Source organism: Roseateles sp. (genome assembly GCF_039595295.1).
GTDB lineage: Bacteria > Pseudomonadota > Gammaproteobacteria > Burkholderiales > Burkholderiaceae_C > Roseateles.
Window position 1 is genome coordinate 1 of sequence record NZ_JBCNLU010000017.1, and the last position, 109,130, is coordinate 109,130.

The 109,130-nt window shown below is 67.5% G+C and carries 103 protein-coding genes and 1 tRNA gene; 66 read left to right on the top strand and 38 right to left on the bottom strand.

The window, feature by feature from the left end; translation table 11 throughout:
- Positions 1–386: 386 nt before the first annotated feature.
- Positions 387–1,097, top strand: a complete 711-nt coding sequence (locus ABDW59_RS13900) for a hypothetical protein (RefSeq protein WP_343630436.1) — start codon at positions 387–389, stop codon at positions 1,095–1,097.
- Here the strand turns inward: ABDW59_RS13900 and ABDW59_RS13905 are convergent, their stop codons facing one another.
- Both ABDW59_RS13905 and fusA read right to left on the bottom strand, forming a co-directional pair.
- Complete coding sequence (locus tag ABDW59_RS13905) at positions 1,098–4,490, bottom strand: amidohydrolase family protein (protein WP_343630437.1); 3,393 nt, start codon at positions 4,488–4,490, stop codon at positions 1,098–1,100.
- Positions 4,491–4,600: 110 nt separating this feature from the next.
- Positions 4,601–6,703, bottom strand: a complete 2,103-nt coding sequence (gene fusA / locus ABDW59_RS13910) for an elongation factor G (protein WP_343630438.1) — start codon at positions 6,701–6,703, stop codon at positions 4,601–4,603.
- 609 nt (positions 6,704–7,312) lie between these two features.
- Here fusA and ABDW59_RS13915 point away from each other — a divergent pair.
- From ABDW59_RS13915 to ABDW59_RS13930, 4 genes are all read left to right on the top strand, one after another.
- Positions 7,313–7,549 carry a hypothetical protein gene (locus ABDW59_RS13915; RefSeq protein ID WP_343630439.1) on the top strand — a complete coding sequence of 79 codons (237 nt, stop codon included), beginning with the start codon at positions 7,313–7,315 and terminating at the stop codon, positions 7,547–7,549.
- 142 nt (positions 7,550–7,691) lie between these two features.
- Positions 7,692–8,360 (top strand): response regulator transcription factor, encoded by a 669-nt coding sequence (locus tag ABDW59_RS13920; protein WP_343630440.1) that lies wholly within the window; start codon positions 7,692–7,694, stop codon positions 8,358–8,360.
- Positions 8,353–10,458 (top strand): ATP-binding protein, encoded by a 2,106-nt coding sequence (locus ABDW59_RS13925; protein WP_343630441.1) that lies wholly within the window; start codon positions 8,353–8,355, stop codon positions 10,456–10,458. Before ABDW59_RS13920 ends, ABDW59_RS13925 begins: the two co-directional genes overlap by 8 nt.
- Before the next feature lie 78 nt (positions 10,459–10,536).
- Positions 10,537–11,595: an EAL domain-containing protein gene (locus ABDW59_RS13930; RefSeq protein WP_343630442.1), complete on the top strand. Its 1,059-nt coding sequence runs from the start codon at positions 10,537–10,539 to the stop codon at positions 11,593–11,595.
- 61 nt (positions 11,596–11,656) lie between these two features.
- Here ABDW59_RS13930 and ABDW59_RS13935 read toward each other — a convergent pair whose 3' ends face one another.
- Positions 11,657–12,178: a peptidylprolyl isomerase gene (locus ABDW59_RS13935; protein WP_343630443.1), complete on the bottom strand. Its 522-nt coding sequence runs from the start codon at positions 12,176–12,178 to the stop codon at positions 11,657–11,659.
- A gap of 57 nt (positions 12,179–12,235) precedes the next feature.
- Here ABDW59_RS13935 and ABDW59_RS13940 point away from each other — a divergent pair, with 57 nt between their 5' ends.
- The 3 genes from ABDW59_RS13940 (at position 12,236) to ABDW59_RS13950 (ending at position 14,351) form a co-directional block, all read left to right on the top strand.
- Positions 12,236–13,393, top strand: coding sequence for a cupin domain-containing protein (locus tag ABDW59_RS13940; RefSeq protein ID WP_343630444.1), 1,158 nt, complete (start codon positions 12,236–12,238; stop codon positions 13,391–13,393).
- Positions 13,394–13,480: 87 nt separating this feature from the next.
- Complete coding sequence (locus ABDW59_RS13945) at positions 13,481–13,996, top strand: hypothetical protein (RefSeq protein WP_343630445.1); 516 nt, start codon at positions 13,481–13,483, stop codon at positions 13,994–13,996.
- 157 nt (positions 13,997–14,153) lie between these two features.
- Positions 14,154–14,351: a hypothetical protein gene (locus ABDW59_RS13950; RefSeq protein WP_084452888.1), complete on the top strand. Its 198-nt coding sequence runs from the start codon at positions 14,154–14,156 to the stop codon at positions 14,349–14,351.
- Between the two features lie 243 nt (positions 14,352–14,594).
- Here the strand turns inward: ABDW59_RS13950 and bamC are convergent, their stop codons facing one another.
- The 7 genes from bamC to ABDW59_RS13985 all read right to left on the bottom strand — a co-directional run bounded on the left by bamC (position 14,595) and on the right by ABDW59_RS13985 (position 21,422).
- Complete coding sequence (gene bamC / locus ABDW59_RS13955) at positions 14,595–15,764, bottom strand: outer membrane protein assembly factor BamC (protein ID WP_343630446.1); 1,170 nt, start codon at positions 15,762–15,764, stop codon at positions 14,595–14,597.
- Positions 15,765–15,875: 111 nt separating this feature from the next.
- The gene (gene dapA, locus ABDW59_RS13960; protein WP_343630447.1) at positions 15,876–16,757 is read right to left on the bottom strand and encodes a 4-hydroxy-tetrahydrodipicolinate synthase; all 882 of its coding nucleotides are present in this window, start codon (positions 16,755–16,757) and stop codon (positions 15,876–15,878) included.
- A 62-nt stretch (positions 16,758–16,819) separates the two neighbouring features.
- Positions 16,820–17,515 (bottom strand): class I SAM-dependent methyltransferase, encoded by a 696-nt coding sequence (locus ABDW59_RS13965; protein ID WP_343630448.1) that lies wholly within the window; start codon positions 17,513–17,515, stop codon positions 16,820–16,822.
- Positions 17,512–18,315: an SDR family oxidoreductase gene (locus ABDW59_RS13970; protein ID WP_343630449.1), complete on the bottom strand. Its 804-nt coding sequence runs from the start codon at positions 18,313–18,315 to the stop codon at positions 17,512–17,514. Before ABDW59_RS13970 ends, ABDW59_RS13965 begins: the two co-directional genes overlap by 4 nt.
- Before the next feature lie 49 nt (positions 18,316–18,364).
- The gene (locus tag ABDW59_RS13975; protein WP_343630450.1) at positions 18,365–18,499 is read right to left on the bottom strand and encodes a hypothetical protein; all 135 of its coding nucleotides are present in this window, start codon (positions 18,497–18,499) and stop codon (positions 18,365–18,367) included.
- Between the two features lie 58 nt (positions 18,500–18,557).
- Positions 18,558–19,793: an MFS transporter gene (locus ABDW59_RS13980; protein ID WP_343630451.1), complete on the bottom strand. Its 1,236-nt coding sequence runs from the start codon at positions 19,791–19,793 to the stop codon at positions 18,558–18,560.
- A 21-nt stretch (positions 19,794–19,814) separates the two neighbouring features.
- The gene (locus ABDW59_RS13985; RefSeq protein ID WP_343630452.1) at positions 19,815–21,422 is read right to left on the bottom strand and encodes an amidohydrolase family protein; all 1,608 of its coding nucleotides are present in this window, start codon (positions 21,420–21,422) and stop codon (positions 19,815–19,817) included.
- A gap of 277 nt (positions 21,423–21,699) precedes the next feature.
- Between ABDW59_RS13985 and parE the strand changes: the two genes are divergently transcribed.
- The 5 genes from parE (at position 21,700) to ABDW59_RS14010 (ending at position 28,132) form a co-directional block, all read left to right on the top strand.
- Positions 21,700–23,688, top strand: coding sequence for a DNA topoisomerase IV subunit B (gene parE, locus ABDW59_RS13990; protein ID WP_343630453.1), 1,989 nt, complete (start codon positions 21,700–21,702; stop codon positions 23,686–23,688).
- 95 nt (positions 23,689–23,783) lie between these two features.
- Positions 23,784–24,344, top strand: coding sequence for a GNAT family protein (locus tag ABDW59_RS13995; protein WP_343630454.1), 561 nt, complete (start codon positions 23,784–23,786; stop codon positions 24,342–24,344).
- Positions 24,341–25,066 carry a lytic transglycosylase domain-containing protein gene (locus ABDW59_RS14000; protein WP_343630455.1) on the top strand — a complete coding sequence of 242 codons (726 nt, stop codon included), beginning with the start codon at positions 24,341–24,343 and terminating at the stop codon, positions 25,064–25,066. Before ABDW59_RS13995 ends, ABDW59_RS14000 begins: the two co-directional genes overlap by 4 nt.
- 71 nt (positions 25,067–25,137) lie before the next feature.
- The gene (parC, locus tag ABDW59_RS14005) at positions 25,138–27,486 is read left to right on the top strand and encodes a DNA topoisomerase IV subunit A (RefSeq protein WP_343630456.1); all 2,349 of its coding nucleotides are present in this window, start codon (positions 25,138–25,140) and stop codon (positions 27,484–27,486) included.
- A 154-nt stretch (positions 27,487–27,640) separates the two neighbouring features.
- Complete coding sequence (locus ABDW59_RS14010) at positions 27,641–28,132, top strand: FxDxF family PEP-CTERM protein (protein ID WP_343630457.1); 492 nt, start codon at positions 27,641–27,643, stop codon at positions 28,130–28,132.
- 68 nt (positions 28,133–28,200) lie between these two features.
- Here the strand turns inward: ABDW59_RS14010 and ABDW59_RS14015 are convergent, their stop codons facing one another.
- Positions 28,201–29,241, bottom strand: a complete 1,041-nt coding sequence (locus ABDW59_RS14015) for a quinone-dependent dihydroorotate dehydrogenase (RefSeq protein WP_343630458.1) — start codon at positions 29,239–29,241, stop codon at positions 28,201–28,203.
- 101 nt (positions 29,242–29,342) lie between these two features.
- The gene (locus ABDW59_RS14020; protein WP_343630459.1) at positions 29,343–30,293 is read right to left on the bottom strand and encodes a LysR family transcriptional regulator; all 951 of its coding nucleotides are present in this window, start codon (positions 30,291–30,293) and stop codon (positions 29,343–29,345) included.
- A gap of 183 nt (positions 30,294–30,476) precedes the next feature.
- Here ABDW59_RS14020 and ABDW59_RS14025 point away from each other — a divergent pair, with 183 nt between their 5' ends.
- The 6 genes from ABDW59_RS14025 (at position 30,477) to rpiA (ending at position 36,103) form a co-directional block, all read left to right on the top strand.
- Entirely contained in the window at positions 30,477–31,460 is a 984-nt protein-coding gene (locus ABDW59_RS14025; RefSeq protein ID WP_343630460.1) for a DMT family transporter, read from the top strand.
- Positions 31,461–31,470: 10 nt separating this feature from the next.
- A complete protein-coding gene (locus ABDW59_RS14030; protein WP_343630461.1) occupies positions 31,471–32,604 on the top strand; it encodes a 3-deoxy-7-phosphoheptulonate synthase in 1,134 nt (377 codons plus the stop codon).
- 65 nt (positions 32,605–32,669) lie between these two features.
- Complete coding sequence (locus ABDW59_RS14035) at positions 32,670–33,134, top strand: DUF6644 family protein (RefSeq protein ID WP_343630462.1); 465 nt, start codon at positions 32,670–32,672, stop codon at positions 33,132–33,134.
- A gap of 139 nt (positions 33,135–33,273) precedes the next feature.
- Complete coding sequence (locus tag ABDW59_RS14040; protein ID WP_343630463.1) at positions 33,274–33,786, top strand: DUF2141 domain-containing protein; 513 nt, start codon at positions 33,274–33,276, stop codon at positions 33,784–33,786.
- A gap of 17 nt (positions 33,787–33,803) precedes the next feature.
- Positions 33,804–35,384 carry a carotenoid oxygenase family protein gene (locus tag ABDW59_RS14045; protein WP_343630464.1) on the top strand — a complete coding sequence of 527 codons (1,581 nt, stop codon included), beginning with the start codon at positions 33,804–33,806 and terminating at the stop codon, positions 35,382–35,384.
- Between the two features lie 59 nt (positions 35,385–35,443).
- A complete protein-coding gene (gene rpiA, locus ABDW59_RS14050; RefSeq protein WP_343630465.1) occupies positions 35,444–36,103 on the top strand; it encodes a ribose-5-phosphate isomerase RpiA in 660 nt (219 codons plus the stop codon).
- Positions 36,104–36,224: 121 nt separating this feature from the next.
- Here the strand turns inward: rpiA and ABDW59_RS14055 are convergent, their stop codons facing one another.
- The gene (locus ABDW59_RS14055) at positions 36,225–37,775 is read right to left on the bottom strand and encodes a methyl-accepting chemotaxis protein (RefSeq protein WP_343630466.1); all 1,551 of its coding nucleotides are present in this window, start codon (positions 37,773–37,775) and stop codon (positions 36,225–36,227) included.
- Positions 37,776–38,228: 453 nt separating this feature from the next.
- Between ABDW59_RS14055 and ABDW59_RS14060 the strand changes: the two genes are divergently transcribed.
- Both ABDW59_RS14060 and ABDW59_RS14065 read left to right on the top strand, forming a co-directional pair.
- Positions 38,229–38,621: a hypothetical protein gene (locus tag ABDW59_RS14060; protein WP_343630467.1), complete on the top strand. Its 393-nt coding sequence runs from the start codon at positions 38,229–38,231 to the stop codon at positions 38,619–38,621.
- A gap of 10 nt (positions 38,622–38,631) precedes the next feature.
- Complete coding sequence (locus tag ABDW59_RS14065) at positions 38,632–39,054, top strand: hypothetical protein (RefSeq protein ID WP_343630468.1); 423 nt, start codon at positions 38,632–38,634, stop codon at positions 39,052–39,054.
- Here ABDW59_RS14065 and mnmC read toward each other — a convergent pair.
- Together mnmC and ABDW59_RS14075 are read right to left on the bottom strand one after the other, a co-directional pair.
- Positions 38,963–40,927 (bottom strand): FAD-dependent 5-carboxymethylaminomethyl-2-thiouridine(34) oxidoreductase MnmC, encoded by a 1,965-nt coding sequence (gene mnmC, locus ABDW59_RS14070; protein WP_343630469.1) that lies wholly within the window; start codon positions 40,925–40,927, stop codon positions 38,963–38,965. The genes ABDW59_RS14065 and mnmC overlap by 92 nt on opposite strands.
- Positions 40,928–41,058: 131 nt before the next feature.
- On the bottom strand, positions 41,059–42,558 hold the full coding sequence (locus ABDW59_RS14075) for a DEAD/DEAH box helicase (RefSeq protein ID WP_343630470.1): 1,500 nt from the start codon (positions 42,556–42,558) through the stop codon (positions 41,059–41,061).
- Between the two features lie 496 nt (positions 42,559–43,054).
- Between ABDW59_RS14075 and ABDW59_RS14080 the strand changes: the two genes are divergently transcribed.
- Positions 43,055–43,762, top strand: coding sequence for a response regulator transcription factor (locus tag ABDW59_RS14080; RefSeq protein WP_343630471.1), 708 nt, complete (start codon positions 43,055–43,057; stop codon positions 43,760–43,762).
- A gap of 31 nt (positions 43,763–43,793) precedes the next feature.
- Here ABDW59_RS14080 and ABDW59_RS14085 read toward each other — a convergent pair whose 3' ends face one another.
- The gene (locus tag ABDW59_RS14085; RefSeq protein WP_343630472.1) at positions 43,794–45,413 is read right to left on the bottom strand and encodes an ABC transporter substrate-binding protein; all 1,620 of its coding nucleotides are present in this window, start codon (positions 45,411–45,413) and stop codon (positions 43,794–43,796) included.
- Positions 45,414–45,585: 172 nt separating this feature from the next.
- Between ABDW59_RS14085 and ettA the strand changes: the two genes are divergently transcribed.
- The 4 genes from ettA to ABDW59_RS14105 all read left to right on the top strand — a co-directional run bounded on the left by ettA (position 45,586) and on the right by ABDW59_RS14105 (position 50,507).
- Positions 45,586–47,250 (top strand): energy-dependent translational throttle protein EttA, encoded by a 1,665-nt coding sequence (ettA, locus tag ABDW59_RS14090; RefSeq protein ID WP_343630473.1) that lies wholly within the window; start codon positions 45,586–45,588, stop codon positions 47,248–47,250.
- Between the two features lie 278 nt (positions 47,251–47,528).
- Positions 47,529–48,104, top strand: coding sequence for a Spy/CpxP family protein refolding chaperone (locus tag ABDW59_RS14095; protein ID WP_343630474.1), 576 nt, complete (start codon positions 47,529–47,531; stop codon positions 48,102–48,104).
- A gap of 95 nt (positions 48,105–48,199) precedes the next feature.
- Positions 48,200–48,913 carry a response regulator transcription factor gene (locus ABDW59_RS14100; protein ID WP_343630522.1) on the top strand — a complete coding sequence of 238 codons (714 nt, stop codon included), beginning with the start codon at positions 48,200–48,202 and terminating at the stop codon, positions 48,911–48,913.
- A gap of 76 nt (positions 48,914–48,989) precedes the next feature.
- Positions 48,990–50,507: an ATP-binding protein gene (locus ABDW59_RS14105; protein ID WP_343630475.1), complete on the top strand. Its 1,518-nt coding sequence runs from the start codon at positions 48,990–48,992 to the stop codon at positions 50,505–50,507.
- A 15-nt stretch (positions 50,508–50,522) separates the two neighbouring features.
- Here the strand turns inward: ABDW59_RS14105 and ABDW59_RS14110 are convergent, their stop codons facing one another.
- The 3 genes from ABDW59_RS14110 to trpS are packed head-to-tail and all read right to left on the bottom strand — an operon-like array spanning position 50,523 to position 53,440.
- Entirely contained in the window at positions 50,523–51,896 is a 1,374-nt protein-coding gene (locus ABDW59_RS14110) for an MATE family efflux transporter (protein WP_343630476.1), read from the bottom strand.
- The gene (locus tag ABDW59_RS14115) at positions 51,893–52,420 is read right to left on the bottom strand and encodes a DUF3717 domain-containing protein (protein ID WP_343630477.1); all 528 of its coding nucleotides are present in this window, start codon (positions 52,418–52,420) and stop codon (positions 51,893–51,895) included. The genes ABDW59_RS14110 and ABDW59_RS14115 overlap by 4 nt, the downstream gene beginning before the upstream one ends.
- 3 nt (positions 52,421–52,423) lie before the next feature.
- A complete protein-coding gene (trpS, locus tag ABDW59_RS14120; protein ID WP_343630478.1) occupies positions 52,424–53,440 on the bottom strand; it encodes a tryptophan--tRNA ligase in 1,017 nt (338 codons plus the stop codon).
- Between the two features lie 146 nt (positions 53,441–53,586).
- On the opposite strand from trpS, the gene purN reads away from it, so the two are divergent.
- Positions 53,587–54,225, top strand: coding sequence for a phosphoribosylglycinamide formyltransferase (purN, locus tag ABDW59_RS14125; RefSeq protein ID WP_343630479.1), 639 nt, complete (start codon positions 53,587–53,589; stop codon positions 54,223–54,225).
- A 9-nt stretch (positions 54,226–54,234) separates the two neighbouring features.
- Here purN and ABDW59_RS14130 read toward each other — a convergent pair whose 3' ends face one another.
- Both ABDW59_RS14130 and ABDW59_RS14135 read right to left on the bottom strand, forming a co-directional pair.
- Positions 54,235–54,888 carry a DUF1345 domain-containing protein gene (locus tag ABDW59_RS14130; RefSeq protein ID WP_343630480.1) on the bottom strand — a complete coding sequence of 218 codons (654 nt, stop codon included), beginning with the start codon at positions 54,886–54,888 and terminating at the stop codon, positions 54,235–54,237.
- Positions 54,889–54,913: 25 nt separating this feature from the next.
- Positions 54,914–55,186 (bottom strand): DUF1653 domain-containing protein, encoded by a 273-nt coding sequence (locus ABDW59_RS14135; RefSeq protein WP_343630523.1) that lies wholly within the window; start codon positions 55,184–55,186, stop codon positions 54,914–54,916.
- 91 nt (positions 55,187–55,277) lie between these two features.
- On the opposite strand from ABDW59_RS14135, the gene ABDW59_RS14140 reads away from it, so the two are divergent.
- The 3 genes from ABDW59_RS14140 to ABDW59_RS14150 all read left to right on the top strand — a co-directional run bounded on the left by ABDW59_RS14140 (position 55,278) and on the right by ABDW59_RS14150 (position 58,643).
- Positions 55,278–56,546: an RsmB/NOP family class I SAM-dependent RNA methyltransferase gene (locus ABDW59_RS14140; protein WP_343630481.1), complete on the top strand. Its 1,269-nt coding sequence runs from the start codon at positions 55,278–55,280 to the stop codon at positions 56,544–56,546.
- 204 nt (positions 56,547–56,750) lie between these two features.
- Positions 56,751–57,974, top strand: a complete 1,224-nt coding sequence (locus ABDW59_RS14145; RefSeq protein ID WP_343630482.1) for a fatty acid desaturase — start codon at positions 56,751–56,753, stop codon at positions 57,972–57,974.
- 147 nt (positions 57,975–58,121) lie between these two features.
- Complete coding sequence (locus tag ABDW59_RS14150) at positions 58,122–58,643, top strand: DUF3016 domain-containing protein (protein WP_343630483.1); 522 nt, start codon at positions 58,122–58,124, stop codon at positions 58,641–58,643.
- Positions 58,644–58,775: 132 nt separating this feature from the next.
- Here ABDW59_RS14150 and rpmG read toward each other — a convergent pair whose 3' ends face one another.
- The 3 genes from rpmG to trxB all read right to left on the bottom strand — a co-directional run bounded on the left by rpmG (position 58,776) and on the right by trxB (position 60,413).
- On the bottom strand, positions 58,776–58,946 hold the full coding sequence (gene rpmG / locus ABDW59_RS14155) for a 50S ribosomal protein L33 (protein WP_058934741.1): 171 nt from the start codon (positions 58,944–58,946) through the stop codon (positions 58,776–58,778).
- Between the two features lie 22 nt (positions 58,947–58,968).
- Positions 58,969–59,202: a 50S ribosomal protein L28 gene (gene rpmB, locus ABDW59_RS14160; protein ID WP_022979438.1), complete on the bottom strand. Its 234-nt coding sequence runs from the start codon at positions 59,200–59,202 to the stop codon at positions 58,969–58,971.
- A gap of 251 nt (positions 59,203–59,453) precedes the next feature.
- Entirely contained in the window at positions 59,454–60,413 is a 960-nt protein-coding gene (gene trxB / locus ABDW59_RS14165; RefSeq protein ID WP_343630484.1) for a thioredoxin-disulfide reductase, read from the bottom strand.
- A 170-nt stretch (positions 60,414–60,583) separates the two neighbouring features.
- Between trxB and ABDW59_RS14170 the strand changes: the two genes are divergently transcribed.
- The 5 genes from ABDW59_RS14170 (at position 60,584) to ABDW59_RS14190 (ending at position 66,810) form a co-directional block, all read left to right on the top strand.
- Positions 60,584–61,252: a Crp/Fnr family transcriptional regulator gene (locus tag ABDW59_RS14170; RefSeq protein WP_067067043.1), complete on the top strand. Its 669-nt coding sequence runs from the start codon at positions 60,584–60,586 to the stop codon at positions 61,250–61,252.
- Between the two features lie 87 nt (positions 61,253–61,339).
- Complete coding sequence (locus ABDW59_RS14175; RefSeq protein WP_343630485.1) at positions 61,340–63,712, top strand: DNA translocase FtsK 4TM domain-containing protein; 2,373 nt, start codon at positions 61,340–61,342, stop codon at positions 63,710–63,712.
- Between the two features lie 32 nt (positions 63,713–63,744).
- Entirely contained in the window at positions 63,745–64,395 is a 651-nt protein-coding gene (lolA, locus tag ABDW59_RS14180) for an outer membrane lipoprotein chaperone LolA (RefSeq protein WP_343630486.1), read from the top strand.
- A 63-nt stretch (positions 64,396–64,458) separates the two neighbouring features.
- Complete coding sequence (locus ABDW59_RS14185; protein ID WP_343630487.1) at positions 64,459–65,829, top strand: replication-associated recombination protein A; 1,371 nt, start codon at positions 64,459–64,461, stop codon at positions 65,827–65,829.
- Between the two features lie 3 nt (positions 65,830–65,832).
- On the top strand, positions 65,833–66,810 hold the full coding sequence (locus ABDW59_RS14190; protein WP_343630488.1) for an amino acid ABC transporter substrate-binding protein: 978 nt from the start codon (positions 65,833–65,835) through the stop codon (positions 66,808–66,810).
- Here ABDW59_RS14190 and ABDW59_RS14195 read toward each other — a convergent pair.
- Positions 66,731–67,699 (bottom strand): LysR family transcriptional regulator, encoded by a 969-nt coding sequence (locus ABDW59_RS14195; RefSeq protein WP_343630489.1) that lies wholly within the window; start codon positions 67,697–67,699, stop codon positions 66,731–66,733. The two genes, ABDW59_RS14190 and ABDW59_RS14195, sit on opposite strands and share 80 nt — an antisense overlap.
- 132 nt (positions 67,700–67,831) lie before the next feature.
- On the opposite strand from ABDW59_RS14195, the gene sugE reads away from it, so the two are divergent.
- Positions 67,832–68,152 carry a quaternary ammonium compound efflux SMR transporter SugE gene (sugE, locus tag ABDW59_RS14200; RefSeq protein WP_343630490.1) on the top strand — a complete coding sequence of 107 codons (321 nt, stop codon included), beginning with the start codon at positions 67,832–67,834 and terminating at the stop codon, positions 68,150–68,152.
- A 54-nt stretch (positions 68,153–68,206) separates the two neighbouring features.
- Here the strand turns inward: sugE and ABDW59_RS14205 are convergent, their stop codons facing one another.
- The 5 genes from ABDW59_RS14205 to rpsU form a co-directional block, all read right to left on the bottom strand.
- On the bottom strand, positions 68,207–69,811 hold the full coding sequence (locus ABDW59_RS14205; RefSeq protein ID WP_343630524.1) for a TRAP transporter large permease subunit: 1,605 nt from the start codon (positions 69,809–69,811) through the stop codon (positions 68,207–68,209).
- Entirely contained in the window at positions 69,811–70,419 is a 609-nt protein-coding gene (locus ABDW59_RS14210) for a TRAP transporter small permease subunit (protein ID WP_343630491.1), read from the bottom strand. Before ABDW59_RS14210 ends, ABDW59_RS14205 begins: the two co-directional genes overlap by 1 nt.
- A 225-nt stretch (positions 70,420–70,644) precedes the next feature.
- Entirely contained in the window at positions 70,645–70,986 is a 342-nt protein-coding gene (locus ABDW59_RS14215) for a TIGR01244 family sulfur transferase (protein WP_343630492.1), read from the bottom strand.
- Between the two features lie 38 nt (positions 70,987–71,024).
- Positions 71,025–71,471, bottom strand: coding sequence for a GatB/YqeY domain-containing protein (locus ABDW59_RS14220; protein WP_343630493.1), 447 nt, complete (start codon positions 71,469–71,471; stop codon positions 71,025–71,027).
- 124 nt (positions 71,472–71,595) lie between these two features.
- On the bottom strand, positions 71,596–71,808 hold the full coding sequence (rpsU, locus tag ABDW59_RS14225) for a 30S ribosomal protein S21 (RefSeq protein WP_012346814.1): 213 nt from the start codon (positions 71,806–71,808) through the stop codon (positions 71,596–71,598).
- A gap of 427 nt (positions 71,809–72,235) precedes the next feature.
- Here rpsU and ABDW59_RS14230 point away from each other — a divergent pair, with 427 nt between their 5' ends.
- Positions 72,236–73,255 (top strand): diguanylate cyclase, encoded by a 1,020-nt coding sequence (locus ABDW59_RS14230; RefSeq protein ID WP_343630494.1) that lies wholly within the window; start codon positions 72,236–72,238, stop codon positions 73,253–73,255.
- A 64-nt stretch (positions 73,256–73,319) separates the two neighbouring features.
- Here ABDW59_RS14230 and ABDW59_RS14235 read toward each other — a convergent pair whose 3' ends face one another.
- From ABDW59_RS14235 to ABDW59_RS14265, 7 genes are all read right to left on the bottom strand, one after another.
- Positions 73,320–73,757 carry an EVE domain-containing protein gene (locus ABDW59_RS14235; protein ID WP_343630525.1) on the bottom strand — a complete coding sequence of 146 codons (438 nt, stop codon included), beginning with the start codon at positions 73,755–73,757 and terminating at the stop codon, positions 73,320–73,322.
- Positions 73,758–74,068: 311 nt separating this feature from the next.
- A complete protein-coding gene (locus tag ABDW59_RS14240) occupies positions 74,069–74,410 on the bottom strand; it encodes a cell division protein ZapA (protein WP_343630495.1) in 342 nt (113 codons plus the stop codon).
- Positions 74,407–74,697 (bottom strand): cell division protein ZapB, encoded by a 291-nt coding sequence (locus ABDW59_RS14245; protein WP_343630496.1) that lies wholly within the window; start codon positions 74,695–74,697, stop codon positions 74,407–74,409. Before ABDW59_RS14245 ends, ABDW59_RS14240 begins: the two co-directional genes overlap by 4 nt.
- A gap of 78 nt (positions 74,698–74,775) precedes the next feature.
- The gene (nth, locus tag ABDW59_RS14250; RefSeq protein ID WP_343630497.1) at positions 74,776–75,414 is read right to left on the bottom strand and encodes an endonuclease III; all 639 of its coding nucleotides are present in this window, start codon (positions 75,412–75,414) and stop codon (positions 74,776–74,778) included.
- A gap of 41 nt (positions 75,415–75,455) precedes the next feature.
- Complete coding sequence (gene rsxB, locus ABDW59_RS14255; RefSeq protein ID WP_343630526.1) at positions 75,456–76,088, bottom strand: electron transport complex subunit RsxB; 633 nt, start codon at positions 76,086–76,088, stop codon at positions 75,456–75,458.
- A 74-nt stretch (positions 76,089–76,162) separates the two neighbouring features.
- Complete coding sequence (gene phaZ, locus ABDW59_RS14260) at positions 76,163–77,485, bottom strand: polyhydroxyalkanoate depolymerase (RefSeq protein ID WP_343630498.1); 1,323 nt, start codon at positions 77,483–77,485, stop codon at positions 76,163–76,165.
- Positions 77,486–77,788: 303 nt separating this feature from the next.
- A complete protein-coding gene (locus ABDW59_RS14265; RefSeq protein ID WP_343630499.1) occupies positions 77,789–78,991 on the bottom strand; it encodes an amino acid aminotransferase in 1,203 nt (400 codons plus the stop codon).
- Between the two features lie 168 nt (positions 78,992–79,159).
- On the opposite strand from ABDW59_RS14265, the gene uvrB reads away from it, so the two are divergent.
- A complete protein-coding gene (gene uvrB / locus ABDW59_RS14270) occupies positions 79,160–81,328 on the top strand; it encodes an excinuclease ABC subunit UvrB (RefSeq protein WP_343630500.1) in 2,169 nt (722 codons plus the stop codon).
- 69 nt (positions 81,329–81,397) lie between these two features.
- Here the strand turns inward: uvrB and ABDW59_RS14275 are convergent, their stop codons facing one another.
- Positions 81,398–83,083 (bottom strand): rhodanese-like domain-containing protein, encoded by a 1,686-nt coding sequence (locus ABDW59_RS14275; RefSeq protein ID WP_343630501.1) that lies wholly within the window; start codon positions 83,081–83,083, stop codon positions 81,398–81,400.
- Between the two features lie 164 nt (positions 83,084–83,247).
- Here ABDW59_RS14275 and ABDW59_RS14280 point away from each other — a divergent pair, with 164 nt between their 5' ends.
- The 28 genes from ABDW59_RS14280 to nuoL form a co-directional block, all read left to right on the top strand.
- On the top strand, positions 83,248–83,718 hold the full coding sequence (locus ABDW59_RS14280; protein WP_343630502.1) for a low molecular weight protein-tyrosine-phosphatase: 471 nt from the start codon (positions 83,248–83,250) through the stop codon (positions 83,716–83,718).
- A 164-nt stretch (positions 83,719–83,882) separates the two neighbouring features.
- On the top strand, positions 83,883–84,416 hold the full coding sequence (locus ABDW59_RS14285; protein WP_091724267.1) for a Fe-S cluster assembly transcription factor: 534 nt from the start codon (positions 83,883–83,885) through the stop codon (positions 84,414–84,416).
- 58 nt (positions 84,417–84,474) lie between these two features.
- The gene (locus ABDW59_RS14290; protein WP_343630503.1) at positions 84,475–85,695 is read left to right on the top strand and encodes an IscS subfamily cysteine desulfurase; all 1,221 of its coding nucleotides are present in this window, start codon (positions 84,475–84,477) and stop codon (positions 85,693–85,695) included.
- A 68-nt stretch (positions 85,696–85,763) separates the two neighbouring features.
- Positions 85,764–86,171, top strand: a complete 408-nt coding sequence (gene iscU, locus ABDW59_RS14295; RefSeq protein ID WP_343630504.1) for a Fe-S cluster assembly scaffold IscU — start codon at positions 85,764–85,766, stop codon at positions 86,169–86,171.
- A gap of 10 nt (positions 86,172–86,181) precedes the next feature.
- Positions 86,182–86,505, top strand: a complete 324-nt coding sequence (iscA, locus tag ABDW59_RS14300; protein ID WP_067067084.1) for an iron-sulfur cluster assembly protein IscA — start codon at positions 86,182–86,184, stop codon at positions 86,503–86,505.
- Positions 86,506–86,584: 79 nt separating this feature from the next.
- A complete protein-coding gene (gene hscB / locus ABDW59_RS14305) occupies positions 86,585–87,106 on the top strand; it encodes a Fe-S protein assembly co-chaperone HscB (protein WP_343630505.1) in 522 nt (173 codons plus the stop codon).
- An 89-nt stretch (positions 87,107–87,195) separates the two neighbouring features.
- Positions 87,196–89,064, top strand: a complete 1,869-nt coding sequence (gene hscA / locus ABDW59_RS14310; RefSeq protein WP_343630506.1) for a Fe-S protein assembly chaperone HscA — start codon at positions 87,196–87,198, stop codon at positions 89,062–89,064.
- Positions 89,065–89,121: 57 nt separating this feature from the next.
- Entirely contained in the window at positions 89,122–89,460 is a 339-nt protein-coding gene (fdx, locus tag ABDW59_RS14315; RefSeq protein ID WP_343630507.1) for an ISC system 2Fe-2S type ferredoxin, read from the top strand.
- A 94-nt stretch (positions 89,461–89,554) separates the two neighbouring features.
- On the top strand, positions 89,555–90,613 hold the full coding sequence (tsaD, locus tag ABDW59_RS14320) for a tRNA (adenosine(37)-N6)-threonylcarbamoyltransferase complex transferase subunit TsaD (RefSeq protein ID WP_343630508.1): 1,059 nt from the start codon (positions 89,555–89,557) through the stop codon (positions 90,611–90,613).
- Between the two features lie 137 nt (positions 90,614–90,750).
- Positions 90,751–91,989 carry a branched-chain amino acid ABC transporter substrate-binding protein gene (locus ABDW59_RS14325; RefSeq protein ID WP_343630527.1) on the top strand — a complete coding sequence of 413 codons (1,239 nt, stop codon included), beginning with the start codon at positions 90,751–90,753 and terminating at the stop codon, positions 91,987–91,989.
- Between the two features lie 182 nt (positions 91,990–92,171).
- Complete coding sequence (gene rpsO / locus ABDW59_RS14330) at positions 92,172–92,444, top strand: 30S ribosomal protein S15 (RefSeq protein WP_343630509.1); 273 nt, start codon at positions 92,172–92,174, stop codon at positions 92,442–92,444.
- Between the two features lie 293 nt (positions 92,445–92,737).
- On the top strand, positions 92,738–94,876 hold the full coding sequence (gene pnp / locus ABDW59_RS14335) for a polyribonucleotide nucleotidyltransferase (RefSeq protein WP_343630510.1): 2,139 nt from the start codon (positions 92,738–92,740) through the stop codon (positions 94,874–94,876).
- Positions 94,877–94,904: 28 nt separating this feature from the next.
- Positions 94,905–95,891, top strand: a complete 987-nt coding sequence (locus tag ABDW59_RS14340; protein ID WP_343630511.1) for an NAD(P)H-quinone oxidoreductase — start codon at positions 94,905–94,907, stop codon at positions 95,889–95,891.
- A 54-nt stretch (positions 95,892–95,945) separates the two neighbouring features.
- Complete coding sequence (gene tpiA / locus ABDW59_RS14345; RefSeq protein ID WP_343630512.1) at positions 95,946–96,686, top strand: triose-phosphate isomerase; 741 nt, start codon at positions 95,946–95,948, stop codon at positions 96,684–96,686.
- Between the two features lie 34 nt (positions 96,687–96,720).
- The gene (secG, locus tag ABDW59_RS14350; RefSeq protein WP_343630513.1) at positions 96,721–97,101 is read left to right on the top strand and encodes a preprotein translocase subunit SecG; all 381 of its coding nucleotides are present in this window, start codon (positions 96,721–96,723) and stop codon (positions 97,099–97,101) included.
- A gap of 134 nt (positions 97,102–97,235) precedes the next feature.
- Positions 97,236–97,320 (top strand) — tRNA-Leu (locus tag ABDW59_RS14355).
- A 285-nt stretch (positions 97,321–97,605) separates the two neighbouring features.
- On the top strand, positions 97,606–97,965 hold the full coding sequence (locus ABDW59_RS14360; RefSeq protein WP_067067100.1) for an NADH-quinone oxidoreductase subunit A: 360 nt from the start codon (positions 97,606–97,608) through the stop codon (positions 97,963–97,965).
- Between the two features lie 128 nt (positions 97,966–98,093).
- Positions 98,094–98,570 carry an NADH-quinone oxidoreductase subunit B gene (locus ABDW59_RS14365; protein ID WP_067067101.1) on the top strand — a complete coding sequence of 159 codons (477 nt, stop codon included), beginning with the start codon at positions 98,094–98,096 and terminating at the stop codon, positions 98,568–98,570.
- Positions 98,571–98,591: 21 nt separating this feature from the next.
- Positions 98,592–99,188 (top strand): NADH-quinone oxidoreductase subunit C, encoded by a 597-nt coding sequence (locus tag ABDW59_RS14370; protein WP_343630514.1) that lies wholly within the window; start codon positions 98,592–98,594, stop codon positions 99,186–99,188.
- A 3-nt stretch (positions 99,189–99,191) separates the two neighbouring features.
- On the top strand, positions 99,192–100,445 hold the full coding sequence (locus tag ABDW59_RS14375) for an NADH-quinone oxidoreductase subunit D (RefSeq protein ID WP_343630515.1): 1,254 nt from the start codon (positions 99,192–99,194) through the stop codon (positions 100,443–100,445).
- A 29-nt stretch (positions 100,446–100,474) separates the two neighbouring features.
- Positions 100,475–100,972: an NAD(P)H-dependent oxidoreductase subunit E gene (locus tag ABDW59_RS14380; protein WP_343630528.1), complete on the top strand. Its 498-nt coding sequence runs from the start codon at positions 100,475–100,477 to the stop codon at positions 100,970–100,972.
- Between the two features lie 12 nt (positions 100,973–100,984).
- Positions 100,985–102,358 (top strand): NADH-quinone oxidoreductase subunit NuoF, encoded by a 1,374-nt coding sequence (gene nuoF, locus ABDW59_RS14385; RefSeq protein WP_343630516.1) that lies wholly within the window; start codon positions 100,985–100,987, stop codon positions 102,356–102,358.
- 22 nt (positions 102,359–102,380) lie between these two features.
- Complete coding sequence (gene nuoG / locus ABDW59_RS14390) at positions 102,381–104,714, top strand: NADH-quinone oxidoreductase subunit NuoG (protein ID WP_343630517.1); 2,334 nt, start codon at positions 102,381–102,383, stop codon at positions 104,712–104,714.
- Positions 104,715–104,727: 13 nt separating this feature from the next.
- Positions 104,728–105,822: an NADH-quinone oxidoreductase subunit NuoH gene (gene nuoH, locus ABDW59_RS14395; protein ID WP_343630518.1), complete on the top strand. Its 1,095-nt coding sequence runs from the start codon at positions 104,728–104,730 to the stop codon at positions 105,820–105,822.
- 6 nt (positions 105,823–105,828) lie between these two features.
- Complete coding sequence (gene nuoI, locus ABDW59_RS14400) at positions 105,829–106,326, top strand: NADH-quinone oxidoreductase subunit NuoI (protein ID WP_343630519.1); 498 nt, start codon at positions 105,829–105,831, stop codon at positions 106,324–106,326.
- Between the two features lie 77 nt (positions 106,327–106,403).
- The gene (locus ABDW59_RS14405) at positions 106,404–107,039 is read left to right on the top strand and encodes an NADH-quinone oxidoreductase subunit J (protein WP_343630520.1); all 636 of its coding nucleotides are present in this window, start codon (positions 106,404–106,406) and stop codon (positions 107,037–107,039) included.
- Entirely contained in the window at positions 107,039–107,362 is a 324-nt protein-coding gene (nuoK, locus tag ABDW59_RS14410) for an NADH-quinone oxidoreductase subunit NuoK (RefSeq protein WP_067067116.1), read from the top strand. Before ABDW59_RS14405 ends, nuoK begins: the two co-directional genes overlap by 1 nt.
- Positions 107,363–107,387: 25 nt before the next feature.
- Positions 107,388–109,130, top strand: a 1,743-nt coding sequence (nuoL, locus tag ABDW59_RS14415) for an NADH-quinone oxidoreductase subunit L (RefSeq protein WP_343630521.1), incomplete at its 3' end; no start/stop codon positions are given.

The following is a 109,130-nucleotide window of genomic DNA, read 5'->3' on the forward strand; positions in this document are numbered from 1 at the left end:
CAAGCGCCTCAGCCGAGAACTGCGGCTGCGCTGCCTTGTCTGCACCTGAATTCGTCTTCGTCTTGCGTGGCATTCATGCTCCTTATCGACATGCTATGCCTCACACACGAATTTACTGACAGACCCGGTCCCTCCCGCAGATGCCACGCTGTTGCCGAGCGGCCATTCGGTGTTGCCGTAACTATCCGGCATGCAGTTCTTTGCTACCGATCTGGCAGGAATAATGGGAGTCATGCGACACCTACCACCCAAGTTTGCACATGCCGGTGGCGCCCCTGATCGCGAGACTTCAGCCTTTCCATCGAAAGGCCGTGATCATGAAGGTTCCTGCTCTGCTTCGTTCCCCGTCCGTCGGCGCGTCTGACGTTCCTGCTACCAATGCTGAGATGCGCTACTCGCTCGCCACAGGGCGGGTCGCGCGGCGCAAGCCGGCCGCCGAGGAGTCCACGGCGGCCGGCGACGCCCCCCAAGCCCAAGCCGCCGACGCCGCCTCGAGCGTCCCCGTCGAGGACATCGACCTCAACGCCGCGCTTTACAACCTGGCTGAGCAATCAGCCCCGCTGTCGCTTCCCAGCGCCGATGCCGCCCCCGTGCCGTCCGATCTGGCCGGCCCCTCGCCTGCAATCGCGAACGCATCCCAAGCCGATCACGGCGGCTTGCCCGGACTTCTCCTGAGCACCACCGCCACGCTCGCCGGCGTCGCCGCGCTGGGCCTGGCCGGGATGGCCAAGGTCAATCACCTGCAGCAATCGGTGGCCAACCAGCGTCATCAACTCGACGAGCGCATCGATGCCCTGGTCGATCAGGCCAAGGATCTGGCCAACGCCAAGATCGAGGACCTGACCGCCAAGACCGACGCCAAGCTCGAGAGCACCGTCGCTCAGACCAACGGCAAGTTCGAAGGCCTGACCGCGCAGCTCGGCAAGGAGCTCGAGGCCCTCAAATCCCAGCTGTCCGACACGGCCGCCGCCCGCGACGAGCTCAACGCTCGCATCGACACGGTCTTGCATCAGCTCGACCGCATCGTCGCCGCGCTGGATCCGACGCATGTCGGCCTTCACCTGATCACGCCACCCTCCGGCGTGCTCACCGTCTAATCAATCGCCATGCCCATGGCCGTGCTCCACGCCGGCCGCCTCGGCATCCACCGGCGCACTGGCATTCGCGCCATCGAAGAAGAACGGCTTGCGGGCCTTCTTCTTCGGCCAGACTTCATCCATGGTCGGGATGTCGAAGACCCGGCCCCCTTGCATGACCTTGGCGATCCGGTCGCTCTGCCGGATGTCCTTCAGCACATCGCCGTCCAGGATCACCAGATCCGCCAGCTTGCCCGGCTCCAGTGAGCCGATGTCCTTGTCCAGCCCCAGATAACGCGCCGGATTCAAGGTCGCCGCGCGGATGGCCTCCAGCGAGCTCATGCCGCCCAGGCCCAGCATCCACATCTCCCAATGCGCGCCCAGTCCCTCGCGCTGACCGTGCGCGCCGATGTTGACCGGCACGCCCGCGCGCTGCAGCTCGGTCGCCGTCTTCGCGACCTGGATGACGTTGAAGTCCTCCTCCGGCGCCGTCTCGCGGCGCACGCTGCGCGGCTCCAGCACGGACTTGGGCACGTATTTGCTCAGGATGGGGTGCCGCCACACGTCCGTGCGCGCGTACCAGTAATGCTCGCCGTCCAGCCCCCCGTAGGCGACGTTCAGCGTCGGCGTGTAGCCCACCTGCGTCTGCGGCCACAGCTGCTTGACGTCCTCGTAGACCTTGCTCACCGGCAGCGCGTGCTCGATGCCGGTATGGCCGTCGATGACCATGTTCATGTTCATCTGGAACAGCGATCCCCCCTCGGGCACGACCATCATCCCCGTCTCACGCGCCGCCCCCAGCACCTGCTGACGCTGATCCCGGCGCGGCTGGTTGTAGCTCTTGACGCTGATCGCGCCGGCCGCCTTCAGCCGCTTCAGATGCGTCTGCGCGTCCTCCAGGCTGTTGATGACCGCGGAGAAGTCCGCCTTCGCCCCGTACAGCACCGTGCCCGTCGAGAAGATCCGCGGCGCGACGACCCGCCCGGTGCGCTGCATCTCCGACTGCGTGTAGATGTCGCTGGTGCGATTGGATGGATCGTGCAGCGTCGTCAGGCCGAAGGCCAGCGAGGCGTAGTTCACCCAGCTCTGCTGCGGAATGATCTCGCTCTCCGCCATGGTGCCGTGCCAGTGCGCGTCGATCAGGCCGGGGATGACGGTCTTGCCGGTCGCCTGGATGATTTCCGTCCCCGCCGGAATCGACACCGCCGCCCGCGACCCGATCGCCGCGATGCGGTCGCCGTCGACCAGGATCACGCCGTCCTCGATGACCTCGTCGGGCTTGCCGGCGTTCATCGTGACGATGCGCGCGCCCACGATGGCGATGCGCCCCTGCGGCTTGTCCGCCGTCAAGGTCAGGTGGATGGGCGCGCCGCGCTCCGCCGGCTTGAAGCCGGGCTGCAGCGCCTGCTCCAGCGGCACGCTGAAGAGCTCGTTGCCCAGCGCGTAATGCAGCGCATAGGGCCGGGCCTTGCCGTCGCCCGACCACTGCAGGTCGTCGCCGGCGTTGACGTCCAGCTTCTTCACAGGCATCGCCTCCGCCTTGGGTCCGACGGTCAGCAGCTTGCCGCTGGGCACCAGCGGCGTGACGTAGGTGTGGAAGCGCTCCGAGAAGCCCAGCCATTGCCCGTCCGGCGACACGGTGAAGGCGGTCGCGAATTCGCTCTTGGCGACCGCCACCTCGCTGCGTTCGGTCAGGTTCAGACGGACCAGCTGATGGAAGCCGTCGACCTCGCCGGTGCGCTTGTTGCGGGTGACGTAGAGCGTGTCCGCATCCGCGCCGAACTGCGGCGCCTCGCCGTCCTTGGTCACGCGGCGCGGCTGCCCCTTGCCGTCGGCCGAGGCGACGTAGATGCCGGGCTCCAGGCTGTTCCAGGGCGAGGTCAGGTAGCCGCCCTTGGCCTTGCGGTAGGCGATGCGCTTGCCGTCGGGCGAGAAGCTCGGCGTCAGGTACTTGCCGGGCTCGGCCGTGACGACGGTGTCGCGGCCGCTGGCCAGGTCGAGGACGCGCACCCGGGCCTGCTCCGCGTCGTTCCAGCTGACGTAGACCAACTGGCGACCGTCGCGGGAGAAGGCCGGGAAGTACTCGAAGCGCTCGGTCTGCGCCGTCAGCCGCTTGGCCTCGCCGACGGGCCGGCCGTCGCGCAGCTCGCTCGCATAGAGATAACCGGCCGAGGAGAACACCACTCGCTGGCCGTCCGGCGCGACGCGCACCCAGCGCAGCATGCGCGACTCGAAGCTGGCGGGCGCGACCTCGTGGGCGAAGCGCACAGCGGGCGTGATCTGGCGCTGGTCCTTGACGTGGAAGGGGATCTCGGCGGCGCTGGACTTGAACGGGTCGATGCGCCACAGCTTGCCCTGCGCCCAGGCCACCACCTGCTTGCTGTCGGGCGTCCAGGCGATGCCCGGATAGACGCCGTGCACCGACCAGGACTCCTGCAGATCGCGCTCCAAGCCGGTCCAGACGGGGAACTCGCGGCCGGTCTTGAGATCCTTCAGGAACAGCGCGGTGCGGGCGCCGTCGGCTTCGCGCAGGCGACGGATGAAGGCCAGGTACTTGCCGTCGGGCGAGGGCGTGGGGCGGATCGCGCCGCCGGGGCCGGTGACGAAGGATTCGCTGCTGCCGTCGCTCAGGTCCTGGCGCTGGATGCGGAAGATCTCGCCGTTGCTGTCCTTGTTGTATTCGAAGCTGCTGCCCGGCGTCGTGTCCTGCGAGTAGTAGAGGAACTTGCCGTCGGGCGAAAGCGCCGGCTCGCCGAGGTCCTTCTGCCAGTTCGGCTTTTCGTTGAGCTGCTGACCCTTGCCGCCGTCAACGTGGTACAGCCAGATCTCGCCGCTGCCCAGCGAGCGCGTGCCGGTGAAGTGCTTGCGCGCGGCGATGTACTGGCCGCCGGGATGCCAGACCGGGTTGTTGAGCAGGCGGAAGTCCTCGGTCGTGATCGCGCGCGCGTTGCTGCCGTCGACGTTCATGACCCAGATGTTGTCGCCGCCGCCCGCGTCGGACACGAAGGCGATGCGCTTGCCGTCGGGCGAGAAGCGCGGCTGCATCTCCCAGGCCATCGAGTGCGTCAGCGCCTTGGCCTCGCCGCCCTCGATCGGCATCAGGTAGAGATCGCCGAGCAGGTCGAAGACGATCTGCTTGCCGTCGGGGCTCACGTCGACCGACATCCAGGTGCCGCTTCGCACGTCGAGCTTGGCGATGCGCTTGTCGCCGGGCGGCTGGTTGACGTTCCACTTGGCGGCGGGCGTCGAGGCGGCCAATGAAGCAGCGGCCGGCGCGGCCGCGGGAGAGGGCGCGTCGGCGGCGAGGGTCGCGAAGGCCGCGCCCTGCAGGGCGAGCCCGAAAGCGATCACGCCCGCGCGGGCGGGCGTGACGGAGAAGAACGAGGTCGGCTTCTTGAGCGTCTTGGCAGGCATGCGGCACCCTGGGATGAAGAGTGCGGGCAGCATAGAGGGCCGCCTCGAAGAGACTCCCTCGGGTTTGCCAGGGCGTGACGAATGGCCGTGCGGGGAGTGGACCTGGCGGCTTACTTCCCGCGCGACGTGATGATCGCGTCGGCCACGTTCTTCGGCGCCTCGGAGTAATGCTTGAACTCCATCGTGTAGGTCGCGCGGCCTTGCGTCGCGGACCGCAGCGAGGTCGAGTAGCCGAACATCTCCGACAGCGGGACTTCCGCCTTGATGATCTTGCCACCGCCGACCATGTCGTCCATGCCCTGCACCATGCCGCGGCGGCTGGACAGGTCGCCCATCACCGTGCCGGCGTAGTCCTCGGGGGTCTCGACCTCCACGGCCATCATCGGCTCCAGGATCACCGGGCTGGCGCGGCGGCAGGCTTCCTTGAAGCCCATCGACGCGGCCATCTTGAACGCGTTCTCGTTGGAGTCCACGTCGTGGTACGAGCCGAAGGTCAGCGTGACCTTCACGTCCACGACCGGGTAGCCCGCCAGCACGCCGTTGGGCAGCGAGTCGATCACGCCCTTCTCGACGGCCGGGATGTACTCGCGCGGCACCACGCCGCCCTTGATCGCGTCGACGAACTCGAAGCCCTTGCCCGGCTCCTGCGGGTCCAGCGAGAACACCACGTGACCGTACTGGCCCTTGCCGCCGGACTGGCGCACGAACTTGCCTTCCACGTCCTGCACCGACTTGCGCACCGTCTCTCGATAGGCGACCTGCGGCTTGCCCACGTTGGCCTCCACGCTGAACTCGCGCTTCATGCGGTCCACGATGATTTCCAGGTGCAGCTCGCCCATGCCCGAGATGATGGTCTGGCCCGATTCCTCGTCCGTGCGCACGCGGAAGGACGGATCCTCCGCGGCGAGCCGGCCCAGCGCCAGGCCCATCTTTTCCTGGTCGGCCTTGGTCTTGGGCTCCACGGCCTGCGAGATCACCGGCTCCGGGAACACCATCTTCTCCAGCGTGATGATGGCATCCGGGTCGCACAGGGTCTCGCCGGTGGTGACATCCTTCAGGCCCACGCACGCGGCGATGTCGCCGGCCAGGATCTCCTTGATCTCCTCGCGCTGGTTGGCGTGCATCTGCAGGATCCGGCCGATGCGTTCCTTCTTGCCGCGCGTCGGGTTGTAGACCGAGTCCCCCGACTTCAGGATGCCCGAGTACACCCGCACGAAGGTCAGCTGACCCACGTAGGGGTCGGTCATCAGCTTGAAGGCCAGGGCGCTGAACTTCTCGTTGTCGTCGGCCTTGCGGGTGGTGTCCTTCTCGTCGTCATCGGTGCCGTGCACCGGCGGGATGTCGATCGGGGAGGGCATGAAGTCGATGACCGCGTCCAACATGCGCTGCACGCCCTTGTTCTTGAAGGCGGTGCCGCACAGCATGGGCTGGATCTCGCCGGCGATGGTGCGCTGGCGGATCGCGCGGACGATCTCGGCCTCGGTCAACTCGCCCGACTCGAGGTACTTGTTCATGAGTTCCTCGTCGGCCTCGGCGGCGGCCTCGACCATCTTCTCGCGCCATTCCTGCGCCTGCGTCTGCAGCTCGGCGGGGATGTCCTGGTACTCGAAGCGCATGCCCTGCGTGGCCTCGTCCCAGATGATGGCTTTCATCTTGATCAGGTCGATCACGCCCTTGAACTGGTCCTCGGCGCCGATGGGCAGCACCACCGGCACCGGGTTGGCCTTGAGCCGGTCCACCATCATCTGGCGCACGCGGAAGAAGTCCGCGCCGATGCGGTCCATCTTGTTCACGAAGGCCAGGCGCGGCACCTTGTACTTGTTGGCCTGACGCCAGACGGTCTCCGATTGCGGCTGCACGCCGCCGACCGAGTCGTACACCATCACCGCGCCGTCCAGCACGCGCATCGAGCGCTCGACTTCGATGGTGAAGTCCACGTGCCCCGGGGTGTCGATGATGTTGATGCGGTGCTCCGCGTACGAGCGGTCCATGCCCTTCCAGAAGCAGGTTGTCGCGGCCGAGGTGATGGTGATGCCGCGTTCCTGCTCCTGCTCCATCCAGTCCATGGTCGCGGCGCCGTCGTGCACCTCGCCGATCTTGTGATTGACCCCGGTGTAGAACAGGATGCGCTCCGTCGTCGTCGTCTTGCCGGCGTCGATGTGCGCCGAGATGCCGATGTTGCGGTAGTGCTCGATGGGGGTCTTGCGGGACATGGTGGTCTCCAGTGGCGATGAAGGGCCGCGCGGCGGCCCCACGGCGGCCGACGGTCCGGGAAAGCCGATGAATGTACCGAGAAGCGATGACGGTTGTCATCGACCATTCGGAAGAGCCCGGCGCCGCTGGGGGTGAGGCGCCTGGCTCGTGCAGCTCGCCCCGTCCCCATGCAACGCCGCCCGGCGCCGTCGGCGAGACCTGACCCCGAACCCTGGTGATTCCTGATCGCCACCGCCGATCCCACAGGTTCCCTGGATCTCCGGATCGTTCGACGAGCGAGGTCGCGCGCCAGCGCGGCGACTCATCTGCCGCCGGGCACCGCAAGTTGGGCCTTGCGCGCGCGACATCGATCTCGGGGGACACCCACTCATCCCCGCGAGCGCCCTCCCTGTTTCAGGGCATGGCGCAACCCCCAAGCGGCGGACGTTTTGCCGGAATCGTCAAGGTCGCAAGGCGGTTATATCGGTGCGGCCAGTGGTTTGGATGCGATTCATCACGAATTTCCAGCCGTACTAGCAAGTTTAAGTGGGTCTATGCCGGTTGTGAGTTATTAGCAAACTGGGGGCGGTCGGTGACACTGCCGCCTGGTTTGCGAACGGATTTGTGCCATGAAAAACATGTATGCCATTTCGTTGGGACTGACGGCTTCAGGTGTCGCCTGTAATTGGGCCGATGCAATCGGGCCGGTCGGTGCCTCGTTTGAACTAACTGGAATTGGTTATCTGCTCGGGTCGGCGGGCCTGATCCTGCTGGTCATCTGTCTCGGCGCCAGCCTGGAGGATTGCCTGCGATCCCCATGGCGACGGGTTTCGCGGCCCATCGGGTCGCCGCGTCGGCGGCGCTGAGCGCCGCGAGGAGATCCGCGATGGCCCCCGATTCTGATGAATCGGGGTTTACTTGATTCGGTAATTGTTCGTTTTCTTCATCTCGCGAAACTGTGCCGGCCCTCGGGGGTATCGGAATAACGCGTGAGAAGGAGTCAATCGAATGAGTATCGCCATCGTGATCATCGAAGACGATCAAACCGTCATGAAACGGTTGGTGGACGTGATTTCGAACAGCAGTTTCTGTGAGGTGGTGGGCGTGGCCAAAAACCGTGGGGAAGCCGTCGCGGCGATTCTCGCGAATCGCGCAGACCTGTATGTCGTCGACCTCGGTTTGCCGGATGTCGACGGCGTCGACCTGATTCGGCTGGTCAAGGAGAAATGCCCCGAGGCGCGCAGCATCGTCGTGAGCACCTTTGGCGACAGCAAGCACGTGCTGCGCAGTCTGCGCGCCGGCGCCAGCGGCTATCTGCTGAAGGACGAGATCCAGCCCTCGATGGTGGAGAAACTCGTCAGCGCCCATAACGGGCAAGCGCCGCTGAGCCCCGCCGTGGCCAAGGTGGTCATCGACCACCATGCCGCGCTCGAAAGCAACGAGCGTCCGCAGTTCGATCGCGAGAAGGTGCTGAAGGCCTTCGGCATGGGCGATCGCGAATGGGAGGTTCTGCGTCATCTCGTGGAGGGGTATCCCATCGTCGAGATCGGCCGGCGCCTGAGCATTTCGCACCACACCGTGAATCAACATCTGCGCAGCGTGTATCGCAAGCTGGGCGTGAAATCCCGCGCGATGGCGGCCAATGCCGCGCGGGTCTACGGGTTGATCGATGACTAGTGCCCCCCGTCGTGGCTCGTTGAAGGCGGTGTGCTTCTGGCTCACTGCCTTCGTGCTGCTGCTCGTGGTCGTCGCCACCAGCAGCCTGGCCACGCGGGTGCATCGCATCGAGCGCGGGGAGAATCTCCAGATCGTCCAGGCGCTGCCGGGGGCTCAGGACATCGGCCCGGAGCTGCCGCGCCTGCCCGGCCCGACCGTCGTCGACGAGGCGCGCATCCCGCTCCCGTACTTCCGCGATCTGAGCAACGTCGGCGGCCTGCGCCGTCTGCGCCTTCGCATCGACCTCGACCGCTATCTGGCTCGCCCCGCCGAGTGCTGCGGTGGACGGGCCGGAGAGTTGCTCGCGGGCGGCTCGCGCAGCCCGCGCAAAAGCCTGCTGATCAGCCAGGCGCTCGACGGGATGGACGTCTATCTGAACGACGTCTGGATCGCAGGCCTTCCGAAATCGAACGATGAGATTCGCTACAAGTGGTTCCGGCCGCTGCAGGCGCCGCTGGCGCGCCGGCTGCTCCGCCCCGAGGGCAACATCCTCACCATCGAGCTGACCTCCTGGGACCCGCAGGTCCAGATCGCCCCGATCTATCTGGGCGACATCGACACCGTCTCCCACATTTACGAGCTGACCTACTTCATCGGCTCGTCGCTCGCGAACGCCTCCAACGTCTTCTGCCTGCTGGCGGGCATGTTCATGCTGGGGGCTTGGCTGGCGAGCCCCAAGGACGGTGCCGTCTTCCTGCATGCGGGAGCGACCACGGTGCTGTGGTCGGTGCTGTTCGGCCTGATCCTGTTGCCGCGAGTCCCCGTCGACTGGATCGGCGCGTGGATGTGGGCGCAGTACGCCTGCATGGGCGGTGTGGTCGCTGTGTTGACATTGTTCATCTTCGCCTTCATCGGGGAGCCGCTGGATCGTCGCGGGCGCCTGATCCTCATCGGCGCCGCGTCCTTCGCCGCCGTGGTCTACCCGGTGCTCGGCATGCGCGGCCGGGAGTGGCTCGATGCCTACTGGCTGCCGCTGCTGCTGATGTTCCACCTCTTCGCCTGCTCTCGCCTGGCCTTGCATGTGGCGCGAACGCGATCCCGCGTGGCGACCTCCCTGTTGTTCCAGTCCGTGCTCGCCCAGGTCTTTGCGCTGCGGGACCACAACGCGGTGCTGCAGCTGATCAGCATGCCGGTCCCGGATGCCGGATGGTCGCTGGTGCACCTGCTGGTCACCCCGATCTTCCTGAGCCACCTGAGCGTGCCGCTGCTGCTGTTCGTCGTCGCGCAGATCCTGCTGACCAAGTTTCAGTCCAACGTGAAGCGGATCCGCGACAACAACCGCATCCTGACCGAGACCCTGCAGCAGCGCGAACGTGAGCTGCTGGTCAGCTACAACCGCCAGCGCGAGATGGAGAACGAGGCCGCCGCCCAAGGCGAGCGCGACCGCATCTATCGCGACCTGCACGACGGCATCGGCTCCAAGCTGGTGACGACGCTGTTCAGCGTGCGCGATCGGGAGATCGACCACGGGCGCCTTGAGGCGCGGCTGATGGACGCGCTGCGCGACCTGCGCGAGATCATCTCCGTCACCGAGGTCCACGAGGAGCGCAGCGTCCATGACGTGCTCTTCACCTACTGCAGCTCACTCGATGAATCCTTGAGCCGCGCCGAGTTCCAGATCGAGTACGACATTCCCGAGGGGCCCGAAATCGTGTTGTTGAACGACCTGTCCAAGCAGGTGATGCGCATCGTCGAAGAATCGGTGGCCAACACCATCAAGTACGCCAACGCAAGTCGCCTGTCGATCCGCATGGCGGTGTTGCAGGGCGAGATCCTCGAGGTCGTGATCGAGGACAACGGCCGCATGCGCGACGCGGACGGCGTCGCGCTGATCGCTCCGGTGGCGGGGGAGGGCTCGCCGCTGTCCGGCGGCAGCGGCCTGGAAGGACTGCGTCGTCGTGCCGAGCGCATCGGCGGCGACTTCCATTTCGAGCGCACCAGCGAGGGCGCGCGGACCCGATTGCGCCTGTCCTTGGTCCTCGCGGAGCCCGGCGGTCCGAGAAACGAGTCGGTCGCCGACAGTTCTCAGTGGGAAGTGCCTGCATTGCCACTGAGCTAGGCCATCGAACGCCGGGCCGTTCCTGGAAATACTGGGTGCCCGCCCAATCGAACGGGCACTCCGGTGTGTCCCCCGGCCATGCAATCCTCCCGACCCCCTCGCGGCAACGCCGCGTCCACTCGTCCGCTCATCCATCCGGAACCCGCGCGCATTCGATTCGCGCGGCAGCCCATCGTCGACGGCTCCGTCGCGCCGATGGGGCATGAGCTCAGCTTCCGTTGGGGCGACGGCCCTCGACGTGCGCTGCCGCCTCCCAGTCCCTATGCGGTGAGCATGCTGCTGGGGCAGTCCTTGCTTGAAGGTTGCCTGACGCATCGGCGTCCGGGCCTGCTGTTCGTGGAAATGGATGCGGCGACGCTGCTCTGCCCGATCGCCGACGTGCTCTGCGGGGCGTTGGGCGTGATCCAACTGCCGCAAGCCATCCCTGTCGAGCCTCCCGTGACGCGGCGCATCGCGCAGCTGCATGCGCGCGGGTATCGATTCGCGCTCGCCGGATTGACCTCGCCGACGGATGAGCGGCTGCAATGGCTGCCGATGCTCTCCTATCTGAAGCTGGATGCCTCGCTCGCATCGCCGACGGTGTGGACCGATCTGATCGAGATCGCACGCCGGCAGGGGGTGCCGCTGATTGCCGAGCGGGTCGGTGATCCCACCGATTACCTGCGTCTGAGGGCGCTCGGGTTGCGCTTCTTCCAGGGCGACCTGATCACGCCCGCTCAGGAGGAAACGCCGCGAGCGCTGCCCAGCTGCGACATGGACGTGGTGGGCCGGGTCTACGGGCTCGCGCGACAGGGCGTGCCGCACGACGCGCTGGCCATGCTGGCGGGCTCGGACCCGGCGCTGGTGATCCGGCTGCTGATGCTGCATCGGATCTACGCCGGCTCGGACCAGCGTCCCGCGACGCTGGCGGACGTGCTGCTCCGCTTTCCGATCGACGTGCTGGTCGGGTGGCTGCACATCCTGCGCATCACCACCTTCGATCTGTCCTCGGGCGGTCAGAGCTGGTCGGTCGCCGTGCGCGAGCAGATCTACAACTACCGGGCGCGGCTGATCGTCGCGCGGACCTGCGGCAGTCCGGGTGAGCTCGAGGCCAAGGTGTTCGATCTGTATCGGCGGCTGTGCTCGCGCGAGCCTTGACGCGCCACCGGGAAAGCGCCGCGGAAACCCTCCCGGGTTGGCGCGGCGCGGGGAAGAGCGCTCAGTGGACCTGGTCGTCCGGACCGGGGCCGGCGGCGACGGAGAAGCCGGAATCGCCCAGCGTGCCGGCCTCGATCTCTTCCTCCGTCGCCTCTCGCACGTCGCAGACGGTCACGTGGATGCGCAGGCCGATGCCCGCCAACGGATGGTTGCCGTCCAGCACCACGTGCTCGGGGTAGACCTCGGTCACGGTGTAGATGCGATCGGCGGGCATGTCGGGCGTCGAGGCGCCTTCGGGCAGGCCTTCGAACTGCATGCCGACCTCGACGTTCTCGGGGAAGACCTCGCGGGGTTCGAAGCAGACCAGGTCGCTGATGTAATCGCCGAAGGCGTCCTCGGGCTCCAGGGCGACGCTGACTTCGTCGCCGGTGACCTTGTCGACCAGCGCTTCCTCGACCTTTGCGAACAGGTCTTCGCCGCCGTAGAAGAATTCCATCGGCGGATCCAGGACTTCGACGGATTGGCCTTGAGCGTCCTCGAGTCTCCAGGTCAGGGAGACGACGCAGGGGGCAGTGATTTGCATCGCGCGATTGTCTCATCACCATCCTCGGGCCTTCGCGCCGAAGGACAATGCGCCCCCATGACCCCGAAGACCTCTCCCTCCACGCTCCCGACCATCGACGGCAAGACGCCGCTGCTGGGCGGGCTCAGCCCGGCCCAGTTCATGAAGCGCCACTGGCAGAAGCAGCCGCTGCTGGTCCGCCAGGCGCTGCCGGGCGTGCAGCCGCCGATCGACCGCGCCGGGCTGGCACGACTGGCCGCGAGCGAGGACGTCGAATCGCGCCTGGTCGCCCAGCAGAGCGGCGATCGCTGGACGATGCGCCAAGGCCCGATTCCGAAGCTGCCTGCCTGGAGCAAAGCGCAGTGGACCCTGCTGGTGCAGGGCCTGGACCTGCACGTCCCCGCCGCGCATGAGCTGCTGAGCCGCTTCCGCTTCGTTCCCGAAGCGCGCCTGGACGATTTGATGCTGTCCTATGCCAGCGACGGCGGCGGCGTCGGCCCGCATTTCGATTCGTACGACGTGTTCCTGATCCAGGTCAGCGGCAAGCGGCATTGGCGCATCGGCCGCCTGGGCGTGTCGACCACCGGCGCGTTGCGCGAGGACGTGCCGCTGAAGGTGCTGTCCAATTTCGAGCCGGAGCAGGAGTTCACCTTGGAAGCCGGCGACATGCTGTATCTGCCGCCGGGCTGGGCCCATGACGGCGTGGCGGTCGGAGGCGATTGCATGACGGCATCGGTGGGCTTCCGCTCGCCCTGGCGCAGCGAGCTCGCGAACGAGTTGCTGGTCCGCCTGACCGACGACGAGGAAGCGCCCCGCGGTGATCGCATGTACACGGATCCGAGCCAGACGGCGACGGCCGAGCCGGGTCGCATCCCCGAGCAATTGCTGAGCTTCGCGCGCGATGCCGTGCTGAAGGCCGCCTCCCAGCCGCTGGCGCTGGAGCGCGCCTTGGGCGAAGCGCTGACCGAGCCCAAGCCGCGCGTGTTCTTCGAGCCGGGCGAAGCCTTGCCCGAAGGGCAGGGCGCGCGGTTGAGCGCACGGTCGCGGATGATGTATGACGCGGCCCATGTCTTCATCAATGGACAGTCTTTCCGCGCGGGCGGCCGCGATGCGACGCTGATGCGGCGGCTCGCCGACCAGCGGGCGCTCAGCGCCGCCGAGGTGCGCCGGCTGAGCGCGGGCGCACGCGATTTGCTGGATCAATGGACGGAAGACGGCTGGGTGCTGCCCGCCTGATTTCGGCCTGCGCCACCAGATCCGCGTGATCGACGTGAGATCGTTCGAGCGAGCGATCGAACCGCCACCCTCCAGGAGCCGAGCACCATGCCCCAAGCCCCCGAACGCCCGATCCGCACGGGCCTGGTCGAGTCCGCGGAAGAGGTCCGGCAAATGCTGCGGCAAGCGCTGCTGCTGGCGGCGGAGCAGGGCGGCCGCGAGCTGTGCTGCATGGACGCGGACTTCGTCGGCTGGCCGCTCTCCGATCCGGAGCTGCTGGATGCGCTGCACCACTGGGCGCTGCCGCATCGCCGGCTGCGGCTGCTCGCCGCTGACTATGAAGCGCTGCGTCGCGTCCATCCGCGCTTCGTCCAATGGCGGCAACTGCACGACCACGTCGTGAGCGCCCGGGCCTACGACCCGGTGGAAGCGATCGACCGCGGTCAGCCCGCGCCTCAGGGCCTGGTGCTGGCACCCGGATTGCTCGCGATGAGATTGTGGTCGCCGGTGCGGGCTTCGTTGAGCCTGCGCGATTCGAGGGAAGAAGCCTTGGCGCGCGAGTGGTTTGACGCTATTGAGCAACGGTCTGCGGACTCGTTCGCCAGCAGCACCCTAGGCTTGTAAGGAGATTACAAACTGGTGGCTATAATCGTTGGCTAGGCGAGGGAAGCGCTCGAGGTTTCTCACGTCTTGGTCTGCTGAAGCTCGTACTTGTACTCTGGTACGACTTCATTAATTACCGGTAATTGATTGTTCGTCTAAAAGTTACTTGAGGACAAGTATGAAAAAGTCGATCCTGATGGCCTCCCTGCTGGCCGCTGTTGCTCTGACCGCTTGCGGCAAGAAGGAAGAAGCCGCTCCCGTGGCGACGCCCGCTCCGGAAGCTTCGGCTCCCGCCGTTGAAGCTTCGGCCCCCGCCGTTGAAGCTTCGGCTGCTGCCTCGGACGCTTCGGCTCCCGCTTCGGCCGCCAGCAACTAAGACGATCACTCGTCTCGAAAAAGCCGCATGGGTCCGCCCATGCGGCTTTTTCTTTGCCCGTTTGTTTCTGCGCACGGGCTTTGGTGGCGCTTTGGTCGAGTAGCCGCACCGCTGGTATTTGACTGGATATAAGCCTCCAGCCTTGGCCGCGGAAAGCCGCCGCGACTCGCCATGAAAAACGCCACCCGAAGGTGGCGTTTTGTTTTGCGCAAACTGATGGCGTACGCCAGATCGGCGGAGCCCTCAGCGGACGTCTTCCATCAGCAGCTGCAGGATGCGCTTGGCCAACTCGTTGGTCTGCTGCTGACCCTTGTCGTCCAGCACCTGGACCGTCGACTTGTTGCCTTCCGACTTGACCGCCACGCGGTAGCGGACCGCCGAGGACGCACCGGTCGCACCGAACAGCTTCTGGAAGAAGTTCGGCTCTTCCTTGCCGGCCTGGTTGGGGTCGGCATAGCGCAGGAAGAACAGGCCTTGCTTGCGGTCGCGGTCTTCGATGGTGAAGCCGTGACGATCCAGCGATTGGCCGACACGGCGCCAGGCGCGGTCGAAGTCCTCGTTGATCTGCAGCTGGTCCGGCACGTCGGCCAGGGACTTGGGCACGTTGCCGCTGGTGGCGACGGCGCCGAAACCTTGCACCGGCGGCTGCTTCGCGTCGGCCACGGCCTTGGCGTCGTCATCCTTGCCGCCCAGCTTGAGCATCAGGCGCGACATCATCTCGGCCTCGAGCTGCGGATCCGCCGGGCGCGGCTGCCAGGCCGTGTCGTCCTTCTGGGTGTTGGTGTAGACCTCGACCATGCCGCGGTGCGTCACGTAGATGTCGGTGCCGCCTTGCTCGTTGCGCTCCAGACGGGTGCGGAAGCGGTCGCGCTCGCCGGTGGAGTAGAGCGAATCCAGCAGATTGCCGACGGTCTTGCGGATGAAGTCCAGCGGCAGCTTGGCGCGGTTTTCGGCCCAGCTGGTCTCCATCACGCCGACGTTCGGGTCGTTGGTCTCCAGGGTGAAGCCGCGCTCTTCCCAGAAGCCCTTGATCTGCGGCCAGAGCTGTTCCGGCGGCAGCGAGCTGTGCAGCCAGCGGGCGTTGCCCAGGCGCTCGTAGCTGACGGTGCCGGCCTTGTCCAGCGCGACGGTGCCCGGGCCGCCGGCGGTCGGGGCGACGGTGCGCTGCCCCGCCGGCTGCGCGGCCAGTTGAGCGGCGCTGATCGGGCCGGTCGGGCGGTTCTCGCGGGGCAGCTGGGTCAGGTCGGGCGGCACGTCCAGACCGGTGGTCTGGCGGGCTTGACCGCGGTAGTCGACCTTGTCGCCCGAGGTCATGCTGTCGAACGTGCTGCACGCCGTCAGCGAGGCCAGTGCCATCAAGCAGGCCACGCGCACCGGGGTGGAGGCGCCGGTTTCGGAAAGGGAACGAGTCACGCTAGACATCTCCAAGGGTTCGCTGCGGCGCGGTGCCGCTTCAGGAAATCGGGTGAAAACTGCGGGGTTCAGGCAGAACAGGGCGAAGCCGGCTCGCGCCGGACTTCGCGATTAGAGCAGGCCGGCCTCGCGCATGGCGCCTTCGACCAGGCTGGCGCCGGAAGCGGTCAGCGGCGTCAGCGGCAGGCGCAGGTGGTTGCCGCAGCGGCCCAGCTTGTCCAGGGCCCACTTGGTCGGGGCCGGGCTGGGTTCGCAGAACAGCTGCTTGTGCAGGGGCAGCAACTGGAAGTGCAGGGCGGTGGCCTCGCGCACGCGGCCCTCGATGGCGGCGGTGCACATCTCGTGCATGGCCTTGGGAGCCACGTTGGCGGTGACGCTCACCGAGCCGCGGCCGCCCATCAGCATCATCGCGATGGCGGTGCCGTCGTCGCCCGAGTAGATCGAGAAGCCCCTGGGCGCATGCTTGATCAGCCAGGCGGCGCGCTCGATGTTGCCGGTGGCTTCCTTGATGCCGAAGACGCCGGGCAGGGCCGCGCAGCGGATGGCGGTCTCGGGGAGCATGTCCGCAACGGTCCGGCCGGGCACGTTGTACAGCATCATCGGAATGTCGACCGCCTCGGCGATCGCCTTGAAGTGCTGATAGATGCCTTCCTGCGAGGGCTTGTTGTAGTAGGGGACGACCGACAGCGTGGCGTCGGCGCCGACCTGCTTGGCGAAGCGGCTCAGCTCGATGGCTTCGGCCGTGGCGTTGGCGCCGGTACCGGCCAGCACGGGCTTGCGGCCCTTGACGTGTTCCACCGCGACACGGATCACTTCGCGGTTCTCTTCCATCGTCACCGTCGGGGACTCGCCCGTCGTGCCGACGACGCCGATGACGTCGGTGCCCTGGTCGATGTGCCAGTCGATCAGACTGCGCAGCCCATCGAAATCGATGCGGCCGTCTTCGTGCATCGGCGTGACCAGCGCGACGATGCTGCCAACAATTGCGTTCATTGAGGATTCCTCGTGATCGGCGGATTCTACTGAAGCGGCGGGCCGCTCCCGGCGGGTCGCGCTCAGCGCAGCCGAACCCTCGGGAAGACCCCGCCCGGCGAGCCCTCCGGCGCGCTCGCGGGCGCCGAATTTTCGCGAATGGCAGCAACGCGCTGGACGTAGCGCCCGTTGACGCCTCCGAGCGGGGTGCCCGTGCCCGTCCCCTCGATGAATCCCTCTTCGAAAGCGATCACGCGCAGGCCGCGGGCGACGTCGAGCAGCTCGCCCGGCCGCAGCAGGAACTCGGGCCGCGAGGGGCGCCCGATCGTCTGCTGTCCATCGGTAAAGGTCTCGTAAATCAGCCAGCCGCCGGGCGCGACCGCCGCCACGATCCGCGGCAGCAGCGGACGCCAAAGGTAGTTGGTCACGACCACCGCATCGAAGACGCGCCCCTGCAGCGGCCACGGTCCTTGCTCGATGTCGGCCTCGATCAGCTCGACGCGGTCGGCGATGCCGGCGCTTGACGCCCACGACGCCAGTCCTGAAAGCGCCTGCCCATCCCGGTCGACGCCGCACAGCCGCAAGCCGGCGTCGGCGAGCGGTCGAAGATGGCGGCCCGACCCGCAGGCCAGGTCCAGCACCGACACGCCGGCGGGCCATTGGTCGGCCCAGCGCGTCACCCAGTCGCTGGGCGCGGCGGGCGAGGGATGTGCCGCAGGCACGCCGGCCGGCAGGGGTGAGGAAGACGAGGAAGACGAGGAAGACGACACCAGGCTCATGCGGGCCGCTGCTCCTTCTTGAGTGCCTTCATCGCCATGCGGTCGACCATGGCCGGCGCCAGCAGCTTGAGCCAGCGCCCCAGCTTGCCCTTGGCGGTCATGACGATGTCGCGCTCGCGGGCGAGGGTGCCGTCAAGGATCAGCCTGGCGCATTCCTGGACCGTCATCGCGCCGCGCTCGTCCAGGCTGCTCAGGCCCGCGGCCTTGCCCTGCGCGTTGAAGCCGCGATAGCGGATCTGCGTGTCGACCACGCCGGGATAGGCGATGGTCACGCTGACGCCGTCGACCGAGACCTCGGTGCGCAGCGCCTCGAAGAAGCCGGTCATTGCAAACTTGCTGGCGCTGTAGGCGGTCCGGCCGGGGATGCCGAGCAGTCCCGCCAGGCTGGAGACCGCGACGATGCGACCCTTGGACGCCTTGAGCGCCGGCAGCGCCGCCTGCGTGCACCAGGCCGATCCCCACAGGTTGATCTGCATCAGGCGCTGGTACCAGGCCAGGTCCTTGACCTGGTCGAACAGCGCGTGGGCCGACATGCCGGCATTGTTGACCAGCACGTCGACCGCACCGAAGGCGCCCAGCGTCGCATGGATCAGCGCCTGGCAGTCCTCCTGCGATTCGACGTCGCAGCGCTGCACCAGGGTGCGCGCGCCCAAGGCCTCGCACTCGGCGGCCACCTGCTCCAGCTTGTCGACGCTGCGCGCCGCCAGGACCAGCGTGAGCTTGGCGCCCTCACGCCGCGCCCATTGACGGGCCAGCTCGGCGCCGATGCCGTCGGAGGCGCCGGTGATGATCACGACCATGTGCTTGTCTCCATCGCTGTTGTACTTGATTTCAGGCTAGAAAGCGGGATCAGAAACAGGCCCAGAGCCGGTCCGCCAGCTGCTGCATCAGCGACGGTTGCGAGTAGGCCAGGAAGACCGCGCCCAGCACCGCCAGGATCGCCAGCCAGACCAGACTCCTGAGGAGCAACGGACGTGCCTTCATGGTGGGGTCAGGCGTTGCGTCGGTGTGGCATTGCGGCGTTGCGGCGGGACGTTGATCGTCAGGCGGCGGCGGGGGCCGGTCGGCGCGAGATCGCCGACTCCCGCACCGGCAGGTTGGCCAGCATCGCCATGATGCCCAGCGCGATCGCCAGATACCAGACCACGTCATAGGAGCCGGTCGCGTCGTAGAGCTTGCCGCCCAGCCACACGCCCAGGAAGCTGCCGATCTGGTGGCTGAAGAAGACGAAGCCGCCCAGCATGGACATGTGCTGCACGCCGAAGATCTGCGCCACGATCGCGTTGGTCGGCGGCACGGTGGACAGCCACAGCACGCCCATCACCGCCGCGAACAGGTAGACGCTGACGGGGCTGAGCGGCACGCTCAGGAAAAGGGTGATCGCGACGGAGCGCAACAGATAAATGCCCGACAGCAGGTAGCGCTTGGGCAGCCGCTGGCCCAGCGAGCCGGCCGCATAGGTGCCGAATACGTTGAACAGGCCGATCAGGGCGAGGGCGTTGGTCGCGACCTGCGGCGACAGGCCGTGGTCCTTCAGGTAGCTGGGCATGTGCACGCCAATGAACACCACCTGGAAGCCGCAGACGAAGTAACCCAGCATCAGCAGCTGGAAGCTGCGGTAGCCGAAAGCCTCGCGCAGCGCCTGACCGATGCTCTGATGATGACCGCCGTGGGCCGCGTCGCGGGCCGGCTCGCGCAGGCCGAAGGCCAGCGGGATGATCACGCAGGCCGCGATGGACAGCACGAACAGCGCGTTCTGCCAGCCCCCGTAGCCGATCAGCCAGTTCTCGACCGGCACCATCAGGAACTGGCCGAAGGAACCCGCCGCTGCGGCCACGCCCATGGCCCAGGAGCGCTTCTCCGGCGCGACGTTGCGCCCGATCACCCCATAGACCACCGCGTAGGTCGTGCCCGACTGCGCCAGCCCGATCAGCACGCCCGCGCTGCCGAGGAAGCCGGCCGAGGTCGTGGAGACCGCCATCAGCGCCAGTCCCGCCGCATACAGCAGCGCGCCTGCCACCAGCACGCGCAGCGCGCCGAAGCGGTCGGCCAGCATGCCGGCGAAGGGGCCGGCCGCGCCCCAGGCCAGGTTCTGCACGGCGAGCGCCAGCGAGAAGGCCTCGCGCGTCCAGCCGCGGTCGACGGTGATCGGTGTCAGCCAGAGCCCGAAGCCGTGCCGGATGCCCATGGACATCGTCACGATCGCGGCGCCGCAGATCAGCACCTGACGCAGGCTCAGGGTCCGCGCCGGGGGGAGGGAGGGGGAGGTCGCGCTCATGTCGCGAATGTAGTGGCTGCGTCAGGCGGTGGCTGACGCCTTGTTGACGGTCATGCCGGCCGTCGTGGTCTTCTTGCCGGCGGCCTTGGCGGTGGTCGAGGGTTTACCCGCGACGGCCGTGCGCGTCTTGCCGGCCTTGGGCGGCGCGCTGGTGGTCTTGCCCTTCGCGCTCGCCTTCGGGGCCGACTTCGCGTTCGACTTGGTGGCCGCCTTGCCGGTGGACTTGGTGCCGGACTTGCCGCTCGATTTGGCGCCGGGCTTGGCACTGGACTTCTTGCCTGTCGCCTGTTTCCCGGACGAGGGTTTGGCGTTGAGCGCGTTGTCCTCCTCGCCCGCGGTGGCCGCCACATCGTCCAGTTGCGTCAGCACGCGGCCCTGCTTGATGCGCAGGAGCGGTTTGTCCAGCGCGTCCAGGTCCTCGAGCGGGTTGCCGATCAGCACCAGGAAGCTGGCCTCGCAGCCCGGCTGGAAGCAGCCCAGCTTGCGCTTGGGGAACAGCGCCAGCGGCGTGTCGATGGTCGCCATCTTCAGCAGTGCGGGCTTGTCGAGCACGCCCAGCTGGTCCAGGTGATGCACCTCGTTGAGCGCGTTGCCGGTGAACAGGTCCGAGCCCACCAGCAGCCGCGCGCCGGCCTTGCTCAACAGTTCGAGGTTGCGCTTCTGGACCGCTTCGATGCGGGCCAGCAGCTCGGGCGGCGGATTGAACAGCCGGGTCGCGATCGTCGCGGTGACGATGCCGACCTGTTTCTCGGCCGCCAGCGCGGCGACCTCGGGCGTGAGCAGGTGCGACTCGGGCTCCTCGCCGTGCTGCGGGAAGTAACCGGGCAGCTCGGCGATGAAGTCGGCGCCGGCGCGCACGGCGGCCTCGAAGTCGGCCGCGCTCTCGATGTGAACGACCACGCGGCGATTCTCCGCATGGGCGCGGCGCACGACCTCGGCGACCACCGCCGGCGTGACGCCCAGCTTGCCGCGCTCCTCGGCGACGCCGCGCAGCTCGGGCCGGTCGTGGTAGCTCATGATGACCTTCACCAGATCGCTGCGCCGGCCGGCGATCAGCGGCCATTTGCGGCCGACGTCGTCCGGCGTGTCCATGATCAGCACCGCCTTGTCGACGATCTGATCCAGCGACATCGGCGGATTGCCCGACTGCAGCATCGCCAGCGGCTGGCCGTCCGAGGAGGTGATGCAGGCGGTGGCGAACAGCACGTCCGGCGTCTCCGGCTGGGCGATGCGGTCGCGGATGGGGCCGACCGATTCGGGGTCGGCGCAGAGCATCGCGGCATAGAACACGCCGTCGCGCAGATAGTCCTGGCCGAACTTGGCCAGGCCCCAGGCGCTTTGCAGGTTGTGGTTGTGGGCCTCGGCCAGCGGCGGCATCAGCACCTGGCCGCGCAGCTCCAGCAGCCGGTTGACCTTGCGCGGGCGCTGGGCGACGAAGCGGCCGTCCTCGACGTAGAGCGTGCCGCTCTGCAGCTTCTCGCCGTCGAACCAGCGCGCATGGCGCAACTCCATCGCCATCTGCGGGCTGGCCTTGTAGTCGTCGGCGGCGGCGGGGCCGGACAGGACCGCCAGCAGGGCGGCCACGGCCGCCGCGAGCGCGGGCCGGACGGATTGCATCAAACGGGACATCTCACGGGGGTGTTGGGGGTCCGCACGCCTGCGGTCGCGCGCGGACAAGCGGCGGATGCTACGTCAGGCCCGGGGGCGGGTTTTTCTCCGATCGGTAACCGGACGTGCGACGGCGCCGTCCTCGTGCGGCATGCGCGCGCGTGGCGACCGCACCCCGGGCGGGGGCCCTCCAAAGTACGGGGATTCCCCCGGGGGGAGGCCGGGGATTCCCTCATGGGAATGGACCTGTGGGGAGCGCGGTCAAGAGGGGCGCGGACGCTGCATAGAATCCCGCCCCATGGCAACCAAAGCAGTCACTCCCCCGGGCAGCTACGGCGAAGGCTCGATCCGCGTCCTCAAGGGCCTGGAGCCGGTCAAGCAGCGCCCGGGCATGTACACCCGGACCGACAACCCCCTGCACATCATCCAGGAGGTGATCGACAACGCGGCCGACGAGGCGCTGGCCGGACACGGCAAGCGCATCGCGGTCATCCAGCACACCGACGGCTCGATCACCATCGAGGACGACGGCCGCGGCATTCCCTTCGGCCTGCACCCCGAAGAAGGCGTCCCCGTCGTCGAGATCGTCTTCACCCGGCTGCACGCCGGCGGCAAGTTCGACAAGGGCAGCGGCGGCGCCTACAGCTTCTCCGGCGGCCTGCACGGCGTGGGCGTGTCCGTCACGAACGCGCTGGCCAAGCGGCTGCAGGTGACGGTCTACCGCGAGGGCCAGGTCGCGACCTTGGCCTTCTCCGGCGGCGACGTCGTCGAGCCGGTGGCCGCGCGCAAGGCCGAGCTCAAGGCCGGCGACCGCAAGCAGGGCACGACGGTGCGCGTCTGGCCCGACGCGAAGTACTTCGAGGCCTCGGACCTCCCCAAGAACGAGCTGGTCCACCTGCTGCGCTCCAAGGCCGTGCTGATGCCCGGCGTCACCGTGACGCTGACGCAGGAGAAGACCGGCGAGACCCAGACCTGGACGTACAAGGGCGGCCTGCGCGATTACCTGATGCAGTCGCTCCCCGCCGACCCGCTGATCCCGCTTTTCGAGGGCGAGCAGTTCGCGACCGCGTCCGAGAGCGAGAATTTCGCCGAGGGCGAGGGCGCCAGCTGGTGCGTGGCCTTCACCGAGGAAGGCCAGATCATGCGCGAGAGCTACGTCAACCTGATCCCGACGGTGGCCGGCGGCACGCATGAATCGGGCCTCAAGGACGGCCTGTTCGGCGCGGTCAAGGGTTTCATCGAGATGCATGCGCTCGCGCCCAAGGGCGTGAAGCTGATGGCCGAGGACGTGTTCTCGCGCGCCAGCTTCGTGCTGTCGGCCAAGGTGCTGGATCCGCAGTTCCAGGGCCAGACCAAGGAGCGGCTGAACTCGCGCGACGCGCTGCGCCTGGTGTCGGCCTTCGTCAAACCGGCGCTGGAGCTGTGGCTCAACCAGCATGTCGAGCACGGCAAGAAGCTGGCCGAGCTGGTCATCAAGCAGGCGCAGACCCGCCAGCGCGCGGCGCAGAAGGTGGAGAAACGCAAGAGCTCCGGCGTGGCCGTGCTCCCGGGAAAGCTGACCGACTGCGAGAGCACCGACCTGCTGCACAACGAGCTCTTCCTGGTCGAGGGCGACTCGGCCGGCGGCTCCGCCAAGCTGGGGCGCGACAAGGAAACCCAGGCCATCCTGCCGCTGCGCGGCAAGGTGCTGAATTCCTGGGAGGTCGAACGCGACCGGCTGTTCGCCAACAACGAGATCCACGACATCTCGGTGGCCATCGGCGTGGACCCGCACGGCAAGAACGACGAGCCCGACCTGAGCGGCCTTCGCTACGGCAAGATCTGCATCCTGTCGGACGCGGACGTGGACGGCGCCCACATCCAGGTGCTGCTGCTGACGCTGTTCTTCCGCCACTTCCCCAAGCTGATCGAGACCGGCCACGTCTACGTCGCGCGTCCGCCGCTGTTCCGCGTGGACGCCCCCGCCCGTGGCAAGAAGCCCGCGGCCAAGCTCTATGCGCTGGACGAGGGCGAGCAGACCGCCATCCTGGACAAGCTGCGCAAGGAAGGCGCCCGCGAGGGCAGCTGGAGCATCAGCCGCTTCAAGGGCCTGGGCGAGATGAATGCCGAGCAGCTCTGGGACACCACGCTGAATCCCGAGACCCGCCGTTTGCTGCAGGTGCAGTTCGGCGATCTGGAGATCGGCGACACCGAGGGCGCCATGAACAAGCTGATGGGCAAGGGCGAGGCGGCGGCGCGGCGCGAGTTGATGGAGCTGCACGGCGACGCCATCGAGGTGGACGTCTGAGCGGCCCGTCCGCGACGACCCGCTGACCGCCACCCGCAATCCGCAATCCGCAATCCGCAATCCGCAATCCGCAAGCCCGAGCCAGGACCCCCGCCATGCTGGAGCACCGCGTCACCTTGCGCCCGACCATGCTGTCCGATCTGGACTTCGTGGTCGGCGTGGAGCAGGACGCGGCCAACCGGCCCTTCATCACCCCCTGGGAGCGCACGCAGCACGAGGGCGCGATCCGGTTTCCGGACGCGCGCCATTTCATCGTGGAGCTCGACGCCGAGCGCGCCGGTTTCGTGATCCTGCAGGGCTGCCGCAACCCGAATCGCTCGGTGGAGCTCAAGCGCATCGTGCTCGGCCCCAAGGGTCTGGGCGTGGGGCGCCAGTGCGTGCGGCTGCTCAAGAAGATGGCGTTCGAGCAGCTCGGTGCGCATCGCTTCTGGCTGGACGTCAAGGGCCGCAATGAGCGCGCCCAGGCGCTGTACCGCAGCGAGGGCTATGTCGAAGAGGGCCGGCTGCGCGAATGCGTGCGGATCGAGCCAGGCTCGACCGCGCCCGACGGCATCGCCGGCGCGGGCGACCGCGAGGCCTACGACGACCTGATCGTGATGTCGCTGCTTCGGCGCGAGTACGAGGCGCGCGTCGCGCGCGCCGAGGAGCCGACATGAGCCATGGCCGGAACCTTCGCCGTCCTCTGAGCCGCAAGCGTCTGGCGTTGGCTGTCGCGGCGGCCTTCGCCGCCAAGCTCACGCCGGCGCATGCGGAACTCTGGGGTTACGTCGACGCCCAGGGCATGGCGCATTTCGCGCCGACGCAGGTGGACAGCCGCTTCCAGCCGGTGATGTCGCAGTTCAGCGGCATCCAGCGGGTGCCGGGCAAGACCGACCACGGCCAGCGCATGCTGACTTGGCTGGACATCGCGCCCGAGGTCAAGGCCGTGCAGCCGTATCTGCGCGAGGCGGCCGCGGCGACTGGCGTGGATGTCGAGCTGCTCAAGGCCATCATCGCGGTCGAGTCCGGCTTCAAGGCGGACGCGGTGTCGCCGCGCGGCGCGACCGGGCTGATGCAGATCACGCCGGTGACCGCGCAGCGCTACGCGACGGCGGAGGAGCTGCGGCGGCCGGCCGTGCTGACGGAGGCGCGCGCCAACGTGCTGATCGGCGCGCGCATGCTGGCCGACCTGACGCGGCGTTTCGGCCGCATCGACGCGGCACTGGCGGCCTGGAACGCGGGCGAGGGCGCGGTGCGGCGCGCCGGCGGTCAGATGCCTGACATCGACGAGACGCAAGCTCACGTGCACCTGGTGCTGGAGCTGTATTGGGCGTTGCTGCAGCGCAGCCTGGGCGCCCAGGCGCGGCAGATGACCATGGTCGCGGCCCCGGTGCGCTGAGCAGCGTGCCGCCGCGATCGACAAGAGATCACCTGAAAGTATTTTTCCGGCTCCGGCCGGCAAGCATCGAGATGACACAAGAGACCTTTGATTTCGAGACGCCCAACGGGCCGGGCGGCCCGGGCGGGCAGACCCCGTCGGGCGATGCGCTGCAGCTGGCGCAGTACGCGCAGCAGGCTTATCTGGAGTACGCGCTGTCGGTGGTGAAGGGCCGCGCGCTCCCGTCCTACAGCGACGGCCAGAAGCCGGTGCAGCGCCGCATCCTGTACACGATGGAGCGGCTGGGACTGGGCTTCACCGGCGCCACCGGCGCGAAGGCGGTCAAGAGCGCGCGCGTGGTCGGCGAGGTGCTGGGCAAATACCACCCGCACGGCGACCAGGCGGCCTACGACGCCATGGTCCGCATGGCGCAGGAGTTCAGCCAGCGCTATCCGCTGGTCGACGGCCAAGGCAACTTCGGCAGCCGCGACGGCGACAACGCCGCCGCGATGCGATACACGGAAGCGCGGCTCTCGATCTATTCGCGCCTGCTGCTGGACGAGCTGGATCAGGGCACGGTCGACTTCCAGCCCAACTACGACGGCTCGTACGAGGAGCCCAAGGAGCTGCCGGCGCGGCTGCCCTTCGTGCTGCTGAATGGAGCGTCGGGCATCGCGGTGGGCATGGCCACCGAGATCCCCAGCCACAACTTGCGCGAGGTCGCCGAGGCGGCGGTGCTGCTGCTCAAGCGCCCGGACGCCAGCGACGACGAGCTCTACGGTCTGATCAAGGGCCCGGACTATCCGGGCGGCGCACAGCTGATCAGCTCGGCCGAAGACATCCGCGCGGCCTACAACAGCGGCCGCGGCAGTCTGAAGCTGCGCGCGCGCTGGAAGATCGAGGACCTGGCCCGCGGCCAGTGGCAGCTGGTCGTGACGGAGCTGCCCCAGGGTGTGAGCACGGCCAAGGTGCTGGAGGAGATCGAGGAGCTGACCAACCCCAAGGTCAAGACCGGAAAGAAGACGGTGACCGCGGAGCAGCTGCAGCTCAAGGGCGCGGTGCTGGCGGTGCTGGACAAGGCCCGCGACGAGTCCAACAAGGACGCCCCGGTGCGCCTGGTGCTGGAGCCCAAGAGCCGCGCGGTCGATCAGCAGGACCTGATCAACACGCTGCTGGCGCACACCAGCCTGGAGACCTCGGCGCCGCTGAACATGACCATGGTCGGCGACGACGGCCGGCCGGTGCAGAAGTCGCTGCGCAAGATCCTGACCGAATGGAACGGCTTCCGCTTGAACACGGTCACGCGCCGGACGCAGCATCGTCTGGACAAGGTCCGCGACCGCATCCACATCCTGGAAGGCCGCCACCAGATCCTGCTGGACATCGACGAGGTCATCGCGCTGATCCGCAACTCGGATGAGCCCAAGCCCGCGTTGATCGAGCGCTTCAAGCTGAGCGAACGCCAGGCCGAGGACATCCTGGAGATCCGACTGCGCCAACTGGCGCGGCTGGAGTTCATCAAGATCGAGCAGGAGCTGAAGAACCTGCGCGAGGAAGCCGGCAAGCTCGAGGAGATCCTGAACAACCCGTCGACGCTGCGTCGCACGGTGATCAAGGAGATCGAGGCCGACGCCAAGCAGTACGGCGACGAGCGCCGCACGCTGATCCAGGAGGACAAGCGCGCGGTGGCCGAGGTCCGCATCGTCGACGAGCCGGTGACGGTGGTCGTCAGCCTGAAGGGCTGGGTGCGGGCGCTCAAGGGCCATGAGGTCGATCCGGGCGCGCTGGGCTTCAAGTCGGGCGACGCGCTGTACGGGGTGTTCCCGTGCCGCAGCGTCGATCCGCTGGTGGTGCTGGGCAGCAACGGCCGGGCTTACTCGGTGCCGGTGTCGGCGCTGCCGGGCGGCCGCGGCGACGGCCAGCCCATCACCACGCTGATCGAGCTGGAGTCGGGCACGCAGATCGCGCATTACTTCGCCGGCGCGGCGACGCAGAAGCTGCTGCTCGCGGGCACCGGCGGCTTCGGCCTGGTGGCCGAGGTCGGCGATCTGGTGGGCCGTCAGAAGGCGGGCAAGAGCTTCCTGTCGCTGGAAGGCGAGGAGCGTCCGCTGCCGCCGTCGGTCGTGCCGGCGGCCGCCGCCGGCGTCCAGGTGGGCTGCCTGTCCATGAACGGCCGGCTGCTGACCTTCGCGATCGACGAGCTCAAGCACCAGCCCAAGGGCGGTCGCGGTCTGACGCTGATCGACCTGGAGGCCAAGGACGCGCTGGTCAGCGTCGCGGCCTTCACGACGCAGCTGCTGGTGTCGGGTCTTGCCCGCGGGCAGAAGCCCAAGGAGGAGCCGCTCAAGGGCGTGGCGCTGGCGTCCTATGCCGGCAAGCGCGCCAAGAAGGGCAAGGCCTGCGATCTGATGACCAAGCCGATGCGCATCACGGCCGGGTGATCACGGCGGTTTGATCACGGCGGGCTGAGCGTCCGCCCGTTCTTACGGCTGTGACCCTCTGCAACAACTCTCGCCGTTTTCCGGCAAGACGTGGCCAAGGGTCGACATGCAAACTCCGTCACGCATGAGTTCGTCATGCGGAACGGAGTTCTTTATGCAGTTCAAGACCCTCGCCCTGGGGGCGACCCTGGCACTGATCGGCGCCGCCGCCTCGGCGGAAACCTTCAGCTTCGAGCCGCAGGTGCTGACCCCGTCCACGGGCAGCTTCTCAGACGTCGTGCTGGGCAGCTTCACGTTGACGCAGGCCTCGAACGTCACCGGCTCGGTGCTGGCGGCGACCACCATCGGCTTCGAGGGCGGCAGCACGCTGCCGCTGCAGTCGGTGTCCTTCTCGTTCGTCGGCCTGAACGGCCACACCGACCTGGATCCGAGCGCGACCGGTTTCAGCTTCGCCAATCTGGCGGCCGGCACGTATCAGCTGGTGGCCAGCGGCTCGCTCAGCGGCGCGGGCATTCCCAACTTCGCGGTGCTGCGCACGACGGCCACGGCGGTCGCCGCCTCCGCGGTCCCGGAGCCGGCGAGCTACGCGCTGATGCTCGCGGGGATCGCGGGCCTGGGCTTCTTGGCCCGGCGACGCAAGGCCTGATCCTGTCATGCAAAAGAGCGCTCCGATGGAGCGCTCTTTCGTTGCGGGGGGAGAGGCTGCAGGGGCGATCAGAGTCGCGCCATCGCCTTCGCGCATTCCGGTACCAGGGCGGGGCCCTTGTAGATCAGACCGGTGTAGAGCTGGACCAGGTCGGCGCCGGCCTGCAGCTTGGCACGCGCGTCGTCGCCGCTGAGCACGCCGCCCACGCCGATGATGGGGAAGCCGCTGCCCAGCGCCGCGCGCAGCAGGCGGATCACGCGGTTGCTGGCCTCGAACACGGGCGCGCCGGACAGGCCGCCGGTCTCATTCGCATGCGGCAGACCTTGCACCGCGTCGCGCGCGATCGTCGTATTGGTCGCGATCACGCCGTCGATGCCGTGGCGTTTGAGGCTGGCGGCGATCACGGCGACCTGGTCTTCATCGAGGTCCGGTGCGATCTTCACGAACAGCGGCACGGTGCGGCCGCTGGCTTCCTGCAGTGCCAGCCGGCGCGCCTGCAGCGGACCGAGCAGCGCATCCAGCGCCTCGTCGCTCTGCAGCTGGCGCAGGTTCTTGGTGTTGGGGCTGGAGATGTTGACGGTGATGTAGTCGGCGTGCGGGAACACGCCCTCCAGGCCGAGCAGGTAGTCGTCGACCGCGTTCTCGATCGGCGTCGCGGCGTTCTTGCCGATGTTCAGGCCCAGCAGGCCGCCGTGGTGGCGGAAACTGTGCGAGCGCTTCACGTTGGCGATGAACGAGTCCAGGCCCTCGTTGTTGAAGCCCAGGCGGTTGATCAGGGCCTGCTTCGCCGGCAGGCGGAACATGCGCGGCTTGTCGTTGCCGGGCTGCGCCTTGGGCGTGACCGTGCCGACCTCGATGAAGCCGAAGCCCATCGCGCCCAGGCCGTCGATGCAACGGCCGTTCTTGTCCAGGCCCGCAGCCAGTCCGATGCGATTGGGGAAGCGCAGGCCGGCGACGGTGACCGGGTCCTGGACGCGGGTCTGCGCCCAGGCGCATTGCAGCGGGGTGTTCTGGAGGCGCGCGATGCTGCCCAGCGTCAGTTCATGGGCATGTTCGGGGTCCATGCCGAACAGGAAGGGACGAGTGAGGCCGTAGGGGATCAGGGACATGATGGGGCGGCATTGTCTCATCGCCCCTCGCACGGCCCCGACGCGACGCGCGCGCCGCGTGCGAACGGTGATGGGGAACTCGCCCTAGCCCGTTCGGGCCCTCAGGGGCTTGACGGCCGGTCCCAGGGCGGCACGTCGCCGAAACGCTCGACCAGAAAATCGATCAGCGCCCGCACCTTGGGGCTGGGGAAGCGGCTGGGCAGATAGACCGCGTAGAGCCCGTTGGCCTCGGCCGGCCCGCCCAGCGGCGTCCAATCCGGGAGCAGCGCGGTCAGGCGGCCCTCGCGCAGGTCGCGCCCGATGGCGTAGGTCGGCAGCACCGCCAGGCCCATGCCCGCCAGCGCCGCGATGCGCAGCGACTCGCTGCTGTTGGCGGTCAGGCCGCTCTCGAAGCGCAGCGCGCCGGAGATCTCCACCTCGCGTTCGCCCTCGGTCGGATGCCGGAAGCGCCAGCGCTCCGGCGCATGCAGATAGCCGAAGCGCAGACAGCGGTGCTCCGCCAGCGCCGCCACCGAGTCCGGCGTTCCATGGGTCGCCAGATAGCCCGGCGAGGCGCACAGCACGAAGCGCACCTCGGCCAGCTTGCGCGCGACCAGCCCGGGGCTGGGCCGGCCGGTGAGCCGCAGCACGACGTCAAAGCCTTCCTCGGCCAGATCGACGTAACGATCGTTCAGGCCCAACACCACCTGCAGCTGCGGATGCTGCGCGCAGAAGTCCACCATCAGCGCGGTGAACTGCAGGTTGCCGAAGGCGGTGGAGGTGCTCAGCCGCAGCACGCCGCGCGGCTGCTCACGCTGGCCGGCGAGTTCGGCATCCAGGGCCTGCGCTTCCTCGAGCAGGCGCTGGGCGCGCTCGTAGACGCCGCGGCCCTCGGCGGTGGCGCTGATGCTGCGCGTCGTGCGATGCAGCAGCCGCGTGCCGAGCTGCTGCTCCAGCCTGGCCACCTGCTTGCTGACCGCCGATTTCGTCGTGCCCAGCAGCTTGGCCGCGCCCGAGAAGCTGCGCGCGTCGACGACACGGCTGAAGGCCTGCAGATCCTCGAGTCGACCCATGACGCGCTCCCCCCTCCGATCGGATGAACCGGCGGACAGCGTCGCCGGAATGACGCGATTGTCATCCAAATGGAAACGCTGAAATGAATCGAGAGTGGATTGTGTCCGGAAGGCTGGATTCCTAGAGTTCAGCCATCGCCTTCCGAGGCCTCCGCCCCGCCGCCTTTCACCTTGGAGCCCGCCATGTCGACCTCCGCCTCCGCGTCCTCGCTGAATCAGCGCCTCTCGATGAGTCTCGCCCGACCCGCGCCGGCGGTCCCGGCATCCGCGCCGGGGCCGGATCGGCTCGCGCAACTGGTGGCGCTGAGCATGCCGCTGCTCTTCATCCTGCTGTGGAGCACCGGCTACGTGGCCGGCAAGCTGGCGCTGCCGCACGCGGGCCCGTTCACGCTGCTGGCGCTGCGTTTCGGGTTGGCGGCGCTGGTGCTGATCGTCGTGTCGCTGGTGACCCGCGCGCCCTGGCCGCAGACCGCGCGCGACTGGCTGCATCTGGGCGTCGTCGGACTGCTGATGCAGGTGCTGCACTTCTCCGGCGTCTACTGGGCGATCCGGCAGGGGCTGCCGGCCGGCATCGCCGCGCTGCTGATCGGGATGATGCCGCTGGCCACCGCGCTGGGCGCGCATCTCTGGCTGGCGGAGCGCCTGTCCACGCGCCAATGGCTGGGGCTGCTGGGCGGCGCGGCGGGCGTGGGCCTGGTGATCGCGGGACGGCCGGTGCTCACGGGCGGCGAGGGCGCCTGGGCCGCCTACGGCGCGGGGCTGCTGGGCCTGGGCGGTCTGGTGGCCGGCACGCTTTACCAGAAGCGTTTCTGCGCCGGCATGGACCTGCGCACCGGCAGCGGCGTGCAGATGTCGGTGTCCGCGCTGGCGGTGCTGGCGCTGGCCCTGTGGCGCGAGCCCGTCGCCCCGGACTGGAGCGTGGAGCTGGTCGCCTCGACGCTGTGGCTGGGGCTGGTGAACTCGATCGGCGCCTTCAGCCTGATGTTCGTGATGATCCGGCGCGGCCAGGCCGCCGCGGTCGCCCGATTGTTCTTCCTGATCCCCGGCGTCTCGGCGCTGATGGGCGCGGCCTTCCTGGGCGAGCGCCTGGGCGCGATGGCGGTGTTGGGTTTCGTCGTCTCGGCGCTGGCCGTGGGTCTGGCTTCGCGCACGCGCACGGGCGGATAATCCGCCGGCCATGAAGAACCTTGACCACCCGCAGCAAGACCGGGAAGTCGGCACCGCCGACGGCACCCGCGACGCCACCCGTACCGACGACACGCGCATCGACGCGGTCCGCCCGCTGATCTCTCCCGCGCTGCTGCTCGACCAGCTGCCGCTGCCGGAGCGCTCGCAGCAGGTGGTGGAGACCGCGCGACAGGAGATCAGCGCGGTGCTGCACGGCACGGACGACCGTCTGCTGTGCGTGGTGGGGCCGTGCTCCATCCACGACCACGGCCAGGCCATGGACTACGCCCGGCTGCTGAAGGATCTGCGCGACGAGCTCAAGGACGATCTGCTGATCGTGATGCGCGTCTACTTCGAGAAGCCGCGCACGACGGTCGGCTGGAAGGGCTACATCAACGATCCCTTCCTGGACGGCAGCTTCCACATGAACGAAGGCCTGCGGCTGGCGCGCCAGCTGCTGCTGGACGTGACCGCGCTGGGCCTGCCGGCGGGCACCGAGTTCCTGGACCTGCTGTCTCCGCAGTACATCTCCGACCTGATCGCCTGGGGCGCCATCGGCGCCCGCACGACCGAGAGCCAGAGCCACCGCCAGCTGGCGTCCGGCCTGTCCTGCCCGGTGGGCTTCAAGAACGGCACCGACGGCTCGGTGAAGGTCGCCTCGGACGCGGTGCTCGCGGCGCGCGCCAGCCACGCCTTCATGGGCATGACCAAGATGGGCCTGGCGGCGATCTTCGAGACCCGCGGCAATGACGACTGCCACCTGATCCTGCGCGGCGGCAAGGCGCCGAACTACGACGCCGCCTCGGTGCAGGCGGCGGCCGAGGTGCTGAAGGCGGCGGGCCTGCGCCAGCAGCTGATGATCGATTTCTCGCACGCCAACTCGTCGAAGAAATTCGAGCGCCAGATCGACGTCGGTCGTGACGTCGGCGCGCAGATCGCCGGCGGCGACGCCCGCATCACCGGCGTGATGGTGGAGTCCCACCTGCAGCCGGGCCGTCAGGACCTGCTGGACGGCCAGACCAAGGCCGACCTGCTGCCGGGCGTGTCCATCACCGACGCCTGCCTGGGCTGGAGCCAGACCGAGCCGCTGCTGCGCGATCTGGCCGCCGCCGTGCGTCAGCGCCGCGAACGGCGCAAGGCCTGACCCCCCGGCCCACCGTCGCCGCTGCACGCCGCCGGCGCCGCCTCCATGAGCCGCCCCGCTGACCCATGCTGAGCGGTCTCTCCGGACTGGTCGCCTGGCACCCCTGGATCTATCCGGCGCTGACGGTGCTGCATCTGATCGGGCTGGGCACGCTCTTCGGGGGGCTGCTGATTCTGGATCTGCGTCTGCTGGGGCGGGCGAGCACGCTGGACCCCGTCACGCTGGCGCGGCTCGCCGTGCCCGTGGCGCTGGCCGGCTTCGCGTTGTGCCTGGTGACGGGCGGATTGATGTTCGCCGCCCATGCGGACGAGGTCTGGGCCAGCCGGGCCTTCCGCGTGAAGCTGGTGCTGATCCTGATCGCGGGCCTGAACGCGCTGTGGTTCCACCGCCGTGTCGCCCTGGGCCGGACCGGATCGCCCGGACCGCGAGGTGAGGCGGTGCCCGACCGCCTGGCCCGCGCCCAGGGCTTGCTCTCGCTGGCGCTGTGGATCGCGGTGATCGCCTGCGGACGCTGGATCGGCGTGGCCTGAGCCCGCTGCATCTGGCGACCGCCTCCCGCATTTCGCGCCGTCGGCTGGCGCTTCGTCCCAAGCCGCTTCGCCGCGCCGGGCCGTCTTCCTAGAGTGCGCTCCATCGACCCGATGCCCGGGTCGCCCTCAGGAGCCCGCCATGACGATTCGACCCTTCCGCAAGTTCTCCCTCCCACTGGCCGCGGCCACGGCGCTGACCGGTGTCGCGCTGCTGCTGGGCGCGCCGATGGCGCGAGCGGCGGATCTTGAGGTCGAGGTCAGCGGGGTGACGGCCGTCAGCGCCGAGAAGCTCGCCGAGAAGAACGCCGACAAGGCCTCTGACAAGTCCGGACAGGTGCTGGTCGCCGTCTACGTCGGCGCGGACGTCTGGCTGCGCAAGCCGACGGCGGTCGGACGCGCCGCGCTGAGCGAGCTCAAGGACGGCGTGGTCAAGCTGCGCCTGAGCGGCCTGCCCGACGGTCCGCTGGCGATCTCGGTGTTCCAGGACCTGAACGGGAACGGCAAGCTCGACAGCAACATGATGGGCATGCCCACCGAGCCCTATGCCTTCTCGCGCCAGGCGCAAGGCAACTTCGGTCCGCCGAGCTTCGATCAGGCCGCGCTGCCCGCCGGCACCACCCGCCACGCGATCCGCCTGCCGGCTCAACCCTGATCCTCGAGGAGAACGAGATGGACCGCTCCTCCATGACGCACTCCCCCATGGATCGTCGCCAGCTGTTGCGCGCCGGAGCCGCCTCGGCGCTGGCGGCCAGCGCGGTCGCGTCGCCCCGCCTGGTGCTGGCCCGCGCCGGCGAAGCCTTGGCCACGTCCGCGCATCTGGCCAACGGCGCCGCCGCGCTCAGCGCCGAGGACTTCGAGCGCGCCGTCGCCGAAGCGCCCGAGCTGCTGCCGCTGCGCGGCTGGTCCGGCGAGGACCGCGCCGCCGCCGAGCTCCGCATCGAAGGCCGCTGGCCGCGCGAGCTGCAAGGCACGCTGTACCGCAACGGTCCCGGCCTGCTGAGCCGCGGCGGCGAGCGCTACCGCCACTGGTTCGACGGCGACGGCCTGGTGCAGGCCTGGCGCTTCGAGGGCGGCCGGGCTCGCCATCAAGCGCGCTTCGTCCGCACGACCAAGTTCGAGGCGGAGCGTCAGGCCGGCCAGTTCCTGTTGCCGACGCTGGGGACGGCCATTCCGCCGCAGCGCCCGCTGACCGGGCCGGACAGCATCAACGTCGCCAACACCAGCGTGCTGCGCCTGCAGGACCGGCTCTACGCGCTGTGGGAGGGCGGCAGCGCCTACGAGCTGGACGCCGGCTCGCTGGCGACGGTCGGCCCCAAGACCTGGGCGGCGGAACTGCGCGGGATGCCGTTCTCGGCGCACCCCAAGGTCGAGCCGGACGGCACGGTCTGGAACTTCGGCGCGAGCTCGCGGCATCTGGCCGTCTACCGCATCGGCCGCGACGGGACGCTCAGCCGGCATCAGGTGCTGTCGATGCCGATGTCGGCGATGGTCCACGACTTCGCGGTGTCGGAGCGGCACCTGGTCTTTCTGCTCGCGCCGATCACGCTGGACGCGGCGCGCCTGCAAAAGGGCGCCAGCATGGTCGAGTCCATGCAATGGCGCGAGGAGCAGGGCACCCGCGTGCTGGTGCTGGACAAGGAGACGCTGACGCCGCGCTGGTACCAGCTGCCGGCCACCATGGTCTTCCACTTCGGCAACGCCTGGGAGACGGCGGATGAGCTGGTCGTCGACTACGTCGAGGCGCCGCCGCTGCCCGAGTTCAACGCCCGTATCGCGCGGCTGATGTCCGGCCATCGCAGCGAGTCGGTGCCCTCGCAGCCGCGTTTGCTGCGGCTGCCTCTCAAGGGCGGCGAGCCGCGCCTGGCGACGCGCGATGAATCGGTGGAGTTTCCGGTCGTCGATCCGCGCGTGGTCGGGCGGCGCAATCGCTACGTCTACTACCCGGTGCGGGTGAACGATCCGCGCCGCTGGGGCTTCGACGGCGTCATGCGCCTGGACATGGAGACCGGCGCGCGCCAGCGCTTCGGCTTCGACGAGCCGGTCATGCTCGAAGAGCAGCTGCTGGTGCCCAAGCCGGGCTCCACGCGCGAGGGGGAGGGCTGGCTGCTGGGCACGGGCTACGACGTCAAGCGTCAGCGCAGCTTCGCCACGGTCTTCGAAGCGCAGCGCCTGGAGGACGGTCCTGTGGCGCGCGCTTGGCTGCCGTACTGGGTGCCGCTGGGCTTCCATGGGCGGTTCTACGCGGGCTGAGCCGTGGCGGGCCGCGATAATCGCGGCTTCCGTTCCCTCATTCCTCTCCCGAGCACCCCATGACCCAAGACGAATTGAAGACCCTGGTCGGCCAGGCCGCATTGCAGTACGTGACGCCGGACACGGTGGTCGGGGTGGGCACGGGCTCGACGGTGGACAAGTTCATCGACGCGCTGGCCGCCAGCGGCATCCGGATCGCGGGCGCGGTGTCGAGCTCGGTGCGCAGCACGGAGCGGATGAAGGCGCTGGGCATCCCGGTGCTGGACGCGGCCGAGGTCGAGTCGCTGCAGGTCTACATCGACGGCGCCGACGAGATCGACCACGGCGGCCACATGATCAAGGGCGGCGGCGCGGCGCTCACGCGCGAGAAGATCGTGGCCGATCTGGCCAAGACCTTCGTCTGCATCGCCGACGAGAGCAAGCTGGTGCAGGCGCTGGGCGCCTTCCCGCTGCCGGTGGAGGTGATCCCGATGGCGGCGGCGCAGATCGCGCGCCGCTTCCGCGCGATGGGCGTCGAGGCGGTGCTGCGCAAGGACTGCGTCACCGACAACGGCTGCCACATCCTGGACGTCAAGGGTCTGAAGATCACCGACCCGGCGGCGTTCGAGGCCGACGTCAACCAGTGGCCGGGCGTGGTCACCGTGGGCGTGTTCGCCCGCAACAAAGCCGGCGTGTGCCTGCTGGGCACGGCGCAGGGCGTGAGGACGATGACGTTCTGAGCATCCTCTCCGCTGCGAGATCCACAAATCATGGATTCGAATCCATGGAATGTGGAGATCGGCTCGGCGCCAAAGCAAATCGTGGCCCGCGGGCCCCGATTTGCATGACGCGTCCCGGCGCTCAGCGCAGACGGAACACCGAGATCGCCGTGGCCAGTCGCTGGGACTGCTCCTTCAGGCTTTCCGCGGCGGCGGCGGATTCCTCCACCAGCGCGGCGTTCTGCTGCGTCATCTGGTCGAGCTGACCCACCGCGGCATTGACCTGGTTGATGCCGTCGCTCTGCTCGCGGGCCGCGGCGCTGATCTCTCCGATGATGTCGGCCACGCGCTGCACGCTGGCGACGATCTCCGTCATCGCGCCGCCCGCGTCCTCGACCAGGCGCGAACCCGATTCCACCCGCTCGACGCTGGCGCCGATCAGGGTCTTGATCTCCTTGGCCGCTTCCGCGCTGCGCTGCGCCAGCGACCGGACCTCGCCGGCCACGACCGCGAAGCCTCGACCCTGCTCGCCCGCGCGTGCCGCTTCTACCGCCGCGTTCAGCGCCAGGATGTTGGTCTGGAAGGCGATGCCGTCGATCGTGCCGATGATGTCGGCGATGCGGCGCGAGCTGTCGCTGATCTCGCCCATCGTGCTCACCACCTGACCCATCACCGCGCCACCGCGCTGCGCGGTCTCGGCCGCCGAGCTCGACAGCTGATTGGCCGTCATCGCGGAATCGGCGGTCTGGCGCACCGTGCCGGTCAGCTGCGTCATCGAGGCCGCCACTTCCTGCAGGTTGGACGCCGTCTGCTCGGTGCGCGCGCTCAGGTCGTGATTGCCGGTGGCGATCTCGGCGCTGGCGGTGCCGATGCTCTCGGCCGAGCCTCGCACATCGCCGATCAGTTTGAGCAGCTGCTCCTGCATGCCGCTGAGCGAGCCCAGCAGCTGGCCGGTCTCGTCACGACCGCCCGCGGGCACCCGCTGCGTCAGGTCGAAGTTGGCGATGGCGTCGGCCACGCCGGCCGCGCCTTGCAGCGGCCGGGTGATCGAGCGCGTCAGCGACACCGAGAACCACACGCCCAGCGCCAACGCGATCAGCGAGAACACCAGCAGCGAGGTGCGGGCGCTGGCGTTGGTCGAGTCGACGTGCTCGGCGGCCTTGTCCAGCTGCGCGCGCTTGTGCTGCACGATGGCCTGGATGGCGTCCTGGAACTTTGCCGCGGCGGGCTGGAAGTCGCGGTCGAAGACTTCGCGCGCCTTGTCGGACTCGCCGGCCTTCTTGGCGGCGGAGACGGCGTCGCGGGTGCTCAGGTAGCCCTTGCGCGCTTGGCTGAGCGTGTCGAACATCTGGCGCTCTTCCGGCGTGACCATGTAGGTCTCGAGCTTCTTCTGCAGCTCGCCGGATTGCTTGGTCGAGTCGGCCGAGATCGTGGCGAAGAACTGGGCCAGGCTGGCGTCGGCGCTCACGGCGATGGCGCTGGTGCGGTTCACGCCGTTGGTGATGTTGCGGAACCAGTCCGAGGCCACGCGCTCGGCGGCCAGGTCCTGGTTGTACATGGTGCCCGTCTCGGCGGCGACGCGGCCCAGGGCCAGGTAGCTCAGGCCGGAGCCGACGAAGGAAATCAACAGCACCAGTCCCAGCACCAGGCCTAGACGCTGGCCGATCGTGCGGCCCGCCACGAGATGAATCATGAAATGTCCCCGAATAGTGAAAACGCGCCCGCTTTCAGGGCGCTTCCGTTGCGTATCGACCGGCATGAGGAAAACTTAAACAGCAGACGACGGCGGCGGCCGACTGTGCGTCTTCCGTCACGTCCGGGAGGGGGAGCAAAGCCCGACCCCAGCCAGCATCTTGGGGGATGAGCGCCATCGCGGCGGGGGTGTCGTTCGCCAGGACTTGAGCTTGCGCAAGCTCCCGTCAGTCCGCCGTCAGTTGATGGGGGAGGAGCCCCCGGAATCGCTTTTGACGCGGCCTCGTGGTGGCAGAGTTTCTCGTCTGTGCGGGCGAGGGCTCGCTGGTGTGAAGGAGTGGCAATGGATGCTGCGGTGAGAGACGGCGGTGTGGTCACCCACCTGAAGGGCTTGGACTCCCGGATCGGGACGTTGGACACGCGAGTGGGATCGCTCGAGTCCCGAATCGGAACCTTGGAGACCAAGGTCGAGGCGCTCGATTCCCGGATCGGGACCCTCGAGACAAAGGTGGAAAGGCTGGATTCAAGGGTCGGTGCGGTCGACGCGCGGGTGATCTCGCTGGAGACGAAGTGGGACGCCGTGATTCCGACGCTTGCGACCCGCGCGGACCTGGAGGTGGTGCGTGGTGAGATGAAGGAGGGATTCGGTCTGCTGCGCGCCGAGATTCATGAGTCCTATGCCGGCATGGCCAAGTGGTTCATCGGCACGCTGATCAGCGTCAGCGCCCTGACCGTGGCCGCCATGGCGATCGTGCTGGCGCCGCAGATGTCCCGGGCGCAGGGGAGAGTCGACGTCGGCATGGCCGGCGCGAGTCTCGAAGCCATCGGCGATGGCGTTCCGTCATAAGGAGATGACCATGGAAGCGATCGAATATCAACGCGCCATACGCGAGCGGCTGGAGCCGTTTGACCCCACGGTGTCGGATCGGGTGTTGGCCCTGGAGGTGCGGTGGGCGGTTGTGCTCCCGACCTTGGCGACGCGAGAAAGCGTGGAGCAGGTGCGAGGCGAGCTCCGGGCGGAGATGGCGCAGGGCTTTGCGCAGCTCCGCTCCGAGATGCATCACTCGATGACCAAGCTCGAGCGCTGGCTGATCGGCACGATGATCAGCTTTGGCGTCGCGGCGATCGGCCTGACCGGCTACACCACCGCGCAGATGTCCGCGATGAAGGCGCTGGTGACGAGTTCGATCAGCCAGCGCTCCGACGCTGTTTCGCCCCGAACCGCGCGGGATCCAGCGCCTCCGCCAGGCTCGACTCGACAGGCCACGGCGCTCCCGTGAGCTGCGCGGCAAGCAGGTCCGCGCACAGCGTCGCCCAGGTCAACCCGCGTGAGGCGAGGGCGCCCATCACCATCAAGCCCGGCTGCCGAGGCCAGAACCGGGCCTGTTCCGCGCGTTGCGAGGGTTCGGCCGAGGGCAGCGCGCCGACCAGGGGCAGGCGATCCGGCATCAGGCTGCGCCAGCCGACACGGCCGGCCAGCGGCAGCTGATCGGGGATGTTCGACGCGGGAAGCAGCTGCCGCAGCCGCTGGAGGTTCTGTGCCTGATCAGCCTGGCGCAGCGAGGGATCCCGATCGCCCGCATCCGCGCTGGCACCGAAACAGAGTCGTCCGTCCGGCAGGCTCAAGGCGTAGCCCAGGCCCGCGACGGGCATCGCCAGGACCGGCGGCTTCCGATCCGCTTGATCGGCGTGCTCCCTCTGATCCCTCTGATCCGCTGACATCACGCTCAACTGCCCACGCTGTGAGATCCACGGCCAAGCGGGGCCAGCGCTCCAGGCTGACACCAGCGATGGGCTGCTGATCCCGCCGCACAGCACGACCGCATCGGCCGCGGCGATGATCTCGCCGCGCTCATCCAACGCGGACCAGCGGGCGTCGTTCTCGTCGTGTCGCAGCGCGGCGACCCGCGTGTTCACGCGAAGCGCGATGCGCTCGTCGTCCAGCCAGGCTTGCACGAGCGCGGGCGGCGAGACCGCGCCTCCGCCCGGGAAGAACCATGCCGGTTGAGCCAGCGCGACGCCCGCCTTGGCGCTCGCGGCCTCGGCATCGAGGGCCTGCACGTAATCGTCCGGCAGGCCGCCGTGGCTCAGCAGCGCGCGCATCTCGTCGAGCGCCTGCGGCTGCCGCTCCACGCGCAGCAGGCCCCACTGCAGCCAGGGCAGTTGCGATGCGATGCGGCGCAGCTCGCGCTCCGTCGCGAGCGCTGCGGCCCGGCTGAAGCGCGCATGCAGGCCGTCCTCCGCATGCAGCGTTCCGTGGAAGAGTCCGCCCGGATTGCCCGAGGCCTGTGTGGCGGGCGTGGGGCCCGCTTCCAGTACCGTGCATCGCAGGCCTTCGCGAGTCAGCGCCCGCGCGCAGGCGGCGCCCGCGAGGCCGGCGCCGATGATCAGCACCTCCTTCGCGGCGGGCGTGATCGCCGCGCGCCCCGGCGCCGTGGGTGCGCGATGGCGAGGCGCGAAGGTGGCGACGCTCATCGACCACTTGCCCGCCAGCCCCGGACGCTTCTCCACCGTGAATCCGGCTGTCGACAGTCCGTCACGCACGCCGCGCGCGACGCTCCAGGTGGCTGCCGTCGCGCCCTCGGCGGCCAGGCGGCCGACCTGCTTGAAGATGCGCTCATCCCACAGCTCCGGGTTCTTCGCCGGCGCGAAGCCGTCGAGGAAAAAGGCGTCCACCTGCGCCACCAGCTCCGGCAGCCACTCGCGCGCATCGCCGAAGGCAAGCATCAGCCGCACGTGGCCGTCCTCGAAGTCCAGCGTGTGTAGGTTGGGCGTCAGCGAGGGCCAGGCGTCCAGCAGCTGGCGAGCGAGCCCGGGCGCCGGCGAGGCCGCATGCGCTCGCGCCAGGTCCTCGCGCGTCAGCGGATGCTTCTCGATGCTGAGGAAGACCAGCCGCTCGCAGCGCTGGGGATCGTCACGCCAGGCGGCCCAGGTCGCCAGGAAGTTGTTGCCCAGTCCGAAGCCGGTTTCCAGCACGACGAAGCGCGTGCGCCCGGCCCAGCGTCCCGGCAGGCCGTTGCCGTTCAGGAAGACGTAGCTCGCCTGCGCGAAGGCGCCGGCGGGCGAGTGATAGCCGTCGTCGAAATCGGGCGAGCGGGGCAGGGCGGCGTCGGAGAAGTCGACGCGGGCCGGGAGGATGGGCGCGGTCTTCATGGCTCAGCGGGTGGAGGCCGGGAGTATGCGGTGATCGGCCATGAAAAACGGCGCCGCGATGGGCGCCGTCAACACGGAAGGTCGAGCTCGCGATCGATCATGATCGATGGCGGGCTCGACGAGGCCGTCGATCAGGACGAGGACTTCGGACGCGTCAGCGCGGCGCCAGCCGGGCGGTTGCCCTGGCTGCCGTGGCCGCCGCCGTGACGGCGATCGCCGCCCTGGCCTTGGCGCTGACCGCCGTGTCCCTGACCCTGACGTTGTCCGCCCTGGCCTTGACCTTGGCCTTGGCCTTGTCCCTGGCGCTGACCTTGCGGCTGGCCGCCGCCTTGCGGACGGCCTTGGCCCTGGCCTTGCGATCGGCCACCGCCGCCGCCACCACGACGGCCACCGCCGCCACCGGCTGGACGCGGCGCGCCCGAGGACTTGCCCAGGCCGCCGTTGAGCACCATGCGGCCCATTACGATGGGCTCGGCCTTGGCGTTCGGGTCAGGCTCGAAACCGGGGACGACCTCACGCGGAATCTCGCGCTTGATCAGCTTCTGGATGTCGCGCAGGAAACCTTCCTCGTCGATGCACACCAGCGACAGGGCCTCGCCCTGCGCGCCCGCGCGGCCGGTGCGCCCGATGCGGTGCACGTAGTCCTCGGCCACGTTGGGCAGCTCGTAGTTGATGACGTGCGGGAGCTGGTCGATGTCGATGCCGCGCGCGGCGATGTCGGTCGCCACCAGCACCTTCAGGTCGCCGCTCTTGAACTCGGACAACGCCTTGGTGCGGGCGCCCTGGCTCTTGTTGCCGTGGATCGCCATGGCGGTGATGCCCGACTTGTCCAGGTACTCGGCCAAGCGGTTGGCGCCGTGCTTCATCCGCGTGAACACCAGCACCTGATGCCAGTCGTTCTTCGTGATCAGGTGAGCCAGCAGCTCCTTCTTCTTGTCGCGGTCGACCGGATGGACGCGCTGGGCGATGGTGTCGGCCGTGGCGTTGCGGCGCGCGACCTCGATCAGGCCGGGGTTGTCCAGCAGACGGTCGGCCAGGGCCTTGATCTCGTCGCTGAAGGTCGCCGAGAACAGCAGGCTCTGCTTCTTGGCGGGCAGCAGGGCCAGCACCTTCTTGATGTCGTGGATGAAGCCCATGTCCAACATGCGGTCGGCTTCGTCCAGCACCAGGATCTCGACCTTGGACAGGTCCAGCGTGCCTTGCTGCGCGTGGTCCAGCAGACGGCCCGGCGTCGCCACCAGGATGTCCACGCCCTTGCGCAGCTGGCTGATCTGCGGATTCATGCCGACGCCGCCGAACATGACCATGCTGGTCAGCGGCAGGTACTTGCCATACGTGCGCACGCTTTCCTCGACCTGGGCGGCGAGTTCGCGGGTGGGCGTCAGGACCAGCGCGCGGATCGCGGGGCGACCCTTGGCATCACGCACGGGCTTGCTGGCGGACAGGCGCTCCAACAGCGGGAGGGTGAAGCCGGCGGTCTTGCCGGTGCCGGTCTGCGCGCCGGCGAGCAGGTCGCCGCCGGTCAGGACGGCGGGAATCGCTTGACTCTGAATCGGGGTGGGGTTGGTGTAGCCGGCGTCGGCGATCGCGCGGAGCAGGGGCTGGGACAGTCCCAGTGCATCAAAACTCATAGGCCGCTTTGTTCTTGCTCGAGAGAGCTTTGTGTGCAGCACGCCGGCCCGGGGAGGGCCTGGCGCCAGTCTTCGGCTGCCGTGGGAGAGCGTGAGCTCAAAAACATGAAAGCCGCGGCAAGACTGAGCCACGGCGATGGCGAGCATTGTAGCTGACCGGGTCTTCGGCCCCTCGTGAAGAAGCCCTTGCCGGACCTGCGTCGCGCGCAGTCGAAGGCAGGCCCACGGGTCTCGGCGCGGTCGGCGAACGAGCGGTCCGTGAAGTCCTGCCGGCGGGGTCGCGAGGACAGCTTGCGGCAAGCTTGCGGACAGCTGAGACACAGCGTCCGTCGGGCGGAAAACGCCCCTTGACGGGCGGTCTCGTGTCGGCGTCCGCAGCCTTGTTTCAGGTCGGTTAAGCGGGGGTAAAAAGCGCGGGAAGGCCGCGCCAGATCGGGCGTCCGGGCGACTTCGGGCGGCATAGTCTTGCGCCAGTTCCCACTCGAAGCAGTCAGCCATGAGCGCCCCGTTCCCCGATCCCGCCGCAGGCACCCACCTGCTGCTGCTGGACCCCGACAGCCACGCCCGGCTGCGTTTTTCGGCGCTGCTCAGGGCCTGGGGCTTCCGCGTCACCGACAGCAGCGAGGCCGCCTTGCTCGATCGCGTGCCGCTGCTGCCGGTGGACCTGGCGCTGCTCGATCCCAGTGACGCCCGCGAGGCCGGCTGGGGCGCGCTGACGCGATTGCGCCAGCGCTCGCGCCTGCCGGTGATCGTGCTGCTGCAGCACGACAGCACGCTGGAGCGGGTGCTCGCGCTGGAGCGCGGCGCCGACGCGGTCATCGCCAAGGACGGCGAGCCGCGCGAGCTGCAGGCCCGCATCAAAGCGCTGCTGCGGCCGCGGGAAGGCGATGCGGCCGAGGTGCTGATGTTCGGCCGCTTCCGGCTGGAGCCGATGACGCGCCGGTTGACCGGTCCGGGCGGCTTCTGCGTGGTGCTCTCGCAGAGCGAGTACAGGCTGCTGCGCGCCTTCCTGGAACGCCCGCACAGCGTGCTGCAGCGCCAGGAGCTGCTGCATCTGGCCCGTGGCGACGGCGTCACCGCGCTGGAGCGCAGCGTGGACCTGATGGTCTCGCGGCTGCGTCAGAAGCTGAACGACGACCCGAGCGCGCCGCTGATCCGGACGGTGCGCGGCATCGGGTATCTTTTCGATCCGCCGCTGCGCTGAGGCGTGGCCGGGCTGGTGCGGCCCGCGAGGCTCACTTCGGAGCGACGTTCACCCAGCGCAGCTCGAACCAGTTGTCCGGGCGGTGGACGACCGTCACGTTGGCGCGCGTCGCCCACGGGATCATCTGGCGGTGCAGCGGGATGATGTGGGTCTGCGCGCGGAACTCCCGCAGCGCGGCCTTGACCAGCTCCTCGCGCTTCTTCGGATCCGCCTCGCCGCTCGATGCGGCGGCCAGCTGATCGAACTTGTCGTCCTTCCAGTTGCCGAAGTTGTATTGGCCGACCGACTTGTCGCCGCGGTTGCGCATCAGCGGCGTGAGGGCGGTCTCGGCGTCGGTGATGGTGCCGCCCCAGCCGTACAGGTAGAGGCTGGTGTCCAGCTTCTCCAGCTTGGGGAACATCAGCACGCGCGGCTGCGCGTTGACCTGGACCTTCACCTTGATCTGCGCCCACATCGAGGCCAGTGCCAGGCAGATGCGCTCGTCGTTGACGTAGCGGTTGTTGGTGCAGTCCAGCGTGACCTCGAAGCCGTTGGCATAGCCGGCGTCCGCCATCAGCTTGCGCGCGGCCGCCAGGTCGAAGGGCAGCCGGGTCTCCAGCTGCGGATCCTTGTAAGCGCCCAGCGGCGACGGCGTGACGCCGCCGGTGGGCAGGCTCAGGCCATTCATCAGCTTGGTCCGCAGCGTGTTGATGTCGATGGCCTGGTACAGCGCCTGGCGCACACGCAAGTCCTTGAACGGGTTCTTGTCGCCCGGGACCTTGGCGTAGAGCAGCTTGTCGCGCGCCTGATCCATGCCGACGAACACCAGCCGGTTCTCCACGCCTTCCTGGATCTTGATGCCCGTCGTCTGCTTCAGGCGCGGGATGTCCCGCGGCGACGGGTCCTGCACGAAGTCGATCTCGCCCGACACCAGCGCCGCCAGCCGCGTTGCGTCGTTGGCGATGGGCGTGTAGACGGCGTCCTGGACGTTGCCGTCGAACCTGCCCCACCAGAGCGGGTTGCGTTTGAAGGTGGTGCGGATGCCGGGCTCGCGTCCGGTCATCATGAAGGGGCCGGTGCCGTTCGAATGCGTGGCGGCGTAGGTCTCCTGCTTGTCCTTGAAGTTCTGCGGCTTGGCCACGCCGTGGGCTTCACTCCACTTGCGGCTCATGATGAACAGCAGGTCAATGTGCTGCAGGAAGATCGGATTGATCTGGGCGAGCTGGAACTCGACCGTGTGGTCGTCGATCTTCCTCGGCGTCCCGACCGCCTCGGCATAGACGCTGATCTGGGAGGCCGGATCCTTGGCGCGGTTCACCGAGAACACCACGTCGTCGGCGGTGAAGGGCGTCCCATCGTGGAACTTCACGCCCTGGCGCAGCTTGAAGCGCCACAGCTTGGGGTTGACCTGCGTCCACTCGGTCGCAAGACCCGGCACCAGGTTGAGGTCGCGGTCGCGCGAGACCAAGCGCTCGTAGACCTGGCCGTTCATCGCGTTGGTGACGATCTCGTTCTGGGCGTGAGGGTCGGCGGTCTGCATGTCGCCCTGGCTGGACCAGCGCAGCGTCTGGGCCTGCGCGCCGGCGGCGGCCAGCGCCAGCAGGGCGGCCGCGACGATGCGCGCGCTGGATGCGCGAGGGACGGCGAGGAGGGCGGGTCGGGACTGCGGCATGGATGGGCTCTCTGGGACGTCGGCAGGGCGGTCGAGTTTAGGAGCTTGAGCGGAAGCTGCGACAATGCGCGACTATTGCCCGGGCGGCTCCGCGCCCTTGCACGCCGCCGGCCCTCGTTCGCAGGGCAACGGGCGGCCCCGGTAACCCACGAAACGCTGAACAACCAACGCCATGGCTCAATACGTTTTCTCGATGAACCGCGTCAACAAGACGGTTCCTCCCAAGCGCCACATCCTCAAGAACATTTCGCTGTCGTTCTTCCCGGGCGCCAAGATCGGCGTGCTGGGCCTGAACGGCTCGGGCAAGTCCACGCTGCTGAAGATCATGGCCGGCGTCGACAAGGAGATCGAGGGCGAGGCCACGCCGATGCCCGGCATCAAGATCGGCTACCTCGAGCAGGAACCCAAGCTCAACCCTGACCAGACCGTGCGTGAGGCGGTGGAGGAAGGGATCGGCGGCGTGCTGGCCGCCAAGAAGCGTCTGGACGAGGTCTACGCCGCCTACGCGGAAGAGAACGCCGACTTCGACGCGCTGGCCGCCGAGCAGGGCGAGCTGGAAGCCATCATCGCCGCGGCCGGTTCCGAGAACACCGACCTGCAGCTGGAGTTGGCCGCCGACGCGCTCAACCTGCCGCCCTGGGACGCCAACATCGGCGTGCTGTCCGGGGGCGAGAAGCGCCGTGTGGCGCTGTGCCGCCTGCTGCTGTCCAAGCCCGACATGCTGCTGCTGGACGAGCCGACCAACCACTTGGACGCCGAATCGGTCGAGTGGCTGGAGCAGTTCCTGCAGCGCTTCCCCGGCACCGTGGTGGCCATCACCCACGATCGCTACTTCCTGGACAACGCCGCCGAGTGGATCCTGGAACTGGACCGCGGCCACGGCATCCCCTGGAAGGGCAACTACTCCGACTGGCTGGACCAGAAGGAACGCCGCCTGGAGCAGGAGCAGAAGTCCGAGGACGCCCGCGCCAAGGCGATGAAGGAAGAACTGAAGTGGGTGCGCTCGAACGCCAAGGGCCGTCAGGCCAAGAGCAAGGCGCGTCTGGCCCGCTTCGAGGAGCTGAGCGACGTCGAGTACCAGAAGCGCAACGAGACCAACGAGATCTTCATCCCGGTCGCCGAGCGCCTGGGCAATGAAGTCATCGAGTTCGAAGGCGTGACCAAGTCCTTCGGCGACCGCGTGCTGATCGACAACCTGTCCTTCAAGGTTCCGGCCGGCGCGATCGTCGGGATCATCGGCCCGAACGGCGCGGGTAAATCGACGCTGTTCCGCATGATCCAGGGCGTCGAGCAGCCGGACAGCGGCACGGTCAAGATCGGCAAGACGGCCAAGCTGGCCTTCGTCGACCAGAGCCGTCAGAGCCTGGACGCGAGCAAGACCGTGTGGGAAGACGTCTCCGGCGGTCTGGACAACATCATCGTGGGCAAGTTCGTGATGCCCTCGCGCGCCTACATCGGCCGCTTCAACTTCAAGGGCAACGACCAGCAGAAGCTGGTGGGCTCGCTGTCCGGCGGTGAGCGCGGCCGTTTGCATCTGGCCAAGACCTTGGCCCAGGGCGGCAACGTGCTGATGCTGGACGAACCGTCCAACGACCTGGACGTCGAAACCCTGCGCGCGCTGGAAGAGGCGCTGCTGGAGTTCGCCGGCTCGGCGATGGTCATCTCCCACGACCGCTGGTTCCTGGACCGCATCTGCACCCACATCCTGGCGTGCGAGGGCGATTCGCAGTGGTTCTTCTTCGACGGCAACTTCCACGAGTACGAAGCCGACAAGAAGAAGCGTCTGGGTGAAGAGGGTGCACGTCCCAAGCGCGTCCGCTTCAAGCCCATTGCGTAAGCTCCGCGGCCTCGCTTCGGGCGTGCTGCGTCGCTGCAAATCCTCGCCCTAGCTGGGCGATGGCTCCGGTTTGCGCCTGGCCGGCCATCCCGAATCAAGGCCTCGGCGCTCACGCAATCCGAGCGTTTCATTGCCGCTCGTGGCGTCTCGTTTCAAGGGGCGGCGCGGGCGGTTTTTCATTGGGGCTGATTCATTTCAAGAATCTTTACAGGGGGCCCACGGCCTCCTAACGTCCTCCCGCGACCATTTCCTCACCCCCGAACGAATTGGAGATCGAGATGGTCAAGAGCTTCTCCCGCCCCCTGAAGATGCTGGGTCTGGCCGCGATGGTCAGCCTGGCCGCCTTGTCCGCTCAGGCCCAGCCGGCCCCCGGTCCCGGCATGCCCCCGCCCCCGCACGAGATGCGCGGCGGCCCCGGCCACCACCCCATGGGTCTGATGGACGCCCGCCTGATGAAGGAGGCCGGTGTGTCCGATGCGCAGCGCGCCCAGATCAAGCAGATCTTCGACGCCGCCCGCAACGACCTGAAGGGTCAGCGCGACACCGAGCGCCAACTGCACGAACGTCTGCATGCGCTGTTCCTGGCACCGACCGTCGACGCCAACGCCGTCGAGCAGGCGCGCCAGCAACTGTCGGCCCAGCGCGAGGTCGCCTCCAAGCGCCTGAGCCTGGCGATGATCGACGCCTCCCGCGTGCTGACGCCCGAGCAGCGCGCCAAGCTCTCGGAGCTGAGCAAGCAGCGCCGCGAGAAGATGAAGGAGCACATGCAGGAACGCATGCAGCACTGGAAGGATCGCAAGGTCCAGGGCGGGAATCCGGACAATCCCGTTCCCAAGCCTTTCACTGATCGCTGAGCGCGGAGAGGACGGCTATGCTTCAGACTTTCGATGAGTCCGCGGCGCGCGGTTCGGCCGATCTGGGCCGGGCGGCGGCCGCCTCGCAACGCCCGATGAATCCACGACTGCTCCTGATCGACGACGATGCCCGCCTCACCGCGATGCTGGGCGACTATCTCAGCGGCGCCGGTTTCGAGGTCAGCTTCGCCGGCTCGCTGACGCAAGGCCGTGCCGAGCTCGAGAACGGCCAGTTCGAGCTGCTGGTGCTGGACTTGATGCTTCCGGACGGCGATGGTCTGGAGTTCTGCCGTCAGCTGCGCGGCGACAAGCGTTGGCGCCGTCTGCCGGTGCTGATGCTGTCCGCGCGCGGCGAGCCGATGGACCGCATCCTCGGCCTGGAGCTGGGCGCCGACGACTATCTGCCCAAGCCCTTCGAGCCGCGTGAGCTGCAGGCCCGCGTGAAGGCGCTGCTACGCCGTACCGAGCCGCAGGCCATGGGCGACGAGGTGTTGCGCTTCGGCCGTCTGGAGATCGATCTGGCAGCGCGCCAGGTGCGTCTGGACGGCAACGCCTGCGACCTGACCAGCCACCAGTTCGACCTGCTCGTCGTGCTGGCGCAAAGCCCGGGCCGGGTCCTGTCGCGCGACCAGATCATGGATGCGCTCAAGGGCCATCCGCTGGAAGCCTTCGATCGGTCGATCGACGTGCACATCTCGCGCATCCGCTCGGTCATCGAGGACGATGCCAAGAACCCGCGGCGCGTGCTGACGGTGCGCGGCGCCGGCTACGTCTTCGCGCGCAAGCAGGACGCCGAAGGCCTCGAGTGAGGCCTTGAGCGAGGCATCGGGGCCGCAGGTCGGCCTGTCTTTGAAACCGGCCCAGCCAGTCAAGTAAGCGAAGTCAGTGAAGGCGCTGTATCTGCGGATCTACATCACCGTCGTGGTGGTGTTGTTGGCGTTCGCGCTTGGCTCGGCGTGGCTCTTCCAGGGGCGCATCGAGCAGGAGCGCGGTACTTTCGAGCAGGCCGCGTCGGAGCGGCTGGTGGCCATGGCCGTGCTGGTACAGCGCGCGCTGCCGCCGCCCACGGCGACCGTGGATGAGCAATCCGATGCGATCGAGGATTGGGGCCAACGGCTGCGGATGGCGCTGGCCCTCGAGGACGCGCGCGGCAAGCGCATCGGCGCTTCGCCGATGTTCGAGCGCCGCGAGGATCTGCCCGGCTCGCGCATCCAGCGCATTCCGCTCGATGACGGCCGGCATCTGCTCTTCTTGAGACTGGCGCGTCCGCCGGGGGCTTCGGCACCGATGGGCCAGCCGGCCTTTGATCCCGAGGGGCGGGCGAGCGGCGCGCGTCGCTTCGAGCGCCGCGACCCGCTGTTCGGTGGTCCCGCCGGTCCGCCCGAGGCGCGTGATCGGCCGCGCGAGGCCAAGCCAGATACCCGTCCCGAGACCGAATCCATCCGCCAGCGCATGCTGGAGCGACTGGAACAGCAGCGCCGCGAGGACGCGGCCAATGCGTCCTGGTTCCCGGGCTGGATTCCGCGCCCCAGCGGCGAGGCGCTGGCCGTGTTGCTGGCGGTGCTCTTCCTGGCGGTGGCCGGCGGGGCGTATCCGGTGGTGCGCCGGCTGACGCGTCGGCTGGAATCGCTGAAGTCGGGCATGGAGCAGTTCGGCTCCGGTGACCTGGGCTTCCGCGTGCAGGACCACGGCAAGGATGAGGTCGCCGCGCTGGCGGGCAGCTTCAACAAGGCCGCGGAGCAGATCGAGACCTTGCTGCGCTCGCACAAGAGCCTGTTGGCGAATGCGAGCCACGAGCTGCGCTCCCCGCTGGCGCGGCTCAAGATGGCCTTCGCGATGCTGGAGGATGCGTCACCGGCGCAGCGGGCGCGGCTGGGGCAGGAGATCAACACCAACATCGCCGAGCTGGATGCGCTGGTCGAGGAAGTGTTGCTGGCGAGTCGGCTGGAGGGTGGGGCGCAGTCGCTGCGGCCGGAGCGGGTCGATCTGGTCGCGGTGGCGGCGGAGTCGGCGGCGCGGGCGAGCGCGGAGCTTGAGGTCGAGCCCGGGTTGGAGCATGTGACCCTGAATGCGGATGAGCGGTTGATTCGTCGAGCGTTGCGCAATTTGCTGGAGAACGCGCGCCGCTATGGCGGACCGGTGGTCGAGGTGAAGCTGCGTCGATCGGGGCAGTCGCAGATCGAGATCCAGGTCTGTGATCGCGGGCCGGGTGTGCCTGAGCCCATGCGGGAACGGATCTTCGAAGCGTTCTTCCGGATGCCGGGGCATGCGGAGGTCTCGGGGGGCGTGGGGCTCGGGTTGAGCTTGGTGCGCCAGATCGCGATCGCGCATCAAGGCTCGGTGCGCTGCGATCCTCGTGAGGGTGGTGGAAGCTGCTTTGTGATCACGCTGCCGTTGACCTGATGCCGCCTGCGCGAGTCACTTGATCTCGCGCCGATGGACCAAGGCCAGCAAGACGCACAACCCCGTGGCCGCCGCGGCCAGCCCCACCGACGCCGCGCTCCAGAACCCCATCGCGCCTTGCATGATCGCCGGCAGCTCGACCTCGTGGTCGCCGAACGCCAGCCAGTAGCCGCCGCCCAATCCCAGCCCCCAGATCGCGAACGCATAGATCAGCATCGGCGCGGTCGCGATGTGATGCGCGCGCAGCACGAAAGCGGACACCGTCTGCCCCGCGTCCGCGACGTGGAACAGCCAGACCCAGCCCAGCAGCGGCAGCGCGGCCGCGATGATGGCCGCGTCATTCGTGTACAGCCCCAGCACCTGCCCGCGCAGCGAGAAGATCAGCGCCCCCAGCACGAACGCGATCCCCAGCGCGATCTCCAGCCCGTGCCAGCCCAGCCGTCGCGCGGCCGCGTAATCGCGCGCGCCCAGCGCCTGCGCCACCAGCGTGCTGCAGGCGTTGGCCTGCGCCAGCGGCAGCATGAACATCATCGCCACCAGATTCGCGCAGAGCTGATGCCCCGCCACCGGCGTCGTCCCCAAGCGCGCGATGAAGATGGCCATGAAAGTGAAGCCCGTCACCTCGATCAACACCGACGCGCCCATCGGGATGCCCAGCTTCAGCAGCCGCGTCAGGGTCTCCTTGCGCGGTCGATGCAGCCCGCCCGCCCCGAAGCCGAAACCGGCATAGAACGGATCCTTGCGCAGCACCACCAGCGCGATCAGCAGCTGGCTCCACATCACGAGCGCCGTCGCGATCGCGCAGCCCACCGCGCCCAGCGCCGGCACCTGGAACGGGCCCAGCGTGAATCCGCCGATCAGCAGCGCGCTGGCCGGGAACTTCAGCACCAGTCCGCCGATCTGCAGCGCCATCACCGCCTTGGGTCGAGACACCGCCGTGTTGAAGCCGCGATACGCGGTGAACAGCAGCGCGGCCGGGAGCGCGACGCCCAGCATGCGCAGGTAGTCGCGCACCTTGGCGGCGATCTCGCCCTCGGCATGCGAGAGCGCCAGGAAGGGCTGTGGGAACCACAGGATGAGCTCCCCGATCACCGTCAGCCCCAGCGCCAGCCAAGCCGCCTGATGCAGGCTGTCGCCCGCCTCGGCGATGCGCTTGGCGCCGAAGAGCTGCCCCGCCAGCGGCGAGATGGCCAGCACCACGCCCATCAACCCGACGAAGACCGAGGTGTAGACCGCCGATCCCACCGCCAGCGCGGCCAGGTCCGTCGCCGAATGGCGCGCCACCAGCAGCGTGTCGATGGTCGAGTAGGCCAGCACCGCCAGCTGCCCGATGAACACGGGCCACGCGAGCGGCAGGATCTGGCGCAGGCTCTGCAGACGGGGATTCAAGCGCCGTCCTTTCGACCGCCGGCCTTGCCGCCGGGATCGACCTTGTCGGCCTTGCCGATCTCGTTGACCTCGCCGAGCCCATCGGTGGCGTCGGTGGCGTCGGTCGCGTCGCCCGCGTGGCGGTTCTCGATCGCCCGCTCCGCATAGCGATTGAAGCGCCATGCCGTGGCTTCAATGGTGATGCGGCGCCAGGTCGCGCGCTTCTCGCCGGGCGTCAGGACCGGCCAGTTCTGCACCTCGTCGAACGTGCGTCCGCAGCCCTTGCAGAGCTCATCGCCCTGGCTCGTCGAGCAGATCGCGATGCAGGGCGCGTCCGGCGTGGTGTCGTACCAGGCGAGCCACGCGTCGCGTGCCCGCTCGGGCATGGAATCCTCGTCGCACTCGGTCTCGTGATGGAAGACCATCAGCGCATAGACCTCGGCCAGCGCGCGCAGCGGCGGTACCAGCGACACGCCGTCGCCGGGTTCGCGCCGCCGCCACCAGTTGATCGCGGACTCGAGGTCGGTGATGTGGATGCCAGCCATCGCTCAGTAATCCAGTCCCATCGCGCTGCGCACCTCGCGCAGCGTCTTGCGCGCCACCGCGCGGGCGCGCTCCGTGCCGACCTCGACGATCCAGTGGACCTTCTTGGGGTCGGCCAGCAGCTCCTCGGCGCGCTCGCGCCATGGCGCCTGCTCGTCGTGGATCGCGTCGATCAGCGGCTGCTTGCAGTCCAGGCAGCCGATGCCCGCGCTGCGGCAGCCGGACTCGACCCAGGCGCGCGTGTCGCCGTCGGTGTAGACCTTGTGCAGCGCCCAGACCGGGCAGCGCTCGGGCTCACCCGGATCGCCGCGGCGCACGCGCTGCGGATCGGTGGGCATGCGCCGCACCTTCTCGGTCACGACCTCCGGCGCGTCGCGCATCGCGATCGCGTTGTCGTAGGTCTTGCTCATCTTGCGGCCGTCCAGCCCCGGCAGGCGCGAGGTCTCGGTCATCAGCGCCTGCGGCTCGGGCAGCAGCGGCGTCGTGTGCTGGCGGTACAGGTGATTGAATCGCCGCGCCACTTCGCGCGTGACCTCGACGTGCGGCGCCTGGTCCTCGCCCACCGGCACGAACGCCGCCTTGTAGATCAGGATGTCCGCCGCCTGCAGCAGCGGGTAGCCCAGGAAGCCGTAGGTCGCCAGCTCGCGGTTCTCGGCCACCACGTCCTTGTAGCTGGGCATGCGCTCCAGCCAGCTCGAGGGCGTGCTCATCGCCAGCAGGGTGAACAGCTCGGCGTGCTCGGGCATGCGGCTCTGGATGAAGAGCGTGGCCTGCTCGGGATCGACGCCGGCCGCCAGCCAGTCCACGACCATGTCGTAGACGCTCTGCTCCAGGCCTTCGCGGTGCTGGTAATGCGTGGTCAGCGCATGCCAGTCGGCGACGAAGAAAAAGCAGTCGTAGGCCGACTGCAGGCGCACCCAGTTCTTGAGGGCGCCATGATAGTGGCCGAGGTGCAGCGCGCCGGTGGGGCGCATGCCGGAGAGCACGCGCTGGCGCGGGAGAGGGGGCGTTTGATCGGTCATGGCGAAAGGCTGCGGCGCGCCCGGTGCGCGCTTCACGCGGGATCGGAAGACGCGTGAGGGCGCTGCGAGGCGGGAGGGCGATTGTAGGGAGCGGCGGTCCCGCGCCGGGCGGTTCGCGTCCTTGCCCTTGGCTACACTGCCGGCCCATGAAGAACATCGTGATCCTGATCTCCGGCCGCGGCTCCAACATGGAGGCCATCGTCAAGGCCTGCGCCGGCGAGCAATGGCCGGCGCGCATCGCCGCCGTGATCAGCAACCGGCCCGATGCGGGCGGTCTTGAGTTCGCCCGCTCGCACGGGATCGCCACCGCGGTCGTCGATCACAAGGCCTTCGGCAAGGGCGACGCCGCACGCGTTGCCTTCGACGCCGAACTCCAACGCGTCATCGACGGCTTCGATCCGGATCTGGTCGTGCTGGCCGGCTTCATGCGCATCCTGACGCCAGGCTTCACCGGGCATTACGCGGGGCGGATGCTCAACGTTCACCCCTCGTTGCTGCCGGCCTTCCCGGGCCTGCACACGCATCAGCGCGCGATCGAGTCGGGCTGCCGCGCCGCGGGCGCGACGGTGCATTTCGTGACCGCCGAGCTGGATCACGGACCCATCGTCGCCCAGGCGGTGGTGCCGGTGCTGGATGGGGATGACGAGGCGGCGCTGGCCGCGCGCGTGCTCAAGCTGGAGCACCGCATGTATCCGAGCGCCGTGCGCTGGTTCGTCGAGGGCCGCCTGGCCATCGAGGGCGCGCGCGTGTTGCATCGCGCCGGCGAGACGCAGCTCTTCGTCTGACCGGGGCGATCAGCCCAGCATGCCCGCCAGGAAGTTGATCGTCAGCGCCAGCACCACGGTGTTGAACACGAAGGCCTGGAGCGTCTGCACCAGCACCAGCCTTCTGATCGGGCGCGAGCTCACCTCGACATCCGAGGTCTGGGAGGTCGATGCCACCGTGGCGGCAAAGTAGACGAAGTCCAGGTAGTCGGGCATTTCCTCGTCGTCGCCGGGGAACTCCAGCCCGTGCGGCGCCTGCGGGCCGCTGTGGAACATCGCCGCATAGGCCAGCGCGAACTCCACCGGCAGCAACAGCCAGGACCCGGTGAGCGTCGCCGAGGCGATCAGCAGATGCGGCCAGCCGCCGATGATGCCGGCGGTCTTCACCTGGGCCAGCTCCAGCACGATGGCGGCCATGCTCGCGGCGCCGCCGACCATGGCCAGGATGAGCACGGTGAAGACGCCGTCGGCCAGGGCACGGGCCTGGTCCTCGACGTCCTCCGCGTCGGTGCGCAGCATCATCCAGCCGAGCAGGATCAGGTAAGTCCAGACGCCGGCGCTCCAGCCCATCAGCGCGCGGGTGTGCCAGGCCAGGCCCTCGGGCCAGGCGGCGGCCAGCAGCGCACCGACCGCGGCGCCGATCAGCAGGCGAGGGCGGCGTTTGATCTGGTGCAGCAGTGGCATGAGCGGGCGCGAGGGTGCGAGCCGCTCAGTCCGGCAGCCGCGCGAAGCGGGGCTGGCTCAGACCGTCGATGACGACATCGCCGAAGAACATGTCGTAGGGGCGGACCCACAGCCCGCTGTCGTTGTACAGCGGTGCATAGAGCACCAGCGGCTCCAGCGTCTCGCTGTGGCGGACCACGCCGCGGACCTCGTACTCGCCGCCCTTGTAATGCCGGTAGCGGCCAGGCAGGGCCTCGGGCAGCGGGGGCAGCGGATCACCGGTGCCATGGGCGTTGGCGGCCGTGTCGGTGGGGGAGATCGGGTTGCGGGACGGGGCGTCGCTCATGGATGGCGGGGCGGTGTGAAAGGGCGGCGACCCGCAAGTCGGTCGGCCCTGGGATAATCCGGGGATGCATCCTAATGCCCTTCTTGAACTCTGCGCCGAACTCGTGGACAGCCTGCTGCTGTTTGACAAGCCGGCCGACGCCCTGGTCTCCGACTTCTTCCGCGCCAACAAGGCGCTCGGCCAGCGCGAGCGTCACACGCTCGCCGAAACCGCCTACGCCGTGCTGCGCCGCCGCCCGCTGCTGCAGCATCTGGCCCAGTCCGGCCACGGTCCGATGGCGCGCCGGCTGGCGATCCTCGCCTGGGCCGGCAACGACGCCTTCCTGCGCGGCGCCCTCAGCGACCAGGAGCAGCAATGGCTCAAGCAGGTCGCGAAGATCGACCGCAACAAGCTGCCCGAGAAGCTGCGTCACAACCTCCCGGAATGGCTGGTTGACCCGCTGCGCCAACGCCTGGGCGACGAGGAGTTCTGGAAGCTCGCCGATGCGATCAACGAGTCCGCGCCGCTGGATCTGCGTGTCAACCTGCTGAAGGCCAAGCGTGAGGACGTGCAGGCGGCGCTCGAGGCCAAGGGCTTCAAGTCGACGCCGACGCCGTTCTCCCCGTGGGGCCTGCGTCTGGAGGGAAAACCGGCGTTGCAGAAGCTGGACGTGTTCACCAGCGGCCAGGTCGAGGTCCAGGACGAGGGCAGCCAGTTGCTGTCGTTGCTGACCGAAGCCAAGCGCGGCGAAATGGTGGTGGACTTCTGTGCAGGCGCGGGCGGCAAGACCCTGGCGCTGGGCGCGGCGATGCGCAACACCGGTCGGCTGTACGCCTTCGACGTGTCGGGCCATCGACTGGACAAGCTCAAGCCGCGTCTGGCGCGCAGCGGGCTGTCCAACGTCTACCCGGTGCAGATCTCCAGCGAGCGCGATGAGCGCGTCAAGCGCTTGGTAGGCAAGATCGACCGGGTGCTGGTCGACGCACCATGCTCGGGCCTCGGAACGCTGCGCCGCAATCCCGATCTGAAATGGCGTCATTCCCCCAACGCCGTCCAGGAGTTGCATGACAAGCAGATCGCGATCCTGAACAGTGCTTCCCGCATGCTGAAGCCGGGTGGTCGGCTGGTCTACGCGACCTGCAGCCTGCTGGACGAGGAGAACGAGGCGGTCGCCCAGGCCTTCGCCGAGGCGCATCCCGAATTCACGCTGCTGCCCGCCCAGGACGTGCTGGCCCATGCACAGGTTGATCCTGCGCAGGCGGCGGTGCTGTCGGACAACGGCTATCTGCGTCTGTGGCCGCATCGCCATCAGAGCGACGGCTTCTTCGCCGCTGTCTGGGAGCGCAAGAAGTAATCCTTCTTGCGAACACACGGAAACCCCGATGCCATCGGGGGCTGCGCGATGTCCACTCGATCACGCCCGCAGGTGCTTCCGGCGCGGAAGCGTCAAAAGACCGGTGGCTTCCGGGTGTTGATCGTGGGCGAAATCTAGAGTGACTCGCCTACAATCGTGGCTTCTTGTCGACAACTGGCTCTTCGCGAGCAGGGTTAGGACCGAATGAACGTTTTGATGTCTGTGCACGACGCTCTCCTGAATTGGCTGAGCGATGGCCTGACCGGCGCGAGCTGGTGGCAGATCGTGGTGTACACGCTGGTGGTGACGCATATCACCATCGCCGCCGTGACCATCTTCCTGCACCGCGCGCAGGCGCACCGCGCGCTGGACCTGGGGCCCATCCCCTCGCACTTCTTCCGCTTCTGGCTGTGGATGACCACGGGCATGGTCACGCGCGAATGGGTCGCGATCCACCGCAAGCACCACGCCAAGTGCGAGACCGAGGATGACCCGCACAGCCCGGTCACCCGCGGCATCAAGACCGTGATGACCCGCGGCGCCGAGCTCTATCGCGCCGAGGCCAAGAACGAAGAGACGATCAAGAAGTTCAGCCATGGCGTCCCGGACGACTGGATCGAGCGCCACGTGTACTCGCGCCGCTCGGTCTGGGGCGTGTCGCTGATGCTGATCATCGACGTCGCGCTATTCGGCGTGGTCGGCCTGAGCGTCTGGGCCGTGCAGATGGCGTGGATCCCGATCTGGGCTGCCGGCGTGATCAACGGTGCCGGCCATTACTGGGGCTATCGGAACTTCGAGGCGACGGATGCGTCGACGAACGTGTCCCCGTGGGGGCTGATCATTGGCGGCGAAGAGCTGCACAACAACCATCACACCTATCCGACCTCGGCCAAGTTCTCGGTCAAGCCGTTCGAGTTCGACATCGGCTGGGGTTACATCCGCGCGATGGAGATGATCGGCTGGGCCAAGGTGCGCAAGACCGCGCCGCAGATGAAGACGGGCGAGCTCAAGGCCGTGGCCGACAAGGACACGCTGGAAGCGATCATCGCGAACCGCTACGAAGTGATGGCGCGTTACGCTCGTGAGCTCCGCGGCGCCTGCAAGGCCGAGCTGGCCAAGCTGAAGGACGCGGGCGAACAGCACAGCGACAAGTTCCACCAGTTCAAGGCCGCCAAGCGCTGGCTGCATCGCGACGCCGAGAAGATTCCGGCGGCGTATCAGGCTCAGCTGGATGGCGCTCGTGCTGCCAGCCCGGTGCTGGACAAGCTGGTGACGATGCGCGAGGAACTGCGTCAGCTGTGGACCCGCACGAATGTGTCGGCCGAACAGCTGGTGCACGATCTGCAAGCCTGGTGCCGCAAGGCTGAGGAAAGCGGCATCGCCGAACTGAAGGCATTCGCGCAAGGCCTGCGCGCGGTTCGGGCTTGATCGAGGCTTGAATCAGGGCGGCGTCGGCCGCGCAGAGTGACGCGTATCACTCTGCTGTTTGAACGAATGCAAAGGGCGCCCACTTCGGGCGCCTTTTTTCTTTGGCGCGCCCATAATTTGTCAGGTCTGTCACACAAGGAGATTGCTATGACTGCCTCGAAGTTGGTTCGTGGCTTGGGCGCCGGCTTGATGGTGTTGTCCCTGGGTGCTGTGGCTGCGGTCGCGCATGCGCAGGCCGAAGTGAAGTTCACCAAGCCGGAGAATTTCAGCGACATCGGCGATAACGCCCGTGATCGCGAAACCGCGATGAATCAGCTGGCTGATCACATCAAGGCGGTGGCTGCGCGCGAGCTGCCCGGCAAGCAATTGACGATCGATGTGACCGATGTGGATCTTGCGGGTGAGCTTGAGCCGCGCGGTCCAACGGGTCAGCGTCTGCGGGTGCTGCGCACGGTGACGATTCCGCGCATGGACTTCAATTACACGCTGAGCGAGAACGGTCAGGTGCTGAAGTCCGGCAAGGCGAGCATCAAGGACATGAACTATCAGCTCTCGGCGACGAATCGCTATTTCGACAGCGAACCCCTGCGCTATGAGAAGAAGATGCTGGACGACTGGTTCGCCAAGGATCTGCTGGGCAAGCAAGGCGTTGAGCGGGCATCTCGCTGACGTGTCGATGTGGCGCGGAGCCGGGCAGGGCGAGGTTTGATTGCTGAGCCCGTTTCCCCAAAAGAAAAACCCGCCGAGCGGCGGGTTTGTTCTTTCAAGGGAGGGCGGATCTGAATCCGCCAACCGGCTGAATTACTTCAGCTTGGTTTCCTTGTACAGCACGTGCTTGCGTGCCTTAGGGTCGAACTTCATGAATTCCAGCTTTTCGGGCGTGGTCTTCTTGTTCTTGTTCGTGGTGTAGAAATGACCCGTGCCGGCAGTGGATTCCAGCTTGATCTTTTCGCGTCCGCCTTTGGATGCCATGGTGTCGCTCCTGGTTCAGTGATTAGGCTTGACCGCGGGCACGCAGGTCGGCCAGCACGGCGTCAATGCCCTTCTTGTCGATCAGTCGCAGCGCGGCGTTGCTGATGCGCAGACGGACCCAGCGGTTTTCGCTTTCGACCCAGAAACGGCGGTATTGCAGGTTCGGCAGGAACCGGCGCTTGGTTTTGTTGTTGGCGTGGGAAACGTTGTTTCCGACCATGGGCTTCTTGCCCGTGACTTCGCAGACGCGTGCCATGAGGACACTCCGATACTTGTCATCCGGCGACCAACCCATTCGATCCGGCCTCATGCCGGTCCGCGGGTGGCGGCCTCACCTCGCCATAGGGTGGCGGTATCCCATCTTCCCCGCGTCGAAATCCTTCACAGGTTGTCGGCGCAAGAAAGACCGCGAGTGTAGCAGAAATGAGCCGGCCCGCGCAAAGGCGGGCCGGTCAAAGCGGTGGCGCCCCGTCGGGTGCGCTGAGCGGGACGGGTCCCCGAAATGGATCAGGCGCCTTCCTGCTCCAGGAAGCGCTGGGCGTCGAGCGCGGCCATGCAGCCGGTGCCCGCCGAGGTAATGGCCTGGCGATAGACGTGGTCCTGCACGTCACCGGCCGCGAACACGCCGGGGACGCTGGTCATCGTGGCGAAGCCTTCCAAGCCGCTCTTGGTCCGGATGTAGCCGTCTTTCATGTCGATCTGGCCGGCGAAGATGTCGGTGTTGGGCTTGTGGCCGATGGCGATGAAGCAGCCTTGCAGCTTGACGTCGGTGGTCGTGCCGTCCTGCGTACTCTTGATGCGCACGCCGGTGACGCCGCTCGCGTCGCCCAGCACCTCGTCCAGCGTGTGGAAGACGTGCAGCTCGACCTTGCCGGCCTTGACCTTGTCCATCAGCTTGTCGACCAGGATGGGCTCGGCGCGGAATTTGTCGCGGCGGTGGATCAGGTGGACCTTGCTGGCGATGTTGGACAGGTACAGCGCTTCCTCGACCGCAGTGTTGCCGCCGCCGACGACGCAGACTTCCTGCTCGCGATAGAAGAAGCCGTCGCAGGTCGCGCAGGCGCTGACGCCGCGGCCCATGAAGGACTCCTCCGACGGGAGGCCCAGGTACTGCGCCGAGGCGCCGGTGGCCAGGATGACCGCGTCAGCCGTGTACACGGCGCTGTCGCCGGTCAGCGTGAAAGGACGCTTGGAGAAATCGACCGTGTTGATGTGGTCGAAGACGATCTCGGTCTGGAAGCGCTCGGCGTGTTCCTGGAAGCGCTGCATCAGCTCCGGACCTTGCACGCCCATCACGTCGGCCGGCCAGTTGTCGACTTCGGTGGTGGTCATCAGCTGGCCGCCTTGCGCCATGCCGGTGACCAGCAGCGGCTTGAGGTTGGCGCGGGCCGCATAGATGGCGGCGGTGTAGCCGGCGGGGCCGGACCCGAGAATCAGCAGTTGGGCGTGGCGAGTGGTTTGGCTCATGGCTCGGAGATGGGGAGTTCGGGGGCGAACGCAAGGGTCGGAAGGCTACGGCCTAAACCCTATGAACAACCGTGAACAAATTGGCACAATGCATCCATTCTAGGTGGCGGGTCCCTCTGCCATCCTGACGACTTTGATTGACCCTAACCCCCGACAGGAGTGACCGCTTCATGGCCATGTTGTCCAACTTGGATCTGATTCGCAGGGTCCCGCTTTTCTCCCTGCTGACCGCCGACCAGGCCCAGTCCATCGCCGACAGCGTCGTCAAGCGGCGCTTCAAACGCGGTGAGCTGATCGTCGAGCAGGGCACGAAATCCAACGCGCTGTTCATCCTGCTGAACGGCCGCGCCCGTGTGCTGACCGCCGACAGCCGCGGCCGCGAAGTGATCCTGGCGGTGTTGCAGCCGGGCGACTATGTCGGCGAAATGAGCCTCATCGACAACGAGCCGCATTCGGCCACGGTCCGCGCCGAGGTGCAGACCGACATGTTGGTGCTGGGTCGCGCCGACTTCGCACGCGGCCTGCCCGAGCCCTCGTCGCTGGCCTACGGCATCTTGCGCGGTCTCGTGGCGCGCCTGCGTAACGCGGACCGCCAGATCGAGTCGCTCGCGCTGCTCGACGTGTACGGCCGTGTGGCGCGCACGCTGCTGGACATGGCCGAGGAAGAGAAGGGCGTGAAGATCATCCGCGGCAAGGTGTCCCGCCAGGACATGGCCAAGGTGGTCGGCGCCTCGCGCGAAATGGTCAGCCGCGTCATGAAGGACCTCGAGGACAAGGGCGTCATCGAGACCCTCGAGAACGGCTCCGTCGTCATCAAGGAACGGCTGCAGCACGATTGAGCTCGGTCCTGATCGCGTTCAACGAATCTTCACCTTGCGGACCGGCCCCGCGCCTGAAGCGCGAGGCTTGTGCGTCACAATGACGGGATGAGTTTTCCCGGTTCCCTGCTGGGCGGCGACGAGGCCGCCACCGAGCGTCCCGCTCCTACGCGCAAGCCCAAGAAAGCGACCAAGTCGCCGGCGGCCGCGCCCACACCGGCGAGCCCGCTGCGCACGCCGCTGTGGCTGCTGGTCTGCGGTCTGGCGTGGTGCCTGGTCTTGCTCGCGCTGGTCAGCCACGACCGAGCGGACGCCGCCTTCAGTACCGCCGGCAGCAACCCGCTGACGCACAACCGGGTCGGCGCGCTGGGGGCCTGGATCTCCGACCTGCTGCTGTTCGGCTTCGGCTACTCCTGCTGGTGGCTGATGCTGGTGTCGCTGCGCTCCTGGCTCAGCGGCCTGGCGCGTCTGCTGCGCGCCGACGACAGCGTGAACCCGACCTTGAAGGACCGCCTGCCCACGCTCGGCGGCCTGGCGCTGCTGATGAGCGCGAGCTGCGCGCTCGAGTGGACCCGCCTGTACGGCTGGGAATCTCATCTCCCCGGCCATGCCGGCGGCGTGCTGGGCTATCTGCTGGGCCCGACCAGCATGAAGCTGCTGGGCTTCGCCGGCTCGGGCGTGGTGTGGATCGCCGCGCTGGTGACGGGCGTGTCGTTGGCGCTGAAGTTCTCGTGGCTGCGTCTGGCCGAGCAGATCGGCACCACCATCGAGAACCTGCGCGAGAAGCGTGAATCGCGCCGCGAGATCGCCGAGGACACGCGCGTCGGCAAGGAAGCCAAGCGCGAGCGCGAGGCCGTCGTCGAGGTCGAGCGTCACATCGAGGAGGAGCACCACATCCCGATCGTGATCGAGCCGCCGGTGGTGGAAGTCCCCAAATCCACGCGCGTCATCAAGGAACGCCAGCAGACGCTGTTCACCGATCCGAGCGACGCGAAGCTGCCGCAGGTTGACCTGCTGGACGCGCCGCCTCCCCGCATCGAGACCGTCACGCCCGAGTCGCTGGAAATGACCAGCCGCATGATCGAGAAGAAGTTGAAGGACTTCGGCGTCGAGGTGCGGGTGGTGGCGGCCTCGCCCGGTCCCGTGATCACGCGCTACGAGATCGAGCCGGCGACCGGCGTGAAGGGCTCGCAGATCCTGGGTCTGGCCAAGGATCTGGCGCGCTCGCTGAGCCTGACGTCCATCCGCGTCGTCGAGACGATTCCGGGCAAGAACTACATGGCGCTGGAACTGCCCAATGCGCGGCGCCAGACCATCCGGCTGTCGGAGATCCTGGGCTCACAGGTCTACGCGGATGCGTCGTCCGCGCTGACCATGGGTCTGGGCAAGGACATCGTGGGCCTGCCGGTGGTGGCGGACCTGGCGAAGATGCCGCACTGCCTGGTGGCCGGCACGACCGGCTCGGGCAAGTCGGTGGGCATCAACGCGATGATCCTGTCGCTGCTCTACAAGGCCGAGGCCCGCGACGTCCGCCTGATCCTGATCGATCCGAAGATGCTGGAAATGAGCGTCTATGAAGGCATCCCGCATCTGCTGGCCCCGGTGGTCACCGACATGAAGCAGGCGGGCAACGCGCTCAACTGGTGCGTCAACGAGATGGAGCGGCGCTACAAGCTGATGTCCAAGCTGGGCGTGCGCAACCTGGCCGGCTACAACAAGAAGATCGCCGACGCCGCCGAGCGCGAAGAGAAGATTCCCAACCCGTTCAGCCTCACGCCCGAGGAGCCGGAGCCGCTGGACCGGCTGCCCCACATCGTTGTCGTCATCGACGAGCTGGCCGATCTGATGATGGTGGTCGGCAAGAAGATCGAGGAGCTGATCGCGCGCTTGGCGCAGAAGGCCCGCGCCGCCGGCATCCACCTGATCCTGGCCACGCAGCGTCCGTCGGTCGACGTCATCACCGGCCTGATCAAGGCCAACATTCCGACGCGTCTGTCGTTCCAGGTCTCGAGCAAGATCGACTCGCGGACCATCCTGGACCAGATGGGCGCCGAAGCGCTGCTGGGCATGGGCGACATGCTCTACATGGCCTCGGGCACCGGCTTGCCGGTGCGCGTGCACGGCGCCTTCGTCAGTGACGACGAGGTGCACCGCGTCGTCCAGTACCTGAAGGAGCAGGGCGGCGAGCCCAACTACATCGAGGGCATCCTCGAGGGCGGCGTGCTCGATGGCGACGGCGGCGGCGACGGCCTGCCGGGACTGGCCGCCGGCGGTGATGGAGAGTCCGATCCGATGTACGACCAGGCGGTGGCCGTGGTGCTGCAGCAAAAGCGCGCGTCGATCTCGCTGGTGCAGCGCCATCTGCGCATCGGCTACAACCGGGCGGCCCGCTTGCTGGAGCAGATGGAGAAATCCGGCCTGGTGTCCTCGATGGCCACCAACGGCAACCGCGACCTCATCGTGCCCAAGCGCGACGAGTGATCCCGCCCATGACCTTCACACTCTCGACTGCGATGACCTCTTCGATCCGATCCTTCGCCGCGCGCGCGCTGGCCGGCCTGGCGCTCAGCGGCGCGGCCGCGATGGCCCACGCCGACGGCGTCAGCGCGCTGCAGAGCTTCGTCAGCGAGGTCAAGAGTGGCCGCGCGAGCTTCACCCAGACGGTGACATCGCCGGACGGCAAGCGCAAGAAGACCAGCACCGGCAGCTTCGAGTTCCAGCGTCCGAATCAGTTCCGCTTCAGCTATGGGAAGCCGTCGGACCAGGTCATCGTCGGCGATGGCAAGGAAGTCTGGGTCTACGACCCCGACCTGATGCAGGCCAGCGTCCGCAACATGGACCAGGCGCTGGGTGCGACGCCGGTGGCGCTGCTGGCCGGTGGTGACCTGTCCAAGGATTTCACGCTCAAGGCGCAACCGGCCGTCGGTGGCGTCGAATGGGTGCAGGCCACGCCCAAGCGCGACGGCGCCGGGCTGCAGAGCCTGCGTCTGGGCTTCAAGGGACGTGAGCTCTCCGCGCTGGAGATCGTCGACGGCTTCGGCCAGCATTCGGTGATGCAGTTCAGCGCGGTCGAGGTCAACGCCAAGGTGCCGGCCGAGCGCTTCCGCTTCACGCCGCCGGCCGGTGTCGACGTCGTGCGGCAACAGGCGCCGAAGCAGCCCTGATTCTTCGCGCTCCGCTCCCCACGTCCTTTCTTCCGCACGCCTGATCGTCCTGGCCTCACGTCGATGAGCAACGCCTCCCTGTTCCCGGACGAGTTCGCTCCCGTGCCGGTCCCCGGTGTCTCCGCCGCACCCAGTGCGCATGCGCCCTTGCCCGAGCGTTTGCGCCCGCGCAAGCTCGACGAGGTCGTCGGCCAGCGTCATCTGCTGGGCGAGGGCATGCCCTTGCGCGTCGCCCTGGAGAGCGGCCGGCCGCACTCGATGATCCTGTGGGGGCCGCCGGGCGTCGGCAAGACGACGCTGGCGCGCTTGATGGCCCAGTTCTTCGATGCGCAGTTCATCGCGATCTCCGCGGTGCTGGGCGGCGTCAAGGACATCCGCGAGGCGGTCGAGCGCGCGCAGGCCGCGGCCGGGCAGGGTCGACGCACCATCGTCTTCGTGGACGAGGTGCACCGCTTCAACAAGGCGCAGCAGGACGCGTTCCTTCCGCACGTGGAATCGGGGTTGTTCAGCTTCATCGGCGCAACCACCGAGAACCCGTCCTTCGAGGTCAACTCGGCGCTGCTCTCGCGCGCGACCGTGCATGTGCTCAAGGCGCTGGACGAGCAGGACATGCGCGAGCTGCTGGCGCGCGGCGCGCAGGCGTTGGGCAGTCCGCCGTTGAGCGAGGCGGCCGCGCTGCGCCTGATCGGCTACGCCGACGGCGATGCGCGTCGGCTGCTCAACACGCTGGAGACCGTCGCCCAGCTGACGCCCGCCGACACCACCGAGATTGACGAGGCGCTGCTCGAGCGCACCCTGGGCGAGCAACTGCGCCGCTACGACAAGGGCGGCGACCAGTTCTACGACGTGATCTCCGCGCTGCACAAGTCGGTGCGGGGCTCCAATCCCGATGCGGCCCTGTACTGGCTGGTGCGGATGCTCGATGGCGGCGTCGATGCGCGCTACATCACGCGGCGCCTGATCCGCATGGCCAGCGAAGACATCGGCAACGCGGATCCGCGGGCGTTGCGCCTCTGTCTGGACGCGGCCGAGACCTATGAGCGCCTGGGTTCGCCCGAGGGCGAGCTGACGCTGGCGCAGGCGGTGGTCTATCTGGCGATCGCCCCGAAGTCCAACGCGGTCTACAACGCCTACAACGAGGTGCGCGCGCTCATCAAGCAGGACCAGTCCCGGCCGGTGCCGGTGCACCTGCGCAATGCGCCGACGCGGCTCATGAAGGAGCTGGGCTACGGCAAGGCCTACCGCTACGCCCATGACTTCCCCGGCGCCTACGTGGCCGGCGAGCAATACCTGCCGGACGGACTCGAGGACCAGCGCTTCTATGAGCCGGTGCCGCGCGGTCTGGAGATCAAGATCGGCGCGCGGCTCGATGAGCTGCGGCGCCTGGATGCCGAGGCGCGCGGCGGCGGCGCCGATCAAGGTGGCGAGGGCTGAACGATGGGAGCGGCTTCGTGGCGGGCGTCCTGGTGGGTCATCGCGATGCTGGCGTTTCAGGGCCTGACCTCGTCGCCGGCCGGGGGCGCGCCCGTCTCGGCCCCCCTGCGCGGCGCCCGGACGACGCAGCCCGCCGAAGGGCCGACGCTGACGCGCATCCGTGAGACCGGCGTCATCGTCATCGGCTACCGGCCTGCCTCCGCGCCGTTCTCGTATCTGGACGCGCAGTTGCGGCCCACGGGCTACTCGGTCGAGCTCTGTGAGCGCGTCATCGCCTCGCTGCGCACGCGGCTCAAGCTGCCGGACCTGGAGGTGCGGCGCGTGGCGGTGGGCTCGGCGACGCGCATGCCCATGGTCACCAACGGCACGCTGGACATGGAGTGCGGCATCACGACCAACACGGCGGAGCGGGCGCGCAACCAGTCCTTCTCGGTGACCATCTTCGTCGCCGAGACGCGGCTGATGACGCGTCAGGGCGAGCGCGCCGAGACCCTGTCCGACCTGCGCGGCCGGCCGGTGGTCAGCACCATCGGCACGACCAGCATCCAATTCCTGGCCAAGGTCAACGAGCAGCAGGGGCTGGGCATCCGCATCGTCGCGGGGCTGGACGATCCGGACGCGTTCCAGCTGCTGCGCAGCGGTCGCGCCGACGCCTTCATGATGGACGACGTCATTATCCGCAGCCTGCTGGCGCAACAGGGCCACGGCGTGTCGCCGGGCGACTACGTGCTGTCCGAGCGGGCGCTGACGGTCGAGCCTTACGCGATTGGGCTGAACCGCGACGATCCGCTGTTCAAGTCCATGGTGGACGAGGTGCTGACCAGTCTGTACCGCAGCGGCGAGATCAACGCGATCTACCGCCGCTGGTTCGAGTCGCCGCTGCCCAACAGCGGCATCAACCTCAAGCTGCCGATGAGCGCTTCCTTCCGGCGCGTGATCGCGCAGCCGACGGATTCGCCCGATCCGGAGCGCTATCGCTGATCGCGGCTGCAGTCATCAGCTCGACGAAGCGACGCGCGGCCAGTCCCAGCGGCCGGTTCTGCGTCCAGGCTACATCGACGTAGAGTTGCAGCGCCGTCGTGAAGTTGCCTGCGGGGATCTGCGTGAGTTCGCCCGAGGCCAGCGCGCCCCGCACGAAGCCCGAGGGCAGCCAGGCCCAACCCAGTCCCGCCGACACCATGCGCAGCGCCGCCACCGGGCTGTCGGTGCGCCACTGCGCGCGGGAGACCGAGATCCGCTTGTCGACATCGCAGGCGTCGCGGCCGGCGACGAGGATCTGGCGCTCGCCGATGAGGTCCTCGTCCCGGAGTTTGTGGGTCGGCGGCCGCGCGAGCATCGGATGCGACGAGGCGACCACCGCGAGCAGCGTCTCCCGCGCGACCTCCTGAAAACGCTCGGACGGATCCAGCCCTTGGCGCTCGAAGACCAGCGCCAAATGGGCGCGGCCGGACTTCAGCATCGCGAGCGTATCGGCCTGCGGCGCGGTCAGCACCTCGACTTCCAGCAGCGGGAACTCGGTCGACAGTGTGGCGAGCGCCTCGCTCCAGGGCGAGGCGGCGACCAGCTCCGGCACGACGGCGATCACCAGCGAGGGTTCCAGTCCCTGCGTCATCGACAGCGCATGTCGGTTGAGCTGACCGAGCTGCTCGGCGATGCGCCGCGCCTGCGGCACGAGCGCCAGACCTTGCGGCGTGGGGACGGGCTCGCGACCGGAACGGTCAAATAGCGTCAGCGCGAGCTGCGCCTCCAGGTTGGCGATGGTCATGCTGACCGCCGACGGCACCCGTCCGAGCGCCCGCGCGGCGGCGGAGAAGGAGCCGTGGTCGATGGCCGCGAGGAAGACGCGGACGTTGTCGAGATCGAAGGCCATGGCGGGGACGGCGCGCTCGGCGACCTGTCAGAACTGCTGATGGGTTCTGACTTTATCCATCAGTCCGGGAAACATAAAGTCCCTCCCTTATCAAGACCTCTTCAAGACATCGAAACGATGAAGGAGCGAGCGATGGTGTGGGGAATCCTGTTTCTGGCCGGGCTGCTGGAGATCTGCTGGGCCGTCGGCCTGAAGTACACCGAGGGCTTCACGCGGCTGTGGCCGACGGTGGGCACGGTGACGGCGATGGCCGCCAGCGTGGTCCTGCTGGGTTTGGCGCTCAAGCATCTGCCGGTCGGGACGGCCTATGCGATCTGGACCGGCATCGGCGCGGTCGGCACCGCGATCGCGGGCATGGTGCTGCTGGGCGAGTCGGCCTCGCTGGCGCGGCTCGCGTGCATCGGGCTGATCGCGGTGGGCATCATCGGTCTGAAGATGGTCACGCCGCAGTGACCGTCACGATGATCGGCGCGGTCGGCGGACCTTGGCGGCCCGCCCGCCGCGTCCTTACTTCTTCTGCTCCAGCGAGCGCCGCACCGCCTCCATCGGATCCTCCGATTCCGGCGCCGAGGCGCTAGGCGCGGATGCTCCCGGAGCTGCTGGCGCGGCGGATGCCGCGGATGCCGCGCCCGGCAAGCCGAACAGCGCGTTGAGGTCCTCGTTGGGATCGCGGCCGCGGTCCTTTTGGCCGGCGTCCATGTCGAGCAGCTGCTGGGTCGCCTTGTCGGTGTCGATCTTGACTTCCTTGTCCAGGAACACGGTCACCGTCTGCGGGAAGAAGATGACGATGGCCACCAGCAGCAACTGCATGAACACCCAGGGGATCGCGCCCATGTAGATGTCGGTCGAGGACACGCGTCGCGGCAGCGAGCCGTTCTTGAACAGCGTGTCCGAGATGCCGCGCAGGTAGAACAGCGCGAAGCCGAAGGGCGGGTGCATGAAGCTGGTCTGCATGTTCACGCAGAGCATCACGCCGAACCACACCAGGTCGATGCCCATCTTCTGCGCCACCGGGCCCAGCAGCGGCAGGATGATGAAGGCGATCTCGAAGAAGTCCAGGAAGAACGCCAGGAAGAAGATGAACAGGTTGACGACGATCAGGAAGCCCACGACGCCGCCGGGCAGTCCCGACAGCATGTGCTCGATCCACTTGCCGCCTTCGACGCCCTGAAACACCAGCGAGAAGGTCCGCGACCCGATCAGGATGAACACCACCATCGCGGTGATGCGCATGGTGCTGATCATCGTGTCCTTGATCAGCGGCCAGTTCAGCCGGCGGTGCAGCGCGGCCAGCACGAAGGCGCCGATCGCGCCCATGGCGCCGGCCTCGGTGGGCGTGCAGACCGCCGAGTCCATGAAGGGCAGGCCGCCCATGGAGCCCAGCACCGCGAAGATCAGCACCGCCGACGGGACGATGCCGCGCAGGCACTTGGCCCACAGCGCCCAGCCGTTGAGCGTGCGCGCGGACCGCGGCACGCCGGGCACGTGGTCCGGCTTGAAGCGGCTGAGCAGGAAGGTGTAGGCCGCGAAGATCAGCGCCTGCAGGATGGAGGGGCCCCAGGCGCCCTTGTACATGTCGCCGACCGAGGGGCCGAGCTGATTCGCCAGCACCACCAGCACCAGGGACGGCGGCACCAGCTGCGTGATCGTCCCCGAGGCCGCCAGCACGCCCGTCGCGTAGCGCATGTTGTAGCCGTAGCGCATCATGACCGGCAGCGAGATCATCGCCATCGCGATCACCTGGCCGGCCACCGTGCCGGTGATCGCACCCAGGATGAAGCCCACGATGATCACCGAGTAGCCCAGCCCGCCGCGCACCGGCCCGAAGAGCTGACCCATCGAATCGAGCATGTCCTCGGCCAGCCCGCATTTCTCCAGCAACGCGCCCATCAGCGTGAAGAAGGGAATGGCCAACAGCAGCTCGTTGGACAGGATGCCCAAAACGTTGGACGGGAGCGCCTGCATGAAGGCCAGCGGCAGCCAGCCCTGATGCACCGCGAAGAAGCCGCAGGCCAAGCCCAGCGCCGCCAGCGAGAAGGCGACGGGGAAGCCGATCAGCATGACGAAGATCAGCCCCGCGAACATCAGCGGGGGGAACTGTTCCATCGCCATCATTGCAGCGGCCTCTCGTAATGCGTGTCCATCTCCAGGCGCCCGGCCAGGTAGCCGACGCGCTTGATCACCTCGGAGATCCCCTGCAGCGTCATCAACGCGAAGCCCAGCGGCAGCGTGGCCGTGGCGGGCCACAGGATCAGGCCGCCGGCGTTGCCGGAGTACTCGCCGCTGGTGAGCAGCTTCCACAGGTAGCCGCCCAGCCCGAGCGTCGCGACGCTGTCCTCGGGCCGCATGCCGGTGGTCAGCTTGACCATGAAGAAGTCCCAGGACAGCCAGCCCGCATAGGCCATCACGGGCAGCAGGAAGACGAGCAGCCCGAACAGGTCGACGAAGACCTTGCCGTGGCCGCGCAGCCGTGTGTAGACGATGTCCACCCGCACGTGCTCGTTCAGGCGCAGGACCTGCGCCGCGCCCAGCATCACGCAGGCGGCGAACAGATACCACTGGATTTCGAGGAAGGCGTTGGAGCTGATGTCCAGCGAGTAACGGATCAGCGCGTTCGTGGCGCTGATGAAGCACGACAGCAGGACGGCCCAGGCGGCAAAGCTGCCGAACCGGTCCGTCAGCCAATCGATGCCCTTGGCGAGTGCAAGCAGGGCGTTCATCGACGAGTCCAGGTCTCCATCCGAGCCTCTGACGGCGAGGCTCTTGTCTTGTGTAGACCCGCACTGTAGCCAGCGGGCGCTGACGGCAGGCTGATTCGGCGCGTGGCTGCGGGAAAGCACCGACGAGCGCGCAGCGCGACTGTGGCGCAAATGAAAACGCCCCGGCGCGCCAAGCGGCGGGGCGTGTGAGCGCTGTGTCGGACGGGCGTGAAGCCCGCCGGCGGATCAGAGCTGCGTTGCGGCGGCGAAGAGCTTGGTCGAGCGCGCGCCGGAGCGGCAGAAGGCCAGCACCGGCGCGGGTACTTCGTCCAGGATCGCGCGCATCGCGGCGATCTCTTCCGGCGACTGGTAGCCGCCTTGCACCGGCAGGTGGCGATAGACCAGGCCGGCCGCCTCGGCGGCGGCGCGGACCTGCTCGCTGGTCGGTTGATCCGGGCCGCCTTCGAAATCAGGGCGGTTGTTGATCACGCTCTTGAAGCCGGCCGCGGCCAGCGCGGCCATGGCGTCCGGCGTCAGCTGCGGCGCGACGCAGAACTCGGGCGTCAGTTGGTTGACGGTCAGTTCCATGATGAAAGCTCCCGAGGAGTGGTGGTCGACAGACCGGCTCAGCCCGCCAGCGCGGCCTTGACCGCGGCGGACACCAGGCCCATGTCGGCCTTGCCGGCCAGCTTGCCCTTGACCGCGCCCATGACCTTGCCCATGTCGGCGGGACCCTTGGCACCCAGCTCGGCCACGATCACGGCGACCTCGGCCTGGATCTCGGCTTCGCTCAGGCGCTGGGGCAGGTAGGCCTCGAGCACCTTGAGCTCCGCGTTCTCCTTGTCGGCCAGGTCCTGGCGACCGGCGGCGGTGAACTGGCTGATCGAATCCTTGCGCTGCTTGATGAGCTTGTCGACGATGGCGACCAGCATCACGTCGTCGACCTCGACGCGCTCGTCCACTTCCTTCTGCTTCACGGCGGCCAGCAGCAGGCGGATGGTGCCCAGCTTCTCGCTGTCCTTGGCGCGCATCGCTGTTTTCATGTCTTCGGTGATCTGTGCTTTGAGGCTCATGGGGACTCCTGGAAATCAAAAACAAAAAAGCCCGCGGCAGCGTCCTGCGCGGGCTTTCGTGCCGTTCGGGCGTTGGGAGCGATTCTGGATCGGCTCCCGGTGCCCAAGCATCCTGATGCGAGGATCAGTACAGCTTCTTGGGCAGCTGCATGCTGCGCACGCGCTTGTAGTGACGCTTCACGGCGGCAGCCTTCTTGCGCTTGCGCTCGGCAGTCGGCTTCTCGTAGAACTCGCGGGCGCGCAGCTCGGTGAGCAGGCCCAGCTTCTCGATCGTGCGCTTGAAGCGGCGCAGGGCGACGTCGAACGGCTCGTTTTCTTTGACGCGAATGGTGGTCATGAAGTTCCTTCAAATAGCGGTCGGTGTTCGCTGGAGATGTCCATGTCTCCATGGACTTCGAAGCGGATATCCGGATTCCACTTCCGAATCGACGCGCAGGGTTTGCCAGCAAAACGCGCATTCTAGCCTTAATTTCAAGCGTCGACCACAACATCGACCGATCGAAGTCATCGCCATTCGCGCCGATGAATTCGCGTAACTGGATGTGACATTTTCACGCCTTCTCCGAAGCGGGCGGTAAATGGGGCGACTGGTGGGCGGCGGGCAGCCGGCGTGCCGGTCGGGGGCGAGCTAGGATGCCTGGCCCCAAGCTTAGGGGGAGTGACCGCAGAACCTCTCTGACGGCACTTGCCCGGGCCCAGGTCCGCTTCTACATTCCCTCATCCACCTTTCGACCGCCAGGGGCATCCCTGGCTTGGCCAGCCACATGGAATTTCAAGCCGCCGCGTCCCCAGCGCCCGCCAGTTTCGATGCCTGGCTGGCATCGGTGGGACCGCAGCAGGCAGCCGTCGCGGTCGGCCTGCTCAGCCTGCTGGAGCCCACCGGCGCCTGCCTCGCGGTGAAATCCATGGCCACGGGTCGCTATGTCTATGCCAGCCAGGGCATGGGCGAGCTCTTCGGCCGCGCCGAGGCCGGCATCGTCGGTCAGGCCGACGCCGACCTGCTGCGCAGCGACGAGGTCCAGGCCATGCGCCGCTCGGAGCAGGCCGCATTGGCGCAGCGCGCGGTGGTGAGTTCGGAACATCGCCTGGAATTCGGCGGCCGCCGTCGCGAGTTCATGGTCACGCGCTTCCCGCTTGGCCAGGAGCACGTGATGGCCCTGTGGAGCGACAAGACCGAGGAGCGGCATCGCGAGACACACCTGCAGCGCGCGCTTCAGCAGCTGGAGCAGCAGCAGAAGTCGCTGGAGCAGATGCGCCGCGAGCTGCAGCAGGGCAGCGGTCGGGACGAGACCTCGGGCCTGTACATGCGCGCGCAGTTCGACGATCAGCTGCTGCGCGAGATCGATCTCTCGACCCGCGAGCACCGCGAGTTCACGCTGGTGCTGATCGCGCTGGACCCGTCGACGGCCGAAGCGACGCTGGGCGCGGAGGCGCGTCAGAGCCTCCTGGAAGGGCTGGGACGCATGCTGCGGGCCAACACCCGCGCGATGGACGCGGCCTGCCGCATCGGTGACGACCTCTTCGCGGTCCTGTTGTCGGGCGTGGGGTTGGCGACCGCGCATGCGCGGATGGAGCAGCTGCGCCGACAATGCCACTCGCAGATCGTGGTGCTGCATGGACAGGACCTGGGCCTGTCGTTGTCGATGGGCGTGGCCAGCTTCCCCCACACCGCCTCGCGCCAGGAAGAGCTGCTGGGCGCCGCCGAGATGGCGGTCAAGGAAGCCCAGCGTCGAGGCGGCAATCAGGTCGTGCTGGCGTCGATTCCCTTCGGCCTCGGCGGCTGAGGCCGCGCCTGAGGCGGAGGCGGGGGCCGGCAAGGCGGTGGCCGGTCCTCAGGTCTTCAGGCCTTCATGCCAACAGCTTCTGCAGATGGGCCCATTCCTCGGGCGTCACCGGCGTGATCGACAAGCGGTTGCCCGGCTGCAGCGTGCGCATCTGCGCGAGCGCGGGATCGCGCTTCATGTCCGCCAGGCTGAGCAGCCGGGTCTTGCGCACGAACTTCACGTCCACATGCAGCCAGCGCGGCTCCTCGCGCTTGGACTTGCCGTCGAAGTAAGGGCTGTCGGGATCGAACTGGGTTGCGTCCGGGTAGGCCGCGCTGCTGACCTCGGCCAGGCCGGCGATGCCGGGCTCCGGGCAGGACGAGTGATAGAACAGCACGCCGTCCCCGACGCGCATCGCGTCGCGCATGAAGTTGCGCGCCTGGTAGTTGCGCACGCCGGTCCAGGGGAGCTCGCCTGCAGCCTGCAAGTGATCGATGGAGGCCTCGTCCGGTTCGGACTTCATCAGCCAGTACTGGCGGGCGCCGCCGGGCGCGTCCTTGGAGGGGGTGGTGCTCAAGGCTGCTCCATGAAAAAACCGCGCATGAAGCGCGGTTTCGGGAAGAGGGTGTCCACGGCGAGCCGTGAGCCGCATTCCTGAACCCAAGGGGTACAGGTGGGCGAGGTCAACATGGCTTCGGGTTCATCTGACGCGAGACGCTCACACCAGCCAAGTAATGTTCCAAGCCCTTGCTCGCGAGAGCATCGGTTCAAGGAAATATAAAACTCACGCGAACGCAGTGGACGGGTTGGATTCTACGCGCCGCGCGAGAGCGATCACAGCAGTTGCCCGTCCTGAACAAGGGCTTCGTCGAGCCGCTTCATCAGCGTTTCAAGATCGGGTAGCGCTTCATCCGGCGTGCCCGACGCGCGGGTTTCACCAGACGTTGCATTCGTTGCATGGCCGTCCGCGCCGGCGCTGGAATCGCTCAGCGAGAACGCCAGATTCAGCGCGGCCAGCACCGCGATGCGCTCGCGGGCCTTGATGCGGCCGGCGTCGCGGATGGCGCACATTTCCTTGTCGACGCGGGCCACGGCCTTGGTCAGCGCGGCTTCGCCGCCTTCCGGGCAGCCGAGCAGATAGCTCTGGCCCATGATCGTGACTTCCATTTGCTTCATGCGCCTGTCTTTCGGGATTCGGGGGAGGAGGGGGGCGCGCCGCTGTCGGAAGAGGCAGCGGCGCCGGTGGATTCGGCGCTGTCGAGCAGGTCGTTGACTTCCGTCGGCAGGCGGTCCAGCAAGGCATCGATGCGCGAGCGCGCGGCGGACAGGCGCGACCGCAGACTGTCGCGCTCCAGGGTGAGCGCCTGGACCTGCTGCTCGAGCAGCGAGTTCGTGCGCTTGAGCTCCTCGTGGCGCACCAGCAGGCGCTCTACGCGGTCGACGAGGTCGTTGATGCTTGACATGACTTCCCTGACGGACGGAACGCCGGGATTGTAGGCGTGCGCCCTCCCGACCTTCGGTCGGCGAGTAGCGGAAAGTTGTCAGCGCGCGGCGGCCATCGGCGCGCTGTCGCACTGGGCGACCACGGCGCAGCGCTCGCACAGCGGTCGACGTGCCTGACACACGTAGCGGCCATGCAGGATGAGCCAGTGATGGGCGTCGACGAGGAATTCCTCGGGCACGCGCTTGAGCAGCTGCTGCTCAACCTCGATCACGTTCTTGCCCGGCGCGAGTCCGGTCCGGTTGCCGACGCGGAAGATGTGCGTGTCGACCGCCATCGTGGCCTCGCCGAAGGCCACGTTGAGCACCACGTTGGCGGTCTTGCGGCCGACGCCGGGCAACGACTCCAGCGCTTCGCGGCTGCGCGGCACCTGGCTGTCGTACTGCTCGACCAGGATGCGGCAGGTCGCATACAGGTTCTTGGCCTTGGTCTTGTACAGGCCGATGGTCTTGATGTAGTCGGCCAGCTTCTCCTCGCCGAGGTCGAGAATCTTCCGCGGCGTGTTGGCGACGACGAAGAGCCGCCGTGTCGCCTTGTTCACGCCCACGTCGGTGGCCTGTGCCGAGAGCAGCACCGCGGCCAGCAGCTCGAACACGCTGGCGTATTCGAGCTCGGTCTGCGGCGAGGGGTTGGCGGCGCGCAGGATCTCGAAGAACTCGCGGATCTGGGTCTTGTTCATGGCGGCGTTGGGTGACGTGTCGCGGGGCGGATCGCCGAAGTTCAAACGCCGCGCTTGGCGCGGGCGCGGGCCAGAGCGGCCTCGATGACCGCGCGCTTGCGGTCAAGCTGTGCGGGCTCGGTCAGCTTGGATTCCTGTTCGAGGTTCGCGAGCTTGTGCTCGGCCTTGGCTTCGAGGCGCTCCTCGTTCTCGCGCTGGTCGCGCGCGACGCGGATCTCGTGCCAGCGGTAGCGTGCCCGGGCGCGCTCGGCCTGTGGATCGCTCCACGCGGCCCAGCCGCTGCGGCCAGGCGTGACGTCGGTGAGGGAAATGCAGTCCACCGGGCACACCGGGATGCAGAGCTCGCAACCGGTGCAGTCGGCGTCGATGACGACGTGCATCTGCTTGTTGCCGCCGACGATCGCGTCCACCGGGCAAGCCTTGATGCACAGCGTGCAGCCGATGCACCAGCCCTCGTCGATGACGGCCAAACGGCGCGGGCCTTCGACGCCGTGCTCGGGGTTGAGCGGAAGCGGCGCGCGCGAGGTGATCGCGGCAAGCCGCGCGATGCCTTCGGCGCCGCCGGGCGGGCACTGGTTGATGGCCGCCTCGCCGCGCGCGATGGCGTGGGCGTAGGAGTGGCAGTCCGGGTAGCCGCAGCGCGTGCATTGCGTCTGCGGCAGCGCCAGATTCAGGCGTTCGACGAGGTCGTCGAAGGCCTGGGGCGAGGCGGCGGAGGTCGAGTCGGTCGGGGCGACGGAAGAGGGGTTCACTCGGTCGGCTTGCGCGTGCGACGCGCCGCCGGACGGGAACCAGAGGCGCGCTTGGCCGCGGCGGGCTTGTGCAACGGGGCCGCATCGTACTTGGCAATGAAGTCCCGGATCACCGGATAGACCTTCTCGCGCCAGCGACGGCCCGAGAAGATGCCGTAATGGCCCGCGCCGATCGCGTCGTAATGGACCTGGTCCTTGGCCGCGATGCCGCTGCACAGCTCGTGCGCGGCCTTGGTCTGGCCGGCGCCGGAGATGTCGTCCAGTTCGCCCTCGACGGTCAGCAGCGCGGTGCCGCTGATGTCCTGCGGACGCACCAGCTGGCCGCCCACTTCCCAGGTCCCGTTGACCAGCGCGAAATCCTGGAAGACCGTCTTGATCGTGTCCAGGTAGTACTCGGCCGGCATGTCCAGCACGGCGTTGTACTCGTCGTAGAAGCGGCGGTGGGACTCGACGTTGTCGTCGTCGCCGCGGATCAGGTCGAGGAAGTAGTCGTAATGCGAGCTCAGGTGGCGATCGGGGTTCATCGCCACGAAGCCGGTGTGCTGCAGGAAGCCGGGGTAGACCTCGCGGCCCGCGCCCGGATACGTGGTCGGGACGCGGTAGATGACATTGTTCTCGAACCAGCTGTAGCTCTTGTTCATCGCCAGGTTGTTGACCGCGGTCGGGCTCTTTCGCGCGTCAATCGGGCCGCCCATCATGGTCATCGAGCGCGGCGTGGTCTCGCCGTTGGAGGCCATCAGCGAGATCGCCGCCAGCACCGGCACCGTCGGCTGGCAGACCGAGATCACATGGCAGTCCTCGCCGACATGGCGGATGAAGTCCTGCACGTAATAGATGTAGTCGTCGAGGTGGAAGGCGCCGGCCTCGAGCGGCACCATGCGGGCGTCGGTCCAGTCGGTGATGTAGACCTTGTGGTCCTTGAGCAGCTGGCGCACGGTGTCGCGCAGCAGCGTGCTGTGGTGGCCGGACAGCGGCGCCACGACCAGCACGGTCGGCTGCGCCTTCATCTTCTCCAGGACCTTGGAATCGTCGGTATAGCGCTTGAAGCGCAGCAGGCGGCAGAAGGGCTGCTCCAGCGCCACCAGCTCCTGGACCGCGACGTCGACGCCGTCGACCTCGACGCTGGTGATCTCAAACTCCGGCTTCTCGTATTCCTTGGCCAGACGGTGCATCAGGTCCAGGCCGGCCGAGACGCGGTGCGACAGCGGCGTGTGGGCGAAGGGGGAGAGCGGGTGGCTGTACAGCTTGGCCGAGGCGCTGGCGAATTCGGCGAACGGGCTCAGCAGCGCGCGCTGCGTTTCATAAAGCTGATAGAGCATCTGGCGACCTCGTGAGGGGAGGGAGGCTGGCGAAAACCGGAAGAGGGACTGCGGGACCGCCGGTCGACGTGCACGTTGTGCAACGCAGCAATTCTAGGTCCCGACTTGCGGAAGTGTGTGTCGCCGGCGCGGCGTGCAAGGCCGGAAGAGGGGCTTGAACCCGGCCAATGCGCCATAAATGCGCAGGGCCGGCCCGCTTGCGGCGGGGCGGCCCCGAGAGCGAACGCGGATCGTGCGATCAGCGCATCTTCGGCGGATGTGCGAACGACGTCGGCACCCGAAGACGCCGGCGCCTCATGCGCCTCACGCCTTCTTGACAGCGGCGATCGCGGCGGCGACCGGCTTGAGGTTCTTGCTGTTGAGCGCGGCCACGCAGATGCGGCCCGAGTCCACGCCGTAGACGCCGAACTCTCCGCGCAGGCGCTGCATCTGCTCGGCGGACAGGCCGCTGTAGCTGAACATGCCCTTCTGGCGGGTGACGTAGCTCAGGTCGTCGGTGATGCCGGCGGCCTTCAGCTCGGCGACCAGCGCCTCGCGCATCTGCTTGATGCGCACGCGCATGCCGGCCAGCTCTTCCTCCCACTGGGCGCGCAGCGCGGGCGTGGACAGCACGGTGGCCACGACTTGCGCGCCGTGCGTCGGCGGGTTGGAGTAGTTGGTCCGGATGACGATCTTGAGCTGGCTCAAGACCTTGGTCGCCTCTTCCGCCGAGGCGCAGACCACGCTCAGCGCGCCGACGCGCTCCCCATAGAGCGAGAAGCTCTTGGAGAAGCTGGTCGAGACGAAGAAGTCCAGGCCGGCCGACAGGAACTGCTGGATCACGGCGCCGTCTTCGGCGATGCCTTCGCCGAAGCCTTGATAGGCCATGTCCAGGAACGGGACCAGGTTCTTGGCCTTCACTGCGGCGACGACCTGCGACCACTGCTCGGGCGTCAGGTCGTAGCCGGTCGGGTTGTGGCAGCAGGCGTGTAGCACGATGACCGTGCCGGCCGGGGCGGCGTTCAGCGCGGCCAGCATGGCGGCGAAGTCGATGCCGCGGTTGGCGGCGTCGTAGTAGGGATAGGTCTCGACCGGGAAGCCGGCGTTGGTGAACAGCGCGCGGTGGTTTTCCCAGGACGGGTCGGAGATCAGCACCTTGGCGTCCGGGTTCAGGCGCTTGAGGAAGTCGGCGCCGATCTTCAGGCCGCCGGTGCCGCCCAGGGCTTGGACCGTCGCCACGCGCTTGCTCTTGAGCACGTCGCTGTCGGCGCCGAAGACCAGGCCTTGCACGGCGGCGTCATAGGCGGCGATGCCGTCGATGGGCAGGTAGCCGCGCGGTTTGGGGGCGGCTTGCATCTGCGCTTCCGCGGCGGCGACGCAGGCCAGCAGCGGCAGCTTGCCGTTGTCGTCGTAATAGACGCCCACGCCCAGGTTGACCTTGTTGGGATTCGAGTCGGCGTTGAATTGCTCGTTCAGACCCAGGATGGGGTCGCGGGGGGCCATGGCGACGGCGGCGAACAGGGACATGAGAGGCTTTCCTGACAGTGCGTTGGCAAGAGCGGAGAGGGCCGGATCCGGAGAAACCCGTCCGGCTGCGCTACGCTGTCGCGTCCTGACGCCCGAGGCGCCTCCTGAGCGCCCAGCGAAGCCCGCCGATTGTAGGCAGGGAACACGCGTTGCCCCTGGGAAACCCTGATGAGCCGATCCTCCGCCGCCAAACCCGCAACCCCCGTCGCCAAAGGGAAAACCGCCTCTGACGCGGACGTGGCCACCCTGGTCCCGAGCGAGCCGCCGAAGGGCGAATTCGTTGCTTTCGAAGGCTCCCCGTTCCAGCTCTTCCAGCCTTATCCGCCGGCGGGCGACCAGCCGGCCGCCATCCAGCAGCTGGTCGAGGGCGTGAACGATGGGGAGAGCTTCCAGACCCTGCTGGGCGTGACGGGCTCGGGCAAGACCTTCACGATGGCCAACACGATTGCGCGGCTGGGGCGTCCGGCCATCGTGTTCGCGCCCAACAAGACGCTGGCGGCGCAGCTGTACAGCGAGTTCCGCGAGTTCTTCCCGAAGAACGCGGTCGAGTACTTCGTCAGCTATTACGACTACTACCAGCCCGAGGCCTACGTCCCCCAGCGCGATCTGTTCATCGAGAAGGACAGCGCGATCAACGAGCAGATCGAGCAGTTGCGGCTGTCCTGCACCAAGAGCCTGCTGGAGCGGCGGGATGTGGTGATCGTGGCCTCGGTGTCGGCGATCTACGGCATCGGCAACCCGAGCGACTATCACCAGATGGTGATGACGCTGCGGGTGGGTGACAAGGTCGGCCAGCGCGACGTGATTCAGCAGCTGGCGCGCATGCAGTACACGCGCAATGAGATGGAATTCACCCGCGGTCACTTCCGCGTGCGCGGCGACACCATCGACGTCTTCCCGGCCGAGCACTCGGAGCTGGCGCTGCGGATCGAGCTCTTCGATGACGAGGTGGAGGGGCTGACGCTCTTCGATCCGCTGACCGGGCAGATCCGCCAGAAGATCCCGCGCTTCACGGTCTATCCGTCGAGTCATTACGTGACGCCGCGTGATCGCGTGCTGGCCGCGATCGAGACGATCAAGGAGGAGTTGCGCGAGCGGGTCGCCTTCTTCATCAAGGAGGGCAAGCTGGTCGAGGCGCAGCGGCTGGAGCAGCGCACCCGTTTCGACCTGGAGATGCTCCAGGAGGTCGGTCACTGCAAGGGCATCGAGAACTACACGCGCCACCTGTCGGGTGCACAGCCGGGCGATCCGCCGCCCACGCTGGTTGACTATCTGCCGCCGGACGCGCTGATGTTTCTGGACGAGAGTCATGTGCTGATCGGCCAGTTCAGCGCCATGTACAACGGCGACAAGGCGCGCAAGAGCACGCTGGTGGAATTCGGTTTCCGGCTGCCCTCGGCGATGGACAACCGCCCGCTGAAGTTCGAGGAGTACGAGCGCAAGATGCGCCAGGCCATCTTCGTCAGCGCGACGCCGGGCGATTACGAGAAGCGCCAGGCCGGCGCGGTGGTCGAGCAGCTGGTGCGGCCGACGGGTCTGGTGGATCCGGTGGTGGAGGTGCGGCCGGCGGTGCATCAGGTCGACGACGTGCTGCAGGAGATCCGCGACCGCGTGCAGATCAATGAGCGGGTGCTGATCACGACGCTGACCAAGCGCATGGCGGAGCAGCTCACCGAGTACCTGAGCGACAACGGCGTGAAGGTGCGCTACCTGCACTCCGACGTGGACACGGTGGAGCGGGTGGAGATCCTGCGCGACCTGCGCTTGGGCACCTTCGACGTGCTGGTGGGCATCAACCTGTTGCGCGAGGGCTTGGACATTCCCGAGGTGTCGCTGGTGGCGATCCTGGACGCGGACAAGGAAGGCTTCCTGCGCGCCGAGCGCAGTCTGATCCAGACGATCGGGCGGGCGGCGCGGAACGTGAACGGCAAGGCCATCCTGTATGCGGACAGGATCACCGAGTCGATGAAGAAGGCGATCGGCGAGACCGAGCGTCGTCGCGCCAAGCAGATCCTGTTCAACGAAGAGAACGGCATCACGCCGCGCGGCGTGGTCAAGCGCATTCGCGACCTGATCGACGGCGTCTACAGCGACAAGCCGGGCCGCGACGATGCGAAGGTGATCGCGGAGACCGCCGAGGTCGAGGCGATGAGCGAGAAGGACCTGAGCAAGCGCATCACGCAGCTGGAGAAGCAGATGCTGGAGCACGCGCGCAATCTCGAGTTCGAGAAGGCCGCGCGGTTGCGGGACCAGCTGGCGCAGCTCAAGGAGCAAGCCTTCGGCGGATCGGCGCACGACAACATCGTGGCGATTTCGTCGGCGCGGGGCGGGCGGTAATCCCCACCCTGCGAGCCTCTCTCCTGGCGGCGCTGACTCGCCGCGGCGGGTTTGGCCCGCCGCGACGCATCACTCCTCGGCGACCCGGAAGAAGTGGGTGCCGTCGCGGTCCAGTTGCGCGAGCAGGCTGAACTCCCAATCGATGTAGGCCTGCATCGCCGCATGCGGGTGATCGATGCCCTCGTAGGGGCGGCGATAGCGGTCGTCGCGCGGGAAGGCCAGACGCGGATTGGCCGATTCGATCGGATGGCCCGCGTCGAACCAGGCCGTGGTGCCGCCCTCCAGGACCAACAGCTCTCGACCCTCCGTCGCCAGCTCGGCGGCGAGGTCCGCCGCCACGAAGCGCGGCAGCACGCCCAGGTTGCCCGTCAGCACCACTCGGCGCGACGGCGGGATCACCGTTCGCAGCGCTTCGGAGAGCCGAGCGCGCGGACTCCACCAGGCGCCGGGAATGTGACGAACCAGGTAAGTGATGCTCGGCGCGACGTCGATGACGACGGTCTCAGGACGCTCGCGGTCCGCGTCGGCGGCGCGCCATTCGGCGAGCTGTGCCGGCGTCACCGTCGCCACGGGAGGGGAGTCCGGCTGTGGCGCGACGTCAGGGCCGGTCGCCGTGTGGGCCGCTTCGTCGGGCGGCAGAACCGCGACCTCCCATCCCATCTGCGCCAGCCAGGCGGCTGCGAGCGGCGCGCGAATGCCGTCGTCGTCGCTGAGCACGAGTCGTGCGCCCCGCACCGGCGCGTGGTGATCGGTTTCCTGGACGAGTTGGCCACCCGGCGCGTGGCGGAATCCGGGCCGGTGGCCACGCGCGTACTCGCTCGCGCCACGGACGTCGAATCGATAGGTCGTGCGGCGCGTGTCGGCGAGCCACTCGTTCAGCGTCGCGTCGTTGATGCGGCGCACACGCGAGCGGGCGGCGAGGGCGCCGGCGCCTTCGCGGGCCGCGCTCAGGTCGCCGACTGGCGTGTCCTCATGCGAGCGCCCTTGGCCATGCGCCAACGCGAGTCCCGCCAGCGTCCAGCCGATGGTGCCGTTGCGCAGCGCGAAGACGGGATTCGGGATGCCGGCGTCGATCAGCGACTGCGCGCCGATCAGGCTGCGCGTGCGGCCGGCGCAGTGCACGACGATGGTCGTCGCCGGATTGGGCGCCAGATCGCGCGCGCGGCGCACCAGCTCGCCGCCCGGCACGCTGATGGCGCCGGGCAGGCTCATGGTCCGGTACTCGTCGAAGCGGCGCACGTCGAGCACGACCACATCGGCGCGCCGAACGATCAGCGCGCGCACCTCGTCGGCGGACAGCGAGGGCGTATGTCGGCGCGCCTCGACCAGCTCGCCGAAGGCCTTGCTCGGGACGTTGACGTCGCGGAAGAGCTCCAGACCCGCCTCGCACCAGGCGTCCAGTCCGCCGGAGAGCAGTGCCACGTCGGTGTAGCCCAGCGCCTGCAACTTGCGCGCGGACGGCGCGGCGACGCCTTCGCCGTCGTCGTAGACCACGATGGGCACGTCGCGCCGAGGCAGCCGGCCCCAGGCGTCCAGCTCGAGCCGGGAGGCGGCGAGATTTGCTGCCCAAAACGGGTGGCCGGTCGCATAGGCCGCTTCGCCGCGCACGTCGAGCAACGCGATCTCCACTCGCGCCAGCAGCGCGGCGCGCACGTCGGCGACGGTGCGCGTGGGCAGCGCCACCGGGTGCCGGGGTGCGGCCGGGCGCGGCAGCTCGGGCGTCGTGGTCGGGGAATCGGTGTTCAGGACGGACATGGCTTCGTTCTCGGGCGCGAGCGGGGATGGGGGAGGGCTTGAGGCTAGAGGGATGGGTCCGGACGAGAAACGAATCAAAGCGAGGAACCTTAGACGCGGGGCGTCGTGCTTGGCATCTCCGCATCAGGGGTTGGCCCACCTCGAGGCGGCGACAATCCCGCCCCATGCTCGCCAAGCCCGCCCTGTCAATCCTCTTCATCTGCACCGGCAACATCTGCCGCTCCCCGACCGCCGAAGGCGTGCTTCGCCACCGGCTCGCATCAATGGGCTTGGCGGATCGCGTGCTGATCGACTCGGCCGGTGTCCAGGGCTGGCATGCGGGCGAGGCGCCGGACGACCGCTCGCAAGACCACGCCCGGCGCAGGGGCTATGAACTCTGCGATCAACGGGCGCGCGCACTGCGCCCCGATGATGTCGAGCGCTTCGATTTGCTGGTCGCCATGGACCGCGGCCACCTGAAAGAGCTGCTCAAGCGCTGCCCCGCCGCGCTCCGGCACAAGATCTCCCTGCTTCCGGGTGAGATCGAGATCCCGGACCCCTATTACGGCGGTCCGGACGGCTTCCAGCATGTGCTCGATTTGATCGAGCAGGGCTGCCGGGGCCTAGCGCAAATCGCCGCCGCGCGCCTGCGCTGAGCCCAGCTCCGCAACCCGGTCGGGGGTAACCCGAGCAAGCTCCGCCTTAATTGAGTAAAATGCTCGGACATTGCAGGGGAAACCCTGCTCCGTGAGTCGACCCGGCACCCGCCGAGCCGCCGCCTCCATGTCCTGAAGCCCATAGGGCGCCAAGGAGAAGTTCGATGCGTCTCACCACCAAAGGTCGTTTTGCCGTCACCGCGATGATCGATCTGGCCCTGCGCGAAAACAGCGGCCCCGTCGCGTTGGCCGCGATCAGCCAGCGCCAGCAGATCTCGCTGTCCTATCTGGAACAGCTGTTCGGCAAGCTGCGTCGCCATCAGCTGGTCGAAAGCACCCGCGGTCCCGGCGGCGGCTATTCGCTGGGCCGTCGCTCCGATGAAATCACCGTTGCCGACATCATCGTCGCCGTCGACGAGCCCATCGACGCCACCGGCTGCGGCGGCAAGGAAAACTGCATGGGCGACGACAACGGCCGCTGCATCACGCACGACCTGTGGACGGCGCTCAATAACAAGATGATCGAGTTCCTGGACTCGGTGACGCTACGCAAACTGGTCGACGACCAGCTCGCCAAGGGCGTGACCGTCGAGGAGGCGCCCGTCAAGCGCGCCATCTCCAGCACCCCGGTCGTCAAGCCCATCCGCATCACCGCGCCGAATTCCGTGTTCGCGCTCGGCAACGCGATGAGCAAGTAAGCCAGGCCCAGGTCCTCTTTACCGGTCTGAATCAGTAGTCGACAAGAAGAACGTTCCCATGGACATGACCCCGCACTTCCCCATCTACATGGACTACGGCGCGACGACGCCGGTGGATCCGCGCGTCGTCGACGCGATGATCCCGTGGCTGCGCGAGCATTTCGGCAATCCGGCATCGCGCAGCCATGCCTGGGGATGGGAGGCGGAAGAGGCCGTCGAGAAGGCGCGCGTCGAAGTCGCCAAGCTGATCGGCGCCGACCCGCGCGAGATCGTCTGGACCTCCGGCGCCACCGAGTCCAACAACCTCGCCATCAAGGGCGCCGCCAACTTCTACCAGTCGCGCGGCAAGCACCTGATCACCGTCAAGACCGAGCACAAGGCCGTGCTGGACACGACGCGCGAGCTGGAGCGCCAGGGCTTCGAGGTCACCTATCTGGACGTCAAGGAAAACGGCCTGCTCGACCTGGACGTGCTCAAGGCGGCGATCCGCCCGGACACCATCCTGATCTCGGTCATGTTCGTGAACAACGAGATCGGCGTGATCCAGGACATCCCGGCCATCGGCGCGCTGTGCCGCGAGAAGGGCATCATCTTCCACGTCGACGCCGCGCAGGCCACCGGCAAGGTCGAGATCGACCTGAACACGCTGCCCGTCGACCTGATGAGCCTGGCCTCGCACAAGAGCTACGGCCCCAAGGGCATCGGCGCGCTGTACGTGCGCCGCAAGCCGCGCGTGCGCCTGGAGGCGCAGATGCACGGCGGCGGTCATGAGCGCGGCCTGCGCTCGGGCACGCTGCCCACGCACCAGATCGTCGGCATGGGCGAGGCCTTCCGCATCGCCCGCGAGGAAATGGCCACCGAACTGCCCCGCATCAAGGCGCTGCAGCAACGCCTGATGGACGGCCTGAAGGACATCGAGCAGGTCTTCATCAACGGCGACCTGGAACGCCGCGTCCCGCACAACGTGAACGCTTCGTTCAATTACGTCGAGGGCGAGTCGCTGATCATGGGCATCAAGGGCATCGCGGTGTCCTCGGGCTCGGCCTGCACCTCGGCCAGCCTGGAGCCCAGCTACGTGCTGCGCGCCTTGGGCCGCAGCGACGAGCTGGCGCATTCCTCGCTGCGCATGACCATCGGCCGTTTCACGACCGAGGAAGAGATCGATTACGCCGTCTCGCTGCTGAAGGACCGCGTCGCCAAGCTGCGCGAGCTGTCCCCGCTGTGGGACATGTACAAGGAAGGCGTCGACATCAGCACCATCCAATGGGCCGCGCATTGAGCGCCCCTCATTGAATGCACTTGATTGACCCCCTCTGATCCTCAAGAACAAGTTGTTGGAGAACTGACATGGCATACAGCGACAAGGTCATCGACCATTACGAGAACCCCCGCAACGTGGGCGGCTTCGACAAGGGCGACGAGTCCGTCGGCACCGGCATGGTGGGCGCGCCCGCCTGCGGCGACGTGATGAAGCTGCAGATCAAGGTCAATCCGTCGACCGGGCTGATCGAGGACGCGAAGTTCAAGACCTACGGCTGCGGCTCGGCGATCGCGTCGAGCTCGCTGGTCACCGAGTGGGTCAAGGGCAAGACCCTGGACCAGGCGCTGTCGATCAAGAACAACCAGATCGCGGAGGAGCTGGCTCTGCCCCCGGTGAAGATCCACTGCTCGATCCTGGCCGAGGACGCCATCAAGGCCGCCGTCGACGACTACCGCGCCAAGCACGGTCAGACCGCCGACGCGACCGCTGCCTGAGGTCCGCCCGATGTCCGTCACCCTGACCGAAGCCGCCGCCCGTCACGTCACGCGATACATCGCCAAGCGTGGCCGGGGTGTCGGCGTGCGCCTGGGCGTGAAGACCACCGGCTGCTCGGGCCTGGCCTACAAGCTGGAGTACGCCGATGAAGTGGCGCCCGAGGACGTGATCTTCGAGGGCCATGGCGTGAAGGTGCTGATCGACCCCAAGAGCCTCCCGTACCTGGACGGCACCGAGCTGGACTTCGTCCGCGAGGGCCTGAACGAGGGCTTCAAGTTCCGCAATCCTCGCGAGAAGGACCGCTGCGGCTGCGGCGAATCGTTCCGCATCTGAGGTCGGCGGCGAACGAGGGCGCGGCCGGGTGCCGCGCCTTTTCATTGGCGCGTCCGACGCCGTTGGAGCGACTGGGTTCATGAAACTCGACGACGACGATTTCAGTTTGTTCGGCTTGCCGCAGCGCTTCGCACAGGACGGCGCCGAGATCGCGCAGCGCTGGAAGGCGCTGGCGGCCAAGGTGCATCCGGACCGCTTCGCGGCGGACGGCGCGGCCTCGCAGCGTCTGGCCATGCAATGGGCGCTGCGCGTCAACGAGGCGCATCAGCGCCTGCGCGATCCGCTCAAGCGCGCCTCGTATCTGTGCGAGCTGCGCGGCGCGCCCATCCAGGCCAACGAGAACACCCGCATGCCGGCCGCGTTCCTGATGGAGCAGATGGAGTGGCGCGAGTCGCTTGACGAGGCCAAGACGCCCGACGCCATCCTGGCCATCGACCGGCAGGTCGCCGACCGCGAGCGCGCCTTGCTCGCGAAGGCGGGGCGTCAGCTCGACGACGAGAACGACGCCCGCGGCGCGGCCGAGTCCGTGCGCGCGCTGATGTTCCTGACCCGTTTCCGTGCCGACATCGATCGACGCCTGGAGGCGACCGAGCCCTCGTGAGTGCCGTCCGGTTCGCCCGGCCCCTGACGCTCAGATCCCTCGACCTCCCGATCTTCTGATCCGACATTCGAAGAACAAGACAAGACACCATGGCCCTGCTGCAAATCTCCGAGCCCGGCGCGTCGCCTGATCCGCATCAGCGTCGCATCGCCGTTGGCATCGACCTGGGCACGACCCACTCGCTGGTCGCCGCGATGCGCCATGGCGTCGCCGAATGCCTGCCTGACGACCAGGGTCGCGTGATCCTGCCGTCGGCGGTGCGCGTGATGCCCGAGGGGCGCCGCCAATTCGGCTTCGACGCGCTGGCCGCGCAGGCCGAGGATCCCGAAAACACCATCGTCTCGGTCAAGCGCTTCATGGGCCGCCGCGTCGACGACATCGCCAATCGCGACAAGCTGCCGTATCGCTTCGAGGACACGCCGGGCATGCTGAGCCTTTCCACGCGCGAGGGCCTGAAGTCTCCGGTGGAGATCTCCGCCGAGATCCTGGCGACGCTGCGCCAGCGCGCCGAGGACACCTTCAATGACGACCTGTTCGGCGCCGTCATCACGGTCCCGGCCTACTTCGACGACGCGCAGCGCCAAGCCACGAAGGATGCCGCGCAGCTCGCGGGCCTGAACGTGCTGCGCCTGATCAACGAGCCCACCGCCGCTGCGATCGCCTACGGGCTGGACAACGGCAGCGAGGGACTCTACGCCGTCTACGACCTGGGCGGCGGCACCTTCGACATTTCGCTGCTGCGCCTGACCCAGGGCGTCTTCGAGGTCGTCGCGACCGGCGGCGATGCGCAGCTCGGCGGTGATGACTTCGATCGACTGCTGGCCGATTGGGCCCTCGCGCAGGCGGGTCTGAGCATCAGCAGTGCCGCCGACAAGCGTCGCGTGCTGGTCGCTGCGCGCCAGGCCAAGGAAGGCCTGACCGACAACGAGCGCGTGACGCTGAGCGCCGCGCTCGATGCCGGCGCGCTGAACGTGGAGGTCTCGCGCGCGCAGTTCGACGAGCTGGCGCTGCCGCTGGTCAACAAGACGCTGACGGCGGTGCGCCGCGTGCTGCGCGACGCCAAGGTCGCCGCGGACGAGGTGCAGGGCACGGTGATGGTCGGCGGCTCCACCCGCATGCCCATCGTGCGCCGCGTCGTGGGCGAGCTCTTCGGCCGCGAGGTGCTGACGAATCTGAATCCCGACGAGGTCGTGGCGCTGGGCGCGTCGGTGCAGGCGAATCAGCTGGCCGGCAACAGCGCCGACGGCGAGATCCTGCTGCTGGACGTGATTCCGCTGTCCCTCGGGCTGGAGACCATGGGCGGCCTGGTCGAGCGCATCATCGAGCGCAACGCGACGATTCCCGTGGCCAAGGCCCAGGACTTCACCACGTTCAAGGACGGCCAGACCGCGCTCGCGGTCCACGTGCTGCAGGGCGAGCGCGAGCTGGTGAGCGAATGCCGCTCGCTGGCGCGCTTCGAGCTGCGCGGCATTCCGCCGATGGCTGCCGGTGCGGCGCGCATTCGCGTCAGCTTCCAGGTTGACGCCGACGGCCTGCTGAGCGTCTCCGCGCGCGAGCTGGGCTCGGGCGTCGAGGCCGCGGTGCAGGTCAAGCCCAGCTACGGCCTGTCCGACGACCAGATCGCCAACATGCTGCGCGAGGGCTTCGCCAGCGCTGAATCCGACATGGCCGCGCGCAAGCTGCGTGAGGCCCGCGTCGAGGCCGAGCGCATGATCCTCGCGACCCAGTCCGCGCTGCGCGCCGACGGCGATCTGCTCAGCGATGCCGAGCGCGCCGAGATCGCCGCTTTGCAATCCGACCTGCTGGCCAAGGCGCAAGCCGAGGACGCGGTCGCCGACGCCGATGCCATCGACGCCGCCGTCGAGGCGCTGGCCAAGGGCACCGAAGCCTTCGCCGCCGCGCGCATGAACCGCGGCATCCAGCAGGCCCTGACCGGCCGCAGCCTCGACCAGATCTGAACGCCAGCCGACGCCATCGCGCACCGCACGCCTCGCCGCCAGCTTCAAGGACACCCCATGCCTGTCATCAAGATCCTTCCTCATCCCGAGTACGCGCCCGAGGGCAAGAGCATCGAGGCGCCTCCCGGCACCACGATCTGCGAGGCGCTGCTCGACAACCACGTCGACATCGAACACGCCTGCGATCAGGTCTGCGCCTGCACCACCTGCCACGTGATCGTGCGCGAGGGCTTTGCGTCGCTCTCCGAGATGGAGGAGAACGAAGAGGACATGCTGGACCGCGCCTGGGGCCTGGAGCCCAACTCGCGCCTGTCCTGCCAGGCCATCCTCTCCAACAAGGACGTGACGGTCGAGATCCCCAAGTACTCGATCAACCACGCCAAAGAGAATCATTGACATGAATCCATCGCTGGCCTGTTCGTGGCGAGCGATCACAGCGGCTGCCGCGGCCCTTGGCTGGCGGGACTGAAGAAGCGAAATCCCTGACCCCATGCGCGTTCTCGGCATCGAATCCTCCTGCGACGAAACCGGCGTGGCCCTGGTCGACGCCTCCGGCGACGGCGTGCCGGTGCTGCTCGCGCACGCGCTGCACAGCCAGATCTCGATGCACCAGGCCTATGGCGGCGTGGTGCCCGAACTGGCCTCGCGCGACCACATTCGCCGCGTGCTGCCGCTGACGCGCGAGGTGCTGGAGAGCGCCGGTCTGTCGCTGGCCGATGTCGACGTCGTCGCCTATACGCAGGGGCCGGGTCTGGCCGGCGCGCTGCTGGTCGGCGCAGGCGTCGCGGCCTCGCTGGGCGCCGCACTGGATCGGCCCGTGATGGGCATCCATCACCTGGAGGGGCATCTGCTGTCGCCCTTCCTGTCGGCCGATCCGCCGGAGTTCCCCTTCGTCGCGCTGCTGGTGTCCGGCGGCCATACGCAGCTGATGCGGGTCGACGACGTCGGCAGCTATGAGCTGCTCGGCGAGACCATCGACGACGCCGCCGGCGAGGCCTTCGACAAGTCCGCCAAGCTGCTGGGCTTGCCGTACCCCGGCGGCCCGCATCTGTCCAAGCTCGCGGAGCAGGGTCATGCCGAGGCCTTCGCGCTGCCGCGCCCGCTGATGCACAGCGGCAAGCCGGATTTCAGCTTCGCCGGCCTGAAGACGGCGGTGCTGACGCAGGTCCGCAAGCTGGAGGCGCAGCCGGGAGGCATCGCCGAGCAGCAGCGCGCCGACCTGGCCGCGTCGACGCAGGCGGCCATCGTCGAGGTGCTGGTGAAGAAGGCGATGCTGGCGCTGAAGGAGACCGGCCTGAAGCGCTTGGTCGTGGCGGGCGGCGTCGGTGCCAACAAGCATCTGCGCGAGCAGTTGAACGCGGCCTGTGAGAAGCGCCGCGTGCGCGTCCACTATCCCGAGCTGCATCTGTGTACCGACAACGGCGCGATGATCGCGCTCGCCGCCGCGCTGCGTCTGCGGCGCGACATGGCGAATCTGACCCGAGGCGGCGGCTTCGAGGTCAAGCCGCGCTGGGACCTGTCGCAGATCGCCAGCCCCGCGCAGCTGTGAAGCGGACGGGGAGGGCGACGGCGCGGATCGCCGTGATGGCTGCGGCGGCTGTGACGAACGTGGCGGCCGGGATGGTTGCGACGGCTGCGATCGCCGTGGTCATCGGTGTTCTGGCGCTGACACCGATCGCGGATGTGATGGCCGCGCCTGTCGCCGATGCGGCCGCAAGGTCAACGGCGCCGATCCGGCTCGCGCTGATCGAGGGCCTCTCTGGTCCGCTCGGAAATGGCGGCGAGGCGGTCTTTCGCAATCTCGTCTGGGCGACCGAGCGCGTGAACGCGCGCGGCGGCGTGAACCTGCCCGGCGGCGCGCGCCGGCTGGAGCTGGTCCGCTTCGACAGCAAGGGCTCGGTCGAGGAGTCGCTGTCCCTGCTGCGCGCCGCGACGGATCAAGGCATCCACGTGGTCCTGCAGGGCAACAGCTCGGCGGTGGCAGGCGCGCTGGTGTCGGCGCTCGACAAGCACAACGCGCGCGACCCCTTGCGCCGCGCGCTGTTCCTGAACTACGCGGCGGTCGATCCCGCGCTGACCGGCGCGCAATGCAGCTACTGGCACTTCCGCTTCGATGCCAACACCGACATGCGGCTCGCCGCGCTGGTCGAGGTCATCGCGCAGGATTGGGCGCTCAAGCGCATCTATCTGATCGGTCAGGACTACAGCTTCGGCCAACACCTGCGTGAGCAGGCGAGGGCGATGCTCGCCAAGCGGCGGCCGGATCTGGAGATCGTCGGCGACGAGCTGCATCCGCTGGGGCGGGTCAAGGACTTCATGCCCTACGCGACCAAGATCCGCGCCAGCGGGGCGCAGGCGGTGCTCACCGGCAACTGGGGCAACGACCTGACGCTGCTGATCAAGGCGGCCAAGGACCTGGGGCTGCCGACGCGCTTCTATACCTTCTACGGGAACGCGCTGGGCGTGCCGGGCGTGCTCGGCGAGGCGGGCGTCGATCGGGTGCTGGCGGTCGCGGAGTGGCATCCCAACGCCGGCACCGCGGATTCGGAGCGTTTCTATGCCGCCTTCCGTCAGCGTTTCCCGCGTCCGCAGGACGATTACCTGCACGCGCGCATGCAGTTGATGGTCGAGATGCTGGTCGCCGCGATGGAGAAGGCCGGCGGCGACGATCCGGCGGCGGTGGCGCGGGCGCTCGAGGGGCTGCGGCTGGATGGCCGCGCGCTGGGCGTCGCGCACCAGGGCTGGATGCGGCCGTCCGATCATCAACTCCAGCAGCCGCTGTACGTCAGCATCATGCGCCGCGCGGGCGAGGCCGGCGCGCCCCACGACAACGAGGGTTCCGGCTACGGCTTCCGCACGCTGCGCTACCTCGATCCGGCCCAGGCCGAGCTGCCGTCGAGCTGTCGCATGGTCCGGCCCCTCTGAATCCGCTATACTGCGCGCTGTTTTTCGCCCTTACCTCCCCGGGAAAGGCCAGGAACAACTAGCACGGCACGGGTCGGTTTCACCTGTGACCGCAAGTCCAACCTCGGAAACCGTCTGCGCACTTGACGCCTCTTGGGCCATGCCGGCGGACCTTCCGAATCATTCCGGAACAAGGAACGCACATGTCCACCAATTTCGACCAAGCCAAGGCGGAGATCGTCAAGGCCAACGCCCGCAGCGCCAACGATACCGGCTCTCCGGAAGTCCAGGTCGCTCTGCTGACCGCTCGCATCAACGAGCTGACCCCCCACTTCAAGCTGCACGCCAAGGATCACCACGGCCGTCGCGGTCTGCTGAAGATGGTCAACCAGCGCAAGAGCCTGCTGGCCTACCTGAAGAAGAAGGACGCCGACCGCTACACCGCCCTGATCCAGAAGCTGGGTCTGCGCAAGTAATCGGCGCATGAAAGCAAAGAGCCTGTCTGGTCTGATTCCAACAGGCTCTTTGTCGTTTCTGCGCGGCCTCGCTTTTTGCTGAGCAAGGCCGTCGCGAAACGTTCTTGAACCGGTCGACTCGCCGGTTCTCAAACTCAACGGAGTCGGGCTGACGTGGCGCTGCTGTGTCATTCCAACGCGCTTGCCGGGTGTCCCGGCAGGGCAGGCGCACTGGAATGGCATCCCGCCAAACCCAGCTTCACTCCCGGTCCCGCGCCGCGCCGCAAGCGGCCGTTCAACTGAGGAGAACACGAATGAGCATGTTCAACAAAGTCGTCAAGACCTTCCAATGGGGTGAGCATCAAGTCGTGATGGAGACCGGCGAGATCGCCCGTCAATCGTCCGGTGCCGTGCTGGTGAACATCGAAGACACCGTGGTCCTGGCCACCGTCGTCGCCAAGTCCGCGCCCAAGGCCGGTCAGGACTTCTTCCCGCTGACCGTCGACTACATCGAGAAGACCTACGCCGCCGGCAAGATCCCCGGCAGCTTCTTCAAGCGTGAAGGCCGTCCCAGCGAGCTGGAGACCCTGACCTCGCGCCTGATCGACCGCCCGATCCGCCCGCTGTTCCCGGAAGGCTTCTTCAACGAAGTCCAGGTCGTCGTGCACACCGTGTCGCTGAACCCTGAAGTTCAAGCCGACATCGCCGCCCTGATCGCCACCAGCGCCGCGCTGGCCATCTCCGGCATCCCGTTCAACGGCCCCATCGGCGCCGCCCGCGTGGGCTACGTCAATGGCGAGTACGTGCTGAACCCGGGCAAGACCGCGCTGCTCGACTCCAAGCTGGACCTGGTCGTCGCCGGCACTGAAGCCGCCGTGCTGATGGTCGAGTCCGAAGCTGACCAACTGAGCGAGGATGTCATGCTCGGCGCCGTGACCTATGGTCATGAGCAGGGCAAGATTGCGATCGCCGCGATCAACGACCTGGTCCGCGAAGCCGGCAAGCCGTCCTGGAACTGGACCGCTCCTGCCAAGGATGAGGCCTTCATCGCCAAGGTCACCGCCCTGGCTGAAGAGAGCCTGCGCGCCGCTTACCAGATCCGTTCGAAGCAAGCCCGTACCGAGGCCTGCCGCACCGCCTACTCGAAGGTCAAGGAAGCCCTGACCGCCGAAGGCGTCGCGTTCGACGGCGTGGAAGTCGACGGTCTGCTGTTCGAGATCGAAGCCCGCATCGTGCGCGGCCAGATCCTCGCCGGCGAGCCCCGCATCGACGGCCGCGACACGCGCACCGTGCGCGCCATCGAAATCCGCAACAGCGTGCTGCCGCGCGCTCACGGCTCGGCCCTGTTCACCCGTGGTGAAACGCAGGCGCTGGTCGCCGCGACCCTGGGTACGGACCGTGACGCGCAAGTCATCGACGCGCTGGCCGGCGAGTACTCCGAGCGCTTCATGCTGCACTACAACATGCCGCCGTTCGCCACCGGCGAAACCGGTCGCGTGGGCAGCCCCAAGCGTCGCGAAATCGGCCACGGCCGCCTGGCCAAGCGCGCGCTGGTCGCCGTGCTGCCGACCAAGGAAGACTTCCCGTACTCGATCCGCGTGGTCTCGGAAATCACCGAGTCCAACGGCTCGTCGTCGATGGCCTCGGTCTGCGGCGGCTGCCTGTCGCTGCTGGATGCCGGCGTGCCCCTGAAGGCGCACGTCGCCGGCATCGCCATGGGCCTGATCAAGGACGCCAACCGCTTCGCCGTGCTGACCGACATCCTGGGCGATGAAGATCACCTGGGCGACATGGACTTCAAGGTGGCCGGCACGACCGCCGGCATCACCGCCCTGCAGATGGACATCAAGATCCAGGGCATCACCAAGGAAATCATGCAGGTCGCGCTGGCTCAGGCCAAGGAAGCGCGTCTGCACATCCTGGAGAAGATGGTCGACGCGATGGGCTCGGCCAACACCGAGATCTCGCAGTTCGCGCCGCGCCTGTACACGATGAAGATCAATCCGGAGAAGATCCGTGACGTGATCGGCAAGGGCGGCGCGACCATCCGCGCGCTGACCGAAGAGACCGGCACGCAGATCGACATCGGCGAAGACGGCACGATCACCATCGCCTCGACCGATGGCGACAAGGCTGAGCTGGCCAAGAAGCGCATCGAGCAGATCACGGCGGAAGCCGAGATCGGCAAGGTCTACGAAGGTCCGGTCACCAAGATCCTGGACTTCGGCGCGCTGATCAACATCCTGCCGGGCAAGGACGGTCTGCTGCACATCAGTCAGATCGCCCACCAGCGCGTGGAGAAGGTCACCGACTTCCTGAGCGAAGGTCAGATCGTCAAGGTCAAGGTGCTTGAGACCGACGAGAAGGGCCGCATCAAGCTGTCGATGAAGGCGCTTCTGGACCGCGACGCTCCGGCGCCGGCTCCTCGCCACGACGAAGGCTCGGCCGAGTGATCCGCCAGGTCGCACCGCGCGTCGCGTCATGAAGGCCATCGCCATCACCCAGCCCGGCGGACCGGAGGTCCTGCGGCTGATCGAGCGCGCCGACCCCGTCCATGGGGTTGGCGAATGCCTGATCCGCGTGCAGGCCTACGGCATCAACCGGCCGGACGTGCTGCAGCGCAAGGGCGCCTATCCGCCCCCGGCGGGTGCCAGCGATCTTCCAGGTTTGGAAGTCGCCGGCATCGTCGAGGCGGGTGACGCCCAGGCGCTTGCGTCCGCCGGTCTGAGGGTAGGCGACGCAGTCTGCGCGCTCGTCGCGGGTGGCGGCTATGCCGAGCTGTGCGTCGCGCCGGTGGTGCAATGCCTGCCGGTGCCGGATGGCTGGAGCATGGTCGAGGCGGCGAGCCTGCCCGAGACCTTCTTCACCGTCTGGAGCAATGTGTTCGAGCGCGCTCGCCTGCAACCAGGTGAGACGCTGCTGGTGCACGGTGGCAGCAGCGGCATCGGCGTCACGGCGATCCAGATCGCCAAGGCGCTGGGCTCGACGGTGCTGGTCACCGTCGGGAACGCGGACAAGGCCGAGGCCTGTCTGGCGCTGGGTGCGGATGTGGCGATCAACTATCGCGAGCAGGACTTCGTCGAAGCGGCGAAGTCGGCGACCGATGGGCGCGGTGTCGACGTGATCCTGGACATGGTCGCCGGCAGCTATGTCGCGCGCAATGTGCAGTGCCTGGCCGACGACGGTCGCGCCGTGATCATCGCGGTGCAGGGCGGCGTGAAGGCGGAGTTCGATGCGGGTCAGGTCTTGCGCCGCCGTCTGACGATCACCGGCTCCACGCTGCGTCCGCGTCCGATCGAGTTCAAGGCCGGCATCGCTCGCGCGCTGCGTGAGCGGGTGTGGCCGCTGTTGGCCTCGCGCGCGATCGCGCCGGTCATCTACAAGCAGCTGCCCGCGGCGGAGGCCGCCGCGGCGCACGCGCTGATGGAATCGGGCGAGCACGTCGGCAAGATCGTGCTGAGCTGGTGATCCTTCGGGATCGTCGGCGGGCTCGGGATTTTCGGAATCAAGGGAGTTGATCTGATGCGCAAGAAACTGGTGGTCGGCAACTGGAAGATGCACGGCAGCCGTGCGGCCAATGCCGTGCTGCTGGCGGGCCTGAAGGAGGCCGGTCCGTGGAACGCCCAGGTGGCGGTCTGCGTCCCGTTCCCCTACATCACCGAGACGGCGCTGGCGCTGACCGGCATGCAGGTCGCGTACGGCGCGCAGGATTGCTCGGCGCATGAGCAGGGCGCATTCACCGGCGAGGTCTCGTCGGCGATGCTGGCCGATCTCGGCTGCCGCTATGCGATCGTGGGGCATTCGGAGCGCCGCGCCTATCACGCCGAAGGCGACCAGCTGGTCGCCGACAAGGCCAAGGCCGCGCTGGCCCATGGCGTCACGCCAATCGTCTGCGTCGGCGAGACGCTGGCGGAGCGCGAGTCCGGCCGCACGGAAGAAGTGGTCAAGCGCCAGCTCGCCGCGGTCATCCACACGCTGACGCATTGCATCGGCGAGATCGTGGTGGCCTATGAACCGGTGTGGGCGATCGGCACCGGCCTGACGGCCACGCCCGAGCAGGCGCAGCATGTGCATGCACTGCTGCGTCAGCAGCTGCGCGCAGCCACGCAGAAGGCGGATCAGATGCAGATCCTCTACGGCGGCAGCGTCAAGCCTGACAACGCCGTTCAACTGTTCGCTCAGCCCGACATCGACGGCGGCCTCATCGGAGGCGCCGCGCTGAAGGCGGCAGATTTCGCGGCGATCTGCCGCGCCGCCGGCTAAGCGCCGGCGTTTGGGGTTCCTGGAGAAACAAGCAATGCAAGTGATGATGAATCTGGTGCTGGTGCTGCAACTGCTGGCCGCGCTGACGATGATCGGTCTGGTGCTGGTGCAGCACGGCAAGGGCGCCGACATGGGCGCGTCCTTCGGCAGCGGCGCCTCGGGCTCGCTGTTCGGTGCGACCGGCAGCGCCAACTTCCTGTCGCGTTCGACTGCGGTCGCGGCGACGATCTTCTTCGTCGCCACGCTGGCGCTGGCCTACATGGGCAGCCATCGCGAGGGTGGCATCGGTGGTGGTGTGTCGGCCGGCGAACAGCTGTTGCAGCGCGCGGCGGATGGCGCTTCGGCACCGGCGTCGACCGTGCTGCCGGGGGCTTCGATCGCTCCCGCGGCGCCTGCTTCCGCGGCGTCGAACTGACAGTCGTGGGCGGCTGGCGTAAGCTCATCGACAAAATCGTCTCGAATCTCTATTTGAGCTCAAAAAGCTGTATAGAATTCGAGGCTGTCTGAAACGCGAGCCGTCAAGACAAGGTCACTGCAAAGTGACGACAAGCCGACGTGGTGAAATTGGTAGACACGCTATCTTGAGGGGGTAGTGGCGAAAGCTGTGCGAGTTCGAGTCTCGCCGTCGGCACCAGAATAAATCGGCCTGCCATGGTCTTCGCGATCTAGCCGGAAAGCCGGATCGATCGAGATCAAGCAGGGCGAAGTACTCTGAGAACCGCATGCGCAACGCGTGTGCGATCTTCCGGAGAACTAGGCGGGCGCGGTCCGTGAGCGGTTTGATAATCGCTGGCGGCGCGCCCGTTGCTTTTGCCGAATCGTTGGTCGGCCTCGGCCAAAGTTCGGCGACACACCGGGAATCGTGTTTGTCACTGGAAAGCGGCAAACTCGGCTTCCTGGCATCCAACGAAAGCAAGTCGTGAGCCTGGAACAATACCTGCCCGTCATCCTTTTCATCCTTGTCGGTTGTGGAGTGGGTATCGCCCCGCAAGTGCTGGGCTTCCTGGCCGGCCCGCGTCGCCCTGACGCGGCGAAGAACAGCCCCTACGAGTGCGGCTTCGAGGCCTTCGAGGACGCCCGCATGAAGTTCGACGTGCGGTACTACCTCGTCGCCATCCTCTTCATCCTCTTCGACCTGGAAATCGCCTTCCTGTTCCCCTGGGCGGTCTCGCTGCGCGAGATTGGCCCGGCCGGCTTCTGGGCGATGATGATCTTCCTGGGCATCCTCGTCGTGGGCTTCGCCTACGAGTGGAAGAAGGGCGCGCTGGACTGGGAATGACAGGCCCGGCGGCCTGTGAAAGCTTCAGGACACGGCGCCCGATTCGGGCGCGTGTCCGTTAGGGAAGGGCGCTCGCGTCAACACCGCGTGAAGACCTGACCCCCGGATCTCGAAAGATTGGAATCGATATGGGTAACGAAGGCGTTTTGAAGGAAGGCTTCATGACCACCCAGCTGGACAAGCTGGTGAACTGGTCCAAGACCGGTTCGTTGTGGCCGATGACCTTCGGTCTCGCCTGCTGCGCGGTCGAGATGATGCACGCGGGCGCCGCCCGCTACGACATCGACCGCTTCGGCATGCTGTTCCGTCCCAGCCCGCGCCAGTCCGACCTCATGATCGTGGCCGGCACGCTGTGCAACAAGATGGCGCCCGCGCTGCGCAAGGTCTACGACCAGATGGCCGAGCCGCGCTGGGTGCTGTCGATGGGCAGCTGCGCCAATGGCGGCGGCTACTACCATTACAGCTACTCGGTCGTGCGGGGCTGTGACCGCATCGTCCCGGTCGACGTCTATGTCCCAGGCTGTCCGCCGACCGCCGAGGCGCTGCTCTACGGCATCCTGCAACTGCAGGCCAAGATCCGCCGCGAAAACACCATCGCGCGCTAAGCAGCGTCAGGCAGGAAGCTCATGACCATCAAACTCGACACCCTGCAGGCGGCGCTGGAATCCGTCCTGGGCGGCCAGATCGTCGCGCTCAAGCGCGAGCTGGGCGAAATCACCATCACCGTCGCGGCCAAGGACTACCTGGCCGTTGCCAAGCTGCTGCGCGACCACTCGGAACTGCGCTTCGAGCAGCTGATCGACCTGTGCGGCGTGGACTACTCGGCCTACAAGGACGGCGCCTATGAAGGCGCGCGTTTCGCCGTGGTCTCGCATCTGCTGTCGATCAACAAGAACTGGCGCCTGCGCCTGAAGGTCTTCGCGACCGACGACGACTTCCCGGCCGTGGCCGCGGTGACCCCGATCTGGAATGCCGCCAACTGGTTCGAGCGCGAAGCGTTCGACATGTACGGGATCATCTTCGAAGGTCATGAGGACCTGCGTCGCATCCTGACCGATTACGGCTTCATCGGCCATCCGATGCGCAAGGACTTCCCGGTGTCGGGTCATGTCGAGATGCGCTACGACCCCGAGCAGAAGCGCGTCATCTACCAGCCGGTGACCATCGAGCCGCGCGAGATCACCCCGCGCGTTATCCGCGAAGACAACTACGGCGGGCTGTAAGAAATGGCCGAAATCAAGAACTACACCCTGAACTTCGGCCCGCAGCATCCGGCCGCTCACGGCGTGCTGCGCCTGGTGCTCGAGCTGGACGGCGAAGTCATCCAGCGCGCCGACCCGCACATCGGCCTGCTGCACCGCGCGACCGAGAAGCTCGCCGAGACCAAGACCTTCATCCAGTCGCTCCCGTACATGGACCGCCTCGACTACGTGTCGATGATGTCCAACGAGCACGCGTACTGCCTGGCCATCGAGAAGATGCTGGGCATCGAGGTCCCGGAGCGCGCTCAGTACATCCGCGTGATGTTCGGCGAGCTGACCCGCATCCTGAACCACCTGCTCTGGCTGGGCGCGCACGGCATCGACTGCGGCGCGATGAACATCCTCATCTACTGCTTCCGCGAGCGTGAGGACATCTTCGACATGTACGAGGCGGTCTCGGGCGCGCGCATGCACGCGGCCTACTTCCGTCCGGGCGGCGTCTATCGCGACCTGCCGGACACGATGCCGCAGTACAAGGTCAGCAAGATCAAGAACCAGAAGGCGATCGACAAGCTCAACGAGAACCGTCAGGGCTCGCTGCTCGATTTCATCGAGGACTTCTGCAAGCGCTTCCCGGCCAACGTCGACGACTACGAGACGCTGCTGACCGACAACCGCATCTGGAAACAGCGCACCGTGGGCATCGGCGTCGTGACGCCGGAGCGTGCGCTGAACCTGGGCCTGACCGGCCCGATGTTGCGCGGCTCGGGCATCGCCTGGGACACCCGCAAGACCCAGCCCTACGACGTGTACGGCCGCATGGACTTCGACATCCCGGTCGGCACCAATGGCGACACCTACGACCGATACGTCGTGCGCGTGGAGGAGATGCGCCAGTCCTGCCGCATCGTCGAGCAGTGCGTGAAGTGGCTCAAGGCCAATCCGGGTCCGGTCATCACCGACAACCACAAGGTGGCCCCTCCGTCGCGCGTGGCGATGAAGAGCAGCATGGAAGAGCTGATCCACCACTTCAAGCTGTTCACCGAAGGCTTCCGCGTTCCCGAGGGCGAGGCCTACGCATCGGTCGAGCACCCGAAGGGGGAGTTCGGCATCTACATGATCAGCGACGGCGCCAACAAGCCGTACCGGCTGAAGATCCGCGCGCCCGGCTATTCGCATCTGGCGGCGCTGGACGAGATGGCGCGCGGTCACATGATCGCCGACGCCGTGGCCGTGATCGGCACGATGGACATCGTGTTCGGTGAGATTGACCGTTGAGTGGTGAAGCGATGAGCAGCACTGAATTCATCCTGAGCGAGGCCACTGCGGCCCGCTTCGCGCGCGAAGTCGCCAAGTACCCGGCGGAGCAGGCGCAATCGGCCGTGATGGCCTGTCTGTCGATCGTCCAGCAGGAGCAGGGCTTCGTGTCCCGCGAGGCGGAAGATGCGATCGCCGACTATCTGGGCATGCCGGCCATCGCCGTCTACGAGGTCACGACCTTCTACAACATGTACAACCAGCGCAAGCTGGGCGTGTTCAAGCTGAACGTCTGCACCAACCTCCCGTGCCAGCTGCGCGACGGCCAGAAGGCGCTGGACCACCTGTGCACGAAGCTGGGTGTCGAGGCCGGCGGCACGACGAGCGACGGTCTCTTCACCGTGCAGCAGAGCGAGTGCCTGGGTGCCTGCGCCGACTCGCCCGTGATGCTGGTCAACGACCGCCAGATGCTGAGCTTCATGAGCGCCGAGCGTCTGGATGAGCTGGTGGAGGCCTTGCGCGCCCACCATGCCGCCAACAAGAACTGAGGGAACGCGACGATGCAGCACATCGATCTCTCCAAGTGGCAGGCGACCGGCGTCGAAACCTGCTTCCACGACCGCAACATCACCCCGCAGATCTACGCGGGCCTCAACGGCAAGAACTGGTCGCTGAAGGACTATGAAGCGCGCGGCGGCTATCAGGCGCTGCGCAAGATCCTCGCCCAAGGCGAGGGGCAGGGCATGACCTCGGACCAGGTCATCGCCGAAGTGAAGGCCTCGGGCCTGCGCGGCCGCGGCGGCGCCGGTTTCCCGACCGGCCTGAAGTGGAGCTTCATGCCCCGCCAATTCCCGGGCGCGAAGTATCTCGTCTGCAACAGCGACGAGGGCGAGCCGGGCACCTGCAAGGACCGCGACATCCTCATGTACAACCCGCACATCGTCATCGAAGGGATGGCGATCGCGGCGTATGCCATGGGCATCAAGGTCGGCTACAACTACATTCACGGCGAGATCTTCGAGGTCTACGAGCGCTTCGAAGCGGCCCTGGAGGAAGCCCGCGCGGCCGGCCTGCTGGGCGAGAACATTCTGGGCAGCAACTTCAGCTTCCAGCTGCATGCGCACCACGGCTTCGGCGCCTACATCTGCGGCGAGGAGACCGCGCTACTGGAATCGCTGGAAGGCAAGAAGGGCCAGCCCCGCTTCAAGCCCCCGTTCCCGGCCTCCTTCGGCCTGTACGGCAAGCCCACGACGATCAACAACACCGAGACCTTCGCGGCGGTCCCCTGGATCATCCGCAACGGCGGCCAGGCCTATCTGGAAGTCGGCAAGCCCAACAACGGCGGCACCAAGATCTTCTCGATCTCGGGCGACGTCGAGCGTCCGGGCAACTACGAGATTCCGCTGGGCACCTCGTTCGAGAAGCTGCTGGAGCTGGCCGGCGGCGTGCGCGGCGGTCGCAAGCTCAAGGCGGTCATCCCCGGCGGCTCGTCGGCCCCGGTGCTGCCGGCCGACGTGATGATGCAGTGCACGATGGACTATGACTCCATCGCCAAGGCCGGCTCCATGCTGGGTTCGGGCGCGGTCATCGTGATGGACGAGACCCGCTGCATGGTGACCAGCCTGCTGCGCCTGTCGTATTTCTACGCGCACGAGTCCTGCGGCCAGTGCACCCCCTGCCGCGAAGGCACGGGCTGGATGCACCGCGTGATCGAGCGCATCGCCCATGGCAAGGGCCGCGTCGAGGACATCGACCTGCTGAACTCCGTGGCCGACAACATCCAGGGCCGCACCATCTGCGCCCTGGGCGATGCCGCGGCGATGCCGGTGCGCGCGATGCTCAAGCACTTCAAGGGCGAGTTCATCGCCATGATCGAGCAGGCGCAGAAGAGCAACTCCAAGTCGTCGACGGCGCAATCGCCGGCGCTGGCCTGATCCGGAGCCGCTGAGAAGAACTATGGTTGAAATCGAACTCGACGGCCAGAAGGTCGAAGTACCCGAAGGCAGCATGGTCATGCATGCCGCGGAGAAGGCCGGGACCTACATCCCCCACTTCTGCTACCACAAGAAGCTGAGCATCGCGGCCAACTGCCGCATGTGCCTGGTCGAAGTGGAGAAGGCTCCGAAGCCGCTGCCCGCCTGTGCGACCCCGGTCACGCAAGGCATGATCGTCCGCACCAAGAGCGAGAAAGCCATCAAGGCCCAGCAGGGCGTGATGGAGTTCCTGCTGATCAATCACCCGCTGGACTGCCCCATCTGCGACCAGGGCGGCGAATGCCAGCTGCAGGATCTGGCCGTCGGTTACGGCGCCGGCTCCTCGCGCTACTCGGAAGAGAAGCGCGTGGTGTTCCACAAGAACGTCGGCTCGCTGATCTCGATGGAAGAGATGAGCCGCTGCATCCACTGCACGCGCTGCGTCCGCTTCGGCCAGGAGATTGCTGGCCAGATGGAGCTGGGCATGGCGCATCGCGGCGAGCACAGCGAGATCCAGACCTTCGTCGGCCGCACCGTGGACTCGGAGCTGTCGGGCAACATGATCGACATCTGCCCGGTCGGTGCGCTGACCAGCAAGCCCTTCCGCTACAGCGCCCGCACGTGGGAACTGTCGCGTCGCAAGAGCGTCAGCCCGCATGACTCGACCGGCGCGAATCTGATCGTCCAGGTCAAGAACAACGAAGTGATGCGCGTCGTCCCGCTGGAGAACGAAGCCGTCAACGAATGCTGGATCGCCGACCGCGACCGCTTCTCGTATGAAGCGCTGAACGGCGACGAGCGCCTGACCACGCCCATGCTGAAGCAGGGCGGCGAGTGGAAGTCCGTCGACTGGACCACGGCGCTGGAATACGTCGCCAACGGCCTGAAGCAGGTCAAGGCGGAGAAGGGCGCTGCAGCGATCGCCGCGCTGGGCTCCGAGCACAGCACCGTCGAGGAACTGCATCTGCTGGCGCAGCTGGTCCGCGGCCTGGGCAGCGAGAACATCGACACGCGTCTGCGCGTGACCGACCCGGCGCTGCGCGCCGCGGACGGCAAGGCCTTCTGGCTGGGCATGCCGATCGCGTCGCTGTCGCAGGTCGACCGCGCCTTCGTCGTGGGCTCCTTCCTGCGCAAGGACCACCCGCTGTTCGCGCAACGCCTGCGTCAAGCCGCTCGTCGCGGCGCGCAAGTCCTGGCCCTGGGCGGCGCCGCCGATGACTGGCTGATGCCCGTCGCCGCGCGCATCACCACCGCGCCCTCGACCTGGGTCGCCGAGCTGGCCAACGTCGCCACGGCGATCGCCGCGTCCAAGGGCGTGAGCGCTCCGGCGCAAGGCCAGGCCACCGACGCCGCCAAGGCGGTCGCCGACGCGTTGCTGTCGGGCGAGCGCAAGGCTGTGCTGCTGGGCAATGCGGCGGTTCAACACCCGCAAGCCGCGACCCTGCTGTCGCTGGCCTCGTGGATCGCCGAGCAGACCGGCGCCAGCGTCGGCGTGCTGTCGGCCGCCGCGAACACGGTGGGCGCTCAGTTGGTCAAGGCGCTGCCGGGCGAGGGCGGCCGTTCCGCCGCTCAACTGCTGAACGACCAGCCCGCCAAGGCCCTGGTGCTGCTGAACACCGACCCGGTGCTGGACGGCGCCAACGCCGCTGCCGCCAAGAAGGCGATCAACGCGGCCGAGATGGTCGTCGTGCTGAGCCCCTTCAAGACCGGCCCGGTGGTCGAGTTCGCCGACGTGCTGCTGCCGATCGCTCCGTTCACGGAAACCTCGGGCAGCTTCGTCAACGCGGAGGGCCGGCTGCAGAGCTTCGTCGGTGTGGCCAAGGCCCGCGGCGAATCGCGTCCGGCCTGGAAGGTGCTGCGCGTGCTGGGCACGATGCTGGGCCTGCAAGGCTTCGAGTTCGACAGCTCCGAGCAGGTCCGCGCCGCGGCGCTGGGGGCCTCGCTGGATCTGGGTGCGCATCTGGGCAACGCGATCAACGCGCAGTCGGACGCCGTCGCTCCGGTGCAAGGCCTGGAGCGCCTGAGCTCGGTCCCGATCTACGCGACCGACGCGCTGGTGCGCCGCTCGACCTCGCTGCAGCTGACCCGCGACGGTCGCGACGCCTCGGCGGCCGCACTGCCGCAAGCCCTGTGGGATTCGCTCGGCCTGGCCGAGAAGGGCGCGCAGGTGCGCGTGACGCAGGATGGCGGCGAGGCCGTGCTGGCCGCGGTGCTGGACGCGTCGCTGCCCGCGACCGTGGTGCGCATTCCCGCCGGCGTGGTCGAGACCGCGTCGCTGGGCGCTCTGAGCGGCGCGATCGCCGTGACCAAGGCCTGAGGACGAGACGACGATGGATAACTTCTACAACGCCGGCGCCTCGGCGCTGGGCATGCTGTGGCCGGTGGTCTGGAGCCTGCTCAAGATCATCGCCGTGATGCTGCCCCTGCTGGGCTGCGTCGCCTATCTGACGCTCTGGGAGCGCAAGGCCATCGGCTGGTCGCAGATCCGTCCGGGCCCGAACCGTGTCGGTCCCTTCGGTCTGCTGACCCCCATCGCCGACGCGGTGAAGCTGATCTTCAAGGAGATCATCGTCCCTGCCGCCGCGAACAAGAGCCTGTTCTTCCTCGGCCCGATCATGACCATCATGCCGGCGCTGGCCGCCTGGGCGGTGGTTCCGTTCGGCCCCGGCGCCGCCATCGCGGACGTCAACGCCGGTCTGCTGTTCCTGATGGCGATCACCTCGCTCGAGGTCTACGGCGTGATCATCGCCGGCTGGGCGTCGAATTCGAAGTACGCCTTCCTGGGCGCGCTGCGCGCCTCGGCGCAGATGGTCTCGTACGAGATCGCGATGGGCTTCTGCCTGGTCGTCGTCCTGATGGTCACCGGCTCGATGAACATGAGCGCGATCGTGATGGGCCAGGAGCATGGCATGTTCGCGTCGCACGGCGTGAACTTCCTGTCCTGGAACTGGCTGCCGCTGTTCCCGATCTTCATCGTGTACTTCATCTCCGGTCTGGCCGAGACGAACCGCCACCCCTTCGACGTCGTCGAAGGTGAGTCGGAAATCGTGGCCGGTCACATGATCGAGTACTCGGGCATGTCCTTCGCGATGTTCTTCCTGGCCGAGTACGCCAACATGATCCTCGTGTCGGCGCTGGCCGTGGTCATGTTCCTGGGCGGCTGGTCGGCCCCGATCTCGTGGTCGCTGCTGGGCATGGACACCCCGTCGTTCATTCAACAGACGATGGCCTTCTGGAACTGGTTCTGGCTGTTCTTCAAGACCTTCTGCGTCGTGACCTGCTTCCTGTGGGTGCGCGCCACGTTCCCGCGCTACCGCTATGACCAGATCATGCGTCTGGGCTGGAAGATCTTCATCCCGATCACGCTGATCTGGCTGGTGATCGTGGGTCTGTGGATCCAGTCCCCGTTCAATATCTGGAAGTAATCCGAGGTGTCCGCTGTGAGCTCCATCAAGGACCTAATCAAGAGCTTCATGCTCACCGAGCTGTTCAAGGGCATGGCCCTGACCGGCCGGCATTTCCTCTCGAAGAACATCACGGTGCAGTTCCCGGAAGAGAAGACCCCGCTGTCTCCTCGCTTCCGCGGTCTGCACGCGCTGCGCCGCTATGAAAACGGCGAAGAGCGCTGCATCGCCTGCAAACTGTGCGAGGCCGTCTGCCCCGCCATGGCGATCACGATCGAATCGGACGTGCGCGCCGACGGCTCGCGCCGCACGACCCGCTACGACATCGACCTGACCAAGTGCATCTTCTGCGGCTTCTGCGAGGAAAGCTGCCCGGTGGACTCCATCGTCGAGACCGACATCTTCGAATACCACGGCGAGAAGCGTGGCGACCTCTACTTCACCAAGGACATGCTCCTGGCGGTGGGTGATCGCTATGAGAAGCAAATCGCAGCCACCAAGGAGGCCGACGCCAAGTACCGCTGACCGGTCAGCGGTCCGCTCGACTCGCGTCCGCGCGAGGGGAGGGGACCGCGACCGGCGGCCTGCTTGCAGGAACCCGCATGGATATCACTACCGCGCTGTTCTACGTTTTTTCGTTCGTGCTGCTGGCGTCGGCTTTCCGCGTCATCACGGCGAAGAGCACCGTCCACTCCGCTCTCTTCCTGATCCTGGCCTTCTTCAACGCGTCCTGCGTGTGGATGCTGCTGAAGGCGGAATTCCTGGCCATCACGCTGGTGCTGGTCTACATCGGCGCCGTCATGGTGCTGTTCCTGTTCGTGGTCATGATGCTGGACTTCGAGTCCACGCAGGTGCGTGAAAGCATCTGGAAGCACATGCCCGTGGCCGGCCTGATCGGCGCGTTGATCGCGCTGGAGATGGCCGCGATCCTGATGGGCGGCTTCCGCGTCAGCGACGCACCCGAGATCCCGGGCATGGCGCAACTGGGCAACACCAAGCTGCTGGGCGTCCAGATCTACACGAACTACCTGTTCCCGCTGCAGATCGCCGCGGTGCTGCTGCTGGTGGCCATCATCGCCGCCATCGCGCTGACGCTGCGCGGCCGCAAGGACTCGCGCCACCAGGACCCGTCGCAACAGGTCAAGGTCACCAAGGCCCAGCGCCTGAAGATCGTGAAGGTCGCGGCGACGGTCGAGCAACCGGCCGCGCCGGTCGAGAAGAACGAAGGGGCCGCATGATGGGCGCAGTCGCTACGAGCCTCACGCTGGGGCATTTCCTGACGCTGGGCGCGATCCTCTTCGCGCTGTCGGTGATCGGCATCTTCCTGAACCGCAAGAACCTGATCGTGCTGCTGATGGCCATCGAGCTGATGCTGCTGGCGGTCAACCTCAACTTCGTCGCGTTCTCTCATTATTTGGGCGACATGGCGGGGCAGGTCTTCGTGTTCTTCATCCTCACCGTGGCGGCCGCCGAATCGGCGATCGGCCTGGCGATCCTCGTCGTGCTGTTCCGCAATCGCAGCAGCATCAACGTCGAAGAGCTGGACACCCTGAAGGGCTGACGAGCGTCAGGAAGCGAGAAAAACAATGTCTGCAACACTCTCTCAGAACCTGCTGCTGGCGGTGCCGCTGGCCCCGCTCGCGGGCGCCATCGTGGCGGGCCTGTTCGGCAAGCAGGTGGGGCGCCGCGGCGCTCACACGGTGACCATCCTCGGCGTCCTGATTGCGTTCATCCTGTCGGCCATGACGCTCAGTGCCGTGCTCGACGGCGCGCGCTTCAACCAGACCGTCTACGAGTGGATGGTGCTGGGCGGCCTGAAGATGGAAGTCGGCTTCATGATCGACGGCCTGTCCGCGATGATGATGTGCGTGGTGACCTTCGTGTCGCTGATGGTGCATATCTACACCATCGGCTACATGGAAGAGGACCCGGGCTACCAGCGCTTCTTCAGCTACATCTCGTTGTTCACCTTCAGCATGCTGATGCTGGTGATGTCCAACAACATGTTGCAGCTGTTCTTCGGCTGGGAAGCGGTGGGCCTGGTGTCGTACCTGCTGATCGGCTTCTGGTACACCAAGCCGACGGCGATCTTCGCCAACATGAAGGCCTTCCTGGTCAACCGGGTCGGCGACTTCGGCTTCATCCTGGGCATCGGCCTGCTGGTCGCCTACGGCGGCTCGCTGAACTACACCGAGACCTTCGCGAAGTCCGCCGAGCTGGCCAAGATTGGCTTCGCCAATCCCTTCGGCGGCGACAGCTGGATGATGCTGAGCGTGGCCTGCATCTGCCTGTTCATCGGCGCGATGGGCAAGTCGGCGCAGTTCCCGCTGCACGTGTGGCTGCCGGACTCGATGGAAGGCCCGACCCCGATCTCGGCGCTGATCCACGCGGCCACGATGGTGACCGCCGGCATCTTCATGGTGTCGCGCTTCAGCCCGCTGTTCGAGCTGTCGGACACCGCGCTGAACTTCGTCATGATCATCGGCGCGATCACCGCGCTGTTCATGGGCTTCCTGGGCATCATCCAGAACGACATCAAGCGCGTGGTCGCGTATTCCACGCTCTCGCAGCTGGGCTACATGACGGTGGCGCTGGGCGCCTCGGCCTACTCGGTCGCGGTCTTCCACCTGATGACGCACGCGTTCTTCAAGGCGCTGCTGTTCCTGGGCGCGGGCTCGGTGATCATCGGCATGCACCATGACCAGGACATCCGCAACATGGGCGGCCTGCGCAAGTACATGCCCATCACCTGGATCACCTCGCTGCTGGGTTCGCTGGCGCTGATCGGCACGCCGTTCTTCTCGGGCTTCTACTCGAAGGACTCGATCATCGAGGCGGTGGCGGCGTCGCACCTGCCGGGCGCGGGCTTCGCCTACTTCGCGGTGGTGGCCGGCGTCTTCGTGACGGCGTTCTACAGCTTCCGGATGTACTTCCTGGTCTTCCACGGCAAGGAACACTTCCACCACAAGCCCTTCCCGGGCGAGCACGACCATCACGACGATCATGGCCACGGCCATGACCACACCCCGCATGAGTCCCCGTGGGTGGTGACGGTCCCGCTGGTCCTGCTGGCCGTCCCCTCGGTCCTCATCGGCTACTTCACCATCCAGCCGATGCTGCATGGCGAGTTCTTCAAGGACGCGATCTTCATCAACCACTCGGTCCATCACGCGATGACCGAACTGGGCGAGGAGTTCCATGGCCCGGTCGCGATGGCGATGCACAGCATCCAGACGCTGCCGCTGTGGCTGGCGATCGGCGGTGTCGTGGTCTCGTATCTGTTCTACATGGTCTACCCGGCGATCCCGGCGGCCTTCGCGCGGATCTTC

Bases quoted from the DNA above. Each gene is read 5' to 3' on its own strand.
- ABDW59_RS13900 (WP_343630436.1), top strand. From the start codon at position 387: ATGCGCTACTCGCTCGCCACAGGGCGGGTCGCGCGGCGCAAGCCGGCC.
- ABDW59_RS13905 (WP_343630437.1), bottom strand. From the start codon at position 4,490: ATGCCTGCCAAGACGCTCAAGAAGCCGACCTCGTTCTTCTCCGTCACG.
- fusA (WP_343630438.1), bottom strand. From the start codon at position 6,703: ATGTCCCGCAAGACCCCCATCGAGCACTACCGCAACATCGGCATCTCG.
- ABDW59_RS13915 (WP_343630439.1), top strand. From the start codon at position 7,313: ATGAAAAACATGTATGCCATTTCGTTGGGACTGACGGCTTCAGGTGTC.
- ABDW59_RS13920 (WP_343630440.1), top strand. From the start codon at position 7,692: ATGAGTATCGCCATCGTGATCATCGAAGACGATCAAACCGTCATGAAA.
- ABDW59_RS13925 (WP_343630441.1), top strand. From the start codon at position 8,353: ATGACTAGTGCCCCCCGTCGTGGCTCGTTGAAGGCGGTGTGCTTCTGG.
- ABDW59_RS13930 (WP_343630442.1), top strand. From the start codon at position 10,537: ATGCAATCCTCCCGACCCCCTCGCGGCAACGCCGCGTCCACTCGTCCG.
- ABDW59_RS13935 (WP_343630443.1), bottom strand. From the start codon at position 12,178: ATGCAAATCACTGCCCCCTGCGTCGTCTCCCTGACCTGGAGACTCGAG.
- ABDW59_RS13940 (WP_343630444.1), top strand. From the start codon at position 12,236: ATGACCCCGAAGACCTCTCCCTCCACGCTCCCGACCATCGACGGCAAG.
- ABDW59_RS13945 (WP_343630445.1), top strand. From the start codon at position 13,481: ATGCCCCAAGCCCCCGAACGCCCGATCCGCACGGGCCTGGTCGAGTCC.
- ABDW59_RS13950 (WP_084452888.1), top strand. From the start codon at position 14,154: ATGAAAAAGTCGATCCTGATGGCCTCCCTGCTGGCCGCTGTTGCTCTG.
- dapA (WP_343630447.1), bottom strand. From the start codon at position 16,757: ATGAACGCAATTGTTGGCAGCATCGTCGCGCTGGTCACGCCGATGCAC.
- ABDW59_RS13965 (WP_343630448.1), bottom strand. From the start codon at position 17,515: ATGAGCCTGGTGTCGTCTTCCTCGTCTTCCTCGTCTTCCTCACCCCTG.
- ABDW59_RS13970 (WP_343630449.1), bottom strand. From the start codon at position 18,315: ATGGTCGTGATCATCACCGGCGCCTCCGACGGCATCGGCGCCGAGCTG.
- ABDW59_RS13975 (WP_343630450.1), bottom strand. From the start codon at position 18,499: ATGAAGGCACGTCCGTTGCTCCTCAGGAGTCTGGTCTGGCTGGCGATC.
- ABDW59_RS13980 (WP_343630451.1), bottom strand. From the start codon at position 19,793: ATGAGCGCGACCTCCCCCTCCCTCCCCCCGGCGCGGACCCTGAGCCTG.
- ABDW59_RS13985 (WP_343630452.1), bottom strand. From the start codon at position 21,422: ATGTCCCGTTTGATGCAATCCGTCCGGCCCGCGCTCGCGGCGGCCGTG.
- parE (WP_343630453.1), top strand. From the start codon at position 21,700: ATGGCAACCAAAGCAGTCACTCCCCCGGGCAGCTACGGCGAAGGCTCG.
- ABDW59_RS13995 (WP_343630454.1), top strand. From the start codon at position 23,784: ATGCTGGAGCACCGCGTCACCTTGCGCCCGACCATGCTGTCCGATCTG.
- ABDW59_RS14000 (WP_343630455.1), top strand. From the start codon at position 24,341: ATGAGCCATGGCCGGAACCTTCGCCGTCCTCTGAGCCGCAAGCGTCTG.
- parC (WP_343630456.1), top strand. From the start codon at position 25,138: ATGACACAAGAGACCTTTGATTTCGAGACGCCCAACGGGCCGGGCGGC.
- ABDW59_RS14010 (WP_343630457.1), top strand. From the start codon at position 27,641: ATGCAGTTCAAGACCCTCGCCCTGGGGGCGACCCTGGCACTGATCGGC.
- ABDW59_RS14015 (WP_343630458.1), bottom strand. From the start codon at position 29,241: ATGTCCCTGATCCCCTACGGCCTCACTCGTCCCTTCCTGTTCGGCATG.
- ABDW59_RS14020 (WP_343630459.1), bottom strand. From the start codon at position 30,293: ATGGGTCGACTCGAGGATCTGCAGGCCTTCAGCCGTGTCGTCGACGCG.
- ABDW59_RS14025 (WP_343630460.1), top strand. From the start codon at position 30,477: ATGTCGACCTCCGCCTCCGCGTCCTCGCTGAATCAGCGCCTCTCGATG.
- ABDW59_RS14030 (WP_343630461.1), top strand. From the start codon at position 31,471: ATGAAGAACCTTGACCACCCGCAGCAAGACCGGGAAGTCGGCACCGCC.
- ABDW59_RS14035 (WP_343630462.1), top strand. From the start codon at position 32,670: ATGCTGAGCGGTCTCTCCGGACTGGTCGCCTGGCACCCCTGGATCTAT.
- ABDW59_RS14040 (WP_343630463.1), top strand. From the start codon at position 33,274: ATGACGATTCGACCCTTCCGCAAGTTCTCCCTCCCACTGGCCGCGGCC.
- ABDW59_RS14045 (WP_343630464.1), top strand. From the start codon at position 33,804: ATGGACCGCTCCTCCATGACGCACTCCCCCATGGATCGTCGCCAGCTG.
- rpiA (WP_343630465.1), top strand. From the start codon at position 35,444: ATGACCCAAGACGAATTGAAGACCCTGGTCGGCCAGGCCGCATTGCAG.
- ABDW59_RS14055 (WP_343630466.1), bottom strand. From the start codon at position 37,775: ATGATTCATCTCGTGGCGGGCCGCACGATCGGCCAGCGTCTAGGCCTG.
- ABDW59_RS14065 (WP_343630468.1), top strand. From the start codon at position 38,632: ATGGAAGCGATCGAATATCAACGCGCCATACGCGAGCGGCTGGAGCCG.
- mnmC (WP_343630469.1), bottom strand. From the start codon at position 40,927: ATGAAGACCGCGCCCATCCTCCCGGCCCGCGTCGACTTCTCCGACGCC.
- ABDW59_RS14075 (WP_343630470.1), bottom strand. From the start codon at position 42,558: ATGAGTTTTGATGCACTGGGACTGTCCCAGCCCCTGCTCCGCGCGATC.
- ABDW59_RS14080 (WP_343630471.1), top strand. From the start codon at position 43,055: ATGAGCGCCCCGTTCCCCGATCCCGCCGCAGGCACCCACCTGCTGCTG.
- ABDW59_RS14085 (WP_343630472.1), bottom strand. From the start codon at position 45,413: ATGCCGCAGTCCCGACCCGCCCTCCTCGCCGTCCCTCGCGCATCCAGC.
- ettA (WP_343630473.1), top strand. From the start codon at position 45,586: ATGGCTCAATACGTTTTCTCGATGAACCGCGTCAACAAGACGGTTCCT.
- ABDW59_RS14095 (WP_343630474.1), top strand. From the start codon at position 47,529: ATGGTCAAGAGCTTCTCCCGCCCCCTGAAGATGCTGGGTCTGGCCGCG.
- ABDW59_RS14100 (WP_343630522.1), top strand. From the start codon at position 48,200: ATGAATCCACGACTGCTCCTGATCGACGACGATGCCCGCCTCACCGCG.
- ABDW59_RS14115 (WP_343630477.1), bottom strand. From the start codon at position 52,420: ATGGCTGGCATCCACATCACCGACCTCGAGTCCGCGATCAACTGGTGG.
- trpS (WP_343630478.1), bottom strand. From the start codon at position 53,440: ATGACCGATCAAACGCCCCCTCTCCCGCGCCAGCGCGTGCTCTCCGGC.
- purN (WP_343630479.1), top strand. From the start codon at position 53,587: ATGAAGAACATCGTGATCCTGATCTCCGGCCGCGGCTCCAACATGGAG.
- ABDW59_RS14130 (WP_343630480.1), bottom strand. From the start codon at position 54,888: ATGCCACTGCTGCACCAGATCAAACGCCGCCCTCGCCTGCTGATCGGC.
- ABDW59_RS14140 (WP_343630481.1), top strand. From the start codon at position 55,278: ATGCATCCTAATGCCCTTCTTGAACTCTGCGCCGAACTCGTGGACAGC.
- ABDW59_RS14145 (WP_343630482.1), top strand. From the start codon at position 56,751: ATGAACGTTTTGATGTCTGTGCACGACGCTCTCCTGAATTGGCTGAGC.
- ABDW59_RS14150 (WP_343630483.1), top strand. From the start codon at position 58,122: ATGACTGCCTCGAAGTTGGTTCGTGGCTTGGGCGCCGGCTTGATGGTG.
- rpmG (WP_058934741.1), bottom strand. From the start codon at position 58,946: ATGGCATCCAAAGGCGGACGCGAAAAGATCAAGCTGGAATCCACTGCC.
- rpmB (WP_022979438.1), bottom strand. From the start codon at position 59,202: ATGGCACGCGTCTGCGAAGTCACGGGCAAGAAGCCCATGGTCGGAAAC.
- trxB (WP_343630484.1), bottom strand. From the start codon at position 60,413: ATGAGCCAAACCACTCGCCACGCCCAACTGCTGATTCTCGGGTCCGGC.
- ABDW59_RS14170 (WP_067067043.1), top strand. From the start codon at position 60,584: ATGGCCATGTTGTCCAACTTGGATCTGATTCGCAGGGTCCCGCTTTTC.
- ABDW59_RS14175 (WP_343630485.1), top strand. From the start codon at position 61,340: ATGAGTTTTCCCGGTTCCCTGCTGGGCGGCGACGAGGCCGCCACCGAG.
- lolA (WP_343630486.1), top strand. From the start codon at position 63,745: ATGACCTCTTCGATCCGATCCTTCGCCGCGCGCGCGCTGGCCGGCCTG.
- ABDW59_RS14185 (WP_343630487.1), top strand. From the start codon at position 64,459: ATGAGCAACGCCTCCCTGTTCCCGGACGAGTTCGCTCCCGTGCCGGTC.
- ABDW59_RS14190 (WP_343630488.1), top strand. From the start codon at position 65,833: ATGGGAGCGGCTTCGTGGCGGGCGTCCTGGTGGGTCATCGCGATGCTG.
- ABDW59_RS14195 (WP_343630489.1), bottom strand. From the start codon at position 67,699: ATGGCCTTCGATCTCGACAACGTCCGCGTCTTCCTCGCGGCCATCGAC.
- sugE (WP_343630490.1), top strand. From the start codon at position 67,832: ATGGTGTGGGGAATCCTGTTTCTGGCCGGGCTGCTGGAGATCTGCTGG.
- ABDW59_RS14205 (WP_343630524.1), bottom strand. From the start codon at position 69,811: ATGGCGATGGAACAGTTCCCCCCGCTGATGTTCGCGGGGCTGATCTTC.
- ABDW59_RS14210 (WP_343630491.1), bottom strand. From the start codon at position 70,419: ATGAACGCCCTGCTTGCACTCGCCAAGGGCATCGATTGGCTGACGGAC.
- ABDW59_RS14215 (WP_343630492.1), bottom strand. From the start codon at position 70,986: ATGGAACTGACCGTCAACCAACTGACGCCCGAGTTCTGCGTCGCGCCG.
- ABDW59_RS14220 (WP_343630493.1), bottom strand. From the start codon at position 71,471: ATGAGCCTCAAAGCACAGATCACCGAAGACATGAAAACAGCGATGCGC.
- rpsU (WP_012346814.1), bottom strand. From the start codon at position 71,808: ATGACCACCATTCGCGTCAAAGAAAACGAGCCGTTCGACGTCGCCCTG.
- ABDW59_RS14230 (WP_343630494.1), top strand. From the start codon at position 72,236: ATGGAATTTCAAGCCGCCGCGTCCCCAGCGCCCGCCAGTTTCGATGCC.
- ABDW59_RS14235 (WP_343630525.1), bottom strand. From the start codon at position 73,757: ATGAAGTCCGAACCGGACGAGGCCTCCATCGATCACTTGCAGGCTGCA.
- ABDW59_RS14240 (WP_343630495.1), bottom strand. From the start codon at position 74,410: ATGAAGCAAATGGAAGTCACGATCATGGGCCAGAGCTATCTGCTCGGC.
- ABDW59_RS14245 (WP_343630496.1), bottom strand. From the start codon at position 74,697: ATGTCAAGCATCAACGACCTCGTCGACCGCGTAGAGCGCCTGCTGGTG.
- nth (WP_343630497.1), bottom strand. From the start codon at position 75,414: ATGAACAAGACCCAGATCCGCGAGTTCTTCGAGATCCTGCGCGCCGCC.
- phaZ (WP_343630498.1), bottom strand. From the start codon at position 77,485: ATGCTCTATCAGCTTTATGAAACGCAGCGCGCGCTGCTGAGCCCGTTC.
- ABDW59_RS14265 (WP_343630499.1), bottom strand. From the start codon at position 78,991: ATGTCCCTGTTCGCCGCCGTCGCCATGGCCCCCCGCGACCCCATCCTG.
- uvrB (WP_343630500.1), top strand. From the start codon at position 79,160: ATGAGCCGATCCTCCGCCGCCAAACCCGCAACCCCCGTCGCCAAAGGG.
- ABDW59_RS14275 (WP_343630501.1), bottom strand. From the start codon at position 83,083: ATGTCCGTCCTGAACACCGATTCCCCGACCACGACGCCCGAGCTGCCG.
- ABDW59_RS14280 (WP_343630502.1), top strand. From the start codon at position 83,248: ATGCTCGCCAAGCCCGCCCTGTCAATCCTCTTCATCTGCACCGGCAAC.
- ABDW59_RS14285 (WP_091724267.1), top strand. From the start codon at position 83,883: ATGCGTCTCACCACCAAAGGTCGTTTTGCCGTCACCGCGATGATCGAT.
- ABDW59_RS14290 (WP_343630503.1), top strand. From the start codon at position 84,475: ATGGACATGACCCCGCACTTCCCCATCTACATGGACTACGGCGCGACG.
- iscU (WP_343630504.1), top strand. From the start codon at position 85,764: ATGGCATACAGCGACAAGGTCATCGACCATTACGAGAACCCCCGCAAC.
- iscA (WP_067067084.1), top strand. From the start codon at position 86,182: ATGTCCGTCACCCTGACCGAAGCCGCCGCCCGTCACGTCACGCGATAC.
- hscB (WP_343630505.1), top strand. From the start codon at position 86,585: ATGAAACTCGACGACGACGATTTCAGTTTGTTCGGCTTGCCGCAGCGC.
- hscA (WP_343630506.1), top strand. From the start codon at position 87,196: ATGGCCCTGCTGCAAATCTCCGAGCCCGGCGCGTCGCCTGATCCGCAT.
- fdx (WP_343630507.1), top strand. From the start codon at position 89,122: ATGCCTGTCATCAAGATCCTTCCTCATCCCGAGTACGCGCCCGAGGGC.
- tsaD (WP_343630508.1), top strand. From the start codon at position 89,555: ATGCGCGTTCTCGGCATCGAATCCTCCTGCGACGAAACCGGCGTGGCC.
- ABDW59_RS14325 (WP_343630527.1), top strand. From the start codon at position 90,751: ATGGCCGCGCCTGTCGCCGATGCGGCCGCAAGGTCAACGGCGCCGATC.
- rpsO (WP_343630509.1), top strand. From the start codon at position 92,172: ATGTCCACCAATTTCGACCAAGCCAAGGCGGAGATCGTCAAGGCCAAC.
- pnp (WP_343630510.1), top strand. From the start codon at position 92,738: ATGAGCATGTTCAACAAAGTCGTCAAGACCTTCCAATGGGGTGAGCAT.
- ABDW59_RS14340 (WP_343630511.1), top strand. From the start codon at position 94,905: ATGAAGGCCATCGCCATCACCCAGCCCGGCGGACCGGAGGTCCTGCGG.
- tpiA (WP_343630512.1), top strand. From the start codon at position 95,946: ATGCGCAAGAAACTGGTGGTCGGCAACTGGAAGATGCACGGCAGCCGT.
- secG (WP_343630513.1), top strand. From the start codon at position 96,721: ATGCAAGTGATGATGAATCTGGTGCTGGTGCTGCAACTGCTGGCCGCG.
- ABDW59_RS14365 (WP_067067101.1), top strand. From the start codon at position 98,094: ATGGGTAACGAAGGCGTTTTGAAGGAAGGCTTCATGACCACCCAGCTG.
- ABDW59_RS14370 (WP_343630514.1), top strand. From the start codon at position 98,592: ATGACCATCAAACTCGACACCCTGCAGGCGGCGCTGGAATCCGTCCTG.
- ABDW59_RS14375 (WP_343630515.1), top strand. From the start codon at position 99,192: ATGGCCGAAATCAAGAACTACACCCTGAACTTCGGCCCGCAGCATCCG.
- nuoF (WP_343630516.1), top strand. From the start codon at position 100,985: ATGCAGCACATCGATCTCTCCAAGTGGCAGGCGACCGGCGTCGAAACC.
- nuoG (WP_343630517.1), top strand. From the start codon at position 102,381: ATGGTTGAAATCGAACTCGACGGCCAGAAGGTCGAAGTACCCGAAGGC.
- nuoH (WP_343630518.1), top strand. From the start codon at position 104,728: ATGGATAACTTCTACAACGCCGGCGCCTCGGCGCTGGGCATGCTGTGG.
- ABDW59_RS14405 (WP_343630520.1), top strand. From the start codon at position 106,404: ATGGATATCACTACCGCGCTGTTCTACGTTTTTTCGTTCGTGCTGCTG.
- nuoK (WP_067067116.1), top strand. From the start codon at position 107,039: ATGGGCGCAGTCGCTACGAGCCTCACGCTGGGGCATTTCCTGACGCTG.